Origin of the sequence: Formosa haliotis (assembly GCF_001685485.1) — a bacterium.
Lineage (GTDB): Bacteria > Bacteroidota > Bacteroidia > Flavobacteriales > Flavobacteriaceae > Formosa > Formosa haliotis.
Window position 1 is genome coordinate 1,273,528 of sequence record NZ_BDEL01000001.1, and the last position, 115,343, is coordinate 1,388,870.

The 115,343-nt window shown below is 35.0% G+C and carries 72 protein-coding genes (2 of these 72 only partly in view); 16 read left to right on the forward strand and 56 right to left on the reverse strand.

The annotated features are described in order from the left end of the window. The 18 genes from A9D35_RS05300 to A9D35_RS05385 form a co-directional block, all read right to left on the reverse strand. A protein-coding gene (locus tag A9D35_RS05300) for a PDZ domain-containing protein (protein WP_066219970.1) crosses the window boundary here: on the reverse strand, positions 1–1,850 show its 5' portion. Its footprint begins 520 nt before the window's first position; only the first 1,850 of its 2,370 coding nucleotides appear in the window; its start codon is at positions 1,848–1,850; the stop codon falls past the left edge of the window. A gap of 8 nt (positions 1,851–1,858) precedes the next feature. After that, positions 1,859–2,722: an alpha/beta hydrolase gene (locus tag A9D35_RS05305; protein WP_141675481.1), complete on the reverse strand. Its 864-nt coding sequence runs from the start codon at positions 2,720–2,722 to the stop codon at positions 1,859–1,861. Further along, positions 2,715–5,498: a heparinase II/III domain-containing protein gene (locus A9D35_RS05310; protein WP_218017729.1), complete on the reverse strand. Its 2,784-nt coding sequence runs from the start codon at positions 5,496–5,498 to the stop codon at positions 2,715–2,717. Before A9D35_RS05310 ends, A9D35_RS05305 begins: the two co-directional genes overlap by 8 nt. A 44-nt stretch (positions 5,499–5,542) precedes the next feature. Further along, positions 5,543–8,221, reverse strand: a complete 2,679-nt coding sequence (locus A9D35_RS05315) for an endo-acting ulvan lysase-like protein (protein ID WP_083191625.1) — start codon at positions 8,219–8,221, stop codon at positions 5,543–5,545. A gap of 20 nt (positions 8,222–8,241) precedes the next feature. Beyond that, entirely contained in the window at positions 8,242–9,918 is a 1,677-nt protein-coding gene (locus A9D35_RS05320) for a sulfatase family protein (RefSeq protein WP_066219973.1), read from the reverse strand. Positions 9,919–9,920: 2 nt separating this feature from the next. Further along, positions 9,921–11,906, reverse strand: a complete 1,986-nt coding sequence (locus tag A9D35_RS05325) for a glycoside hydrolase family 97 protein (RefSeq protein ID WP_066219975.1) — start codon at positions 11,904–11,906, stop codon at positions 9,921–9,923. A gap of 24 nt (positions 11,907–11,930) precedes the next feature. Next, a complete protein-coding gene (locus tag A9D35_RS05330; RefSeq protein ID WP_066219978.1) occupies positions 11,931–13,415 on the reverse strand; it encodes a sulfatase-like hydrolase/transferase in 1,485 nt (494 codons plus the stop codon). Then, entirely contained in the window at positions 13,405–14,241 is an 837-nt protein-coding gene (locus A9D35_RS05335; protein ID WP_066219981.1) for an alpha/beta hydrolase, read from the reverse strand. Before A9D35_RS05335 ends, A9D35_RS05330 begins: the two co-directional genes overlap by 11 nt. 15 nt (positions 14,242–14,256) lie before the next feature. Continuing rightward, positions 14,257–15,588: a sugar porter family MFS transporter gene (locus A9D35_RS05340; RefSeq protein WP_066219984.1), complete on the reverse strand. Its 1,332-nt coding sequence runs from the start codon at positions 15,586–15,588 to the stop codon at positions 14,257–14,259. Positions 15,589–15,622: 34 nt separating this feature from the next. Further along, positions 15,623–16,729, reverse strand: coding sequence for a glycoside hydrolase family protein (locus A9D35_RS05345; protein ID WP_066219987.1), 1,107 nt, complete (start codon positions 16,727–16,729; stop codon positions 15,623–15,625). A gap of 707 nt (positions 16,730–17,436) precedes the next feature. Next, entirely contained in the window at positions 17,437–19,338 is a 1,902-nt protein-coding gene (locus tag A9D35_RS05350; RefSeq protein ID WP_066219990.1) for a RagB/SusD family nutrient uptake outer membrane protein, read from the reverse strand. 24 nt (positions 19,339–19,362) lie between these two features. Next, positions 19,363–22,623: a SusC/RagA family TonB-linked outer membrane protein gene (locus A9D35_RS05355; protein WP_066219993.1), complete on the reverse strand. Its 3,261-nt coding sequence runs from the start codon at positions 22,621–22,623 to the stop codon at positions 19,363–19,365. A gap of 1,116 nt (positions 22,624–23,739) precedes the next feature. Further along, positions 23,740–24,972, reverse strand: coding sequence for a glycoside hydrolase family 88 protein (locus A9D35_RS05360; protein ID WP_066219996.1), 1,233 nt, complete (start codon positions 24,970–24,972; stop codon positions 23,740–23,742). Positions 24,973–25,269: 297 nt separating this feature from the next. Continuing rightward, positions 25,270–26,247, reverse strand: a complete 978-nt coding sequence (locus tag A9D35_RS05365) for a ThuA domain-containing protein (RefSeq protein ID WP_066219999.1) — start codon at positions 26,245–26,247, stop codon at positions 25,270–25,272. Positions 26,248–26,305: 58 nt separating this feature from the next. Beyond that, complete coding sequence (locus tag A9D35_RS05370; RefSeq protein WP_066225830.1) at positions 26,306–27,358, reverse strand: sugar phosphate isomerase/epimerase family protein; 1,053 nt, start codon at positions 27,356–27,358, stop codon at positions 26,306–26,308. Between the two features lie 49 nt (positions 27,359–27,407). Next, entirely contained in the window at positions 27,408–28,556 is a 1,149-nt protein-coding gene (locus A9D35_RS05375; protein WP_066220002.1) for a Gfo/Idh/MocA family protein, read from the reverse strand. 4 nt (positions 28,557–28,560) lie between these two features. After that, complete coding sequence (locus A9D35_RS05380) at positions 28,561–29,739, reverse strand: MFS transporter (protein ID WP_066220005.1); 1,179 nt, start codon at positions 29,737–29,739, stop codon at positions 28,561–28,563. A 223-nt stretch (positions 29,740–29,962) separates the two neighbouring features. Further along, positions 29,963–30,961 carry a helix-turn-helix transcriptional regulator gene (locus tag A9D35_RS05385; protein WP_066220008.1) on the reverse strand — a complete coding sequence of 333 codons (999 nt, stop codon included), beginning with the start codon at positions 30,959–30,961 and terminating at the stop codon, positions 29,963–29,965. Positions 30,962–31,246: 285 nt separating this feature from the next. Here A9D35_RS05385 and A9D35_RS05390 point away from each other — a divergent pair, with 285 nt between their 5' ends. After that, positions 31,247–34,063, forward strand: a complete 2,817-nt coding sequence (locus A9D35_RS05390; protein WP_066220014.1) for a TonB-dependent receptor — start codon at positions 31,247–31,249, stop codon at positions 34,061–34,063. Positions 34,064–34,298: 235 nt separating this feature from the next. On the opposite strand, the gene A9D35_RS05395 is transcribed toward A9D35_RS05390, so the two are convergent. The 8 genes from A9D35_RS05395 to A9D35_RS05430 form a co-directional block, all read right to left on the reverse strand. After that, a complete protein-coding gene (locus A9D35_RS05395; protein WP_066220018.1) occupies positions 34,299–35,135 on the reverse strand; it encodes a hypothetical protein in 837 nt (278 codons plus the stop codon). Positions 35,136–35,248: 113 nt separating this feature from the next. Beyond that, a complete protein-coding gene (locus tag A9D35_RS05400; protein ID WP_083191628.1) occupies positions 35,249–37,492 on the reverse strand; it encodes a DUF7133 domain-containing protein in 2,244 nt (747 codons plus the stop codon). A gap of 202 nt (positions 37,493–37,694) precedes the next feature. Continuing rightward, a complete protein-coding gene (locus A9D35_RS05405; protein WP_066220025.1) occupies positions 37,695–40,100 on the reverse strand; it encodes a glycoside hydrolase family 3 N-terminal domain-containing protein in 2,406 nt (801 codons plus the stop codon). A gap of 40 nt (positions 40,101–40,140) precedes the next feature. Further along, on the reverse strand, positions 40,141–41,007 hold the full coding sequence (locus A9D35_RS05410; RefSeq protein ID WP_066220028.1) for a hypothetical protein: 867 nt from the start codon (positions 41,005–41,007) through the stop codon (positions 40,141–40,143). Between the two features lie 317 nt (positions 41,008–41,324). Then, on the reverse strand, positions 41,325–45,503 hold the full coding sequence (locus tag A9D35_RS05415) for a two-component regulator propeller domain-containing protein (protein ID WP_066220031.1): 4,179 nt from the start codon (positions 45,501–45,503) through the stop codon (positions 41,325–41,327). A 111-nt stretch (positions 45,504–45,614) separates the two neighbouring features. Continuing rightward, entirely contained in the window at positions 45,615–46,910 is a 1,296-nt protein-coding gene (locus A9D35_RS05420) for a TRAP transporter large permease (protein WP_066220033.1), read from the reverse strand. Further along, positions 46,910–47,374 (reverse strand): TRAP transporter small permease, encoded by a 465-nt coding sequence (locus tag A9D35_RS05425; protein ID WP_066220037.1) that lies wholly within the window; start codon positions 47,372–47,374, stop codon positions 46,910–46,912. The genes A9D35_RS05420 and A9D35_RS05425 overlap by 1 nt, the downstream gene beginning before the upstream one ends. Before the next feature lies 1 nt (position 47,375). Further along, positions 47,376–48,356 (reverse strand): TRAP transporter substrate-binding protein, encoded by a 981-nt coding sequence (locus A9D35_RS05430; RefSeq protein WP_066220040.1) that lies wholly within the window; start codon positions 48,354–48,356, stop codon positions 47,376–47,378. 583 nt (positions 48,357–48,939) lie between these two features. Between A9D35_RS05430 and A9D35_RS05435 the strand changes: the two genes are divergently transcribed. Together A9D35_RS05435 and A9D35_RS05440 are read left to right on the forward strand one after the other, a co-directional pair. Beyond that, positions 48,940–50,004 (forward strand): sensor histidine kinase, encoded by a 1,065-nt coding sequence (locus A9D35_RS05435; RefSeq protein WP_066220043.1) that lies wholly within the window; start codon positions 48,940–48,942, stop codon positions 50,002–50,004. Positions 50,005–50,012: 8 nt separating this feature from the next. Beyond that, positions 50,013–50,720, forward strand: coding sequence for a LytR/AlgR family response regulator transcription factor (locus A9D35_RS05440; RefSeq protein ID WP_066220045.1), 708 nt, complete (start codon positions 50,013–50,015; stop codon positions 50,718–50,720). A 63-nt stretch (positions 50,721–50,783) separates the two neighbouring features. On the opposite strand, the gene A9D35_RS05445 is transcribed toward A9D35_RS05440, so the two are convergent. The 25 genes from A9D35_RS05445 to A9D35_RS18335 form a co-directional block, all read right to left on the reverse strand. Beyond that, positions 50,784–52,148 carry a vanadium-dependent haloperoxidase gene (locus tag A9D35_RS05445; RefSeq protein ID WP_141675483.1) on the reverse strand — a complete coding sequence of 455 codons (1,365 nt, stop codon included), beginning with the start codon at positions 52,146–52,148 and terminating at the stop codon, positions 50,784–50,786. 258 nt (positions 52,149–52,406) lie between these two features. Further along, positions 52,407–54,857 carry a TonB-dependent receptor gene (locus tag A9D35_RS05450; protein ID WP_083191629.1) on the reverse strand — a complete coding sequence of 817 codons (2,451 nt, stop codon included), beginning with the start codon at positions 54,855–54,857 and terminating at the stop codon, positions 52,407–52,409. A 425-nt stretch (positions 54,858–55,282) separates the two neighbouring features. Next, the gene (locus A9D35_RS18330; protein ID WP_369692201.1) at positions 55,283–55,441 is read right to left on the reverse strand and encodes a single-stranded DNA-binding protein; all 159 of its coding nucleotides are present in this window, start codon (positions 55,439–55,441) and stop codon (positions 55,283–55,285) included. Continuing rightward, positions 55,438–57,420 (reverse strand): protein-disulfide reductase DsbD family protein, encoded by a 1,983-nt coding sequence (locus tag A9D35_RS05455; RefSeq protein WP_066220051.1) that lies wholly within the window; start codon positions 57,418–57,420, stop codon positions 55,438–55,440. The genes A9D35_RS18330 and A9D35_RS05455 overlap by 4 nt, the downstream gene beginning before the upstream one ends. A 14-nt stretch (positions 57,421–57,434) precedes the next feature. Continuing rightward, the gene (locus A9D35_RS05460; protein ID WP_066220054.1) at positions 57,435–57,881 is read right to left on the reverse strand and encodes a protein-disulfide reductase DsbD domain-containing protein; all 447 of its coding nucleotides are present in this window, start codon (positions 57,879–57,881) and stop codon (positions 57,435–57,437) included. A gap of 21 nt (positions 57,882–57,902) precedes the next feature. After that, positions 57,903–60,713 (reverse strand): M16 family metallopeptidase, encoded by a 2,811-nt coding sequence (locus tag A9D35_RS05465; RefSeq protein WP_066220057.1) that lies wholly within the window; start codon positions 60,711–60,713, stop codon positions 57,903–57,905. 324 nt (positions 60,714–61,037) lie between these two features. Then, positions 61,038–63,821, reverse strand: coding sequence for a M16 family metallopeptidase (locus A9D35_RS05470; protein ID WP_066220060.1), 2,784 nt, complete (start codon positions 63,819–63,821; stop codon positions 61,038–61,040). A 128-nt stretch (positions 63,822–63,949) separates the two neighbouring features. Then, complete coding sequence (locus A9D35_RS05475) at positions 63,950–64,852, reverse strand: S1 family peptidase (RefSeq protein WP_066220063.1); 903 nt, start codon at positions 64,850–64,852, stop codon at positions 63,950–63,952. Positions 64,853–64,900: 48 nt separating this feature from the next. Continuing rightward, positions 64,901–66,229, reverse strand: coding sequence for a thioredoxin family protein (locus A9D35_RS05480; protein ID WP_083191631.1), 1,329 nt, complete (start codon positions 66,227–66,229; stop codon positions 64,901–64,903). A gap of 15 nt (positions 66,230–66,244) precedes the next feature. Further along, positions 66,245–67,579, reverse strand: a complete 1,335-nt coding sequence (locus A9D35_RS05485) for a thioredoxin family protein (RefSeq protein ID WP_066220071.1) — start codon at positions 67,577–67,579, stop codon at positions 66,245–66,247. A gap of 14 nt (positions 67,580–67,593) precedes the next feature. After that, complete coding sequence (locus tag A9D35_RS05490) at positions 67,594–68,871, reverse strand: thioredoxin family protein (RefSeq protein ID WP_083191632.1); 1,278 nt, start codon at positions 68,869–68,871, stop codon at positions 67,594–67,596. Between the two features lie 166 nt (positions 68,872–69,037). Next, positions 69,038–69,955 carry an insulinase family protein gene (locus tag A9D35_RS05495; protein WP_066220076.1) on the reverse strand — a complete coding sequence of 306 codons (918 nt, stop codon included), beginning with the start codon at positions 69,953–69,955 and terminating at the stop codon, positions 69,038–69,040. 80 nt (positions 69,956–70,035) lie between these two features. After that, complete coding sequence (locus tag A9D35_RS05500) at positions 70,036–71,772, reverse strand: M16 family metallopeptidase (RefSeq protein ID WP_066220079.1); 1,737 nt, start codon at positions 71,770–71,772, stop codon at positions 70,036–70,038. Positions 71,773–71,821: 49 nt separating this feature from the next. Beyond that, positions 71,822–73,312, reverse strand: a complete 1,491-nt coding sequence (locus tag A9D35_RS05505) for a hypothetical protein (RefSeq protein ID WP_066220081.1) — start codon at positions 73,310–73,312, stop codon at positions 71,822–71,824. Between the two features lie 16 nt (positions 73,313–73,328). Next, positions 73,329–74,438 carry a hypothetical protein gene (locus tag A9D35_RS05510; RefSeq protein ID WP_066220084.1) on the reverse strand — a complete coding sequence of 370 codons (1,110 nt, stop codon included), beginning with the start codon at positions 74,436–74,438 and terminating at the stop codon, positions 73,329–73,331. Between the two features lie 44 nt (positions 74,439–74,482). Beyond that, entirely contained in the window at positions 74,483–75,913 is a 1,431-nt protein-coding gene (locus A9D35_RS05515; RefSeq protein WP_066220087.1) for a RagB/SusD family nutrient uptake outer membrane protein, read from the reverse strand. A gap of 12 nt (positions 75,914–75,925) precedes the next feature. Further along, positions 75,926–79,567 carry a SusC/RagA family TonB-linked outer membrane protein gene (locus A9D35_RS05520; RefSeq protein ID WP_066220090.1) on the reverse strand — a complete coding sequence of 1,214 codons (3,642 nt, stop codon included), beginning with the start codon at positions 79,565–79,567 and terminating at the stop codon, positions 75,926–75,928. 134 nt (positions 79,568–79,701) lie between these two features. Beyond that, entirely contained in the window at positions 79,702–80,895 is a 1,194-nt protein-coding gene (locus tag A9D35_RS05525) for a FecR family protein (RefSeq protein ID WP_066220093.1), read from the reverse strand. An 87-nt stretch (positions 80,896–80,982) separates the two neighbouring features. Continuing rightward, on the reverse strand, positions 80,983–81,540 hold the full coding sequence (locus tag A9D35_RS05530; protein WP_066220096.1) for an RNA polymerase sigma factor: 558 nt from the start codon (positions 81,538–81,540) through the stop codon (positions 80,983–80,985). A 299-nt stretch (positions 81,541–81,839) separates the two neighbouring features. Continuing rightward, positions 81,840–82,949 carry a T9SS type A sorting domain-containing protein gene (locus A9D35_RS05535; protein WP_066220098.1) on the reverse strand — a complete coding sequence of 370 codons (1,110 nt, stop codon included), beginning with the start codon at positions 82,947–82,949 and terminating at the stop codon, positions 81,840–81,842. Beyond that, positions 82,919–83,302, reverse strand: coding sequence for a hypothetical protein (locus A9D35_RS05540; RefSeq protein ID WP_066220101.1), 384 nt, complete (start codon positions 83,300–83,302; stop codon positions 82,919–82,921). Before A9D35_RS05540 ends, A9D35_RS05535 begins: the two co-directional genes overlap by 31 nt. Before the next feature lie 249 nt (positions 83,303–83,551). Continuing rightward, positions 83,552–83,800 (reverse strand): RNA polymerase sigma factor, encoded by a 249-nt coding sequence (locus A9D35_RS05545; RefSeq protein WP_066220103.1) that lies wholly within the window; start codon positions 83,798–83,800, stop codon positions 83,552–83,554. 477 nt (positions 83,801–84,277) lie between these two features. Continuing rightward, the gene (locus tag A9D35_RS18670; protein ID WP_159427043.1) at positions 84,278–84,418 is read right to left on the reverse strand and encodes a site-specific integrase; all 141 of its coding nucleotides are present in this window, start codon (positions 84,416–84,418) and stop codon (positions 84,278–84,280) included. Between the two features lie 16 nt (positions 84,419–84,434). Next, complete coding sequence (locus A9D35_RS05550) at positions 84,435–84,959, reverse strand: phage integrase SAM-like domain-containing protein (protein ID WP_159427044.1); 525 nt, start codon at positions 84,957–84,959, stop codon at positions 84,435–84,437. Positions 84,960–85,046: 87 nt separating this feature from the next. Further along, complete coding sequence (locus A9D35_RS18335; protein WP_083191633.1) at positions 85,047–85,211, reverse strand: Arm DNA-binding domain-containing protein; 165 nt, start codon at positions 85,209–85,211, stop codon at positions 85,047–85,049. A 667-nt stretch (positions 85,212–85,878) separates the two neighbouring features. Between A9D35_RS18335 and A9D35_RS05555 the strand changes: the two genes are divergently transcribed. After that, complete coding sequence (locus A9D35_RS05555) at positions 85,879–86,163, forward strand: helix-turn-helix domain-containing protein (protein WP_066220109.1); 285 nt, start codon at positions 85,879–85,881, stop codon at positions 86,161–86,163. 1,196 nt (positions 86,164–87,359) lie between these two features. Next, complete coding sequence (locus A9D35_RS18900; protein ID WP_066220110.1) at positions 87,360–87,542, forward strand: hypothetical protein; 183 nt, start codon at positions 87,360–87,362, stop codon at positions 87,540–87,542. A gap of 413 nt (positions 87,543–87,955) precedes the next feature. On the opposite strand, the gene A9D35_RS05565 is transcribed toward A9D35_RS18900, so the two are convergent. Continuing rightward, positions 87,956–88,756 (reverse strand): T9SS type A sorting domain-containing protein, encoded by an 801-nt coding sequence (locus tag A9D35_RS05565; protein ID WP_066220114.1) that lies wholly within the window; start codon positions 88,754–88,756, stop codon positions 87,956–87,958. A gap of 242 nt (positions 88,757–88,998) precedes the next feature. Next, positions 88,999–92,580 carry a pectinesterase family protein gene (locus tag A9D35_RS05570; protein ID WP_066220117.1) on the reverse strand — a complete coding sequence of 1,194 codons (3,582 nt, stop codon included), beginning with the start codon at positions 92,578–92,580 and terminating at the stop codon, positions 88,999–89,001. A 484-nt stretch (positions 92,581–93,064) separates the two neighbouring features. Here A9D35_RS05570 and A9D35_RS05575 point away from each other — a divergent pair, with 484 nt between their 5' ends. The 10 genes from A9D35_RS05575 (at position 93,065) to A9D35_RS05620 (ending at position 110,502) form a co-directional block, all read left to right on the forward strand. Further along, on the forward strand, positions 93,065–95,572 hold the full coding sequence (locus A9D35_RS05575) for a pectate lyase family protein (RefSeq protein WP_066220121.1): 2,508 nt from the start codon (positions 93,065–93,067) through the stop codon (positions 95,570–95,572). A gap of 562 nt (positions 95,573–96,134) precedes the next feature. Next, positions 96,135–99,287, forward strand: a complete 3,153-nt coding sequence (locus A9D35_RS05580; RefSeq protein ID WP_262487505.1) for a SusC/RagA family TonB-linked outer membrane protein — start codon at positions 96,135–96,137, stop codon at positions 99,285–99,287. 17 nt (positions 99,288–99,304) lie between these two features. Beyond that, positions 99,305–101,077: a RagB/SusD family nutrient uptake outer membrane protein gene (locus A9D35_RS05585; RefSeq protein ID WP_066220127.1), complete on the forward strand. Its 1,773-nt coding sequence runs from the start codon at positions 99,305–99,307 to the stop codon at positions 101,075–101,077. 34 nt (positions 101,078–101,111) lie between these two features. After that, positions 101,112–102,662, forward strand: a complete 1,551-nt coding sequence (locus A9D35_RS05590; RefSeq protein ID WP_159427045.1) for a DUF5123 domain-containing protein — start codon at positions 101,112–101,114, stop codon at positions 102,660–102,662. Between the two features lie 118 nt (positions 102,663–102,780). Continuing rightward, complete coding sequence (locus A9D35_RS05595) at positions 102,781–104,112, forward strand: pectate lyase family protein (protein WP_218017730.1); 1,332 nt, start codon at positions 102,781–102,783, stop codon at positions 104,110–104,112. A gap of 71 nt (positions 104,113–104,183) precedes the next feature. Next, the gene (locus A9D35_RS05600; RefSeq protein WP_235817938.1) at positions 104,184–105,020 is read left to right on the forward strand and encodes a pectinesterase family protein; all 837 of its coding nucleotides are present in this window, start codon (positions 104,184–104,186) and stop codon (positions 105,018–105,020) included. Positions 105,021–105,135: 115 nt separating this feature from the next. Further along, positions 105,136–106,584, forward strand: a complete 1,449-nt coding sequence (locus tag A9D35_RS05605; RefSeq protein WP_066220136.1) for a glycoside hydrolase family 28 protein — start codon at positions 105,136–105,138, stop codon at positions 106,582–106,584. Positions 106,585–106,589: 5 nt separating this feature from the next. Next, the gene (locus A9D35_RS05610; protein ID WP_066220139.1) at positions 106,590–107,609 is read left to right on the forward strand and encodes a DUF4861 family protein; all 1,020 of its coding nucleotides are present in this window, start codon (positions 106,590–106,592) and stop codon (positions 107,607–107,609) included. Positions 107,610–107,616: 7 nt separating this feature from the next. After that, on the forward strand, positions 107,617–108,864 hold the full coding sequence (locus A9D35_RS05615; RefSeq protein WP_066220142.1) for a glycoside hydrolase family 88/105 protein: 1,248 nt from the start codon (positions 107,617–107,619) through the stop codon (positions 108,862–108,864). 9 nt (positions 108,865–108,873) lie between these two features. Continuing rightward, positions 108,874–110,502, forward strand: a complete 1,629-nt coding sequence (locus A9D35_RS05620; protein WP_066220145.1) for a glycoside hydrolase family 43 protein — start codon at positions 108,874–108,876, stop codon at positions 110,500–110,502. A 563-nt stretch (positions 110,503–111,065) separates the two neighbouring features. Here the strand turns inward: A9D35_RS05620 and pelA are convergent. Continuing rightward, positions 111,066–112,361, reverse strand: a complete 1,296-nt coding sequence (pelA, locus tag A9D35_RS05625; protein ID WP_141675484.1) for a pectate lyase — start codon at positions 112,359–112,361, stop codon at positions 111,066–111,068. A gap of 604 nt (positions 112,362–112,965) precedes the next feature. Here pelA and A9D35_RS05630 point away from each other — a divergent pair. Beyond that, on the forward strand, positions 112,966–114,006 hold the full coding sequence (locus A9D35_RS05630) for a LacI family DNA-binding transcriptional regulator (RefSeq protein ID WP_066225841.1): 1,041 nt from the start codon (positions 112,966–112,968) through the stop codon (positions 114,004–114,006). 357 nt (positions 114,007–114,363) lie between these two features. Here the strand turns inward: A9D35_RS05630 and A9D35_RS05635 are convergent, their stop codons facing one another. Next, the gene (locus tag A9D35_RS05635) at positions 114,364–115,293 is read right to left on the reverse strand and encodes an alpha/beta hydrolase (RefSeq protein ID WP_066220147.1); all 930 of its coding nucleotides are present in this window, start codon (positions 115,291–115,293) and stop codon (positions 114,364–114,366) included. Positions 115,294–115,313: 20 nt separating this feature from the next. Next, positions 115,314–115,343, reverse strand: partial view of a rhamnogalacturonan acetylesterase gene (locus tag A9D35_RS05640; protein WP_066220156.1) — the 3' end only. 741 nt of this gene lie beyond the right edge of the window; the window shows 30 of its 771 coding nt (coding positions 742–771); the start codon falls outside the window, past its right edge; its stop codon occupies positions 115,314–115,316.

The following is a 115,343-nucleotide window of genomic DNA, read 5'->3' on the forward strand; positions in this document are numbered from 1 at the left end:
ATCATCGATTCTTCATTAGGAAAGAGGTTATAATCTAACTCTTTTCCCCATCCTAACAGTCCAACATCTTGATAAGCATTACCTACAATATTGTATTTAAACACATCTTCACTATTGGCAAACCACACATGAGGGTGTAAGGAATTGTTGACCATGATATTATTTTCGGCAACACGATTAAACCCTTCTCGCAGTTTAAGTCCGCTATTCAGCATAAGGTTATTATAAATATGGTAGTTTGAAGAGCCATCGTCTAAATCGACATCCCAACCATGATCGCAACGGAAGCGATTGTTTCTAATGATAGTAGTTTTAACGGCATCCCAAGTATACATATCTGGAATTTGGGTAGTAATGCTATCCATAACACCGCGTTTTGGATGCCAAAAGCGGTCACGCCCCCAAGAGTTAAAGGAGCCGTGATCGTGGGTTTCTAAAACCGTATTAAACACATCGTTGAATTCTAAAATATGGCCGCCCCAAGTACCGTCACCAATATTAATACCGGCTCTAGGCACATCGTAAATACTGTTATGGCTCACAGTAATATCCATCGCCATAGCGATTTCTACACCTGCCGTTTGCTTTTCTATTCTACCAATGCGGTAGATTAAATTATTATCGACTACACAGGCTCGTGGGTATAATTCGTTTTTAGGCCCTGCTAAAGTATCTATATCTTTTAGGTCTACAAACTGACCATAATTAAAAGATGGAGAACGCACCGCAGACGGATCGCCCACAAAAGCAACCGCAGTCGCTCCATTATCGTGAATATGATTGCCAATAACTTGGAGGCCTTTGTTATATTTACTGGCCATAATAACATTACCACCTAGATGTACAAACTCATTATTTTTCACAGTACAATTTTCAGTGCCTTCAAAAAACACGACACTTCCTCTGTAAATAGACCAATCACTACGTAATAAAGGCTCGTAATGTTCCATAAAAGTACGTTTGGTGTGCTGAAACGAGATACCACTTAATTCTACGTCTTTCACTGGATTTTCTAGTGTCCCTACCACCTGAATTAAATCTTTAAGTACCGCCACTTCTATAGTAGCACTTTCTAAATTGGTGTTCGCTTCTGGCCAATAATACAGCTTATGGCTTGCTTTGTCTAGATACCATTCTCCCGGACTATCTAGTTCTTCAAACACATTTTCTACCATTCTAAATTCTACATGTGGTCTAGAACCTCTGTTGTTTTGCTGTCCGCCTTCTAAAATGGCCTCACCTTGGTCGTTTACACCGGTAATCGTATAATGAAATCCGCCCCATTTTCCACCATGAAGCGCGTGAAAATATGCGCCTTTTGGGTTGCTCCAACTAGCGACTTTTTCTTTTGAAATGGCATCGGCAGCAGACCCATTCCAATAATGAGCATCTTCATCGTAATTTGGGTAACGCGCCAAAATTTGAGGTTTGCCATTCACAACTAACTGATCGAAATCTAAATGCTCTGGCACCGAACTCACCAAAATATTTTCGTTAAACGGAATCCATGCCGGTTTCAAGATTTCAGATCCTTTTATCCGCACCTCTTTAGCAGAAGTACCTGTAATTTTTAATCCGTTTAAATCTGGCGTTATAGTGATTGCATGCGATACATAATAATCGCCAGGTTTTAATTTTATTGCGATTGGCAGTTCCGGGTTTAAACGCCTTAATTCTGAAGCTTCTTCTATAGCTTCTTCTACACTCGAAAATGGGAGTTCTTCACTTCCATTGGCATTTTCACTAGTGTTCGTACTTACGTATAGCGTTTTTATGGGTTCTTCAGAAACACAAGAAACCAAGAATAAAAAGGGTAATATCAAGCATATTTTAAAATAGCGGTGTCTCATATATTGTATTAGTTTATCGTTGCTTTTCCTTTTATATAGTTTAAAGATTGTAAAAACTCGTCTGCTGCCAAAGTGGTTTCTATATAATATGTATCACCAGGTTGTTTTCCTTTATTAAAAAAACCATGTGGCTGCCCGTTATACAAATGAAGCTCACATTGGCCGCCAACAGCTTCTATTTGCGCTTTATATTTTTCCATAGTGCCATTCGGAATATGTTTATCGTTGGTGCCTTGAAAAATGATTGTTGGTGGCACATCGTTATAAATGTTATGCATCGGTGAAATTTCGGTAAAACGGTCTCCTATACGGTCATACCCATAACCACCAGGCCCATTATCTATAACGGGATTATATAAAATTAAAGCTTGTGCTTTAGTACTTATATTATGGTCCTCTCCTGCTTCATCTAATCCTGGAAGCATGGTTGTTGCAGCCGCTAAATGCCCACCTGCAGACCCACCAGATGCTACCATTTTATCCGAATTTATGTGATACTGTTTAGCATGAGACCTTAAAAATCGCATGGCAGATTTCGCATCGGCCACCGCATCAAACGGTGTGGTGCCTTGTCGGTTTTCAACACGATAATCTACTAAAACGGTTAGCATACCTCGGGATGCAAAATACTCGGCTTGGGGTCTAAACTGATCGACACTACCGCCAACCCATCCACCTCCAAAAAAGAATACCAACGCAGGATATTTTTTTCGTTTTTTAAAGCCATTCGGTTTATATAGCTCCATGGTTAAGGTATCGCCTTTTACGATTTTATAAATAATTTTTTCTGGAGTACCCAAACTATTATCTTGACCATTTACAGATAAAATGGAAACTAAAAACACATATGTAATGGCTATATACTTAATCATGTTTAATGTTTTGTTGAAATACTATTTCCAATTTAGCGTAGGCTTTTTCTATTCTGAATTCCAACTGATTGGGATTAAATCGTCCAATTTGTCCTTTTCTTGAACTAATTAAGACATCGTTTTCATAAACGTTTAAAACAGCCTCCTTATTCCCCTCTAAAAACGGCACACGTAACAATGTGGCACCATCTGATGTAATTTTATAGGAATCTCCTACACGATCTACAGACACCGTAACCGGTTCTGCCGCAGCAATAATTTCCCAACCTAATTGCTTGAATTTATAAACCCCCGAAATAAACATAAACTGTAAATCGGTCTTACTTGTAGTTGTTCGCGTAACCGACAAAAGTCCTTGTTGATAAAAATCATTCGTTTCTACGATATCATTTTCTGATGTATTTAGTATAATTTTATCGGAGCTTTTCGCATCATTGAGCTTTACATTTATAATTTGGGTCCTTGGATAATCTTTAACTGAAGCATATTCTACATTCTTAATCGGGTTTTCTTCACCTTCTATAAATGGGTTAAACACCACTGCAAAGGGATTATTCCAAGCTGCTGCATCACGTTTCACTATTAAAGTTTGCATCGCATCGTTTAAAACTGCTTCTGGTGCCGTGCCTTTGGTTAAGACATTCGATTTTGGAGACAAAGCAGTATATATGGTTTGATGCTCACTGCCTTTAATCCACAGTTTCATTATATTATTTGGCTTTTCGTCATGCTTCAAGCTAAATACAGCCTGTACATCGTTAGCCGTACTCATTTTCTTTTTTTCTGTTAAATAATCATAAGCCTTAATATCGCCATATTGACTTCCAAAATCTTCAGTAGGAGCTCCTGCTATGGTTTTATTGGAGTCGCCGAACAGCGTTAAAGCCTGCCCCAGATTATGATAAAAGTAATCGTGCCTTTGGGTTCCTTGAGTTTGCGTTTCCGATCTAAAAACATCGACTATATAACCGCCTCCGGTATTCGACTTTATAAGTGAGGTAAATCGTTGCTGATTGGCTTTTGCTTTAGGTTCGAAGAAAGTCACTTTGGCAAAGGTTATTTTATCAAATTGCGGAGTCGTTCCTGGTTTTGGAAAACTATTATCTAAGGTAAACGGATGATAACTTCGCATCGCTTGATAATCTGAAATACCATTAACTACTACCGTGTTATGGGCAGGGAATTTTGAATAATACTCCGTATGGTTTTCATGCCAATAACTAGAGCCTTTCCCCATATCTGGCCCCAACACATACTTATTTGCAAACAATTCGATCGCGACGCCATTGGCATGGGCGTGATTTCCGAAAGAACCAAAGGTTGAAACCATCATAGCCTTATCACCAACTCCTAATCGCTGATTAAACAAACTTACATTAGAAGCATAAAAAGTTGGAGATGTAAGTCGCTGTAAAGCATTTTCTGTAGGTTGAGACGCTTTTAATTCATTTACATAAAAGAACAAATCAAATAAATCTTTGGCGCGTCGTTTATAGTCGCCTTTTGCAATCATTTGTTCTAAAAGCCCGGAAATAATGGATTCCTTTTCCGATTCCTTATATTTTCGATAATTAGCTATTAACAATTCAAAATTTTCTGGCGGTAATGGTTTATGATTAGAATCGCCAAAACCAATGCTATAGCCACTGGGGAACAGATATTGAAACGAGGCCAAGGCCGCTTTTTCAATTATAGGATATTGTCCCAATTCGTTTTTACCTGTTGCATGATCTAAAATGGTAATTATTTCTAATAAAGTCGTAATAACATGAATAGAATACGAGGCGCTTTCAGGCCAAATTCCGGTGTCCTGATCGTAAACTAATAAGGATTCATCTATAGAAAGTTGTCTTGCTGTAGAGGTATTAAAAGTTAAATTCAAGAAATATTCTCGACCTTTTCCGTTGGCATAAGCCGCATTAGAATCGAGAACTACAGCCACATAGGTTAAAAAACGGGCCTGAAATAAATTCCAATTATTATCGGGCACACCATTTTTAATAATTTGATCGCCCCATTTCTGAAAAACAGCGACATTATGGTTTAAATCGACGTTTTCCTTTTTAAAATAATCATATAAAAAATCGTAAGTGCTTACCAAACTAACCAAGATTTTTTCATGAATCACTTCGAAAGTAGCTAAGCCCGATAAGCCTTGCTGTGGCGAATTGGTTAAATCTATTGGCGCATCGCGGTAGTACATACCTTCCATATACACACTGTATACGGGTTTGGCAAATTCGGCATAAGCCCGATCTCCCGTTAGCCAATATAAAAAAGCGGCATCGGCAACCAAACTCATGATTTTGGCATTAATATTTTCTATAATATGACCCGATTTAGACGGATGAACCCAGGCCATTTTATTGGTTTTTTTATGTTGTAAATACAGCCCTTTCGGGTCATCAAAATACGGCTGAACAGCTTCCAATGCTGGGGTTTTATAATCTGTTGCCCAGTCTCTTGTTCCCGAAAAGCGCACCGTAGGTACAGGCGCACTGCCTTCGGAATAATCGAAATCGCCACCTTTTAAAAATACTCTATTGTGTTTGGTATTCCAGTTCATCTGCAAACGCGACACAAGCCATTCCGGATCTTGCTTTACATACTCTAAATATTTTTCGAGATTTTTTTTCTTTTTTGCTATGAAGTCAGCCTTCCATGCTACCGATTTAACCGCTTTTAAAAATTCGGCCTTCGTGGTATTGGACGTATAAATGCGAGGATGTTGCAGATTTTGACCACACAGCAGTATCGGACTTAATAAAAAAGTCACACAAATTAAAATAATATGTAGCCTCCTTAACTTCATGTTTTTGCTTACTTAATCTCAATATTATATCCGGCAGGAAATGCTTTAGCCTGGCCATTGTTTAACTGAATACGTACGGGTTTATCGGACGAATAAAAATAGCTCCCATTTTCGTATTTCAATTCTGCTGAAACGGCATCATCAACGGCTTCAATTTTATAGTTTCCGTGTTGTAATACGGTTCCTTTTCCTAAATACAAATACTCAAATTTGCCTTGTTTTTCTGAAACCACTCCAAAAGTGCCCTTAAACGTGATTTCTTTAGTAGGCTTATAGTCTTTATTAGTATCTATAGCACTACAAATAATTTGCGTACTGTTTTTCGATTCGATTTTCAATGCTGCTAAATCATCAAACTGCCCCACTTTAGATATCTTCTGAATTGATTTTTGTCCTGTTTCAAACGATTCAAACACCGAAACAAACGGGTGACTTTTAGCATTTATGCCATTCTGACGTACAATTAGCGTTGGTGTAGTCTGTGGACTTTTATTAATTTGTCCTGGTGTAATATCCGCTCGTAAGGTTGTTGGTGGTGCAGCTACCACATACAACTCGCGATTTTCTTGTCCTTGCATCCACATATTTACATGCAATTCTGGAGACACGGTATTAATATCCCAAGTGGCGTTAAAATCGTCTGTATACTTTACCTTTCTTTGATTTTTGAAAAAGCTATAATTTTTATCGTATTCGGTACCTAAATCGTTAACAGGTTTCACTTCTAAAGGCACATCTTTGGTGTTTTTTAATGTTACCTGATGTCCTAAATTATGATGGATAAAATCGTTATCATCTTGGTCTGATCTAAACACGTCGACATAATATCCGCTCGTTTCCGAAGTACGAATCATGGCCACAACACGACGTTTTTCGTCTGCAGACACATCGGCAAACGATACATTTTTAGAAGTAACTACGGTATTATAAAAACCATCATCTGCTGTTTTAGGATCCATAGCATTTACAGTGATTTCACCCTTTTTATATCCTGGAAGTATGGTGTTAGATCCTGTAATCCCACGGTGATAACCGGCATCTTTAGACCAGTACGATTCGTAAGCCGAAGCATCTGGAGCTAAAGCCCAACCTTTACCGTAAAACTGCATAGCTAAACCGTTTTCTGCCAAATGCGACTGGTAGCGTCCGCCATATAATGTGAACATTAAGCCGTTTTCTTCATCATTGCCATTTCTTAAAATCATGTGTCTATGAAATTTAGAATATGCCGATCTGTGGTAAGGCAGTTCACTCCCCGATTCCGGTAAAGCCTGATTAAAAATAATATCTTGCCAATGCGATTTATTTCGGTCGTATTGACCATTTTCTATATTTTTCTTAATGACTGTAGCCATGGTTTTCGCCGTTTTAGCATCTCCATTCCACGTGGAATAGGTTAATAACGATTCGAAAGCCGACATATTAAAGGCACCACCACGCATATCGCCAAACACCACTAAATTACCACGCGCATCTAACCAACCTAAATTAGCTAATGCCGCTTTTTCTATAATGGGATTTCCTGCGAGTGTATTCACTCCAGATTTATACAATTGCAATCCCATTTCTAAGACCGTAGGAATCATTCCCGACGCATAGCCTGGAGATTCTGGCCACAATCCTGTTTCGGTATTGTAATTGGCCATAATTTCTGGTAAGCCGGCATAATGATCGCCCGATTTTTCGGTGTAAAACGGTATGTAATATTCGCGTCCTTTACCATCTTTATAAAATGAATTAGACTCTAACACCAACATACTGCCTAAAATATTTTTATAACGGTTTACATTCCAGTTGCCTTTTTTACCACCGCGAACCAATCCGATTTCTATAAAGCGTTTAAACACTTCGCTCGACACATCGACCGTTGTTTTATTTATTGCTTTTAAATGCTTATGTGGATGTGCATTGAGGTAATCGTAAAGAAAATCGTAAGTAATGGCCATTGGAATTTGACGGTCGTCGTGAATCACTTCGTAATCGTAATAGCCTAAAATTCCGCCTGGCTCGTAGCCTCCTGGTCCACCTGCAGATGCTTCGGGATCTAATGGCGGTTGCATATAATAGGTTCCTAAAATCCAAGTCCAAAAAATATCGGCCGAAAACTTTGCATACTTTTCATCTTGCGTCATATAATACAGGAAAGCCGATTTTTCTGCCAATTTCAAGATTTCCATATTGTTCTGACGAATCATATGTCCCGATTCTTTATACGGAATTTTCACAGGAGTTTTATCGGCTTTAGACCGACTAATACCTAGCATATCGCCAGTTTCATTATACGGAATTCTATCTTCTAGCGGAACATTTACATAATCGTTCCATTTACGCATACCCGGTAAACGTACCGTTGGAATGGGCGCATTTCCTTCGCCATAATCCCAATCTTGCCCTTTAATATAGCATTGTGTATAATGTTCGCCAGCTTTCCAATACATAGCTAATCGCGATATTATCCATTCTGGATCTGTAACATGCCGATTAACATACGGATCTATTTCCGCAACTACGGCCTCGTAAGAGGCTTTAGCCCAATCTTCATTTTCAATTTTCGAACGCAGTTCCGAACGATCTTGAGACGATGCAAAAAGACGGGGATGCGGGTCTGCCTTTTGGGCAAAACTTACTGCTGTTATTAAAAACAAATTCAGGAATAGCGCCGATATGTTATTAAATTTTTTGAACATTATTTTCTAATATTTTGCTATTAATGTAATGGTACCGTTTCGATATCTGGGTTATCCTTAGCTTCCAGATATTTTCTAAGAATTTTTTGATCTAACTCCGAACTATCGCCGTAATGTGCTCGTAAATCTGCTAATTGTTTTTTCAATTTCACTACGGTATCAGCGTAAGCCGGATCGTTTATAACATTGTTCATCTCTTGAGGATCTTTCTTGCGGTCGTACAATTCCCATTCGTCAACATCGTAATAAAAATGAATCAATTTGTACTCTTGCGTTACGATGGCATAATGTCTTTTTACCATATGAATACCTGGATATTCATAATAGTGGTAATACACCGCATCTCTGGTCCACTCGGCATCGTTACCTAATAATAAAGGAATTAAACTTTCACCTTGCATGTCGTCTGGAGCTTTTACTTGAGCCGCTTCTAAAATGGTTTGCGCAAAATCTAAATTCTGAACCATTTCTGTATTGGTTGTTCCCGGTGTAATCACGTTTGGCCATTTAATAAGTAATGGGGTTTTAAACGATTCGTCGTACACAAAACGCTTATCGAACCACCCGTGTTCTCCTAAATAAAATCCTTGATCGGAGGTGTATACTATAATGGTATTTTTATCTAATCCTGTTTCCTCTAAATAATCTAATAAACGGCCTACATTTTCATCAACCGAAGCAATGCAACCTAAATAATCTTGCATATAACGTTGGTAACGCCATTTCATTAAAGCAGTATCATCCATATTAGGATATTCAGTTTTAAACGCCTCCATCATAGGTCGGTAAACCGAATCCCAAACAGCACGTTGTTCTGGATTCATGCGCCCAACTTCACGATCGAAAGCTTCTAAATCCCACCCCGATTTATCTGGGATGCCTAGCGTTTTCATAATGTCTGGATATACCTTAGAATCGCCTGCCCAATTCATATGTTCCAACAAATTCATTTCTGCTGTTTTTGCGGCAGTTCCGCGACCTTCATAATCATCGAACAAGGTTTCTGGTTCTTTAAATGATTTTTTTGTAAATTCTTTAAAATGACGCGGTGCCGGTAACCACTCTCTGTGCGGTGCTTTTTGCATCGAGAACAACATGAACGGTTTATCTTCGTCACGTCTGTTTTGCAACCAATCTAAAGTCATGTCCATAATAATATCGGTTACATAACCTTCTACTGTAATTTTACCGTCGTTGGTATTAAAATCCGGATTATAATACTGTCCTTGCCCTGGAAGAATTTTAAATTCATCTATTCCCTTCGGATTATTTCCGAAATGTAATTTCCCAAACATGGCTGTTTGATAGCCTGCTTCTTGAAGCAATTGTGGGAAGGTGGTTTGCGATTCGTCAAACGGAAACACATTGTCCACTTTACCATGAATATGGGTATGTTTTCCAGTTAAAATGGTCGCTCTAGATGGCGCACAAATAGAATTGGTGACACTGGCGTTGGTAAACAACATCCCTTCGTCTGCAATGCGATCTATATTTGGTGTTTGTGTTAAACGGTCGCTATAGGCGCTAATGGCTTGATAAGCATGATCGTCGGACATCATAAAAATAATATTGGGACGTTCTGCTGGTAATTCCTTTTTCGCTGGTTTTTCAGCGACTTTCTTCTCCTCGTTTTTACAAGATGTTAATCCTAAAACTAGAAAAACGGATAGTAGGGTTGTTAATTTTAAGTGATTCATAATTATAATTTTATAATATGCATTGCAAATCCTTGGTTAGGCTTTATCGCTATATTTAATTTTGAAGTGCTAGTTATATCTAAAGTTTCAATTTTCACTTGGGTTCTGGTGTTCACTGTATCATCGTCGGTATAGACTTTCGCTTGATACGAAGATCCTTCTTCTAAAAAAGAAAAATCGATGGTCACATCATGCTGGGAAACACCATTAATTCCTCCTACAAACCAATCGCTACCAGAACGGCGGGCGATGACTCCAAGCTCCCCAATTTCGGCATATAACACCTTAGTTTCGTCCCAGGTAGTTGGTACCGCATTAAAAAATTCAAGTTCTGGTTCGTTACCAATGGTACGCGTATCGCCCCAAAGTCCGTCGTCCTTAATTGGTGCGGATGGCGCTTTATCATACCAGTATAAAAATTGTAGCGGACTAAAAATACAAACCGTTTTTGCCATTTGCGAGGCATGCGATCCCATTTTATCTACGCGACTGTTGTAATAACACACGGTATTATCTGCTGCTCCCGCTAAACTTCGGGTAAACATGGTAATTAAGGTATGAGCGTTTGGCACTGTTTCCTCATCGCCACGAATCCCTTCCTGAGTTAATAAGTTTGGATAGGTTCTAGAAAATCCCGTTGGTCTGTATTCGTCGTGAATATCTAAGACCATTTCGTACTCCGCGGCTTTCTTTACAGCTTTATGCATCCATGCCGTAGCATCTTGGTCTCCTACACGCACAAAACCATATTTTATTCCAGATACACCCCAATCTTTTAATACAGGTAAGACGGCATCTAATTTATTTTCTAAAGCACGACGGTTTACATATAGCATCACCTTCACCCATTTTTCTGTAGCATATTTTGTAATGGCCTCAATATCAAAAGGCCCTTTAGAACGTTTAGGATCTAAAGTAATGGTGGTGGCATCGGAGGCATTATCCATTTCGTTACCATACCAACCGGCATCAAAATGTACATATTGCATATTGTGACTCGCTACAAAATCGATAGCCGCCATACCGCCTTGCGTTGTTAACGTGGTTTCACGAAGTACTTTCCCAGGTGTAATCCAAGAATCGTCTGCTATTGCCGATGGCGGATTTAAATTCTGAATTAAATAATTCTGTTCTAACAACTGGCCATGACTGTTCCCCATCATTACCACACGCCAAGGCGATTGAAAAGGTAAGCTTTTATGCACTTTCGCACCATCTTTTTTACGTTCGGAAATAACAGCTCCTGTAATGGTATCTTGTTTTTGTTCTCCCATTTTACCATCAAGGGTCGACACTATGCTGTACGGAGACGTAGTGCCTTTATTAAAACTCATTCGCGCATAATCTACCAATCGAGCTTCTGCTAAGGCAATTTTAACCGAATCGCTGATCTCTATTACTAACGGGCGCTCGGCACCTACTTGCAAAGCTGAAATTGGAATCTTTTTATATTCGCCTTGAGCGGTTAATACGCCTTTTTCGCGTTTTGGAGTAGACCACAGCTCGTAATCTTTATCAAAATTATAATGGATATTTTCATTTAAACCAATTTCGCCAAGGTTGCCTTGTTCCGGAATTTCGTAGGCAAAAGCTACCCCTTCATTATAAGCTCTGGCAATAATATTGAATTTAGATTCGCCTTGCTTTAAATAGATTTTCGTTTGATTATAATGATCGGGAATCGTACTGCGTTCCTCGAATCTTGAAGTCCAAGTAGTATTCTCGGACGTGTTTTCAATAGTCTCGACAGTGATTTCTCCTGAAAAATCGAGTTCTTCGGACACTAATTCTAATACAGACGTTTGTATAACTTGCTGATTGTTATAAAAGATTGAAAAGGTTAAACTGCTGTTGGCTTCATCTTCTAAAAACACTATTTTTTTAGTCGCATCTGGCGAAGACAAAGTGATAGCCTCCTGCTTTTTACAGCTATAAAAAACGGCAACAAAGCCTATAAGTAATAGTATTTTCGGTTTTAAATAATTCATGCTATTAATTTCATTTCGTTTACATTATTCTGCTCTTACCCAAACATGACTTTCGTCTAACAAGTTTTTATATTCTAATTGGAAAGTTGCTTTCATATCTTGAAATACTTCAGGATTTTGAGCAGACACATCTTCCGACTCGTTGATATCTTTCGTGAGGTTAAACAATACAAAATCTGTTAACTTTGCATGTTTCACTAAAGCCTCGTTCCCATCGTATAAATTGTGAAGTTGTGGTAATTCCTCGTTATTTTCGTCTACTAAACGCGCCATGATTTTCCAATCGCCTTTACGCATGGCGGCACGACGTTGGTTAATCGCATCGTAAAACACCCAAATTAATGGTTTCGTGCGCTCGAAATTTCCCGTGTTTAAAAGTGAGGTAAACGACTCGCCATCTAAAGTTCTGTCTGGTAATTCTGCTCCAGCTAACTCGGCAAACGTTGGTAAAAAGTCTAAGGCAGACACCACTTTATCCGACGTTCCTGTAAAGGTTTCTTGTCCTATCCAATTAATAATACCGGGCACTCTAAAACCTGCTTCATTGGTCCAAAGTTTCATCCCTTTTAAAGGTCCTGGTCTTCCATAAGATTTTTTAGCGCGCTCGTATCTCATAAAGGTTTCCGGTCCGTTATCTGAGCTAAACACAATTAAGGTATTCGTGATATTATTTTTCTCGAAATAATCCAATAAGCGTCCTACAGCAAGATCGACATTTTCTACATTGGCAAAATACTCGGCCTCCTCTCTATTTTTGGCTTTAGGTAAATATTTTTGAACCAAATCTTCTGGAGATGCAATAGGCTCATGAGGCTCGTGGAAGGTAACTTCTAAGAAAAACGGATTATCGTCTGTTTTGATTTCTAACCAATTAATGGCTTCATCGACTACAATCTGACTACTAAATCCTTCAATTTCGCCAACTTTTTCGCCGTTACGAACAAAGTTACTTGGGTTTTTATGACTTGGCGCGGCATTATTATGCGTAGCAAACCAATGATCGAATCCAAAATCGTTTGGCTGTGGTTGCGCATCAGAATTAAATCGCGAACTACAATGCCATTTTCCTACCAAACAGGTACTGTACCCCACCGATTTTAAAATGGCTGGAATGGTTTGTTCATGTGCCTGTAAATGGACTAAGTCTCGATTATCCGGACTCTTTTTAAGTCCTGGAATAAAATCGTAAATCCCCGCTTTATTAGGACTTCTACCTGTAAGTAATCCTGCTCTCGACGGCGAACATACCGGTGCTGTAGAATAAAAATTAGTAAGTTTAATTCCCGTTTCAGCTAATTTATCTAAGTGTTTTGTTTCGATTACCGGGTGTCCGAAAGACGATAAATCGCCATACCCCAAATCGTCGCAAAGTAATACCACGATGTTGGGTTGTTTAACAACCTCTTCCTCATTTTGAGTCGTCTCGTGTTTAGCCTCTTCCTTGCCTTTACAAGAAATGACTAATAATATGGTAAATAAAAAAACAAGTTTATAAGCTTTAATTTTCATGAACGTTATTTTTTGAATTTTTAAAATAATTGCTAAAAAATAGCATCTGGTATTGAATCGAGTTTGCCCAATATGCATTGGTATGTCCTCCGGGTCTTTCAATATAATCGTGTGGAATATTACGCTGGACCAACTTTTTGTGAAGTCGAACATTGGCATCGTAGAAAAAATCGTCTACACCACAATCAAACAGAATCTTTAATTGTTTTCCATCTAACAAATGTGTCATATTAATAACAGAATGGTCTTCCCAAACGGTCTTGTTTTCAGCATAAGTTCCGAGGCGTTTGGCAATATCCCAGCGCAAAGGAAACGGTCTTAAATCTACTCCACCACTCATACTAGCCGTTGCTCCCCAAACATCTTGATGTTTAAATGCTAAATACAAAGCACCGTGACCTCCCATACTATAACCCGTTATGGCACGAAATTTAGCATCGGAACGCGTATGATACGTTTGGTCTATTTTTAAAACTAGTTCTTTAGCAATATACGTTTCGTATTTCATAGTATCGTCTATCGGGCTATCAAAATACCAGCTGGTTTTATCTCCATCGGGACATACAATAATCACATTATACTCGTCGGCATAGTCTTTTATTTGAGGTGATTTACCCAGCCAGGCTTTATGATTTCCTCCTGCGCCATGAAGCAAATACACGACAGGGTATGCTTGTTTGTTAGCGGTATACAAATCTGGAGTTATGACTACGTTTTTTATGGTTTTATTCATAACATGACTACGCACCAAAAGTGTATCTACTTTTGCTGCATATACAGAAATTGTCATGCAAAACATACTAAAAACCACAATTACGTTTTTCATTGTTTGTACCTGCTATTAATTATTCTTTTTAAGCATAACATCTTCTAATTCTTCTAAGGTTTTCCCTTTTGTTTCTGGCATTAAAAAGGCTACAAATAACAATTGTAAGACCATCATAAATGCGAAAAACAAAAATACAGCCCCAGGACCAATCATTTCATGACCAAATAAAAATGGAATTAACGACGGAATTAATGCGGCTAAAACCCAATGTACAGAACTTCCGAAAGATTGCCCCGAAGCTCTTAAATGGTTTGGAAAAATCTCCGAAATAAACACCCAAATTACAGCCCCTTGACCTACGGCATGTGCGGCAATAAAAATGAATAAGAACATTGGCACTGCCATTCCCGACCATCCAAAGTAAAATGCAGCCGAGACCAAACTTAAGGAAATAATATACCCTAAAGAACCAATATACATTAACGTTTTACGACCTAGTTTATCTATTAGAAACACGCCTAAAAGGGTAAACACGAGGTTGGTTGCACCAATACCCACACTACTTAATAGTGCAGTACTTTCGCCTAAGCCAGCTTCTTCAAAAATTCTAGGTGCATAATATAGAAAGGCATTAATTCCCGATAATTGATTAAAAAATGCAATTAAGAAAGCTAACATTAATGGATACCTGTATTTTTTAATAAAAATAGTTTCAGTCTTATCATTTTTATGCGAATGACTTTCAAATTCTGCAATTTGTTCATCCACATCTGCAGTAGGCTCTATAAGTTGTAAAACTTCTCTAGCCTCGGCTGTACGCCCTTTAGACAATAACCATCTTGGACTTTTTGGTAATTTTAAAGCAAATAATATATATAATACCGCTGGAATGGCTTCTACACCCAACATCCATCGCCAAGAATTTTCTCCTATGCCACTTAATAAATAATTAGATAAGAAGGCTATTAAAATACCAAAAACGATATTAAACTGATACATGGCGACGAGGCGGCCACGATCTTTTGCCGGAGCAATTTCTGAAATATAAGCTGGTGCTGCAATTGTAGAGGCTCCAACCCCTATTCCTCCTATAAATCGTGCAAATGCAAAGACGTAAGGATCGTTAGACAATGCCGAACCTATGGCAGAAACCGCAAATAAGATACCGATAACAATTAAGGTATTTTTTCGACCATATTTATTGGTAGGAATACCTCCAAACATAGCACCAATAACAGTACCCCATAGCGCCATACCCATAACAACCCAACCGTGAAAGGAATCTGAAGACTCCCATAGGGTTTGAAGTTTTTTATCGGCTCCAGATATTACGACCACATCAAATCCGAATAAGAACCCTGCCAGGGCAGCGGTAATAGACCATAATAGTATTTTCTTGTTCATACTGCTTTATTTTATTTGTATTAATTAGTTTAGTTTATTGTTCTATTGGAATTACCATATTCCATGTTTTTGTACCATTAGCAAAACCACCCGGCCCATCCATAGTTGCGAAAAACAGATGCGTAGGTTTCCCGTCTTCAACAAAAATAAACGGACGTTCTAATTGGCCTTGTTTTATAGTTTTACCATTATCCCATTTTACGGTTTTTGTATACGCTTTTGGGTGCTTATCTACGTTCCAATGTATGCCATCTGTAGAATGTGCTAAAAGACCATCTCCCGCTTCGCCTGTTATAGCCCCACGCTGATCTTTAGCTACCATATGAAATCCTGTTGCATCACTCCATAAATGAGGGTCTTCAATTTCACCAAATTGATCGATAGAAAATAAAGGCTTATCTCCCATTACGGTATAAGGCCCCTTATAAGAAGGCGCAGTAGCCACACCAATACTCATATCTGCATTGTTAATGCCATCTGCCTTATAATCGCGACCTTTAAAGAGTAATACCACAGATCCGTCTTCTTTAATTAGAGGAGACGGATTAGACGTTAAAAAACTATAAAAGGAATTTGGTTTCACGTCTAAAATTGGAGTCTCTAATCGTTTCCAAGGTCCATTCGGACTTGTAGACGTTGCCATACCAATACGTTTTCTCCAACGTCCCGCAATACACCACTTACTTTGTAAATTGAATTGATCGACGTTTGCCAAAGTCACTTCCTCGAACGGATGTGTAGACCCCATATAATACAATATATACAGATCTTTATATTTTACTATTTTAGGATTATGGCACGATCGGCCATCCCAATATTGTGTTCCTCTTGCTCCCAACGCAACATCTTGAAACTTATATGGCCCTTCTGGTGTTTTAGAAGTGGCATGAACAATTTCGGAAGCAATCATCCACCCAGGATGAAAGGGTAAAAATTTTGGCCAGCGTGAGGCATACATATGGTACATACCATCATCGCCTTTAATTACAGAACTTCCCCACACCCAATAATCTTCCATTTCTAAACCGCCATTTATAGGTGCTTCTCCTAGTTTGCCGTTTATAATATTTTGTGCAAATAGCTGCCCTGTATTGCTCAATACAAAGAAAAAAACTAGGACTATTTTTAATTGCTTTACCATTATTAGAAATAAAAACTATTCGATTTCGAGTTTCAGAATGTTATTGTTTCATTTAAAAAAAACTCACCCAATTTGATATTTATTTCGCCTTGGATGAATTTTGTTCCAATATTTAATACATCTTAAAAACAAATTTGTTTTCTAAGACTAAAAAACAATAACTATTGCAATCTAAATGATATCCAATAAAAACAGAATAAATTATAGTTCAAAGACTATAACTAGACAACCATTTCACCCATAAAACCTACGTTTTTACAGGACTTACAAAGGTTTACCCATTTTCTGATTATTTTTTTATTACATTTTATATAGGCACTTAAATACCTTAAGAAAACCGTAGAAGATATCTTATATTTATTAAACAATCTAACTTAGAACTTAAAAGTGATACCTTGAATTTCAAAAATTAAAATGCCTTTGCCTGAATTTATAAAAACAGATTAAAAGTCAGAGCAAAATTCGGTACATTCTTAAAAAAAATTATGGCGATACGGATGGGTACCAAAACTCACCTTAGGGGTTCATGAATAAGAAATATGTAACCCTATTCTTAAAATACGAAAGACTTAAAACCAACACTAGCTATTAAAAAATACCTATGTGTTTTCGAACAAAAAAAAAAAAAAAAGCAGTTATGATGTGTATCATAACTGCTTTCAAAACAAACAATATAAACTAACTCAAATTATGAGTACAAATTAGTTTTACCAACCTGGGTTTTGTAATAATGCAGGGTTTAATCTAATTTGATCTGATGGAATTGGATCTACATAATTTTTAATAGAAAAGTTTCTATTTCCTTTAATATCGAAGATTAAAGCTCCTGGTTTAACATTTGCTATACCTGGATATGTAGATACAGATTCCTCTGTATCTGTAGTTCCGTAAGAGAATCCAGACGGATTATAAATTAAAGCTCCTGGGTTTTTAGGGTTTTCGGCAGTTTCAAATTCTGTACCGTCAACATAGTTTAAAGTTAAGTCGTGATTTAATTCACCTTCAGCAATTCCCCAACGCTTTAAGTCTGTGAAACGTTGACCTTCTCCAAATAACTCAATACCACGCTCTCTACGAATTTCACCTAACATAGTTAAGTCTGAAAACGGTGCTATTAACGCATTAGTTAAAGGTGCTACATTAGAACGCTCTCTAATTTTGTTAATAGATAAATCTAAATCTCCATCAGAAATAGCACCACCACCTAATTCTACAGTTGCTTCTGCATAAGTTAACAATACTTCTGCATAACGTAAATGAGGGAAGTTAAATGATTCACTACGTGTTTCTCTTAATTTGTGTTCTGTTACAAATTTCACACCTTGGTAACCAACACCACGTCCACCAGATGGGTTTAATAGTTGTGGTACATATCTATAATCGTAACCAGTACCAGCATCTTCGAAATCTACACCATATTGTGCTCCACCACCATCAACATTGGCACCATATCCCCAATATTGTTTTATTGGTTCCCATACAAAACTTGTTAAACGGTAATCACGATTCTGAAATTCTGAAGTCATTTTATCATAACCTTCAAAAACTGAAGAATATTGTACAGGTAATCCATCTTCACATAAATACATATCCATTAACTTTCTAGAAGGTGTATATGGCTTTGCGTGAGAAATGTTCTGACCAATTTGTCTTAATGTAAAATCGTAAACTGTGTAAATAATAAACTCTCTGTTATCTGCTTTGGTTAATCCTGCTGGATTAGATCCATCTTCTAAAGTAAATAAATAGAATAAGTTTCTATCTCCTAACTCTGCTCTGTGATCCCATAACTCGTAAGCCCCACTATTAATAACATCTAAAGATTCTTGTTTAGCTTGGGTAAATAATTGCTCTACACTAGGGTATTCTGCTGGTTTAGCAGTCCCTGCTCCTACAGAATTTCCGTCCCCGTCTGTAGCTGTACCTACATACTTTTCGTAGGTAGCTGCATATAATGCAATACGTGCTTTAAAAGATTTAGCAGCTTCAGAAGACAACTTACCTTTTTCTGAATCACCTATACTATTTTCAGATGGTAATCCTGCAATTGCTACATCTAAATCTTTTAGTATTTGCCAAATCACTTCGTAACGGCTATTTCTAGGACCGTATAATACTTCCGAAGTAACATCTAAAGAGCTTGTAACTATAGGCACTCCTCCAAAACGTATTAATAATTTGTAGTGATTCCAGGCTCTAAAAAAGTGTGCAGTAGCCACATACGCTTCAATATCTGCCTGATCACCTTCATATTCTCTTGCTTTTTCAATTAACTGATTTGCTTCTCTTAATTGATTGTAGTTACTACTCCAGATTCCGTCTGCGGTTGGAATTGGTTTGTTACCACTCACATAAGTTGGCTGTTCACTAATGTTACCAGACAAATCTGAAGATTCGTCTCCCCCATTACCTCCTGCTACATAACCAAAAGAAGCTCTATAGAAAAAATTTGATGCTGCTTCGAAATGTTCAGGGGTTTTAAAATAAACTGCTTCCGTTACAGAGTCTTGAGGTTCTTGATCTAAGTAGTCTGAACACCCCGTCAACATGAACGCGGAAATCACAGCTGTTATCCCTATACGTTTTATATTAAAATTTATATTTTTCATATTCATTAAATTAAAAATTATCAATTAAAAAGTAAGTTCTAAACCAAGAATCATAGTCGACACGAAAGGTGTTTGACTACCTTGTCTTGTATCTATACCCGCTTCAGGATCTAAACCATCTTTTACATTAGAAATTACAAATAAATCGTTACCTGTTAAAGACACACGAATTCTATCTACACCTATTCTTTCTAAAGTTTGTTGTGGAAGTGAATATCCTACAGAAATAACTTTAGCACGCATATATGCTGCTTTAATAACATTCATATCGTTTAAATCGAAATTCCAAGATTTTCTAGCACCGTTATAATAACTTGCTGGTAAGTCTGCATTTTGGTTATCTACAGTCCAAGTATTTCCCAAGAATGATGCGTTTTGGTTAGTCCACCATTGCGCAAAAGGGTAAGCAAGAGAACCTGTTCTAACTATATTTACATCGGCAACTCCTTGAAAGAACGTGCTAAAATCGAATCCTTTGTATGCAAACCCTAAATTAATACCAAAACTTTTGTGTGGGTTCGTATCCCCTACATACACTAAATCGTCTTCGTTAATAATACCATCTCCACTTACATCAACACGTTTTACTGTACCAGGTACTAAACGGTCGGCACTTCTATAGTTAGGTAATAATGTTCCTGCCTTCATTCCATTTTGATTTGAAGGATCTATAAAACCTACTTCATTGTAGTAGTTTAAGACTTCTTCTTCTGTAGACATTATACCATCTGTTTTGTAGGCATAAATGGCATTTAGTGGTTTACCTTCTAACACACCATTAACACCTTTAGCAATATTTTGTGCGCCTTCCATTCTAGTAACTTCACTAGTATTATCCCAGAAGCTTAAACCTACATTATAGCTAAAGTCTCCTATTTGATCTCTCCAGTTAACCGATAATTCGTAACCCGTAGTTTCAAATGTACCACTATTTGTTTTAGGTGCTGTGGCTCCTAATACTTGTGGATAGGTAATATTAATTAACATGTCGTCATTTTTACGAATAAAATATTCTGCAGTTGCGTTTAAGCGGTTATTAAAAATCGCAAAATCCAGTGCGAAGTTTGTTGTTCCAACACGCTCCCAAGTACGATCTGTGGATGTAATACCATTAATATAAGCTGTATTATATAATTCTGGGCTAGTACCAAAAATTGTAGATCCATACCCAATACTAGAGTAGTAATCGTAAGCACCAATACCTACAACCGATCCTGTTTCACCATACGATGCACGAACCTTTAACAAATCAAAGAATCCGCCTTCCATAAATGACATTTCAGAAAATACGATACCGGCAGAGCCTCCGTAGAAATTCTTCCATCTGTAGTCCGGATCTAAACGAGATGATCCATCACGACGACCTAATACTTCTAATAAATAAATTCCTTTAAAGTTATAGTTTAATTTCCCAATGTAAGATATTAAACCTACTGCATTACTACCACCTGCGTTAGTTTGTGTGGTAACGTCTCCAGTATTAATATCGTCTAACTCATCTGAAGCCATATTAGAACGGAACAAATCGTAATTATTTGTTTGCGTTTGTTCTGCAGTATAACCAATCAATCCACCTATGGTATGATTACCAAATGTACGGTTATAGTTTAATTGGAATATATGACTTTGGAATATTTGTTTCTGAGACTCTTCGTTTACGCTAGAGTTTAATAATGTTGTAGGCGTAGAAGTTACATTTCCTTCCCAATCATACATAGTAACCGAAGTTTTTCTGGTTGTTTTATGATTGTTTTTAGAGCTAAAGTTACCTTGGTAGTAAAAAGATAAACCTTTTACATACTTATCGAAATCGAAATTAATTTTACCTCCTAAACGAAAGATTTCATCGTTATTTTTAGTACGACCACCTTCATCTAAATAAGCTAAACCATTGTTACCACCAAAGTTATCGTAATACTGTCCTGCTGGATTATATAATGGAAACCAACTTGCATCTTGAACACCAAAACCAACACCTTGCGTAGGGACATCTGTAGTTCTATTATCGTAAGACACAATAAAATCTGTAGAAATCATGTCTGATACATCATAAGTCACATTTGTACGGAAATTGTAACGTTTTTGCCCGTCATAAACAAAACTAATTGGTGAGCGTTCGTTAGCATATCCTACAGATGTTCTGTATGTTGCTTTTTCGCTACCTCCAGAGATCGAAAGATCATGACGCTCAGAAAAAGTTGTTCCGTACATTTCGTCGAACATAGTTGGTTGATCACTAAAATAATGATCTTTACCTAACCAGAAATAAGACTCTGGTGCCATTGGAAACGAACCGTCTATAATAGAAACTAACTCATCTCGTGTAAAAAAGCGATAGTTAGAAGCCGCTGTTTGTTGATTTCCATCGCTATCAATAAAATCAATACCATCATTATCTCCAGCAGTTAACCATAATTGAGACCACTCTTGCATATTTGATAAAGGGTATTCTCTAACAAAGTTTAACTGTGTTTCTCCTTTATAAGACACTTTTGGAGCAGTTCCTTTTTTACCTTTTTTAGTGGTTACTAAAATTACCCCACCGGCAGCTTTAGTACCAAAGATTGCTGCAGCACCATCCTTCAATACAGAATAGGTTTCAATATCATTCGGGTTAAGTGTTGCTAATTGCCATTCTGGAATTTCAAGTCCATCTAATAAAATTAACGGAGAAATGTTGTTAACAGAAATATCTCCACGAATTTTAAGATCCGTTCCTTCGTTACCAGGACGCGAAGATGTACGCGTAACAACTAAACCAGGAACCTCTCCTTGTAAAGCTAAGGCTGCACTCGATGTTCCTTTACCTTTTATCATATCGTCCCCTTTTACTTGAACAACAGATCCAGTAAGTGTTGCTTTTTTCTGAGTACCAAACCCAACAACAACAACTTCGTCTAATTCGCTCATATTCGTTTCAAGAGAAACGTTAACTGTAGATCTTCCTGCTACATTTATTTCCTGGGTTCCAAATCCTATAGAACTAAAAACTAGCACTGAAGAGCTAGATGGCACTTCTATTGAATAATTTCCGTCGAAATCTGTAACGGTTCCAACGCCTTGTGCACCTTTTAACAATATCGTTACACCAGCTGCTGGCATACCATCATCTTTTGAGATTACGGTACCTGTTACGGTTAAATTTTGCTCACTTACTTTTAGCGTTTCGTCTTTTGTATATGTCTCTGTGATGGCATATGTACTACTAAAGGACAAGCCAACTAATAAAGCCAGAACCAACTTCGGCTTTATTGAGCATTTCTTTATTTTGTTTGTTTGATACATAAAAATACTTTTTTGGTTTTACGGTTAAATTTCATAATTAAAGTGTAATAAAAAATGAACTCTAGTTAGTTCTCAGTTTTTTCTTTTAACATTTTTAAGGTTGACTCGATTTAAAAACGTTTTGAATTTTGGTAGTTTTTCATTGATCATTGTTAGAGTGTTTTAATTAATAATATTTTAGAATTACTAAAAGTGCCTAAACATTATTAATCAGTAATTCTGTTAACAATTTTATAAATATTACTTAATATATAGTCTAAATCATGATTCTATATCACTAAATTATCACCCATTTTCACTTGTAAACCCTTATAAACAAAGGAATAGCATAAAATACCGTTAATTTATAGTGTTAAATGATAGAAATTCCGAAATCGATATAATTTAGATACTAAATTTATGAAACCAAAATGTAATCAAGGGGTATTTTATTAAAAATTCAATTTCAACATACACTTTACTCCTTTCTCTTAGAAATAAACAATTGGGTAAATTTGACTTCAAGCGCTTATTTTAAGCATCCAGAACGGGCCTAATAAAGTTTCGGCAAAGCAACAATTGGTTAACCAATTATCTTGTTTAAAAATAGACTAATTGCAGTATAACCTCACTCCTATTTATAAATTCTAAGTGTTTACATCACCTTTAAAGAAGCAATACTTCTTAGCCTAAATATGCAGAATAGCTTGCTAATTAAAATTTTATTATAAAATAATTAGAGAAGCGTACCAATGAATTGTATAATAGTTCTCCAAAACGTTTCCCAATTGGATTAGAAAAAAATGATTATTCAAATTATAGATAAGAAGAATATGTGATGTGCTTTTATGGCACTTAATTCCGCCTCTACTAAGGGGCCAACCAGGTTTTATTTACGCCTAACAGATTAAAAAAAGAGCTGAAGTGAAATTCTTAAATAATCCCGAAACCTAAGCACTGAATGGGACGCAAGTAAATCATTTCAGCCCTAATGTGGCAGAAAACAAACCATTTTAATATAGACTATCCAAAAGATATAAAACACAAAAAACCCTTTTAAGAAAACTCTTAAAAGGGTTTACAAAGTGAAAAAAAACAAACTTGTTTCACTTAACAAACAAACTAAAAAACTAACTATTATTTCATATGACTTTTTTCCATTTTATTCAATCGCAAAAGCGCTTCCATAAAGTAATAATCTGAATAAATAATTGGAACGTCAATTTCTGAATCATGAGGTAAATGCCCTGTAGAATGTAACAAAAGGGCTTCATTTGTATCGCCACTAAAATAAGCATCAGAACCTAAAAGGGTTATCAGCTTTTTAGCTTCGTTAAAATATTTTTCTTTTAATACTGTATCTTTTAATTGTTCTGATAGCTCTAACATTCCGCAAGCAACAACTCCTGCAGCGGATGCATCTTTTGGTGCATTTGGAATTTTTGGATCGTCAAAATCCCAATACGGCATACCGTCTTCTGGTAAACGCTCGATGAAATGATCGGCTAATTTTTGTGCGGTAGTTAAAAAGGCTTCATCTCCAGTCTCTCTATACGACATAGAGAATCCGTAAATTCCCCAACCTTGACCTCTGGCCCACATAGAGTCGTCTGAATATCCTTGATGTGTACGGCCTTCAATAAAAGCTCCCGTTTCCTCATCAAAACAAGCCACGTGATAAATAGAATAATCTGGGCGTACCAAATATTTCATAGATACCTCTGCATGGCTTTTAGCAATATCGTACAAACGTTGATCGCCACCGTTTTTGGCTGCCCAAAACAATAACTCTAGGTTCATCATATTATCTATGATCGTGTTGTACTGAAATTTATGTTTCATTACTGGCCACGATAAAATAGTCCCAACCTTAGGGTTATAAAGGGTAGCTAAAGTATCTGCGGCAGATAGTAATATGGTTTTATAATCTTCGTTACCGGTTAATCTGTAACCGTTTCCATAACTACAATATACCATGAATCCGATATCATGATTTTCGGCTGGAGTATAGGCTATTGTTTTTAGCGGAGCTGTAAATTTTTCTGCTCCTGCTTTAATTTCTGGATCTTTAGAATATTCGTAAGCATACCAAAGCACACCAGGCCAAAAACCTGAACACCAATCTTTAACCCCCACTAAATTCCAATCTTTTTGTCCTTTAGATATATTTCTAGGAAAACTGTCTGCACTTTTTAGATTTTGTAAGGTGCTTTTAATTTTAGTCACACTTTTATCTAAAATCAAATCTTCATTTGATTTTTGTGCTACTATTGCAACCTCATCACTCTGTGCTTTTTTCTCTTGCTTATTATTACAAGACAGCAGGAGAGCCATACAAAAAACTGCTGTAGTAAGTTTTAAAATCTTCATATTTATTATGCTTTTATTGAATGCTAATTTGATAAAACTTATAATGAGTACATTCACCATAAGTTACTATGCAATAATAAAAACACCTGTCACATTAACGTATAAACTATGACTCAATTTTGATAAACTATAACCCTTTTACATACATAAAGTGCAGTATTTATGGGTGTTTACTACTTTTATAGTATAAAAACACCATAATTTACAGGATAAATGATTTCTCCCCTTCTACCTTCTAAAAATGAAATTCGCAGGAGTCTCACTATTAGAGTTTTCAACTTTTAAACCCAATAAAATTTAATTTTCCAACTCAAACGCTCTTCTCTTGGCTTCTTTTTCTGTTGGGAAATCTGAAGGCATTTCGGTTTGGGTAATCGCTCCTGTTGCTGCCCATTCAACACCCCGTTTAAATACTGTAATAAACCCAACCCCTTCGAAAGCTTCAACATCATGACCTAAAGTGGTATGAAACACTCTTCCTTTACCGTAATCTATAGTCATTATTACAGGTTCTTTTTGTTGTAACTCTTCTGCTTTCAAGGTTGAAACAGCGGTAGCTAAAATAGTGACATGATTTGCCGGACCTCTTAAAAAGGCATAGCACTCATCGGAGGTATGCATCCATTGTAAAGGCATCCCGTGCATAATCGGATGTTCAGGATTGTAAGTGGTCACAAGAAACGCTTCTCGTTTGCCATGTTTTCCGCCTGGCCCAAGAGCATAATCTTTTTTAGGTTTATTGTGCTCATCGACATATAAATAGGGACCATCTTTTTCTGTTCGGCCTCCCCAGCCCCCAATCCCAATCATATCGTTATAAGCCGGCCATTCTGGGAACGAATTATCTGCAGCATGAACACTCACAAAACCACCTCCATTTTTTACATAGGCTTCAAAGTTCTTCTGAGTTTCTTCTGGCCAAGGAGCAGCTTTATAACCGAAATTGGAAATAACCACATCATATTTTGAAAATTTAGGATTAAAATCGGGGTCAGCTTTAGGTTTTCCTTCTATTCCGTCGGCTAAATTAGCCAAGGGTAACCAATCTTTATATTTTTCACTTTTATTTAAAAACCGTGTCCTTAAAATATCGACCTTAAACAAGCCGGTTTCTTCTAAATACTGTTTCATCATAATTGTTGATTTTGGCCACACATCGTGATTGTTCTGACCATCGACAATTAAAACTTTTATTTTCTTTTTTACTTCTGCATTACTAAACGCACTTGTACTTAAACATACACTCAGTAATAAAAACACTATTCGTTTAAACATGTTTCAACCTATTTTTAATTCGTTCAGGGTTATGATTATTCAGATCATTTAGAAATTTCTAAATCCCTAGTATTGATTTTAAAAGTTGTTCGTCGGGTTTCGCACTAGCAAAATCATCAAAACTACGTTCTGCGGCTTCTATAATATGACTTTGAATAAACGGCGCTCCTTCTTTAGCCCCTTGATTTGAAGATTTTATACAACATTCCCACTCCATTACAGCCCAAACATCGCAGTCGTATTTTGTTAGTTTTGTAAAAATACTTTTAAAATCTACCTGACCATCTCCGAGAGATCTGAATCGACCAGCACGATCGCTCCAATCGGCATAACCGCCATAAACCCCTTGTTTTCCTGAGGCGTTAAATTCTGCATCCTTTACATGAAACGCTTTAATACGCTCGTGGTAATAGTCTATAAACTTTAAATAATCTAATTGTTGGAGTACAAAATGACTAGGATCGTATAAAATATTGGCGCGCTTATGATTTTTAGTAGCATCTAGAAATCGTTCAAAAGAGGTTCCGTCGTGTAAATCTTCTCCCGGATGCAACTCGTAACAAACATCGACGCCCTGCTCATCAAAATGATTTAAAATAGGTAACCACCGTTTTGCCAATTCTTCGAACCCCATGTCTACCAATCCTTGTGGTCGTTGTGGCCAAGGATATACGGTATGCCACAATAAGGCTCCAGAAAAAGTAGCATGCGATGCTAGTCCTAATTTCCCACTTGCAGTTCCCGCTTTTTTAAGCGTATCGATAGCCCACTCTGTTCTTGCTTTCGGGTTACCCTTAACTTTGTCTGGTGCAAAGCCATCAAACAAAGTGTCGTAAGCAGGGTTTACAGCTACCAATTGTCCTTGCAGATGGGTTGATAATTCGGTAATTTCTAATCCGTATGAATTCACCTTAGCTTTTAATTCATCGCAATACGTATCACTTGTCGCTGCAAGATCTAAATCTATTAAACCAGATTCCCATGTTGGAATTTGAATGCCTTTATACCCTAAATCTGACACCCATTTACATAAGCCGTCTAGGGTATTAAATGGCTTTTCGCTTCCTACAAATTGTGCTAAAAATATAGCTGGTCCTTTAATTGTTTTCATATCCGTTCCTAGCCTCTCAAAAGCAAGAGGCATTTATTTTATATTAATATTATATTTTAGTCCAGTTTGAATTATTATCGTTGCTTTCCACAGCTGCATAAATAAATTTCATACCACGTACGCCCTCCTCTATCCTTGGATAATCTGGATTTTCGACAACTTCTCCTGCATTTACACTTAAAATGTGCTTGGCAAAATTCTTATAAATGGTTGCAAAAGCTTCTAAATATCCTTCTGGATGCCCCGACGGAATTCTTGAAACCTCTAGCGCTTCAGGGTGAAGACCATTTCCATTTGGTGAATATATTTTTTTAGGTTCATTTAACCATCGAGTAATTAATTCGTTCGGATTTTCTTGATACCATTCTAAGCTTCCTTTCTCTCCATAAACCTTAATGGCTAAATTATTTTCTTCGCCTAAAGCGATTTGAGAAATTGAAATGCTTCCTTTTGCTCCATTCTCCATACGGATAAGCATATTACCGTCGTCGTCTAAAACGCGACCTTTCCCAAACACCCCTAAATCGGCTGCTACCTCAGCAACATTAAGCCCAGTAACGTAAGAAATTAAATTTTCTGCATGTATACCAATATCGCCTAGAGCACCTCCAATTCCCGATTTGGAAGGATCGGTTCTCCAAGCTGCTTGTTTTTGTCCTGTGGTTTCTATGGTTGTAGACAACCAGCCTTGCAGATATTGGGCTTGTATTTTTCTAATTTTACCCAGTTCGCCGGCAGCTATCATGGCTTTGGCCTGCTTTACCATAGCGTTCCCAGTATAATTATGCGTAAGTGCAAATAATTTACCACTTTCCTTTATGATGGATTGTAATGTTGTGGCTTCTTCAAGCGTTAATGTTACAGGCTTATCGCAAATCACGTGAAACCCATGTTCTAGAGCCATTTTAGCTGGTGGAAAATGCATGTGATTCGGAGTTACGATAGCCACAAAATCCATTCGGATGTCTTCTGGTAATTCTTTCTCTTTAAGAATCATCTCTTCAAATGTTTTGTAGCACCTGCTTTCTTTTAAATGCAATGCTTTTCCCGAAGCAATAGATTTTTCTTCAGTACTACTAAATGCACCACATACTAATTCAATCATACCATCTATGGCCGCCGCTTTTCTGTGTACATCTCCAATAAACGAGCCGGTGCCACCACCGACCATTCCCATTCTTAATTTTCTAGTCATCATAACCTTATACGTGTTCTGTTATTAACGATTTATTTTTTTTCATATATATATTTAAGCCCAAAAAGGCTACGATAAGAATTGCAGGAAGTATAGACATTGTTCTTAAGGCCTCTTCTGCACTGGCATTATCCATTAAATGTCCCATTATGGGTAATACTATAGAAACCGAAAACATACCAGCTCCTCCCATAATAGAAAGTCCTAGAGCTCCTGTTTCTGGCAGGTATTCGGCAACAAAACCTAACATGGTTGGCCAGAAAAATGTTACCCCAATAGCAAAAACGGCAGCTGCTACAAAGGTCATTCCCTCACTGGTAATAGTAAGTAGCCATAAGCCAATAAAAGTAAAAATGGCTGAATATAATAACATTCCGGAAGGCTTTAATTTATGCACGACCTGACCAGCAAATAGTCTACCCAAAGCCATTATGCCGTTAATAAATGCCAATACCAATAAAGGAGAAGCTACAGATGATTTTAAAAGAGATTCTATGCGCTGCGTAGTTCCTAACTCTGAAGCGGCAGTAAGTAACATACAAAACACCATAAATAGAAATAAAGGATTGAAGATACTAGAGAACATTTTTTTGTTGCTTACCCCCAACTGAACCCGCTCGGTTACTGGAATATTTTGCCCATAAAACAACACAGCATATAATATTAATGGAATGAATAAGGTGCCCACCATAACTTGCCAACTTAAGCCTAACACATCCATGATAAGCCATGCTACCAAGGCCCCAATTACAATTCCTCCTGGAAACCACACATGAAATCTGTTTAACATTTTAGTTTTTTCCTTCGGATACATCGAGGCAATCATTGGGTTTAAAGCCGCTTCTACCATACCGTTTCCGATACCAATACATAAGGTGGCTATAAATAAGGAGGTCATAGAATCGGCCATAAGAGTTAATACGATACCTAGAGCATGCGTAATAAAGGCCATCCAAATGATTTTTTTTATCCCTAGTAAATCCACTAAAGGTCCCCCAATAATCATAGCAATAGTAAATCCAAAAAAGGCTGGTGCAAAGGCATAGCCCAATTGTTCTAAAGTTAATCCTACGCCTTCTGGACCAAATACCGTTTCTAATCGTGCTCGAATAGCAAATGTCATTGCTGTTGTAATTAAAGCGAGGCAGCTCGCTAGAAAAAGCCTGTCTTTATTAATGCCTTCCATAAAAATTCACTTAGTTAGTTTGTAAATACAAAATAATCTTCCTGATTAAGACTATAATGTAGCAGGCAAAAGTGTTTTTGGTTTATAAGATTTAGGTGAATTATATTTCCTAAAGAATCTTTTCACTTTTGTGTGGTTGATGCTTTGTGAAAATAAGGAATACCTTTAAAAAATGCGTCTATAATTATTCAGTGAAAAATATTAAACACCTTTAAGAAAGGTTTTAGGTGTTTTGTAATTCTAATTCCTCGCACCTAAGTCGATAAGTATTAGGAGAACATTTTTCATGTTTTTTAAAGACTGTAGCAAAATACTGACTAGACGTAAACCCACACATGTAGGCCACTTCGGCTATAGTAAGATTTTTATGTTCCTGAAATATCTTTTTAGATAGTTCTAAGCGCTTCATGGTTAAGTAGCGCATGGGAGTTAAATTTGTTATTTGTTTACAATGGTAAGTAAATCGCGTTAAACCTACACCCGCAGATTGTGCCATTAATTCGATAGTCCATTGCTCGGAAAGATTTTTTTCTAACTCTTTTAAAAAGTATCCTACACTTCTTGAACTATCGGTTAAGGCTTCATTTAATACAATATCATCGGCATCTAAAAGATCTAGTAAAGCCAACAATAACTGGTTAATTAAGACTCTTATTTTTGAGGCACTACTACCATTTTCATCGGCATTTATAGCTTTATTTAACTTACAAAAACAATCTTTGATACTCTGATTTGTTTTTAAAATTGATTTTTCATTATATCTTAAAATGTTTGTAAGTCGCTTTAAATCGTGTTCCGTCAAGGCAATCCAATCTGGCCAAACCCAATCTTGATGTGGCCTTCTAACACCTAAATCTATAATCACCCAGTAAAACTTTCCCATACCAATATTAGGGTTCCCAACTTTATGAGCTTCCCATGGTCGTGTAATCGTTAAATGGTTTGGCTTAAGCAAAACTTCCTTCCCTTCCTGTGCATACGGCATACTCCCCGATTCTAGAAAATGAAATTCTATCCCTTCATTTCTATGCCAATCTAAGCCCCAATCTTGTGGTTCATTAGCATCCCAGTATCCAACACTATTTAATCCTAGCGTATTTTCATCTAAACGATTACCCGGATAAGAATGCCTGGAAAGTCCGTTAAAATCTATTTTTTTACGACGGAAAGCATCTATTAAAGGCAAACAGGTATCGGCATGATAAACAATACCTTCTGCCATATAGGGTTCGATTTTATTCTGAGTTGCTTTCACTAATGATAAATAAATTTTCGCTCTACAAAATACGTATTTTTTAATACTTATACATTTACTTTATATATTTATCAAATTAAAGCTACTCTTTTAACTTATTTGGCAATACACCTATACCCTATAAAAACCATACCCGTATATGTAAGCTCAAGATGTTTAAAACATTTCAGTGGTATAATCTGAACTGTTTTTAAATATATTTTGTATTATTTTACTCACCTTTAAAATTATTAAACACTTCCTAAATTAACTATGAATACACTTAAGTTTTTTATGCCATTGCTAATACTAGCAAACACCTTAATTATTAGCGCACAATCAACCTTTAACGGTATAATAAAAGACAGTAACAACACCCCTATTGAAGGTGTAAACATAATTCTAAATTCATCCCTATACAGCGTAAGTAATGCTCAAGGTGCGTTCACCATTAAAAATATTCCTAACGGGACATATGCTTTTAACATTTCTCACATAGGTTATAAAAGTATACATGATACCCTAACATTTAATTCTACCACTAAAACCCAGTCCTATGTTTTAACAACCGACTTATTAAATTTACACACAGTTGTAGTAACGGGTACTTTCAGCCCAAGAACAGCTCTAGAGTCTAACACTGCTGTTAGCACCTTAAATACTAAGGAAATTCAACAGGTATATCCGCAAGGCACTGCTAATTTATTACAAAATATTACCGGCACTTATACCGATGCTTCTGCTGGCGAAGTATTTACGAGGGTGTATACTAGAGGTGTTTCGGCGGCTGCCGAAGACGATATGGGATGGTACTATGTGTCTTTACAAGAAGATGGTTTACCTGTAAGTTTGGTACAACACTCCTATTACGGTTCCGATTTATTTAATCGCACCGATTTAACCACGCAACGCGTGGAAGCTTTGAGAGGTGGAAGTGCATCTATTACCGCTATGAATGCCCCTGGTGGTGTTTATAACTTTATTTCTAAAACTAATACAGAAGCTTTAGGGGGTGAAATTCAGATTCAAACCGGAGTTCAAGGGGAAGGCAATTTAATGTACAGAGTCGATGGGATCTATGGTGGAGATTTAGGTAACAATTGGTCTATAAACTTTGGTGGCCATTACAGGCATGATGAAGGTGCTAGAAATACCGATTTCACTTTTAATAAAGGCGGACAACTTAAGTTTAACGTTATTAAAGAAAACTCGCGCGGGTATTTTAAACTTTACGGAAAATATTTAAACGATTATACTAACCGATATACTGGCGTTGCTGCTACAAATTGGGATAACCCTAAAGCTGCCTTTGGCCAAAATTTTAATTATACTGCCTTAATGATGCCAGGATTTAGTGCACAAATTCCAGACGGAAGGTATTTAAGTGAAGGTAAAACCAATAGTTTCGATCCTTCAAAAGGTGCACATGTTAAAGATTTAGCAGTTGGATTTGATTTCTTTCAATATTTAGGCAACCAATGGACTATAAAAAATAATGTAAAGTTCTCCTCTAAACGTGCCAATTGGCAAACCTCTATAAGTAATGCTTTTGTATCGATTAGCGATCCAACGGCGTACTATCTTATAAGTAACGGAAATCCGTTTCCTGTTGGACAAATTGTATTTCGAGATGCCAATTCTGGCAACGAGCTAGCTAGAATAGATAATAGTGGTATTTTCTCTGGAAATCCTTCTGAATATTTAACCAATGGAAGACTACCTAATGATGCTATTATGGGAACCTCGACCTGGTATAAAGATAATGACGCGAACGAAATCATGCAGCAATTAACGCTTAGAAAAGCGTGGGATAAGCATGATTTAAATATGGGGCTAGCTTCTGGATTTTCGGACACCTCTGTGTTCACTCAAGGCAGTTTTGCATTTTCAACGTACGAGAATAATCCGCGTATGCTACAAGTAACTTTAGAAAACCCAAATGAAGCCGTTGTTGCCTTATCCGATCGTTTTGGGGTAAGTAATTACGGTGGATTATTTTTTACTAACAGCAGTGCTAAAGTCACGCAACTGGCTGCTTTCGCCAACGACCATTGGACAATAACCGATAAGCTTAAATTGGATTTGGGATTGCGATACGAATCCATTACGCATAAAGGTAGCAATGACAGATTTGCGCCGTTTACCCAAGTAGGTGGATTAGATGGCAATGAAAACACAGCGTACGACAACAATATTTTACAACCTACGGGGGCGCAAGACGACTTTAACTTCACCTATAATTACCTGTCTTATTCTGGAGGAATCAATTATGAAGTTACTGAAGATGCAGCAGCATTTGCACGTGTTTCCAAAGGCCATAAAGCACCAGAATTGAATTACTATTTCAACAACTTCTCGAATGTCCCTATCAACAAAAAAGGAGAAGTACAAGATATCAATCAAATCGAATTAGGGTTTAAATCTAGTTTTAAAACCATTTCGTTTACTACTACTTTATTTTGGAGTGAACTTAAAAACATTGGAGTTTCAAATTTTGAATTTGATGAGGAAACCAGTAATATTTTCTATACGCCAATTCAGTTTAACACCTCTAGAACTGTGGGCTTAGAATGGGAAAGTGTGTATGCACCTTTTGAACATTTTGCCTTTCGTTTTAATGGTGTTATCCAAAACCCAAAGGCTACAAATTGGAAGGTTTATGATGCAGCTGGTACGGTTGATACTGGCGATGATAGCATTACCGATTATTCTGGAAACACCTTGGCTTTTAATCCTAAATTGATGTTTAATTTAAATGCAGAATACAACAAAAACAAAGTGTCATCTTTTATTAAATGGCAATATATGGGCACACGAGAAGGAAATGTGGCCAATGCGTTTCAATTAAACCCCTATAGTATTTTTAGTGCGGGGTTTGGCTATCAGTTTACCACTAATATATCGGCAAATGTACTCGCTACAAACCTATTTAATTCAGACGGATTGGCTAATTTCTTAGGAGCCAACACCTTTGGAGCCAATGCCAATGGTGCTACTCCAGAATATATTGAAGCTAATCCCGATGCTAGTTTTGTTGTAGTGCCTGTTTTACCACGAGCAATGCTCTTACAATTAAACTACAGTTTCTAGTGGCCTCTGTAAAGTGAGACATTAATGTAAAAAAAAGAGGCTGTCTAAAAAGAGTAAAAATTCGTCATTCTGAATTTATTTCAGAATCTCATCATATATATAACGTGATTGTATAAGATTATTTGGGTGGTTCAAGCAACTAATTTAGCAAATACAAACCGAATAGAAAATCCTTGCGGATTTTCTATTCGGTTTGCAGCAGCAATTAATTTTATACGGGGTTGTACACCGTTTTTTATTGTTTTATATATTCCTTTGTTTTAAAGAAAGTTCTTGTGTCATTAAACACTTTGTCAGTTTTATAATCAATCAGCCACATATTGACTTTAAGTTCATTCAGTAATTCGTATTCCAATCTTACAAATCCGTATTTCTCTGAAAAATAGCTTGTCAGTTTTGTAATTCCAATATTTGATTTAGCAGTACTTTCAATAATATAACAGTTAATATTTCCGATTTCAGTGTTGACAGTTTTCTTATCGGTTATTTTGTAATTATAGGTTAATAGTAATTCTCCTTCCCACTTTCCCCACATTTCATTTCCCCAACCTTCTCCGATAAGCATTTGGTCAGTCCATTCTGTCCCAATTTCGAGTGGACTTTTTATAAATGGAAAAGGTGCAGTTTCCAATGAATTGAAAAATCCTTCTCGGATTGGATGAATCCAAACATTGTTGCTATTTTCAACTGCTCCTGTTGACGATAAAGAAGCGTACATTGGCTCTTCTAAATAAGAAATTTGAGTTTGATTTTCATTTGTTCTGTTAGTGTCTTCAACTGGCTTTACCAATAAATGAATTTTGTCAGTTCCTATACTGTCTGATTTTGTTTGTACAAGCTCAAAATCGACTTCTCTTTTCTTTTTTTCTTGATTGTGTCTGCTTCTATTTTTTTTCAGTTTATACTTTTTGTCTTTTATAATAATTTCATAGTCATAAACGAAAACACTTCCTGGTTTATAAATTTTATTATTTAAGTCAATACTATCTTCTTCAATTATAACGGAATCGTATTGTTGAGAATATCCGATTTGAACTAAAATCAGGAATATAAAAGTCAATTTTGAGTTCATAAATTTCGTTTTTTTTGGTCAAATGGTGTACAACTAATGAAATGAGAACCTGAATCACGTTCAGGTTGACGAAACCTCTACTTTTTAGACAGCCTTCTTTATATTCTTTAAAATTACTTTTTCTCGTTTTCTAATTCTTCTAAAGTCCAGTAATCTTCTCTATGTTCTGAATTTTTTCTAGCTTTACGCACCACATTTTTATGAAAACCTCCTACATCATTCATGGCTCTTACATAACTTAATACATCTGCAATCCATTGATCGTCATTAGAATTCAATGCCATCATAATACCATATTCTTTACCATCTACAGGGCCTATTAGTCCGTTTAAAAGAATCTTACTAAGTAAATCTGTATCGTCGCCAATCACTCTTGGGCTACCAATTAAAGACGGTGCCACCAGTGTTCCATCTTCCATAGCTTCTCCTTTTAAATCGGCACCATGACAAGTCACACATAATTGGTTGTACGAATCGTATCCTCTAAGAACACTTCGTTTTTCGTTCACATTTCTTCCGCTTAAGCGTTGCTTTAATTGTTCTAATTTAGAATCGTCTTTCTTTAAACTCTCCACCACACTATGCGTAATAATTTCATTATCCTTAGCCTGTTCTCCAATAGCTTCCAGTAATGCCGTAGCCTCTTTGGCTTTGCTATAACGTAAACTTAAAGCCAATTGATTCACAACATCTATGGATGAGTCTGATGTTAACGCTTCTAAATTTTTAATAATATCGGTATCTCCAGATTTTAAAAATGTTTCACTCAATCTTATCGCAGTTAAACGTACGCGAGGGTCTTCATCTTTAAATTTTTGTAAAATAATATCTTTATCTACAACGCCCAACCCTTCTAAAGTCCACAGTGCATGCACGCGCTGAATTCCTAGATCTTTATCTGTTCCAAACAAATTATCCCAAAACGATTCGTTATTTATAGCCACCTCTTTTAATTCTGGAATGACACTGCTGTCTTCCTTTAAAATAATTAATTTCTGAGCCGTGTTACGATACCAACCATTTGGATGTCCTAAAAATGGCACCAATTCTGAAGCACTTTTATTTAACAATTCTGGTTTTGTATCTGGTTTAATATCCTCATGAACAATTCTATAAATTCGTCCTTTTCCTATATTTTTATCCAATTCTTTACGTATAATCACCGGGCGTAAAGAGCTTCCCTTTCTTGTCCAGTTACTTTCTTGAATAATGCCTCGGTACATATCTACAATATACAAAGCGCCATCAGGGCCTGTTTTAGCTTGTGTGGGTCTAAAATTCAAGTCTGTAGACGCCATGAATTCAGCTTGATCGTAGGCATTATACAATACTTTTTTACCATTCTCTACTTTTACTTTTGCTCTACGGATTAGTCGTCCCACAGGTTCTGGAATAAATAAATCGCCATACAATGAAGGTGGTAATTTGTGTCCTCTATAAATTTCTTGTCCGGCAACGCCTGTAAAATGATTTAAGGTATTATCTGGACGTAATCGTTTTGGACCTCCCTGAACATCGGGTGTTCCTACTACTGGCCAAGGCTCCATAAATCCTTCTGCCAATCGTCCTTTCGGATTATAATCGCCGTACACCGCAGGTTGTTGAAATCCGTAAGCTGGATTTTCTGCACCGGCTGAAGAGTAGTACATATTTCCCATATCGTCTTGGGTTAATCCCCATTGTCCGCTAGGCATATTATCAAGAGAATCTACAACTACTTTATTTTTTGTAAACTTAAAACGGATAGGATTGTACGTGGTATATACCCAGTTATCCAGGTTCCAGATTAAACCACTTTGTTGGTGTTCTAAATTTCCACCTCGTCGGTTTGGATTATAATACACACGTTCTTTGGTATCGGCTACCCCATCGTTATCGGTGTCTTTGTAACTCCACAAATCGTACGAATAGGTTTCATTAACAATCAATTCATTTTCTAGGGGTAATATCATTCTTGGTAGCATAAGACTATCAATAAAGACGGTGCTTTTATCCATTTTTCCATCCCCATCTAAATCTTCAAGTAATTTAATTCGGCTAACAGGCACATTGGTTCCGGTACCATCTACATCCTGCATATAGGTATTCATTTCGGCCACATACATACGTCCGTCTCCATCCCAAGCCAAAGTAATAGGTTCATCTACCATAGGTTCGCTTGCCACCAATTCGGCCTTATACCCTTCTGGTAAATAAAAGGTTTTCATACTTTCTTCTGGAGATAAAAAAGCTGAAGATGCCTCTTTTATAATTTCAGGTTTTTCATAAATTTTATCAACGTATTCTTTCTTCTTTTCTTTACAATTAGAAAAAAGAAAACCTATCAATAAAACAGGCAACATGTTTTTAATCATCATTCTTTTAGTTTAATTAATTAGAGTTAGTTAGTTAGTTAGTTAGTTAGTTTTTAGTCATACATCCTTTTGAATATTTCTTTTTGAAAACTGAAAACCCAAAATAATATAATGGAAGTAATCTCAAATATAAAGATCTCTCGCCACATGCTCGTACAGTTTTTTTCAGTGAAAAATATTGTACTTTACGATGAAACCTCGGCTTTCATAACACCGTAATACGCTCTTTTAAATGAATAGCTTCAGACGAACTCCCTACCAAAATCTCGAAGGTTCCGGGCTCTACTGTCCAATTCATGTTTATGTCTAAAAGCTCCAAATCTTCTGGTTGTAAGGTAAAATGAACGGTTTTGGTTTCGCCTGGTTTTAAAGTAACTCTATCGAAGCCGCGAAGTTGCGACTCGTAAGTCGTTACGCTACTCACCTCATCTTTTATATACAATTGAACAACCTCGTCTCCGGTACGTTTTCCTGTATTTTTCACTTTAAATGACACGTATATAGCGCTTTGGGAGTGTTTTGTTTTCTGATTAACAACTAAATCACTGTATGAAAATGTTGTATAACTTAGTCCGTATCCAAACGGATATAACGGCCCCAACACACGTGTGTTGCCATAACCATTAGGTCCGGCTCCAGGTTGCCCCGCTTGCGATCCGGGTTTATATGGAAAATTCAGTGGAATTTGTCCAACCGATTTTGGAAAGGTTACCGTTAATTTTCCGCCTGGATTATAAGCTCCAAACAAGGTTTCGGCAATAACTTCGCCTGCCGCTGTACTTGGGAACCAAGCTTCCAAAATTGCTGGCAGAAACTTATTTTCCCAATTAATGGTTAGCGGCTGTCCGTTAATTAGCACTAAAACCACAGGTTTTCCTGTTGCATACAAGGCTTGAACAAGTTGAAATTGCCGTCCAGGAAGTCCTAAGCTAGTTCGCGATTTGGTTTCACCCACACGTTTATCATCTTCACCAACTACAGCAATAATAATGTCCGATTTTTCGGCTTGCTTTACAGCTTCAGCAATACTTGCTTCTTCGGATGCCGAAAGTGGTGTTGGAATAATTTCACTACCTGGCCAATCGGGATCTACAATATCACAGCCTTTTACATACTGTACTTCGGCTTTATCTTTGGCATAGTTTTTTATCCCTTGATACACCGAGGTTGACGGATTATCGGCAGGACCATAACGACTGTAGGTAAAACTCACCTCGTCCGCCAAAGGCCCCGTTACCAATATATGTTTTATATTATTAACGTCTAAAGGCAACAGATTATTTTCATTTTTAAGCAGTACTAAAGATTCTCTATTGATTTGTTTTGAAAATTCTTCATCGGCTGCAGTATGCACCAAGTTATCTGAAGCCTTAGGGTTTTCAACATAAGGCGAATCAAATAATCCCAATCTGAATTTCACTTTTAAAACCTCTCCAACTCTAGAGTCGATGGTTTTCATTGAAATTTTTCCTTCTGCAATAAGCTCACGAAGGGGTTCTATAAAAGATTCTGGCGTGCGGAATGTAGTACGCACGTTTAAACCTGCTTCTACCACTTGCCGTACAGCTTCTTTATAATTTTCGGCTACATGGTGCTTGTCCGACACATATTCTACAGCTTCACTATCGGAAACAACATAGCCGTTAAACCCGTATTGTTCGCGAAGTAATGCGGTTAAAAAATAAGAACTTGCCGTTACCGGAACACCATCATAATCATTATAACTACTCATAATCCCCATCGGTTTCGCTTCCTGAATGACGCGTTTAAAGGGATATAAATGTAACTGATGCATTTCGCGCGGTGCCACATGCGGATCGGTTCGTGCGTCGCCATCTCTAGCCCCTTTCGGGATGCTGTAAACTGCAAAATGTTTAAGTGTTGCAGCCACACCTTGAGCTTGTAAACCTAGTGTCATCTGCTTACCCATTTCGGCAATGTGATAGGGTTCTTCGCCATAACATTCCAATACACGTCCCCAACGCTGATCTCTGGCTACATCTAAAATAGGAGCATAAATATTGGTATAGCCTAAAGCCTTGGCTTCTCGACCTACAATAGTTCCTGCTTTATAAACCAGCTCTTTATTCCACGTGCTTCCAATCCCGATGGGTGCCGGAAGCGGGGTTGCTTTTTTATGACATAATCCGTGAACACCCTCGTTAGTAAAATCGACCGGAATCCCTAAGCGTGTTTCTTCTACAAACCACTTCTGAACCGTATTGATGGCTTCGGCATGCGTGCTATACGGATAAGAATATGGTGTATGTGTTTTCTCTTGATTCCAAATGGTATTTAAATGCTCGTCGATATTGGCGATACCATCTTTCCAAATTCTGTTTTTCCATGCCGCTGTAGGTAACTCGTCTTCTAAAACCCTTGCAAAACCATATAAAGTTGCCATTTGGCATGTTTTTTCGTTCACATTCATCAAGGAAATGAGATTAGAAACGCGATCGTCTATATTGGCCTTAGGATCTTCGTAAACATCCTTAACGCCATTCTTATTAAAATCGATCCAATCGTTATGATATATTTTTGGACCATCTATTTTGAATGATGATAACAAAAACACACTTGATAAGAGAACTACAGTAGCTTTAAACTTCATGTTAAGTTTTAATCGTTTAGGCATTTTGAAACAGAATTTATTACATTTGATTTTCTATTATGGCTCTAGCATCTTCAGGACTTGTTTTCTGTTTTCCGGTAAGTAAGTAAATAATCATTCCAGCATCAGAAGGGTCAAAATCTCCTTTTTTAATACAGGTTAATTGTCTGCTATATAACCAATCTAATTGTTTTTTGATTTCTGGAGACTGCTCACGAATTGATGATGTTTTAATCCAATCGAATCGTTCCATAGGAGCTTTCATTCCGTCGTAATCTTTCCCACCATTTTGATCGACAATGCGGTCTACAATTAAACCTTTAGACTCGAATTTAGTTTTAATGTCGGCCCAAGTCCATCCGGAATGTTGCTCCCAATCGTAAGGCTTATCAGAATGATTGTTATTCCAATTAGAATGGGAAATTAAGCGTACAAATTTTAACTTAGATGTATCTGCTTTTGCAAGAGCACTCCCTACTACGTGCATTGGTCCAGCGGCTATAATGCTTAATGGGCTTGAAGCACTCGATTTATTAATTTCTTTGGTAATGGCATTTATCGCCTTTGTAGAATCGGCAACAGCTTCTATAAAATTTGTTTGATTAAAATGAAATATGTTCTGCCCTTCTAAGGCACTAATTTGCATTTCTTTTTGAGCATTTTTATGATCGTGGTTGCTCCCCCAAACGTGATCGCTAAACGTGTACACCGTTAGGCTATCTTGAAGATGCTTCGCAGCTAATAGGGCTAAGGTAAAAGGGGTTGCCGCCCAATCGTCGTGGTCGTGTTCATTCCCGTCCGAACTTACAACAATACGTCCCGTAGTATACGGAATGCTTTGTGCATAACTCCCAAAAGGGATACACCATAACACACAAAAAACAAGAAAAGAAGTAATAGTTTTCATACAATACACAAATTCTGTTAGTAGTTTAAATAGGCTTCGCATCAGATTGTAACAACAAATACCTGTACATCTCTAAATACACGATATTAAATCGTTAGCATACCATAAAGGATAATGGAAACGATTGGTTGCTATTTATAAACTGCTGATTGAAACACCTAATAAATGCTTTTTAAAAATGTAATACGGTTTCTTGCTTTTTTAAGACCAGAAACACGTATTACAATAATAAAAAGACTTTAGCTTGAAATATATAAGCTATGAAGCAAATACCATAACTTATTACCCATTCTGTACATTTGGCCAAGGCGCCTAGCTTATTGCTCCTCTTGCGATTCCTTTTTATGGTGTTCTATGTACTCGCTTGGCGTCATCTCGTATAACTCGCGGAATGTTTTCCCAAAATATGCAGCAGAATTAAAACCAGACATATGTGTAACTTCCTTAATGGTATATTTATCTTGTATTAATAATTCTGAAGCGTATTTTAAACGAATTGTTCGAATAAAGTTACTTGGATTTTGCCCGGTTATCGACTGAATTTTTCTGTAGAATTGCGAACGCCCGATACCTATTTCTTTTAATAAATGTTCTAATTTAAAATCGGTGTCGCTTATATTATCTAGAATAACTTTCGTTGTCTTTTCTAAGAATGCCTCATCTATTGAGTTTGAAGTAACCTCGTTAGGAGAAATTACGGCTCCTAATTTCGAGAATTTCTCACGAATTACACGTTTAGCCTCTAACAAATTGTCTATTCTCGCCTTTAACACGTTTATATTAAAAGGTTTTCCTAAATAGCCATCAGCACCAGTTTTATACCCCTCTATACGGTCTTCCTCTAAGGCGCGAGCTGTTAATAGAATAACAGGAATATGGCAAGTTTCGAATTCAGATTTTATTTGTTTACACAATTCAAATCCGTCCATTTTCGGCATCATAACATCGCTCACTACAATATCTGGATAATATTTTTGAACTTTTGCTAGGCCTTCTTCCCCATTAACGGCTTCAATAATTTTATAGAAACCGCGTAATTCGTTCTTTAAATGGTCTCGTAATTCTTTATTATCTTCTACTACTAAAATAGTTGGTAAATTATCGTTTTTTACTTCGCTTTCTTTCATTGATGCTTCCGAAATATCATCAGAAATAAGCATATCGTATTCAATAGATTTCATAGAGTTTATTAAAAACTCATCCTTAACCACTGTAATTTCTCCCGTTTCAGCCTTTTTATTGATAGGAATTCTTACAATAAACTTACTCCCTTGGTTAATCTCACTTTCTACAAGAATTTCACCACCATGTAGTTCTACCAAACCTTTGGTAAAATTCAACCCGATACCTGTACCTGTCTTATTAACATCGACATTATAAAATCTAGAAAATATTTTTTTAAGCTGCTCTTTATCTAGACCAATCCCCGTATCTTCTACAATTATTTCAACAAAAGAAGTTGGTTGTTTTTTAGCCTTATTAATTTTATTAGTCAATTTATTTTTACCAGAAACCTCCTGCACAGATACTTTAATTTCGCCACCATTATTGGTGAATTTTATTGCATTCGAAATTAAATTGGTTAGGATTTTTTCAATCTTATCAAAATCAAAAAACGTTATCAATTGATCTGTATTTGAAGTAAATGTATAATCGATGTTCTTTTTAGCGACTAAGCCTTTAAACAACGAAAATATATCGTTACTAAACTTAACAATATCGCCCTTTTGCACCTGTAATGGCGCCATACCAACTTCCATTTTACGATAATCTAATAACTGATTTACTAGGTATAATAAGCGTCTAGCACTTCTTTGAATAGATAATGCCGACGTTTTAACCAATTCCGGATCGTTATATCCAGCTACTAATTTATCTAAGGGGTTTAAAATTAAGGTTAAAGGGGTTCTAAACTCATGTGATACATTTATAAAGAACTCTAATTTCATTTGGTCGAATTCCCGTTCCTTTTCCGCATTAATTCTGTTTTTATAATATTTCTTTAAATACCAAAACCCAATAGAGGCCAGAATTAAATATAAAAGATAGGCTGTCCACGTTTTCCATGGCGGCGAATTTAATTTTAAATTCACAGCAGTTACCGGTGCATTTTCCCAATCGTTAGAAGTCGATGCCTTCACTTTAAAGGTATAAGAACCCGGCTGAAGATTAGAAAAATTGACCACTCTATTACTACCTGCTTCAATATAGTCTTCGTCTAGACCTTCCATTTTATAGGCATACTTAACTTGTTCCTGATTTTGGAAATGAAGTGCTATAAAATCGAACGATATATTGGTCTGATTGTAATTTAATTCTACATTATTAATTTCGGAAACTGGGGCTGTTAAAACAAACTTATTATTAACCGCATCTCCAACTTTTATTAACTTATTATTTATTTTAAGGGCAGTAATTTTAGGTTTTAATTTTTCTGAAGTATTAATAAAAATATCATTAGGTTTAAAAATATTAAATCCGTTGATACCTCCTAGCAAAATACGGCCATCTCTTGTTCTGGTAATCGCCTTACTTTGGTATTCCATACCCTGAATTCCATCATGTGTATTAAAGTTTTTAAAGTGTTTTGTTTCAGAATTAAAAAAAGACAATCCACTTCGTGTTGTTATCCAGAAATCATGATTTAAATCTTGAATAACTCCAGTAACTAGGTTGTTTGGTAAACCGTCTTGAGTAAAATAGGATTCTAAAAGGTTTAAATCTGGATCTAATTTAAAGATTCCAATATCTGTTCCTAACCAAATATTATCTAAATGGTCTATGGTAATATCGTTAATACGGTTACCTATGATCCCGTTAATATTGACTTCTTCAAATTTAATTTTGTCTGGAATACCAATCCCAAAATCATCTAAATTGACATAATTTAAACCTAGAGAAGTCCCTACCAACAGCCTGTTTTTAGAATCTATAAATAGTGAAAACACAAAATTACTTAACAATCCGCTTTGTGTATTTTCTCCAATTCTATAATGATGAAAAATTTTATTTTTTCGGTCGAAAAGATCTAAACCTTCATCTCTTAATCCCAGCCAAACCCGACGTTCTTTATCTTCAATACCTGTCCAAACCGAGTTTTGACCAAGCGTATTCGGGCTACCTTCATGGTGTAAATACCGTTGAAATATTTTTGTTTCCGGATTGAATTTACTAACTCCGCCATCTAAAGTACAGACCCAAATATAACCATCGGTATCTTCAAACGTATAGAGCATTTTATTAGAACTTAACGAGGTAGGATTATTGGGTTCATGACCATAAGCGGTAAAGGTATTCTCTTCTTCGTTAAAATAATTCATACCCCCGTTATACGCCCCAAGCCATATTCGGCCTTTTGAATCTTGAAGAACAGTTTGAACAATCTTTTCATTTAATCCATTTACACTGCCTTCTTGATAATAATAATGTCCAAAACTAGATTTTTTAAGGTCGAGTTTACTAACACCTTCATTATAGGTGGAAATCCAAAACACACCACTTTTATCCTCAATCACATCAGACACTTGGTTTCCTGGTAGCGAAAAAGGGTCGGAAGCATCGTGTTTTATTTGGTTGACTTCATCATTTATTTTATCATAAATAAAGATTCCATAACCATCTGTTAGTACCCAAATTAATCCAGAAGTATCTTGATAAATAGTGTAAAATGGCACACTATCTTCAGATAAAGAAACGCTTTTAAAAGTGTTTTCCTTTTTATTCCATAATACAATATTAGAAATGTCGTTTCCTATCCAAAAATCATTATCTGAATCTATAAATAATCGTTTTGGAATGTGGTTTAACTCGTACTGTGATTGACTCTGAATTAAAACACGCTCAAAATTATCTGTTTCGGGATTGTATCTATTTAAATGCTGACCACTAGTTTCCACCCAAATTACTCCATCTTTATCCTCTTCAATAATATTAATATTATCGTCGTCGATACTATGAATATCTTTAGAGTTAAAGGTATAATGCGTAGGTTTTAAGTTTTTAACTTGATAGGTATCGTCTTGTAAAGGTAGTTTAACCAAACCCTGGCTGGTCCCTACCCATAATACGTTTTTATCTGTATCGTATAATAAGGAGTTTATAATTTTTTTAGGGTTATACGATGTTACAGGCTGCTCGAATAAGGTTACATGTTTAAATACATTGGTGTTTTTGTTAAATATATTTAAACCATTATTAGTCCCAATCCAAAGATGACCATCTTTATCTTCCTGAATAACATTAATCCGGTTGTTACTAATAGAGGTTGTATCGTTTAAAATGGGTCTAAAAACCTCGAATTCATACCCATTATATTTATTCAACCCATCGATGGTACCAAACCATAGAAATCCTTCACTGTCTTGAAAAACTTCTAAACAGGTACTACTAGATAGCCCTTCTTCTGTATTTAAATTTTCGAACTTAAGATTATAAAACTGTCCGAAACAAATATTGCAAGAAACAAATAATATTATGAGGCATAAATATTTGGTCATCCTAAAGTTTTTATGAATCCTGCAATAATACTAAATTTACGCAAAAGATAATTCAAGATATTACAATTTCTTTAACTAAATTTAAGCATAAGCTTACAAATGAGCATTTTGCTACAAATCAAATAAACTTGGTAACCAAAGGGTTAATTTTGGAAAAAAGGTGACTAAAAACAACGCAAAAATCATGGCCAAAAATAACGGTAGTAATGGCTTTATTACCTTTTGAATCGTAGTTTGGGCTACCCCAACCCCAACAAAGAGGACAGAGCCCACGGGTGGCGTACACAGTCCGATACAAAGATTTAAAACCATGATTATTCCGAATTGAATCGGATCCATCCCTAATTTGGTAACTACAGGCAAGAAAATTGGTGTAAAAATTAAAACGGCAGGAGTCATATCCATAAAGATACCAACAAAAAGCAGCAATAAATTTATGATTAATAGTATAACTACCGGATTATCACTTATACCAAGCAATGCAGAACTGATGTCTTGCGGAATATTTTCGTAAGACATGACCCAAGACATACTCATAGATGCCCCAATTAATAACATCACGATAGCCGTTGTTGTACTAGATTCTAATAAAATAGATGGTAACGATTTAAAGGTTATTTCTTTATAGATAAAACCTAAAATTAGGGTATATAAAACTGCTATTGCAGAAGCTTCTGTAGCGGTAAAAATACCTGAAACGATTCCACCAATAACAACAACTAGTAAAAACAAACTAGGCACAGCATCAATAAATGTTTTAAATACATTTTTTAAAGAACTACGTTCTCCTAATTTATATTTTTTCTTCTTTGCCCAAAACGAAGCCACTAACATTAGTAAAAGTCCGGTTAATATACCTGGAATATAGCCTGCTAAAAACAATGCGGCAATAGACACACCGCCACTTGCAAGAGAATAGACTATAAGCACGTTACTAGGCGGAATAATTAATCCCGTAGTAGACGAGGTGATATTCACTGCTGCACCAAATTCTTTTGAGTATCCTTCCTTTTCCATTTCGGGACCTAAAATACTACCCATAGCAGAAGCCGATGCCATTGCCGACCCAGCAATTGCTCCCATAAGCATAGCTCCTATAACATTTATTAGGGCTAAACCACCAGGTAGCGAACCTACTAATGTTTTTGCAAAAGCAATGAGACGATGGGCGATTCCACCTTTATTCATGAGCTGCCCCGAGAGTACAAAAAACGGAATGGCCAATAAGGCAAAACTATCTAAACCGGTCCCCATACGTTGAGACACTGTAGTAAATGCTGGTAATGCTGGTATACTAACCAACATGGTTAATACCGATGATATTGCAATACTCCAAGCCACGGGTGTACCAATGGCTAAGAGTGCAACAAAACTAAAAACTAAAACAAGTACTGGAATATATTCCATTATAATTTGGTATTTAAAATATCTGAAACTTTATAAAAAACTATTAGTAATCCGCTTATAGGAATTACGGCATATACAAATGCTAAAGGAATTTGTAAGGATGGTGAATGCTGTTCTAAAACATAGGTTATATAAACGAGTCTAAAACCACCAACTATCATGGCTGCAACAGCAAAGGAAATCACTAAGATATAAACCAATAACTTTAACCTTTTTTGGGTACGCTCACTAAATTTTTGAGGCAGTACATCTATAGCCACGTGCATATTTTTACCCGACACATAAGCAGCACCAAGAATCCCCAACCACACCATTAAATACCTCGACAACTCGTCTGTAAAAGAACTTGGTGTTCCCATTACAAAACGTGTAAACACTTGCCACAGCACATTAATTACCATAATTCCCATAATAGCAATGAGAGCTTTTCCTAGAACGGAATCTACTATATCTCTAAATGTCATATTACTTTGTATTTTTTATTTGTTGAATTAGACTATACATATCCGGATTGTCTTTATATCCATCATATATATTGGTCACTTTTTCTGAAAACAAGGTTTTATCTGGACGAATAATTTCTACACCCGCTTTTTGAACTTCTTCTAGAGCCTCGGCTTCGGCTTCGGCCCAAAGTTTCCTTTGATAAATTACCGATCGATTAACAGCTTCTTGAAGCCATTTTTGTTCTTGATCAGATAAACGATCCCACAAATGCGTTCCAACAATTAAAACATCGGGCAAAACAGTATGTTCGTCTAAAGAATAATATTTACAAACCTCGTAATGTCTAGATAAATAAAAACTTGGCGGATTGTTTTCTGCCCCATCTACAACACCTTGTTGTAACGATGTGTATAATTCTCCCCAAGAAATTGGAGTTGGAGAGCCTCCTAAACTTTTTACCATATCTATGGCAGTTACACTTTCCATAACCCTAATTTTAAGACCATCTAAATCGGCTGGATTATGTATGGGTTTGTTTTTAGTATAAAAACTACGACTTCCAGCATCGTAATACCCAAGGCCTTTTAACCAATATTTTGTTCCGCCATCAAGTAATTCTTTACCCACGGGGCCATCTAAAACAGAAAACACATGAGCGCGGTCTCTAAATAAAAAAGGCAGACCAAAAACTTTCATTTTAGGTGAAAAATTTTCCATAACCCCAGAAGATACTTTGGTCATATCTAAACTTCCAATCTGAATTAATTCTAAACATTCTCGTTCGGTTCCTAATTGCTGATTTGGATAAATTTCTAAAACCATTTTTCCTCCAGAAATCTCGGCTAAATCTTCACCCATTTTTAACATGGCTTGGTGCACCGAATGCTTAACATCTAAACCGTGACCTAATTTAATAGACCGTGTTTCAGAAATATTGGCACAGCCCATTAAAAGAGTAAGTGCGAGTATTGGAAAAACTTTTATTATGTTTTGTTTCATTGTACCATCGTATTGGTTCTAATTTAAAAAATATAAACCATATCGTTAATTTGAATTCATACTTTACTACCCAATCTATTCGAAATAAACAGGTATAGCAATACTATCAATATTCAGGTAAAAAACATCTAAATTAGTGTTCAGACATTATAAACTATGACCCATTTTATTGACTAACGCTAGAAGTAGCGCCATGTTTCAAATTTATTTTTGGAAAGTTAAATTATTTAAAACTGAAAGTTTACCGAATTGGAATGATTATCAGACGGATTATTTTTTTTAATATAAACTTAAAATGATATGAATTTAGACCTAATTATAAACATCCTGACATCGTATTAATTTTGATCAAAACACATATATTTAACTTATATAGATTCCTATCATTATAACAGCAGAACATCTTTAAGAATAATTTTAGGAAGACCATTTTATTTTTTTTTAATATTAAAATAAAGCGTATCTTTTAATTGACTGTAATTCAGTGTTTTTTTACTGAATCTTTGATTTTTTTTGAGTCTGTTTTTAAGCTTCAAAATATATTGTTCATTAAATTTTTGAAAAATGGTAATATCTATTTTTTATGGATTATCTGGAACTAAACTGGCCAAAAACCCTAAAAACAATAGGGCTTCATCTATTATTTTGGATTCTAATTGTAACCTATTTTGCTTGGGGTTTTGGGTTGGATGAAAACCCTAAAAAATCCTTTATAAATTCCGCATATTTCTTGCCAGGACACATGATTATGGCCTATGCGCTTATTTATATTTTAATTCCTAAATTTTTATTAAAACGAAAGTTTATTCAATTTGCTTTAGGTCTTTTTTGTGTTATACTGCTATGCATTGCTTATACCATTTTGGCCCAATTATCAATAAACAACACAAGAGATTTTAGCGGAATGACTTTCACTGTGGGGCGAAATGTTTTGCCTTTTCTTCATGTTGGCGGCTTTGTAGTATCTATTAAATTATTACAGTATTGGTATATTCAAAAACAAGAAACCATTGAAGCTGAAAGACAAAAATCTGTAGCTGAATTAAAATTATTACGCGCACAATTACATCCACATTTCTTATTCAATACATTAAATAATTTGTATTCGCATACGCTAAAACAATCGGCTAAAGCACCAGAAATTGTTTTAAAACTTTCTGCTTTACTTAGGTTTATGATCTACGAAAGCAATAGTGCGAGAATTTCATTAAAAAAGGAAATTGATTTACTTCAAAATTATATTGATCTTGAACAATTACGATATGGCGACCGACTTGAAATTTCAAAAACAATTTCTGGTGACATAAAACAATATCAAATTGCACCACTGTTATTGCTTCCTTTTTTAGAGAATGCCTTTAAACACGGTACAAGTCAGCAAATCGACCAATGTTGGATACGTTTAGACCTAAACTTACAGGGTTCTAAAATGATTTTTAAACTAGTAAATAGTATAGACCCAAATACCAAGAAAACATTTAAAAACATAGGTGGTTTGGGTTTACAAAATGTAGAACGTAGACTTCAGCTTATTTATAAAGACAAATACCACTTTGAGACCATACATCAAAATGAAGTTTTTATAGTAAACCTTGATATACTATTAGAAGCTTTGGAAGATGAGTTTAAGGAAAAATTAATTAAATAACAGGCTTTATGAAATGTAGATGTATAATTGTAGACGACGAGCCCCCTGCTATAAAAATTCTTGAGACTTATATAGACGCATTAAGTCAGTTAGAAATTATAGGAACATGTTCTAACGCCATTCAAGCTCTAGAACTATTAAATACAGAAAAGGTAGATTTGATGTTTCTAGATATACACATGCCTAAATTAATGGGTACACAATTAATTAAATCGCTCTCTCATCCACCAAAAGTTATTTTTACTACGGCACATAAAGATTTTGCTATAGAGGCTTTTGATTTAGATGCTGTAGATTATTTACTAAAACCCATATCATTTGAGCGGTTTTTGAAAGCAGTAAACAAGTATTGCCAAATTAATCACATTGAATTTGAAGGAGCTAGTGCAGATCCTGGGTTTTTATATTTTCGTTCGGACAGGAAGATGATAAAAGTGTTTTTAAATGAAATACTTTATATTGAAAGTCTTCGCGATTACATTATAATTCATCGCGAAAACACCTCTAAATTAAAGGTAAAACTAACACTTAGCTCCGTAGAAATGATGTTGCCTCCAAATTTATTTTTAAGAATTCATAGGTCGTTTATTGTCTCTTTAGATAAAGTCACTGCCTATACAAAAAATGATGTAGAAATTGGAAAGATAGAGCTTCCTTTTGGAAAAAATTACACTGATGCATTGAACTATTTAGCTCCAAAAACTAAGGACTTGTAGAAATTAAAAGACTCTGATCTTTCGTATGGACCAGAGTCTTTTTTTTATTGGTTTTAATAAAAATTAATTCAATTCTTGTAAGCTATTATTGAAAACATACGCTCCTACGTTTCTACCTTGTTCTAAACCTTGCTCTACAGAATGTCTAAAATGATATCCAATATAAATTCTTGACACGGCACATTCTTCAGCTATTTGAGAAAAACGACTTAAGTTTCGCTCAACTCCAGGTAAGTCGTATGGACTTGTAACCTTCAAAGACATATTATCGGTGTTGAAGAATAATTTTAAAAGTTCTGCACCAGCACCAGCACATTGTGCATGTGTAGAAGGGTAATCTGGGTTAGGCGGAGTTGGTTTTATACCTCCCATAATAGTCCATGTTGCATCGCCAATCGTATCATCATTACCATCTGTTTCACCTGCTCTAATGGCTGATATTGGCCTCCAGAATTTGTAGTGAAATTTTCCTTCAAAAGAACTTATTTCAGCATCAATTTGAACCATATGTGTTAACGCCAACAATCTTGCAGATTCCCAACCATGAAGTTTTTCTTGTTGAATTAAAGAACGTGATATTCTATTCATGACACTTGAAAAATTTTCAATCCAAAATATACCTAATTCTGTTTGTTCTGGTGTTCTATCTGGACAATCTATGCACCCCAAACGTTTAACTTCTTGATAATCCTTTGCGTATTCTGGAGAATCTAAAGCATAAGGCGGCTCTGCTCTAAATTGATCTTGTGTCTCTATACCGTAAGGCATAAAATCTCCAAAATCTACACCATAAGCTGCATTTACCGGCCAGGCTGGAGGGTTTTCAACCATCCAAGGCATATAATTAACGAGGTAATTTCCTGGCTGAATATCGGCGTTATAGGTTGAAAATTTAGGAAGAACATCACTAGCTCTCTTCGATAGAATCGCTTCGGCTGCTAATTTCCCTATTTCAATTCCTTTGGTTTTAAATTCGGAATCTTCTATGGCCGAAAGACTGGAATTTAACAAGTCATCTGCCGCTGCCTGAGCAGGCGGATATATTTTTGTTAAAACATCGTAGGCCGATTGTGAGATAGCGGCATTAGCCAACTGAGAAATACTTTCTTCTGATTCTGCACTGAATTTAACCATGCTATTATCTAAAGCATAGGTTTTATATTTAGGTACAATATTATTTAAAGCGTCGTGCATGGCTAAAGTAACCATGACATAAATTCTTGCCTCTGCTGGAGGAGGCAATTTAGCATCAATGGACTTGCTTAAAATTTCATTCCATTTCAATAGAGTGATAGGGTCATATTTTTCTATTGCTTTATCAATTTCATCACCTGGATCTGGTGTAAAAACGACATCATCATTGTCGCAAGCATTAAAAATGATCATCATGATTAATGCGGTCATCAAAATTTTAAAATTTGTTTTCATAATTCGGTTAATTTATTGATTACCTATTAAATTTACCGAAATATGGAGCTTGAAATATTTATGTCTGCTAAAGGATAAGTTTTAGATAATAAAGGATTGTTTTATGTCGACTAAACTTAATTTTGATAAATACCCCCTAAACACAAACACATAATAGCCTGATTGTTTTACACTTAACACTAGCACTTATAAAATAACTCTAGTATTTCAGATTAGAGTTTTTATAGATGATTTTGCATTTTACAGCGTATTAACCTATTAGAATAAGATACATTTTAACTCTATGCCAAATGTAGTTTCTGTTGGAGCCAAAGCAACAAACTCGTAATTACCTGTTCCTAAAATATTATTTACATAGGCACCTAAATTAATGGTTTTAGTAAGTTGATAATTGCCATTAACACTTAAATAGAAACCACCTAATTGACCATAATTAAATTGGGTACCCACACGTTGCCCCTCAATTACCGGAGAGCCATTGTATATGTTATTTATATTGGTTTTAGCAGCTATATTTCTCCCCGAGAAAAAATCGTATTTCTGAACCCAACGCGCAAAAACGGTTCCGTAGAATTTATTGATTTTAACATTGAAAGCTGTACTTATTTTATGTTTTGGCGAATTCATAGATAAATCGGCATCGGTTACCTTCCCGTCATTATTGGCATCGTTTTTCAAATTATCTTTGTCCAAGGTATAATCTAAGTAGGAATAGTTTAACGTCAGATTATATTGATCGGAGAAATAGTAATTCAAACCAACATCGAAACCGTATGTTTGTACTTCAGCAAAATTTATATTGGTAAATATTACGGCTCCAGGATCTAGATTTCCAGGTGCTAAACCTTGGGTAAAATCGGTTATAGGGCGGCCGCCGCGATGAGTCACTACAGCACCCCCAGAAGTCCCTTGTGGTGCAATGTTTATACGCGGACTTAAAAAATCGGTCGACCAATTGTAATAGGCATCAACATCGAGGAAAAATGTATTTTTAAGAAATATATTTTTATAGCCTATTTCTAATGTTTTAATCATTTCAGGTTTAATGGGGTCTATTTTTGAACCATCAGATAAGGTAAAACCTTCACTGTTTCCTAGGTTAATACCACCACCTAAATTCATATGCGTATTTGCTAAGGTTGGTGCGGTATAACCTTCACTATAAGTTAATCGCCAAGTGCCTCCGTTTTTTGTATAGGTTATGCCTGTTTTTGGTAAAAATTCAAATCCGAAGAGACTATTATGATCGCCTCTAGCAGTAAAAATAAATTCTATTCCTGTTTGGTTTACATCATAAATTAGTTGTCCGTAAACCCCATTTTGATAAATTGTTATTGGCCCGTCTTGATCCAACAAATAGGTGTGATTGCTAAAAGCATGTTCTTTTTGGTATTGATAACCTGCCACCATATTAAAATTCCCCCATGAATTGTTATACTGTATTTCGGCATTATGCCTATAGGTATCTTCTTCAATAATTGTAGCTCGAGGTGCATTTAGTGAATTAGTAAATGCATCATTTTCAGTTTGTCCGTTTTCTAATAAACTGTAATAATTAGAAGTTCTCACCGATGTGTTTATAGATTCATCTAAAATAATCCAAGTTTTATAAGCCTGAGCAAACCAGTGCTTCGATTTATAGGTGGCCTGCAAACTGGATTTGTTCCAACCGTTTAAATTGTTTCTTGCTGCGTTTACGCTATTGCTAAGATTAATGGCATAATTTAAACCAATTTCGCTAGTTGAAGTAGGTTTGTAAAACACAGCAGCCAAACCTTTTATAAACGAAACGTCCCTATCAAGGCCAACTTCAGCCTTGCCTTCAAATTCTCCTGGCATTTTTGTTGCAACATAAACAGAGTCTGTAAATTTGGTTTCTTTACCAGAAATATATTCTCCAGTTATTTTGTACGCCCATTTTTTATTTATTGCATAGGCATGCCTTAGTCGTACATTATATAATGAATTAGATCCAGCTCCTAAAACCAACAAGGTTCCTGGATATTTAAAAGGTGATTTAGAAATGGTATTAAATAATCCATTTAAGCTATTGGGGCCATAAAGTGCGGAAGAGGGACCAAGTACAATCTCTACACGCTCAACATCTTCTTTAACAAAAGCACTTAAAGGGCCAACGGGCGTACGCATTCTAGTATGCGCAATTCTATTATCATCTAGAATTAGCATTTTTTGATTAAAGGCACTGTTAAAACCTCTAATATTGATACTGCTCCAAAAATTACCAGCCCGTGTAAAGTCTATTCCTTTTTGCAATGCAAATAGTTCTTCTGGGCTGCCAACATTGTTAGACAATTGCACGGCTGTGATAAGATCTATAGAAGCGGGAGATTTTGTGATTTTTTCCAGTTGTCTGGTTCCAGAAATAACAACTTCGTCTATTATGTGAACCGTCATTTCCAATACAACGTCACCAAGATTTACAGGAGTATTTTGAGCTGTTACGTGAATTATTTTGGTGTTATACCCAAATAATGAGAAATTAATTTCATGGGATCCTTGAATGATTTCCATCTTAAAACACCCTTCACTATCACTTTTGGTGGTGTTTTGAGTATTATTAATAAAAACATGTACACCAGAAAGCCCTAAATTATTAGTATCAATAATTCTTCCTTGAAGTTCTGTTTGTGAATGACCAGTAGTGTGGACCAAAAATAAAACCATTAATATAACATAAACGCTTTTCATACATTTACTATCATATTACCGTAAGTACAGAAAACTTAATATATAACTGTAAAATAAACAGCAGATTTCTGAATATTTCACAGTTTTAATTTACCAATAAGACAAGCTTCTTATTTTCAATTAGAATAACCATTTTCGTAGGTAGAAGATGTTAGTCATTTTAATTGCCCCGCATAAACAGGAGAGAAAACAAACACCCTCCTTAACCACTGTAAATTAGCAAATTAAAATGATATTATTTTACAAAAACAGAAAAAAAACACAATCATATCAAAACCTGCATTTTTGGGGTCCTTTAATAATAACAAATTATAAAAAAGCAATAATAGTTAACTAGTCTATACCATCTTGATCTGGATTTAGTGTTTTGTAATGATTTAATCTTTACTTCCCCAAGAAACTATAAAATGCCAAGAAGTTTCAATTCACTTTTCACCTTTTACATATTTATATTGCGCATTCATTGCTAATGAAATTAGGACTACTTTTTTACCGTTTTCAAGGTTGGTGATTATTGGATTTTGTACAATGTTTCCAATTAACTGTACGTGATTTTTGATACAAAGAATGGAAATTAAAATTATTTAAACTGTTTCACCCCTGCTTTTAACCATGCGTGATATTCCTCTGCATCTGGAGTATACCCTACTGGTTCCATTAAGTTACTTTCGTCATGGTTCATAAGCACGTAAAAAGGTTGCGAGTTCGCTTTGTATTTTACAGCTTGTAACTCGCTCCATTTTTGGCCAATATACTTTAATTGCTTTCCTGGTTTTAATTGCGATTCTACAACCTCATCGGCTTCTAATTTTCGCTTATCGTCTACATACAACGAAATTAAAACCACATCATTTTTTAATATATTTAAGATTTCTGGTTCAGGCCATACATTTTGTTCCATTTTACGACAATTTACACAAGCCCAGCCTGTAAAATCTAACATTACAGGTTTACCTACTTGTTTAGCATAGGCTAAGCCTTTATCGTAATCGTTAAATGCCAATATATCGTGCGGAGCTAACAAATGCGCACCAGCTGGCAAGTCGCTATGTTCTGTAGTTGCCACGCCTCCGACTTTAGAATACCCAACACCATACGGTGATTCACTATACTCTAATGGTGGTGGGAATGCACTAATTAAATTTAAAGGTGCTCCCCAAAGTCCCGGGATCATATAAATGGTAAAACTTAAAACAATTAGCCCTAAACTTAATCGCCCTACAGAAATATGTGTAAGTGGAGAATCGTGAGGTAATTGTATCTTTCCGAATAAATAAAACGCTAAAGTTCCAAATACAGCTATCCAAATGGCAATAAACACTTCGCGTTCTAAAAAATGGGTTTGTAACACCAAATCGGCCTGACTTAAAAATTTAAAAGCTAAAGCTAATTCTAAAAATCCTAGTACAACTTTTACAGTATTTAGCCAGCCTCCAGATTTTGGCAACGAATTTAACCATCCAGGAAATGCTGCAAACAATGCAAAAGGCAAAGCAATAGCTAAAGAAAAGCCTAGCATACCTATTATTGGTGCTAAACCTCCTTTTGATGCTGCTTCTACTAATAAGGTTCCAACAATGGGCCCGGTACATGAAAATGAGACAATAGCCAAAGCTAAAGCCATAAAGAAAATACCAATTAATCCACCACGGTCTGCTTGAGAATCTACTTTATTAGCCCATGAGTTAGGTAGCATAATTTCGAAGGCTCCTAAAAAGGATACTGCAAACACTACCAACAGTATAAAGAAAATAATATTGAACCATACATTTGTTGCAAGTGCATTTAAAGCATCTGCTCCAAAAATTGCTGTTACGGCAGTACCTAAAAGCACATAAATAATAATAATGCACACCCCATAAATAATGGCATTTTTTATCCCTACGGCCTTATTTTTACTTTGTTTGGTAAAGAAACTTACCGTCATAGGAATCATTGGAAACACACACGGGGTTAGCAAAGCTGCAAATCCAGATAAGAAGGCAATAAAAAAGATACTGAACAACCCTTTTTTATCAGCTTTCTTTTCTTCGGCTTTTATGTTTTTTACTAAAGCTTTATCCGTTTCCATTTCTGTTGGAGGCGCATGTGCTTGAGCAGATGATGCATTACCTTGATCTTTTATATTGAACTCCAACTCCGCTTCAGTTGGCGGTAAACAGCGTGTGTCGTCACACACCATAAACTCAACAAATCCCGAAATGGTAGACGTGCCTGAGGTAACTTTTACGTTTTGTTTAAAAATGGCTTCACTTTCAAAAAATTTAATTTTCATACCAAACACAGGATCGTCTACAGTAAGACTTTCTCCTTCTGTAGTATTTCCTTCTATAGTAAAGTTTCCTGCACTATCGTCGTAAATAAATGTGGTGGGTATTGGGCCGTCTTCCGGAACTTCTTGCGAGTACAAGTGCCAACCAATTTCTATTGTGGCTTTAGTGATTAAGTTATATTCGGTATCTGATATTTTCTCGACACTTGTGCTCCAGCTCACCGGGTCTAGAATTTGACTATTTACAACACCAAAGGTAAAAAAAGCAAGAGCTATTAATATATTTTTCATTGAAATAGAGCGCTTTATTCAATAATAAATTCTAGATCTACTTCAGTCGGAGGTAGGCAACGGCTATCATCGCATACCATAAATTCTACCGTGCCATTAACTTTAAATGGTGTGTTCGACTTTAATTTAATACGTTGTTTAAACACAGCTTTCGTATCAAAATATTTAATTTCCATTTCAAAAATAGGATCATCTATAGTATGTCCTTTTTCTTCAATGGTATTTCCTTTTTTTAAATATTTTCCATTACTTACAAATGAGAAACGCGTAGGAATTGGTCCGTCGGCAGGTACGCTTTGTGAATACAAATGCCATCCTTCTTCAATACTTGCTGTTGCAAGTAATTCGTATTCTGAATCGGAAATTTTATTTACAGATGTGCTCCATTTTACAGGTTCTAATATTTGTGAATACCCTACTGAGGCTATTAATAGAGTGATAAGTACAATTAATTTTTTCATGTGTTCTGGTTTAAAGTTAAATTATAAAATAGGTTTAAACACCACTTGGTAGGATTGACCGCCATTTAAAATGTGTTTCGCCATATTTTGGATGTCTGTTTTAGACATTTTCTTTACTATAGTAGTAAAATACTTAGGATCGTTTAAATTTTCATCAAATCTGTAATACCTAGTTAAAAGTTGCATATCGAAACCATTTTTATTTTTTGCCTGCTCGTGCTCCTTTAAAAAGTTGATTCGTATTTTTTCTAGGTCGTCTTTATTAATGATCCCCTGTGCAATTTTCTCCAATTCACCATTTACGATAGCAACCAAGTGATCTGCCATATCTGGATTACAGTCAAAGCTAAACGAAACGATTGCTTGCGATTGAGGTTGTCTTTCAAAACTTGCTCTAGCCGAAGGACTATACGCTCCGCCTTCTGCTTCTCTCACAGTTTCAGTAACTCGTAACTGTAAAATATCACCTAAGACATTAGTATAAATAACGTTGTTTCTAGAATATGGCAACTCTTTTTTATACACAATATTAACATTAGCTTTAGGCGCTTCCATGTCTATAAATATTTGCTTTTTTATTTGATTAGATACCCAGTCTACCCCAGTATCTTTATATTCTTCTTGGGTGTTTTTTGAAGGAATACTAGCAATATAAGTCTCTAAAAGTGGTTTTAATTGTGCTTCCTGAACATCGCCTACGATAAAAAATTCAAAATCTGAAACATCGGAAAATCGTTCTTTATAAATGCGTTTTATTTTTTCAAAATCAATCTCATTAGCATAATCTTGATTAAAAATGCGCTTAATAGGATGCTGCTCACCAAATACGGTAACCAAAAGGCTATCTTTCATTTGATTACTTACATTTTTACTTTTACGTATTAAATAACTGTCTATATTACTTTTTAAAACATTAAAAGCATCTGCATCAAAACGTGGTTTTACGAAGTGTAAATTGACTAACTGTAACATGGTTTCTACATCTGTAGTGGTAGACTCTCCCGACAAAGATTCACTTATCTCACCTAGCCCAATCGAAACTTTTGCAGACTTCCCCGTTAATACTTTTTTTAAATCTACTGCAGAAAAATCTCCTAAACCAGACATTTGCACTAGACTTCCAACCATAGAAGCTGAAGGCAAATCGCTATCTGGTAAAAGCGATGTACCACCATAACTTAAAGCCTGCATAGACACCTTATCTTTCTGTTTATCGACAAATTTATAATGCACTTTTACACCATTACTTAATAAAAAAGTAGTGGCAGAAATAGCTTGGTCTTGTTTTACAGTTGTAATTGTACCTGGATTAATTTGTACTCCAGACAATAAGGAGGCATCTCCCAAATTCTCGACATAAGGTGTAATTGTTTGGTTGCTCTCTACATCCTTAATAATGGCTTGTGCTTGTTCTTTATTTAAATTATCCTGCCCCTGCACACCGGTTACATTTATAAACCTGTTCTCTTCGATATACATTTGTTTTAATCCATCATGTAAATCTTTTATAGTAAGGTGACTTAAAATTTGCTGTGCAATATCGTACTCTTGCTCTAAATCGCGCATACTAGCCTTAGACAAGTAGTTATTTTGCATTACATTTTCAATCTGCTTATGGCTAACCTCATCCTTTTTAGCAAGCCTATTTTTATACGATGTATGATATCGTACAATTGCTCTATCTAATTCAGATTGCGTAAATCCAAATGTTACACCACGTTGTACTTCGGTTAAAACCTCATTAAATGCTTCTTTTTGCAAGTTTGGTTTTGGACTTAATGCAACATAAAAGTAATTGGTAGTTCGTGTTAAACTAGCAAAACCTACCCGTGCAGATAAAAATGATGCATCTGGGTGCTGTGCTTGTTCTATAATTCTAGAAGATAACATACTGGTTACCATAGACCGAATTAAACTTGTTCTAAAATGAGAAACTGTTTCTGGTTCTTGAGTTTTTTCTTGTCGAATTCCTAAACGAATAGATGCTGAGGATACTTCTGGATCTGTAGCTAAACTAAAACCTAAGGCTTTAGTTTCAGGAATAGTTATAATATAGCGTTCCTTTGGATTTTCGACTGCTGGAATATTTGAAAATTTTTCTATGATTTTTTGTTCCATTTCAACAATATCAAAATCCCCTATTACTGCTATAGCTTGTAAATCTGTACGGTACCAATCGTGATAAAAGTCGCGTAATGCTTTATAATCGAACTCTTCTACGACCGACATTAATCCAATAGGCATACGTGCTGCATACTTAGAATTATTATAGGTTGTTTGCAATGTTTTGTCTAAAATACGCTTAGCTCCATTTTGCCCCGTACGCCATTCTTCTTTAATAACCCCGCGTTCTGCATCTATCTCCGCATCGGTTAATAATAAGTAATTAGACCAATCGTGCAATACTGTTAAGCAAGTATCTACTAACCCCTCTTTTGTTGGAATATTGTTTAGGTTATACACTGTTTCATCGAAACTTGTATATGCATTTATATCTTTACCAAATACAGCTCCATGTTTTTGTAACGTGTTTAATATCCCTTTTCCTGGGAAGCTTTCTGTCCCATTAAACGCCATATGTTCTAAGAAATGTGCTAAACCACTCTGGTCTTCGTTCTCTAGAATAGAACCCACATTTTGGATAATATAATAACTAGCCACATCTTTAACCACATTGGTACTTTTAATATAATATGTAAGTCCATTGGGTAGAACGCCTTTTGTTATTGTCTTATCGGTGGGCATGAGATCTTCATCTTGCCATATCCGTTCTTGTCCATAACTAGACAATACAATAAATAAGGTGCTAAATACGATTAAAATGTGTTTCATGATTTTATATTGAGATGTATTAGTTATATGTTAGAGTAATAGTTGACACCTATAAGATTCTTTTAAAAATTAAAGAGGACCGTTAAGTAGCAGTCCTCTTTTTCCTTTTCTGTTTTGAGAGACTAATTCAAAATCTATACATAATTTTAGTGTGTACACACTAAAATAATTTTGTTCTCTTAGTATTCAGTTTTCCAGTTAAACCAACTTATATAAGAACATCAATCTTACCGTACATTAAATAAGACGCTATAAAACAACAATAGAGTGACAGCTTCTTAAAAAAACTAACACTCTATTATTATTTTAACAAATTAGTTGTGATTATTCGGATGCCGATTCTGGCAAGAAAATAAAATCTAAAACTTTGGCATTACTTAAAAAATAATTCGCCGCATTTTGAATATCCTCTGTAGTGACTTGGTCCAGAATATCATCAAAATACATCGGAGCCATCATATTTTCTCCATACGTATAATACGTTTCTAAAGCTGTCATCCAAAAATCATTAGTTTGTAGGTTACCTGGTCTAGCTTTCTTCACATTTAATACAACTTTGTCTAAATCTGATTGCTTTACTTCTTTTTGTATGTGTTCTAACTCTTGATACACTAACGTCCTTAAATGCTCGGCATTATTGGGATCGCAACTAAACGATATATCCATACTTAATTTAGGAATTGGCATGCGACTAGTGTTAGTATTTACGCCTATAGCATAAACGCCTCCTTCTTTTTCGCGTATATTTTCCAGAAACCTGATGTTTAGGATATCATCTAAAAGGCTATGATAAACCATTCGTGCTCTATTATAAGTGATAGGCTCATCTTCCATTTTAATAACCACAGTAGCCATAGGGGCTTCATTTGGAACTGAGAAACGGTATGTATGTTTACCTTTCGGGAAATAATTTTCTAAAAGCTGATAATCTTCTTTTTCACCCTCTCCTTGTATAGCCCCAATATATTTTTTAACCATTGTCCTAACGGTATCTAAAGGCGCGTCACCAATCATATAAAACGTAAAGTCACTAGCATTGTTAAAACGTTCTTTATAAATTTCTTTCGCTCTATTAAAATCCATCTGATCTAAATAAGCTTTATTGAACTCAAAATAACGCGGGTCTCCATTGGCAACTACTTTACGATACTTATTGCCTATTAAGACATTCGGATTTTTTGAAGGATTTTCTATCCCTTTATAGTTATTTGCCATAATTGTATTAAAAATATCCTCATCAAATCTTGGAGCCTCAAAACGCATATATACTAATTGAAACATGCTTTCGATATCTTTATTTGCAGCACTAGCCAACACGTATTCTTGATAAGCACTTAACTTTACCTTTGAAGTCGCAGAATTATCGGTCATAATATTACTATAACTCTGTGGGTCTAAATCGCCAATTCCGTATTTATTTGCAAGGCTAACAGTGTTAAAAGAGGGTATATCGTCTACGGCATAGAGTGAAGAACCACCGGCACTAATGGCTTTTAGTTCAATATGATTTTTTTTATACGTACTGTATTTATAAACGACTTTAGCTCCATTAGACAGTTTCCATTCTATGGCTTTAAAATCACGCATTATGTTTTCACTAACAATCGCTCCACCTTCTGGCTCATTTTCTAACAAAGCCAGATCTAATTTTTTAAAATCCACATAAGGCTCTAAGGTTGTGTGTTCAACCTCATACATTATCTTTTGTATATCTTGGAGATTTGGTAATTCTAAATCAGTTTTATCGGGGGCAGTAATAGTAAACACCCGGTTTTTTTTAGTTAAATACTGGTTAATTACCTCAGACACTTCTTGCCTTGTAATTGTAGGAATAACAGTTTTTGTAAAATTATAATCAAAGTCTTTTGAAGAGACCGCTACACCATCTAAATAGGCTGCTTTAATTCTCGCTCCATAAGCATCTGATTTACTTACCCGCGAATTTTTATGCGAAGCCTCATTTTTGTTTATTAATTTTGTTTTTAACTGCTCTATTTCCTGTTCTGTAAAACCATATTGTACCACACGTTGAATTTCTGTATAAACAGCTTTTAAAGCAGCTTCAACTTGCCCATCTTTGGCCACAAGACTCAAATTAAAGGCTTTATAATTTTTTTCAAAATCGGTATAAACAGCACGCGCATACGAATATGGTAAATTGGGGTTCCTTAAAGCTTCTGTATACCTGTTGGCCATTAATTTCATAAAAAATGTATGTACAAACAGCGCTCTTAATTGTGCTTGCGAGTTGTCTTTTTTATAAAATTGTCTAATTTCTAAATTTAATTTAGTTTCCCTAACTTCTTTATCTTTTGCAATTTTAAACAAAGGATCTTTATTCTCGGGAATAGTTACATACGTTCGTAGCTTAGGAGTTTTAATGGCTGGAATTTGAGCGAACCTATTTTTAATTTTAGCTTCTACCTCATCAACATTAAAGTCACCAATCACACTTATGGCTTGCAAATCTGTACGGCACCAATCGTTGTAAAAATTTCTTAGGGATGAGTATTTAAAATTTTTAACGATATCCATACTTCCTAAAGGATCGCGTTTGGAGTAAATACTATAATTATAACGTACATCTTTTAACTGCTTGTCAAACCTATAATTGGCCGTATATAATTGCCTCCATTCTTCTTGAATAACTTTACGTTCGGCATCAATTTCACTTGCATCTAAAGTGAGATTATTACACCAATCACTAAGAATTAATAAACATGAATCGAGAACTTTTTCGTTGGTAATAGGAACACGACTTAAATTATATACGGTTTCATTTGTAGACGTATAGGCATTAATCTCACTACCAAATTTCACACCTTTATTTTCAAGCCAATCAATCATACTATTTCCTGGAAAATGCGATGTTCCATTAAAAGCCATATGCTCTAGAAAATGGGCTAAACCATGCTGCTTATCATTTTCTAAAACTGAGCCCACGTTTTGATATAGATAAAAACTAGCCTTTCCTTTAGGAGTTGTATTTTGTTTAATATAATAGGTTAAACCATTGGGCAGGGTTCCTATTCTAAACGAAGGATCGAATGGTACTTTCTGAGATAAATCGACCCCGTTTTGAGCTGCACCAATTATCGAAAAAAGCATTATAAAATGTAGACATAAAAATTTAGGCATAGAATTATATATAAGAGGTCATACTTATTAGAACAAGAAGGTATAGACGTTTATTTATAAACGTCTATATGCTTTAAATTGAAAAAATATCTGAAAGGTTAATTCCCTTTATGTAATAGGTTTAAAAGACTAGAGGCAGGAATCGTAGCTTTAAGAACCATTTGGGTTCTCGCAGGGTTATCAGAATGATTCAAGGTTTTGGTATAGCATACTGTTGCTATAACATTTCCAAATTGATCGATTATAGCGGCGCCACTAGACCCCGCAGCATAATCTGCCGAGATAGCCATAATATTTCTGTATCCACCTATTTTAAGTTCACTAAATTTATCGGTTACCATACCAGAGGCAAAAGCATAATAATAACCTTTTGGATTACTAACTATATATACGGGATCGCCGATTTCGGCATCTTTAGTTGCAACCGTTAAGGCCGGAAGCTCCTTGCCTTTTGGGTCTATTTTTAAAATCGCTAAATCGTTGGTTTTATCGGCCGCCAATACTGCTTTTACAGGGAAAACAGTGCCATCTTTCATCATAACAACCAACACATCGCGTGCTTTGGTATTTTTACTATAAACAAAACCGCTAACTACATGATAGTTTGTTACAATTATACCTTCCGAATCTATAATATAACCAGATGCAGGATAGGTATTTATATCCTTATGCGCTTTTCCATTTTTACCTACTCTCTTAGTTATACCTACTGGAGACACAATTACTGCTGCTTCTGATACGCGTTTATAGATTTCACTTGGGCTTAAATTTTTCTTTTGCATTGATTTAAGGTTAATATCTATTGGATTATAACCTTTTGCTTTTAACATCGTAGACAACGAATCTCCAGACACCACATCACCTGCGTTTATCAACTTTTCGGCCTCTAACTTCAAACCTACTTTATAAGTTGATATACTATTTTTATATAATTCTTGAGCTTGAATAGAGCCGACTAAAAAGGTTAAGATTAGAAAAATTGTTTTTGAAAAATGTTTCATAATAATGAATTAATCGTGTATTTGATTGATTTAGTTTGCTACTGGAAATTATAATAAAATTGGCTCCCCAGCTTTCATGATGTCTAACTCACCTTCTATAGCCGATAATCTTTTAAGGTTTTCTTTCTGCCCTAATTTAAAGGCTTCCTCTTTTAATGTAACAGCTTCATTTTTATCACCAACAACATACATTACATTGGCATATTGACTGGTGTTTTCGGCTGAATTAGGACGGATATAATAGGCCAATGCCATCCAAGATAACACCTCTTGTTTTTCTGCTTCTGTGCTAACAAAGGGTAAGTAGTCTTTTACCATATAATAAATTTCGTTGCTATTACGCACCGAATACGGTCTTAATTTCATGGCATCCGGATCTTTAGCCGCAACTTTTTCTTGCCATTCTAGGTAATAACTTCTTAAATGCTCTTTATCGATATCGCTTATATAAGCCAAAATATCTTCTCGCGCAATAGCCTTATACTTTTCGGCATTTTCTGTTTTCTGATAATAATACTTATACGTGCGTTTTCGTTGCGCATCGTTTACATTAAACCCAAGGTCCGTCGCTTTATCAAATGTTAATTCTAACAAGGTCGTATCTTTTAAAATGATAGCATACTCTGTGGTGGTTTGTACCATTTGGCGTGGCACCTTTTGATAAATTTCTCTAATATCTTTACGTACGTATGTCTTCCAAGCATCCGTTTTTATATTCGCATTGATAATACGCTCTGCTTCTCCGCCAAAAACTATTTGTTTGTTATGATTTGCCAACAATAGAACCATCTCTCGACTAGACTCTGGAATGCTTTTTTGAATGCTTAAATACTGCTCTAAAAGTGCGCTATAATTTTTTTGCGACTTAACCTCTAGTAGTTTTTCAAGGTAGTTAGCTAAAAGTGCTTCATTGGTATTATCTTTTTCATAAAGTTCGGCTAAACGCCCTAAACTATTAGGATCTTGGGCAGAAGCCATCGCTTTTTTACCTTCTTCTAAAAACTCGGCTGCAGGCATGGCGGCATCAAATCTATACACTACCTCGTCGTTGGCATCTATAAACACATACCCAGGAAGCCCTTTAATACCATATTTTTCCTTAAGCTGCGGCCCATTACCTTTTTCTATATCTAATTTATAGGACACAAAATGTTCGTTAAAATAAGCGCCTACCTCAGGTTCTAAAAACACGGTTTTAGCCATTTTTTTACAGGGACCACACCAGACAGCATACCCATCTATAAACAATATTTTATTTTCTTTTTTTGCTTTATTAAAAGCCTGCTGAAACGTTCCTTTTTCAAAATGGATGCCTTGTGAAACTCCTAAAAAAGACATTAAAAGACAAGTGAGTAATAAAAGTTTTTTATAAATCATAGCTAATTTTAACGGTTAATTAATTACACCTTTTTTTAGTTGCTCAAGTTCGTACTCCTTATTCACCAATTTTTTATCTGATTTTGGCCAGTTTTTAAGAGCCCGTTCTTTAAGCTGAAGCGCTTCTTTGGTCTGTCCTTTTTTCAAATACATATCAGCCTTAAGGTCGTCCATATAGCAATTTTCGGCTTTTAATTCGTAACCAAACTGTATCCATGAGTTTAAGGTTTCGTACTCTTTTTTAGAAGAAATTCGTTTTAAATACCCCCGTCCTTTGGAAGCCAAATCTTCGCTAATACTCATGGCTTTTAAACCTGCTTTGGAAGCCTCTAACATGTATTTTCTGCTAAGTGTTGGATCTTTATCGTAAGCCCTTTGATACCTATCGTAAGCCTTTTGATCTGCTTGCTGAATCGCTTGCACACTTTCTTTCTTTAAAAATTCTTCTATATAGGTTTCTGTAAGTTTCTTATACTTTTCATCGTCCTTTAACAGCGCATAATAACTTAACTCTCCTTCCAAAATGCGTTCTGGTTTCGCATATTCTAATTCCTTATAGGCTGCGACATATAATTTCAGTAACTCGGCATCTTTGTTACGTAATGCCACTTTTCGGGTATTATTAACTATTTGTGTTTTAACACGCGGTAACATGCGCTGTTCGTAAGGCGTTGCAGAAGCCATGTAAGTGTCGTAATTCCTATTATAAATAGCATCTGCAGTTCCTCCAATAAAAAAATCTCGTGAATTTCTGAGTATATAAGCTTTCATTTCTGGACTCGTTTCTTCCATTTCTGTTTGCACTTTTAACCAAGCATCGACAGCTTCAGTAACATCTTGTCCATATTCCTTCATTTTCTGGATGTACATTTTAAGAAACTGCTCATCATTTTGATGATTGGGATAGGCTTCCTTAAGATTTTCTAAGCTATATTCACTTGTTAAAGACGCCACAGCCTTATTAGCTGAAGCGATAAACAAATCTTCCGGTCTATATGCACTATCTTTTAATAACACATTACCATCGGTATCCAAAAATAAAAATGTTGGATAATTTGTAACATTATACTTTTTAGCGACTGCCTTTCCTTCTTTTTCAGCATCTAACTTTAAATTAATAAAGTTTTTATTATACACGTCGCCTACCGAAGCTAATGGAAAAACGTCCCGTGCCATTTTTTTACAAGGCCCACACCAAACTGTGTGAAAATCTATAAAAACCAACTTATTCTCCTGTTTAGCTTTCTGTAACGCCTCTTCAAATGTTATGTGATCAAACTGTATCCCTTGGGCATAACCACAAACCGATTGCAACAAAATTGCTAATACTACTATTCTATAAAATTTCATAATATATCATGGGTTTAAAGCGCTTGGCCGTTTCTCATTTGTTCTAATTCGTAGGTTTTGGCTGCCAGCTTTTTGTCGGATTGAGGCCAAGCATTTACGGCTTTCTCTTTATAACTTACAGCTTTTTTTAGTTTTCCTTTTTTATAATACAAGGAAGCCATAAGATCGTCCATATAATAGGCAGACCCTTCTAACTCGTAGCCATAATTAATCCAACTTTCCAGCGTTTTATATTCCGAATTGGAATCGACATACTTGAGATACGCTTCTCCTTTCTGATTCAGATCTATAACAATTCCACTTGCTTTAGCACGTTTTTTGGACACTGGTTCAATCTCTTTAATCGTACTTATGGCATTAGCTGCCATTAAACTATCTACATAGGTTTCTACAGTTTGCTTATAGCTTTTACCATCGTTTAACATGGCATAATAAACCATTTTATACTCTAAAAGATTTCCTTTTTTTTGGTATTGTTCTGGCAAGGTTTTAAAAGCTTCCATAAAATCGAACCAGAGTTCTGGATTTTTAGTTTGGTAGGCGTAGTTCTTTGTGTTTTGAGCCATACGAACCACTTTTAATACCTCCAACTCCTTTTCTTCCTTGCGGGTTGCGATATCCATATACTCATCGAAATTGGCAGTTAGGATTTCAGCACCTTTAGAATCTAATAAAATATAGTCCTTATGCTTTAATAAGAACTCCATCATATCGACATCGTCTTCCTTAATGTCATGTTGTACACGTAACCAAGCATCGATACCTAAGGCTGGATTCTGATTATACTCCAACATTTTGGCAATATAAATTTTCAAGAACGCGGCATCATTTTTTTTATTTGGGAAATCGGCCTGTAAATTTTCTAGACTGTATTGACTCTTTGCTGCAGTAACCGCATCTTTTCCTAATTTTAAAAAATCTTCAGACAAACGCGTTCCAGATTCTTTAAAAACCAAACTGCCGTTACTGTTTATATACAAATACGTAGGATAACTATTTACCCGAAAACGTTTAGCATCTTGTAACCCTTCCTTTTCAGCATCCAATTTAATATTGATAAATTCTTCATTATACACAGCTCCCACTTCTGGCAAGGTAAACACCGTTTTAGACATGGTTTTGCAAGGCGCACACCAAGTTGTATAAACATCGATAAATACTAATTTATTTGTTTCTTTTGCTTTTACCAGTGCTTCCTCTAAGCTAAGATCTTGAAAATCTATACCCTGTGCGATTGTATGTTGCAAGCCTGACACCAGGAACATGACACATACTATTAGGCCTTTCTTCATTATTATATTTTGTTAAGCTATAATATTTAACTACAATTTTCTTAAAATTGCTGCTCTCTAATAAAAGGACGCCATAATTTTAAATGAGAGTGACAAGTCTTTATAAAAAAACCGCTATTTTGAAAACAACGGTCTTTAATCTCTAAATAATTAACACATTTACTAATTAATTTTCAGGTCCTTCGATAAGCATAAAATACTGATTTAAATTGAGAATACGCCTCATCGTTTTTTCGATATCCTTTTTTGAAATGCTTTTAATTTCCTCCTTAAAGCCTTCCATGGTATACAATGTTCCATAGTCTAAACCCCATTTTAAGTACGCCGAACTAATTCTATCCTTGTCGTAAAAAGACGTTACATAAACTTTTTCTAACAAAGCTTTTATGGTTTCTGCTTCATGGTTAGTTAGATTGCCCTGACTCATAGGCATTAAAACTTCGTCTATCATAGCTTTACGCGCTTTTGCGACATTCGCGACATCTTCAATGACATATCTTATGCTTACAGAGGCTAAATTTTGATTTTTATTTGCATAGCCATTTGCTCCCAAAGCATAGATTAATCCGTATTTTTTTCGCAATATATTATACATGTTGATGTAGCCAAACTCCGCTATACCTTCTGCAATTAATTTATCCTTAAACGTAAGAGGTTGTTTGCTTTTGTAAGAAAGCATAAAGTTAGTTTTGGTAGACTCTTTTTTCCAAGGGAACAATTTTTCGGTAGGTGCATTGGCGTATACCTGTGTATCCGATTCTAAATTTACAGGCACTTCAGCCCCTGGTTCTATAGTCGCAATATAAGTTGAAATTAATTGGTCTATATTTTCAGGTAAATTACCGCCCACATAAACATAAGATGTCTTAAGCGCATGTTTCAGCCTGTTATTATATTCCCACAAACGATTTACCGTTTCGTTATCGAGGTTGGATGTTTCGACCGCAGGCACAGACAGCCCTAAACCTTTAACTTGATCTAAATACGTCAAGTAATCCATCTCTTTTTTCGAATCTTTTTTCATTGCCCGTTCTAATGCAGCATTCAGCTTTTTGGATTCCGGAATTTGACTTTCGGAAACCATAAGATTAAAAACTTTTAGCAGTTTATCGATATGTTGTTCCGGACCTCTCAGGCTGAATTCGTAACTATAATTACCAAGATCTACAGTTTTAAAAATCCCATACTACGTTTTAATGCTAAAGCTTCTTTTTCTGAATATTGGCCGTAAGCTTGGTCGAATACATTTACAGTCGCTTTATACAAACCTCTATCGGCTTTTGGAATGCTATTTAAACCATAATTACTTACAATTTTAATTTCTGTTTTGGCTTCTGGCGCTGTATTTACAACAACCCTAGTGCCATTGTCGTAATTAAGTACATGTAAATAATCACCTAATTGTACTTTGGATTTTATAAGCTTTGGTGTTTTCTGTCCGATTCTAATGTTTGGTACATTAGTATAGTTTTTTGTTGGAAACTGATTTCTTGGTGCCACAAATTGATAAGGTGCTACGGTTATTTTATTAATATGCTGTATGGCTTCAAGAATATAGGCTTCATTAAAATCGGTAGAACAGGCTGTCGCCTTATTATCGAATAAAATAGTCTTCTGTAAGCTTGTAAAACTATTTAATAAATCGGTAAAATCTTTTGGTGAAATTTCGCTGGAAACTTGTTCTGTGTACTTCACCCGCTCTGGATTAGAGATGGGTACGTCTCCCTTTAAAAAATGAGATTTAGCTTTAGCATGCCCATTACCCGAATGATTAGCTGCGTTTTTATAGCGTTTTAATAAAGCGTTCGCGAAAAAATCGATCTCGTCTTGCGAAAAACCATATTGTCTGGCTTGTGCAACAACAGTCGTAAAACTATTTAGCACTGTTTTATACGAGGCATCTTTTTTAGTTTCTAGCCTAAAGTTATACCATAAATTTCCTGGTAGCGGTACAGCCGGATTGATGTCTACTTTTTCCAAACCTGAATTTGGCAACTGACTTATCCGGTTATCCAACATTCTGCAAAAAACTGTATTAATAAAATCCTTTTTATAAGACTCGTAATTGTTTATAGGAAAATCTCTAGTTTTAAACCCTAATACCAAGATTGTCTTATTCTCATTTACATAATTAGCATTAACAATGGTGTTTTTACTTAAATCCAGGTATTTTTCGTCTGGTTTATTTTTTTGCTCAGGTGTTTTACCAAATAAGGATTCTATCTGTTTTGAAACCTGTTTTTCATTTACTTTTCCATAAACGATTAGCGCTAATTGATCTGGTGTATAATATTTATCGTAAAAATCCTTTACTTTTTTAGCAGTCACCTGTCTAATTTGTTCTTCAGAGCCTAGTCCATTATGTCCTTCTAAATACGTCCCTATAACAAACGGTGTACCACCGGTTTTACGCATTTTAATTTCTTCGATAACAATATTTTTCTCTACCTCTAAATCTTCAGGATTCATTTCCAAATTACAACTCCAATCGTAAAGTATACGAAGTGTTTTATCTAAGGTTTCTTGATTGTTTTCCGGAATATTTACGTGGTATTCTGTAAAAGGATCGTTAACCACAGCATTATAATCTCTTCCCATTCTGAGCCCCATACTTTCTAAAGTTTCGGCTGTTTTATGCCCTGGAAAATTTTTACTGCCTTTAAAAACCATATGTTCTAAAAAGTGAGCAACACCACGCTCATCGAATTTTTCTACGGCACTACCGGTATCAGACAATAAATAAAGCCCAATTTTACCTGGCTCCCCTTTTGGAATGATATAATACGAAAACCCATTAGGCAATTTTTTATAGCTAATACCTTCTGGTATAAAAAATTTCTGCCCAAAAGTATGGGCAGAAATAAACAAAATAAATAATAAGCCAAGCGTATTTTTTGACATCAAAACACTTTTTTTCAAATTATTAGTTTTTAAAAATTAACACGTTTTTTTAATCGTTATAGAAGAAGGCATAGGTTCTTGTCTTTCCAACAGTTGTAAAACTACCTTCTGTATTCAAACTACTAATAAGCGAAATACGACCTTCTGAATCAGTCTCGTAACTGTAGCTCGGTTTAGCTAAATATGTAGCTGTATACGCAGGATCCGTACTCACCGTTTTAGTCATCATATATTTATTATACAATATATCTTGAAAAACGTCTAACAAGGCTGTATTTGAGGTATCTGTATAAGGTGGAAGCCCTTCTATGTACGTTGGAATAAGCACAGGATCGTAATCTTCTCTATGTTGTCTGCGGATAGTATTGCTTCCCATATAGCTGGAATATTGAAAATATTCGCCATAAATATTCTCTCCTAAATCAAAAGGATCACTATAATAAATATCGCTACAAGTAGAGGTTCTACGGAAAGATAATACTTTAGAGCTAGCGCCTTCGTAAACAAACTCTGACGCTTCCTTAGTAATTTCGGTTTCGGATGCTAAGTCACCTGCATCATCATACTCAAATCTCTGTCTATCTATATCTATTAATTGTTTGGTTCCTTCAATATAATTAAAGTTAAAAACAGTTTGGCTAGAAATAATACCATCAGAACCGAAAGCAGAATAGGTATATACTGCAACCATATCTAAGTCGTTATAATCGAAAGCTGCAATATAGGTAGTCCCAGTTGGGTACTCAAGCTTAAACTCTATCATTCTATCTTCCTCATCGTAAACAAAATCTATAGTATTCTGAATGTCTGAAGTATTTTTATAAAGGATTCTATAAGGTCTAGAAAGCGTGTCACTTTTTCTAACATTTACCGTAGTTGTAGATACTTGCCCAGCACTATCTTCAATAATAATATCTATCGGATACAACAGGTTAGGATCTAAATTCCCTAAAAACACAATCGCATTTATATCCATTTCGTGTAATTCTTCTCCCGAAATCACATCGTAACTGTATTGCACTTCGTCTTCGAAAACCACTCTAACAGACTCTATCGTATTTAAGCCTGTAGAGATTGTACCTTTAACAGAATAGGCAGGAGCAGCAACAGCAACTTCTGTCCCTCCTACTAAATCTATTTCTGGATACGAAAATCCTTTAACAGAAATTCTTATACCGCGATTAAAGCTTCTGTTATCCTGATCGGTTACTTTAATAATATAATTAAGTACAGAATCTGTATCTATTTCTGTTAGGTCTACTAAATAATCGAAATCGAAATTAGTCTGTCCGTCGTATTCATTTATAGTTTCTAATAATTCGTAATCCAAACCATCTAAAACTTCTATATGTTCTACCTTATTAGGCACTTTCATAGTCATATGCACATTGTAGAAATCGACCGTATCCCGTCTTACTTCTACACGTTGATCTGTAAGTTCGAAACCAGGATCTGGAAATTCAGGATCGTCTTGACACGCTTGAAATAGTAATACAGCCAATGTTCCAAACAAAAGCGTTGTTATTAAACTCTTTTTCATGATTTTACTTTTTTAATTAATTTAACACCTCTAAATCTGGATTAACTCCAACCATATCGACTCCCCAACTGGTAAACAAGTCCAACAACAATTTCATATTATCTTGAATGTTCTGTGGAAATGCTAAAATTTCGTCGCTGGTTCTAAAAATCATTTCATTTAAGTAAGAGCGTACATCCTCTCCCTGATTTGCAAAGAACTCATCGTCTGGGGCAATCGCATCGTAATGCCTGATGGTTCCTGTAACACCTAAGTAGTTACCGTCTTCATCGTAACGCTGATAAATGGTACCTAAGCCAGAATCAAAAAAGTATTTTGCTGTAATAAATCCTTTTTCGTAAAACCATTCTTTATCGATTACAAAAACGAGTTTCTCTTCGGCTATATTTTCTTCCGCTCTATACACGGGTTCCATTTCGTATCCGTAATAAGCACTTTTATTGCCGTAAAACTGTTCTGGAATTTGATCGTATAAGTTGTTTACGCCCAACAAACGCGAAAAAAAGATGTAAAAATTATCTTTTGAAAAATTAACTTCGTTTCCAATGTCTGACAGGTCTACACCAAAAACTAAGGCATTATCGTTATAGACAGATCGTAATTGGCTGGTGGCCGCACTTGAATATCTAGCTTCAGATTCTATTAGCACACTCGCCGCACCACCGGTTACATTTCTAGGGCTAAAAACAGAAGTACTCACCAAAACTTTGTAAGGCATATAGCCGGCAATCATACTATTTGGTTCAAAATATTTAAACACGGTATCGTCAAGTAAGTTTACGGCGTCTGTTTTATATTGCTTATAAGCCGCTTCGTTTTCTTGTAATACTTCGCCTGTTTCATCATCATCAAATAAGGTACTTACTTTAGGGATTTCCATATCACCCCAAACTAAAGCTTCGCTATCTGAAGAAGCTACGTAAGCAAAGTCTATATTTTTATCGAACTCAAATAATACACCCATATTATAGTTTGTATATAAGCGCTCCACTTCGGCAATAGAATAATCCAACTGCGAGCTTACTCTATCGACATCTTTATTAGAAGCCTCCAGCGCGTCTTCCGTGCTGCAAGCGGTTACTACAGCTAGTAGTAACGTGATATATATTAAGGATTGTTTTTTCATAAGATCATAAAGATTGTAATTAAATTAGTTTTAAGATTCCGACACTAATCCTCTATAATTGGGATTTTCTCGTAACGTTCGTTATTTCTAATCTGGGGATTATTCTCGCGCTCTTCTAACGGGATTGGCAAGGTATAATTGATATCGTCTGATAATAAGGTATAAATTTCTGTAGCAGAAGTCGCACCGTTTTCTTCAATTACACTATAAACATGTTTAATTTCTGGTCTGTTTTCCATACGTCTTAAATCAAACCAACGGTGGTGATCTTCAAAACAAAATTCCTTTCTACGCTCTAGTAAAACATACTCTACAATACCATTGTCTGGATAGACTATATCTGCCGTAGAGTTGTAGCGAAAACCGTGTAAAGTTCTTATATCTGCCAAGGCATTTCCAGAATTACCTAGTTGCGCATACGCTTCTGCTCTATTAAGATAAGCTTCAGACACCCTTAAGTTAGCATAACCTAAATCTGTAAACAATCCGGTTTGATATTTTTTAGTACGGTAGGTAGCCTTACCAGTTGCATCGCTTACTTCTAAGAAAAAAGCATCTTTTCGTACATCTGCATCATCGTATAAATTTACTAACTCCGGATTTACAAAATAAGACAAGGTGTTTAGAGAAGATCCAGAACTGTACAATTGAAACAATGGTAAAACCGTGTAATACGAATACAAAATCTCGTCGTTACTATCTGTTACAAAAGGGACTTCTGGCGAAATTTTTGTTAAGTTACGTTGTGCTATAACTTGGTCTGCATAATCTATGGCTTCTTGCCATTTTTCTTGATATAACTTAACGCGAGACATTAATAAGTTACACGCTTCTGCATTAGGGTGCCAAATAGATTTTTCTAAACCACTAAACCCAATTAAATCTATAGCATGCTCAAGATCACTTTCTATTAGAGCATAACATTCTGCCACCGTATTACGGCTATACGCAAACTCTACACCTATATCGTCTCTTAGTGGGACGCCTAAATCGAAATTTGCAGAAGCAGCATCATAAGGCTGACCGTAAAGATTGAGTAAATTAAAATAACTTAAAGCTCTCACAAAATAGGCTTCGCCTTTAACATTATCAATTTCAGATTGCTCACCTATAGCTTCGTCTATTTGCGCAATAATATAATTGGCAATAGCTATATCTTCATACATACGCTCCCAAGAGCTATTTATGTTATTTATGGTGTTACCATCTTCGTCTATTTCTATTTCGCGTTGCCACGTATAGGTTGTTTTGTTATTAAATTTACGAGACGAAAAGGCTTTAGCATCTTCAACGATATTGTCTGTCATGTAATCTATATTACCAAAAATTGGGTATTGATAATTAAATTCACCTAACAATAACGCTGCATAATGATCTGTTTTTTCAGGAATTAATTTATCCTGACTCACTTCGTCTAGAAAATCGCTACATCCAAAAAATTGGAAACATAACACTATATATAGTACTTTTTTCATATTCAATATTTTTTAGAAACTCATATTTACACTTAAACTATAGGTTGGCAACACTGGTAAACCTATTCCTGAAACTTGATCTGGATCTTGACCTTTTAGATCTTTGTCGAAAGCGAAATAAGACAAATTACTACCTTGTAACCCTACATTCATATTTTTAATTCCGGCACCATCTAACAATTTATGAGGTATATTATACGATAGTGTTAAGGACTGTAAACGTATATGATCTCCGTTTACAATTCTAGCATCACTACGGTCGTACATCCACCAAGCATTGGTGCCACTTGGCACAACATATTCTCCATTTGTCACATAGATATAATCTAAACCATCGGCTCTAGATGCTACTGTAGTAAATGCTTGGTTGTAATTAGAAATTGTAGGGATATTAGTTAGCAACTCATCTCCAGGCTGTCTCCATCTGTTATTAAATTCTGCCGACATATTTTCATAAGGAAGTGGTAAGTTTTGGTTTCCGTTATATAGCGGAAGTAATCTGGTTTTGTACCCTAACTTATAGGTAAAGTTTGCCGCTAAGTTAAAGTTCCCCGACTTAATTTGAAGGCCGAAACCACCATAATACAATGGCACTCTACTTCCTTGGTATTCTAACACGGCTTCTAATTGCTCTTCTGGTGTTGCCCCTTCCATAACCAAATTTTTAAATGTTGGTAATCCTTGTTCGTTTAACCCGTCGAATTGGTAAGCAAAAAATCCGTTAGTAGGGAATCCTGCTCTATAAATACTTCCGTTTAAATAATCTGTAATGGTTAAGCCATCAAACTGAGCAACATCTTCAAAACCTGCTAATACACGGTCCTTTTCGTAAGAAAAATTAAAATGTGTACTTAAAGCCAAGTCGTCCATCTGAAGTAAAACAGAGCGCAACGAAATTTCGTAACTACTTACATCTTTACTTCCCGAATTAAATAATTGGTCTGCCGACCCGTTAACTAATGAGATTGGTCTTGATTGTAATAAATCTATACTCTTAGAATACGCGTAATCTAAGGCACCACTTAAACGACCTTCAAAGAAACTAAAGTTAAGTCCGATGTCTGTTGTCGTTGTTTTTTCCCAACGTAAATTTGCATTCGGAAAATCGCTTAATTGCGCTGTAGTTTCTGGATAATATATGGCATTGTTTCTACCATAATTAGAAATAATTAAATACGGACTTGCATTTGGCATCGTACCTCTAATACCATAAGAGGCTCTTAAACCTAATTCGTCTATTTTGTTATTTGTCCCGAAGAACTTCTCGTTATGAATATTCCATCTTCCAGATACCGACCATGTAGGCTTAAATTTATAACGCTCGTATTGTCCAAATTGATTAGACCCATCACTTCTCATATTAAAATTTAATACATAGCGGTTATCGTACACATAATTTAATATACCAAAGAAAGACATATTGTTGGTTACCCGGTCTGTAATAGAAGGATAGACACTCACACCCCCATCGGTAGTTAACCATTCAATCATAGCATCGTAATCGTAATTATCGAAATTTAAAACACTATCTCCGGCATCATTAGTGGTAGTTCCCACATTTGGTAAAGCGACAAAACCACGCCCTTGATAATGATTATAACCAGGAACAGAAAAACCTGTTGCCCCCCAATAATTAATTGAGCGCGCTTCTTGCCCTAAATTGATATTAAACACATGCTTATCTAATCTTAAATTATAATTTAACTGATTGGTAATTGCATAGGTATCTTGACTAACCATACCACCAGTATACACGCCACCAAACGGTAGGTGCCCCGATAAATCTTGACGCTGATCTATTAAATCTTCAAAAGCATCATACGTACGTAAATTAGCTGAATAATAAGTGTCTTCTGTAATCCACTCTTCCGATAAGTTGGTAGTATTTCTATAGCTAATCTGACTATTAAATCTAAAATGGTTTAAAAAACTCCAATTTATAGATGCTGCAATACCTAAATCTTTATTTATAATGCTTCGCTCCGAATTTTCCATTTCTCTCAAAACATTATACCCTGCATAGGTACGAGCTCCATATTTATCTTCGCCATGTATTTGTTGACTTTGAAGAAAATAAGTTCCGTCTTGGTTATAAATAGGCACCGATCTACTTGTATAATAGGCGGTATCAAACAAATTGACAGAACTATGATTATAGGCTGCATCTTGAATAGATCCATTTAATCTAAACGATAATTTTAAATTATCGCGTAAATCTAAATCTAAGTTAGAACGTGCTGTTATACGGCTTAAGTCTACATTTTGCTCTGCCCCTTGTTGATCATCGTAACCTAAAGAAAAATAATATTTAGCATTTTCGCCTCCTCCAGAAGCACTTATAGCGTGTTGTTGGGTAAAGCCATCTTGGTATAACGCACCAAACCAATCGCTATTTAACGTTTCTAGATAACTCACCTGATTTTGAAAATCTTGATGACTATAAGTACCATCCCATAAGTTCATTAAAGCACCTTCGTAACCTAGCCTATCAAAATTATCGTAAGATTGACTGTACCCTAGGTTTCTTGCTTGCATCTCTCTAGAAACATCTATACGATCTAGGGAATTCATTAAGTTTAAATCGGAGTACGTTGGTGCCTGAACATAGCTAAAACCTCCAGAATAACTCAACACTGGTTTTCCTTCCTTACCTCTTTTGGTAGTTATAACAATAACCCCATTGGCGGCACGTGTACCATAAATTGCTGTAGCCGAAGCATCTTTTAAGATATCGATTTTTGCAATATCGTTAGGATTAATTCCTGTTAAGGCATTACCGATAATATTAATATTATCGAAACTATTAATATCGCTAGCACTTAAAGGCACTGGATCTTCGTAAATAACACCATCTACAACCCAAAGCGGACTTTGATTCCCGGTAAATGTACTACCACCACGGATTCTAATTTTAGCAGCAGCACCAGGTGTAGAACTTATATTTGTTACAGACATACCAGTAGCCTTACCCTCTAACATTTTATCTATACTTACAGCCCCTACAACATCTAATTCTTCTGCAGAAACCGAAGAGATAGAACTCGTTAATTCCCGTTTATCTATAGTCTGATAACCAGTGATAACTACTTCTTCAAGGCCAAGAATTTCTTCTTCCATTCGTACAACTAGCACTTCGTTTTTGGCCACCTTAATTTCTTGAGTTTTATACCCCACAAAGGAGAAAACTAAAGTAATATTGGCTGCTGGCACCCGTATTTTGTATTTACCATCTATATCGGTAGAGGTTCCTAAAAGACCATTTTTCACTAAAATGGTAACTCCGGGTAATGGCAAATTTGATTTCGCATCGGTAACGACACCTTCTATAACAATGCCTTGAGTTGTTGTAGGAGTATCATCTTCTACAATCACAACAACACCATCTACAACTTTAAATGATAAATCGGTGCCTAATAAAACATCTCCTAAGAGTTTTTCTACAGATACATTGGCTTCATTAACTGAAATTTTTCCTAACTCGCCAATTTTTTGTTCGTTATAGAAAAAACTGTAATCTGTTTGCTTTCTAATTTCTTCAAAAAGTCTAGAAAAGCTTACATTCTTTAAATTTATACTCACATTTTTCGATTGCGAGTATCCCGCTGCATTTAAACTTAACACAGCGCTCAATATAAAAACAATAGTTAATCTCATACTTTTTTGATTGGATTTAATGACCTTTCAGCTAGCTGAAAAGCGGATAGTAATTTGTACTTTTTCATAGTTTGGTAGTTATTAGTGGTAAAAACATATGTCTATTAAGACATTAAACAAGCTTGTCTTTTTAATTATTTAATTACATAAATTGTTTTATTATTCTCTACTTTAATATGTACAGACATTTCTGCTTCAATAATTTCAAGAATATTTGTCATATCGTTATATCTAGGTAAGTCTCCTGTGAATTTTATTTGTTTTAAACTTTCATCTGTAAATACAACATCTACATTATACCATCTTGCCATTTTATCTAACAAGAACTCTAAAGACGCATTCTTAAACACAAAACGTCCATCTTTCCATGCGGTATAAGGATACACATCTACAATTTTTTTATTTAATTCTGAAGTGTTTTTGCGTAGTGTAGATTGCTCGTTCGGGCTTAGTATGATTTCCTTAGCAGACAAAGTATCTAAAACCTTTACTCGACCTTCTACTAAGGTGGTCTGGATGTTATTTTGATTCGTGTATGCAGAAACATTAAACTTAGTTCCTAACACCTCTATTTTTTGTTCTCCAGAAACCACTATAAAAGGCATTGCTTTATTGGATGCGACCTCAAAATACGCCTCTCCTTTTAAACTTACTTCCCTATGGCTTCCAGTAAATGGCACTTCGTACGTAAGTTCTGTATCGGAATTTAACCACACTTTTGTTCCGTCTGATAATACCAATTGATATTCTCCTCCTTTAGGAATTTTTAAGGTATTTATTTTAGAACTTACTACCTTTTCATTAGTATTTGTCTTATAAAACAAAACTCCTTTGGCATTAGATACTGCCGTTTTATTTTCAGCTATTTCGTTTTCTTGGCCGTCTTTAAGATCGACAACTTCTCCTGTAGATAAAACCAGTTGCGCATTAGAAGCACCGGGAGCAATACTGGAATTTTGTAAATTATCGTAAGAATCGAAGGCACTTCCCGTGTTAAACAATGAAAACAAAGCAATACCTATAACCAACACAGCCGCTACAGCCGAGGTCCATTTTATAACTCTTAAGCGCCTTACTTTGGTTCTAATTTTAGCATCCTCATCCATACGCTCTAAGAAATGTTTCCATTCTTTAGCAGTGTCAACCTTTTGCATTTTTTGCTTCCAGGCACTAAAAGCATCAGGATTAAGAATATCTTTTGCAACCTCTTGATTATTCCCTTTTTGCTCCCACTCAAATAATTCTTGTTCTTGTTCTTTAGTTAATGTTCCTAAAATTTTACCAACTAGAAGTTTTGAGTAGTGTATTTGATTTTTAATTTCATTCATTTTTTTAACTATTAATTTACAGCAAATTAACACGTATAATAAAATGACGCAGATATTTACAACAGGGGTGACACTTTCTTAAAAAAACTAAAAAAATTGAATAAAACTGGTAAGAAGTAATGTTGCAATTTTGGCTCCAAGTAAATCTCTAAGCTTGGCATAGGCCCGCTTTTTAACTGTTTTAACCGAATTGATTGAAATATTAAGCTGATCTGCAATTTCTTGGTTACTTAAGCCTTTTAATGCCAATTGTACCACTTGTTCTGCTTGTGGAGACAACTCTTGAATAGCATCATAAAGTAACTTGTACGTTTCTTCTCTTAAAATTTCATTTAAAAAAGATTGCTGTCCAACACTTAAACCTTCATCTAAAGTTGTGCTAGAAACTTTGTTTTCCTTTCGTAGCTGACTTATACTTGCGTTCTTTACTAAAACGTACAAATAGGCTTGTAATGCTTTTTCATTTTTAAATTCTTCGGTATCTCTTTCCCACAATTTAACAAATGCTTCTTGAGCCACGTCCTTTCCTTTTGCTTCACTTTTTAAAATACGAGAAGCAAGTAAGCACAAATGAGGAAAAAGACGATCAAAAATACCTTTAAACTCTTGGCCATTGTATGTAATTGTTTTATTAGCTACCTTCATTATAAATTGTCCCTAAGGCTAAACGCTACTTTAAATTTTTATTAGGTTTTGATTAAATTAAAATTATAAGTAATATTAAAACAGCCCTTGAATACGGCAAATTTAGAGAGAATCTAACATACTTTATAAAATTTAGTCAAAAAAACTTAGTTTTAAGGCCTTTTTACACGAAAATCAAAAAACAAAAACTTCATTCTAGAAACATTAATTTAACATACAGAATTCTAAGAAATCTACATTTCAAAAAAAAAAAAAAGATTGCCCATTAAGACAATCTTTTTTTGAATCATGTTAAACACTTATTTTACAATAATTTTTTGTGCATAAAAACCAGAATCGGTTTGAGCTTTTAAAATATATAAACCAGAGTTTAAGTTAAAATCTATAACTCTAGATTTTAACACACCGTTTTTAACAACTTTTCCCGTAACATCAAATATACTATAGGTCGCATTTACTAATGAAGGATCTACAGTTATTTGGTTTGTAGCCGGAACAGGATAGGCAGGCGCAATACCTTGAATTTGTACTTCTGAAACAGACAAAGTATTTAAATCTAATTTGTAAACCTCATCTCCTGCAGTACCATCATCGCCTTCAAAATATAAGGTAGTGCCAACTTTTATTGCACGTTGCGCAACAACAATATTTTCATCTAAAACCTCTACGCTTGTGCCATCTGTTCTAAATAGAAAATGGTAGCTACTAGAGTTTAACTCTCCCGAATAATATAAATAATCATCACTATCGTCTGGAGTTAAAAAATGATAAGGATCATGACTGCTTGAAGTATTGTCACTTATTTGTGTAATTGAATTTGTTTTAGAGTCGTATGTATATAAATTAGATACCGGATCGTATCCTCTAAAATACAACTTCCCTTTCCACACAGCATAGGCTAACGGATCGAAATCTTCTACTGCACTATTGGTTACCACTGTTACTTCTTCTGTAGTTGTGCCATCTGTTCTCCAAAAAGAATAGCCTCCTGAAAAATCACGAACTGTAAAATATAACTTACCATCGTATTCTATAAAATTGTAAGCACGTGAATTATCTACACCTGGTGTAAAATCATACACTAACGAAAATTGATCTGTCTCTGGATCGTACGAATACAATTCATCTCCTGTTGCTTCATTAATTTCTGGGATGGTTGCAAAGAAATATAACTTACCATTATAAGCTTGCAATAAACTATAAGATGTAGTAGACACAGAACTCCCTGAAGAATAAATGGTCTCTGTTTGAGTTCCATTGGAGTTCGCCACTTTACTTGCTGTTGTACCATCCCATTGCCATAATGAATTTGAGTAGTCTGCACTATTTACAAAATATAGGATACCGTCCATTTCGACTACATCATCCATCGAAGCTACTAATTCTGGTACTTCAACTGTATTCGCCACAGTACCATCGGTAGTGTAATGTGACGTGTTTGAATAACTAAAATGAAGTTTACCACCGTATTCAAAAAATCACCTGGAGAAGAATTCCCTGTTCCTGGATTAAGGTCCATATAACTTAACGTTTCGTTGCTTGGGTCTAAAATCCAAAGTTCATCACCAATATCCTCATTATTAGCTAAAGGACTTCCCTCAAACCCTGTATCGGCTTGAAAGTAAATTTTCCCATTGTACAAATACATTTGATCTGGGTCTGATCCTGATGACCCTGGTGCAATATCGAAAAGTAACGATCCTTGTGCATTCATTATTAAGGATCCAAAAATTGCAAAACATGTTAGTAGTTGTTTTTTCATGTGTTTTAGTTTGATTAAATTAGTTTTTTATTCACCTCATCCTTTGAGATTACATAAAAAAGACGCGCATATTTTTTATGCGGGTGACACCCTTCTCTAAAAAACCACAGCAAATTTGTTAAAACACAGCTATTAAATCTATAAAATCAAGTCAAAACATAACACAAACACACTATTTTAAGCATTATATTTAAATAATTATTAAAACTAATTTTGCCTACTTCAAATAACTTACAGAGACACAACCCGCTATGTACGAAGTTTATTTTCACATTCTAATTTAACGGCAGTATACAAATATGTTTGCAAATCTAATTCATCTTTAAACACTCCTTCATGTTTACCCAAATTTACAAACACTTGATGCGACACAATTTTTCCCGCTTGTTCACTTTCTAATAATCTAGAAGCTAAAGCATATAAATGCGGGTAAAACCGCTCAAATATTACTTTAAACTCTTTACTTGTATAAACTATATTTTTTCCTGCTAACGTCATATTTCATTTATACTATTGATGCTGCAATTAGAACGCCATATTTTAAACATTTGGAAACAACATCAAAATGGATTATTATTTTATAGAATTACATAATTTATTATATAAACGCAAAACAACATGGCAAGGAGTGACTAGGTTCTAATAATTATTAATTTTTAGAATCTGTTTTTTGCTGTTACATAAATCGTTTGTGGAGAATCAATTTTATTGACTTCACTTTTCTGTGAAGCCATATAAACTATTGTAGGGAGACCGAGATTTGAACTCGACACATTAGGAATAATAATCTTCAAAAAGCACTTTTTTCTAAGCCAATAATAAGATACTTCTATAATTATTGAAAGAACCAAAGCAATCAATAGTCTTCACATATGTTTACCATTATTAAATTATAAGTATCAGACTTGCCTACATCAATTTACCTCTAAATTCACCAAATGAATATTTTAAGGCCAGACTCTAGGTGACTAACCCTTACTTATACCTTTCTATAATTTGCACTGCCTTTGGCAATAATGGTATACGAATTGGATTAGTGGTTTTTTCACGTCTGTAATAAATCCATAATCCACCATCTATTCCAATAACTACATTATCTGCTGTCCTATTAATCATTTCAATATAACTCAAACTAGTATAGCAAGCGAATACAAATAAATCCTTTACCAAATTCAGTCGAGGGGATTAAAAACAACTTATTTTCTATAACTTGAAGCTCTTCGCTACTCAAAAAACTTCTGTCATTTTTAATAAATTTAGATTTGAAACTCACAAATGGGTCACGTTCTATCCACCCCAATTTAAACGATAGGTTTATCAATTTCCTAAAGCGCTCTATATGCTTCATCACCGTATTATTAGCCATGGGTTTTTGATGATCCACAGGCATATAACCTCTAAGATACTTCTCGAACTTAATAATAAAGTGATAATCGAGTTCCCTTAAATATAAGTCCGTGGTTTTATAGCTTTTTAGTAAAAATTTTGAAATATATTTTTGTGTAGTAAAGTAGTTTTTTTGTGTTCCCCACTTTAATTTATTTACCATATCTTCATTATGGTAATTTACGATATCCATAATTGAATGGCTAGTATCGTCTTGCCCAAAATATCTTGCCTTAATTGCTTGAGAAGTAATTAACTTTTTTTCTCCCATTAAATCCCTATAACATTTAAAAAGATGATTAAAGGTTTCGTCTAAATAACTATTAAGCATTCTAGATTTCTGGTTGGTTCCACGGGCTCAATTTTTATGGATATCCCAATCAGTTATCAAAACTTTACGTTTTAAACTAATGGTTGTACGCTTACCATTTACGGTAATTCTTGCATAAATTGATGCATGTTCTTTTTTTGCCCTAGAAAAGTCTACCCAGAACAAAATACTGAAGGTGGTGGATGTTTTCATAATTTCGTCTTTTTGTTAACACATATTCATTGTTATCAGACGAAAGTCAAATCACTTATAAAGATACATTTATTTACTGACTATCAAAATCTTAGTCTAAATCTGGTCAACAAATTTTAAGATTTTATTTTGTTATCCGATTTGTTGACATTTTATTAAATATTATTTGTTTTATTTTGATGTCACAAAAAAACAAAAAAACCTGATAATCATAAGATTAACAGGTTTTTGATATAGTTTGATACTATATAAAGTCGGGGTGGCAGGATTAACCATCAAACCACAACCCACAGATCTTCAACACACTAACACCGTTACGTATTAATTACTCACCGAATAGTACACTTTATTAACAAGAACTATAAAACAAAAATTAGCTTATCATTTCTATGTATAAAGATACAATTAAAATTAACCCTATTTAAATATTATTGATTGTTGAAATAGTATTTTTAAATCTGATAGAATATTTTCTGCTCAAAATTATGACGGGTAATACCTTATAATAAATGTAACAAATGGTCAATTTCTTTAATTATTCTTAATTAAGGAGTATTGAAGCATGTTAAAATTCAAGATATTCAAACCTCTACTCAACCATTTAAAATAAATTCAGGAAATCAGTAATCAAAACTAAAATATCCAAAACCTTAAAACATTTAACATTATGGCCACAAGTATCGTAACAACAGAAGACCTTATTGAGTTTAGAGCAAAACTTCTACAGGATATCAAAACCCTATTATCGAATAAGGATAAGAAAGAGTTCAAAAAACATATTAGATCCTCCGAAGTTATGAATCTTTTAAATATTAGCCCTGGAACATTACAAAACTTTCGTATAAACGGAACAATACCATATACCAAAATTGGAAATATTATCTATTATAAGTTAACAGACATTCAAAAGATATTAGAAGAGAATAGAATATCAGATGGAGGTCCATATTAAATTACTATTTATTCTAATGCTTTACCTTATAATGCTCAAGTCTGTCTTGAGCATTATTTATTTTGTGTAATTGCTATTTGCTAAACTCAAACTTATTCTCTAAAAAACTGCTTAATAATTAATCTATTAAATATACTGAAATCCAATTTTAATAGCTTGTCTTATTTTCTAAATTTCATTTTTTTACTTCACTACATTTCCATTCTATAATCCGAGTTTTTTTTCTGTGGAATAACTTATTCAAAAAAGAATTCCGAAATGGTTATTAAGGGTTTGGTTGATGCTTCTCAATACTCATTGATAATAGTCATCATTCAGTCAAAACATGTTTTTAGAACCTACTCTAATGTTTCTTTTCTGATTCCTAAATATTCCACAGGAAAAATACACTTCATTTCAAAAAACTTAAGCCTCAAAAGTAAAGTTATCGACTAGGTCTTCCTCATATTTTTACTAGCCCTCTTGAACTTTTCTATCATAGAAACCCTACTTCAAAATTTCAAATCTTTCTCCTTTATTATCTGTATTCATAGTTTTGGGTAAAAAATGTACCGGTTTTATTAGGCTGAGCTGGTTTTTGGGTAAAAAAACAGATAATGAATTGGTTGAAAGCCGAAACCAATAAACACAATAACCTAAAAACCAACTAATTATAAAAAACATGAAATTAGTAACCGCGAGCTAGCGGGTTACCCTCTTGCTCTTCAATTTCGTCCCGTAACATCGGGACAAAAATCAGACTACTAGATAAGCTCTACTTCGAATGGAATAATTAAATAGTGGTCAATTATTGTTTTCACTATAAAAAAATTTACGATGATTATTTTTTAATCAAAACTCAAATAATTTAGAATTAACAAAACCTATATCATTCATTTCAAAAGAATACTCATTTTTTTTAATTTAATTATATTTCTTTTTTTACTGCGAATTAACATCCAATATTCAAGCTTGACAAAGACTTATAAAAGTGGTGAGACCCGAACCCGGTTATGCAGTCTTCAAGTTTGAATATTGTAATTTTGCAGTCTAAAAAAGAACATTTATAAACTTTCAGGATGAAAAATATTTCAATTGTATTTGATTTTTTTTACATCCATTAAAAAGAGTATAAAGCTCTGCTCTTTAGCATGTCTAACAACTTTTTTAAAAAAAAATTGATAGTACTTTAAGATCAAGGCTTTAAAATTAGTAAAATGGAAAATAGAAGACTGAGGAAAGTATTATTTATTTGCAGTTTCTCGGCAAGTAAGTATTATAAAGATTTTAAACAATTATATTTCTGGATTATAACAAAAGAGAGTGGTGAAAATCTAGCTCAAATTACATTCTGGAATAAACTATTAAAACAAGATTTTGCCATTGCTAAACCTCATTAGTGACATGATGAAAACTAAAGTAGTAATTTAGTAAGTTGAACCGAATTTTTTAATCACTTTATAAATCTTAGGCGACATTATAACAGTAAGTTTATTAATCATTATATATCCGAAAGTTAACATATAGGGTAGTTTTTTTTACACCTTGATGACCCTAACCTCAGCAAAAGAATATCATTAATTAATAATTTTTACGGATAGAATAAATCATTAACAGATTAAATTTAGCAAATCGGATATAAAAAACAGGAACAATCGAATTCAATAAGAATATCCCTAAATTCTTATAAATAATTCTTTATATATGAGCTGCAATTAAATTACATGGTCTAACTTTTTTAAATATTCAAAAAACAAAAAAGGATACCCTCAGGATATCCTTTTTTAAAACAAACTAACTTGTAATTGTTATATTATCTTAAAAGTAGTTTTACTGATTTTTGACCTTCAACGGTTTTAACAGTTGCAATATAAAGTCCAGGTCTAAAGGTAAAACTCGTGTCACTAGACGTTTCCACAGTTTGTACTAATGCACCTGTAAGGCTATAAATATTAATTGAGGTTGCATACTTTACATTAGAAACTTCAATTCTGTTTCCAATGGCTTTAAGGTTTGTAGAAACTTGAAATGCTTTCTTATTAATACTCAATGTTGTTTCTCCAACATTAGCACTCGCTTCAATTTTATACAGACTAAAGTTATTAGTACCATAAATATAAATATTTCCAATACCGCCGGTATAACTTGCTGAAAGAATAACATAATCTTTATCATTTAATGGCGCATCATATTGCCCTAAAACATTAGTGCCATCCGTTACTAAAAGACTACGCTCACTACTACCACCGCTTCGACACCAAATTTTCACATCGCAATCACCCTTTACGGCAAATTTTAAATAACGTACAGTTGGCATATTTCCTGTTGCTGCCCCACCTCCATTTAATTTATAACGATTCGCCGCGGTAAAACCATCACTAAACTTACTATCGTCAACGGGAGCATCTTCTATCTCCCCCATAAGGTTTTCACTGTCGGAATGGGGATACGCTGCCAAATTATCTAGTAAGACACCTGAACCTCCGGAAGGAATACCATCATTCACAGGAAAATATCCTCCGCCATCATTTCCCAAATCCCAAGTCTTTTGAGCGTGAATTGATAACGAAAAAAATAAAATTGGTACAATAATTAATAGTAATTGTTTTTTCATAATTTTTAGGTTTTAGTTAAATCGATCACTTGATTGTAATCGATTGCCTAATTTAAGAAATTATATTCGATGATAAATAAAAAATTTTCATTTTAACACACTTAAAATTCTTTTTTCGCAGCAAAATGGATTTATAAGTATTCAATTCATAATTTAAACCAAACTTTATTGTTGAAAAATAAAAGCGAGCGTGTAAAATAAATAATACGCTCGCTTCATTTAGACAGAATTAGGAGAAATTATTAATGTGCAGAAATTTTCACCACTTTTACACCTACTGCATCTTTAATCCTTAAAATATACAGTCCGTTCTTTAAATTAAAATGGGAATCACCAACAACATCAATAGAGTTTACCAGAGCTCCAGTAAAACTATATACTTGAATATTTGTTTTAGAAGTTACATTTGAAAGATAAACATTCCCTTTGTAAGCTTTAACTACCACCGAGTTTGTTGAGCTAATATGATCATTAACACTCAGTACCAATGTCTCAATAGGATCCCAATCATCATTCCCTTTTGTGAATTCAAAAGGATCGATATTTGTACCATCCTTCAATATTGGAGATGACAAAACAGTAGACCAGGAAGCGCGACTTGCCGTATTATCTACTAAAGCTTTCTCTATTGTTCCGTATTCATACATTAAATCGGACTCCCCACTTAAAGAGTTTGTCCATCCAGCTGGACTAATTAACGATTGTCCTTCGGCCCCTGGATAGGTTGATGCATCGATATTTGTTTTGTAGAATACCACCTCACTAGTATTGGCTCTCCAAGGACGCCCAAAATAGCCTGGTTTAGCTCCATGGGTTGATGCTGTTTCAACACCTGGAACCGTCGATTTTACATGGCATTCGTACATTAAGTAGCCTCTGCCAGAATCTTGTTGTGCCGCGGTAATATAGGCCGCATCACTAGAAGTATCACTGGTATTAAATACAAAATCTGTTTGATAGAAAACTGCAGTCATGCCTCCAAAAATATAATCGACTGCCCCCATCATAGCACCTTTGTAAACCACAACTCTTGATCCTACGCCACCGTAAAATGAATCTTGGCGCCCAATAACACGACAGTTATTTAACACAACCTTATCGGTATTGTTTGCAATCCCAATAGCAGCTGCTTGAGTAACATAGCCTTTAGAACGATCTTGAACCTCAGTATTTCCGTAATCGGTTGGTCTTACAGGTTCTGAAGCAGTATTTTTAGCCTGCACAACATCTTGCGATTCTTTATAAGAAATGTATTGATTGAATGAGTTTTCTAAAATAATATCTTCAGCCGTAAAACCATCGGCTTTCACCACAACCGTCGCATTCCAATAGGAAGCACCGCCACCAGAGCCTTCTTTATTTTCATAATTTGTATAGCCGTTTGCTTTATTAACATGTAAGGCTTCAGCACTCCATTTATTATCTTCACCTTGACTAAAGAAATTGTATTTTTGTCCATAATACGAGGTAATTCTAACCGCGTTGGCATCAATATCAACACCTTTATTTAAAATAGCAATACTTGGTGCCGATGCTGCATTTTTTAAAGTCACATTTTTACTGGTAATTTCAAGCATTTCTTCATAGTTACCAGGATCAATCATCACTGTAACACGCTCATCATTTGGTCTGTCCATTTCTGCTATCGCAGCTAAAGCTTCATTAATAGTTAAGTAATCTTTTCCAGATCCCACGGTAATCACATCAGAAAAAGCAACAGCTTGTTTCACTTCAATATTTGTAAAGTAAGTGGTTCCTAAAGCATTCAATATAACTGTACCCGCAACATTTCCTGGATATAAATATTGAACCGTTTCAAAAGTATTGGTGCTCCCACTAGAGCTTACTATAGGTGTTCCGCCTGCAATATCAAAATTGGCTGCATAATAGTAAGTCACAATCATTTTATCGCCAGGCTGCATAGGAACCTCAACAGTATTTCCTGCATTAGCTACCAAATGTCCTTTAGCTTTCTCGTTTTTAACTCCAGATAAAACTAAGCCCTTATAGTGGGTGTCGGTGTTTATAATGTCTTTATCATCAAAACTCCAATTCGTTACTTGATTAAACACCAAGTGCATGGAAGTGGCTGCTCCAGAAACTGTTAAATTAGGAGTTAAAGCTAATTCTAAAGCATAGTCATCCAATCCACTATAACTTACCTTATAAACAGCATCGCGTAGAGATACGGATGTAACATCACTAAAATTATAGCTGTAATTTTCATCATTTAAATTAGTAAACGTAAGGTTTAATAAACCACGTAGTGTGGCATCTAAATCTGGTGTATTAATAGTTACAGCATGTAAAGGTTTTGCTGTAAATGCAATATCGTAGGTTTGAGCGCCTGTAATCGTTATTTTATCTGATGAAATTTCGTAATCATCTTCACCAGTTGCTGTTATGGTATATTCTATACCAGCTTCAAGACTCACACTATAAGTTGAAGCGCTTGTATTTAAAGCCACTACAGGAGTGTAAACTGTGTTTGCAGAAGGGTCTGGCGTAAAAGTTAGAGTTAAATTACTAAGATTTGATAACCCTGAAATAGCACCAGTAACTTCGAATAAATCTACTTTTACCACAGTTACATCATGTGTTGTGGTTGATGCATTGGCATTTAAAGTTAATCCGTTAGTAATAACATACCCATTTGCACCTCCTAAACTAAGGTTGTATGTATACTCTATAGGTAAATTTACACTATAAACAGAACCAGAAACAACTGCTGAAAATACTTTACCAGCTTCGTTTGTAAAATCTACAGAATAACCACTTGGAATATTTGCAGCTGAAGTTTCATCTACAGTTCCTGTAACGGTAACATATTCAGCTGGTTTTCTATATATTCTGTAAAAACTTGGTTTATCGCTAATATCATAGACACGGAATTCTCCTGCTTCTTTAGCCACAAAATTAACCTCTTGAATTGTAGCTCCTACCGCTACAACATCATCTTGAGTATCTGCTCCAGAAACATTTTCAAAATGTATCTGACCTGTGCCTGACTGTGTAATCATCATCAAAGTTACTTCATCATCTTCATCTAAATTCAAACTCATATAGCGCGATGAAGTACCTCCATTTTGGTACAATCTCCCTGTATATCCTGATGCACTAACAGATTCATCATATCTAGTCAGGTTAGTGTTCGATGTTCTCAAACGGTCGTTGGTACCTCCTACCCATGACAAAATACCTTCAGTAAACGTTTGAGGTGTATTTTTATTAGATGTTCCTGGAGTTACACCTGGATACCAGGCATTAATTGTTGATTCATCTAACATGTTATTATATAAAAAGGGATCTAATTGTTCGGCTCCAAAATCCCAAACATCTGTTTTTACCACGTTAACCACGGTGGTAGTTACCTCTACTTTAGGTGTATACGCATTTGATCCAGCAAGCGTAAAGTATAAAGTCGTGGCTCCACCTAGATAAGTAAACTCGTAAGTACCTGTTTTATCTACAGTTACTTTTACATCTGCACTTCCTAAATCGGTACCTCCAGTTGTTCTCCCACCGTTCATGATACCAGAACTATGCACAGATCCTGAAAAAGTTACTGTTGTACTACCTGTATCAACATCTAATTCTAAAACATTTGTGTTCTTAAATACAACACCGTAACCTGCGCTGTGGTATTGTGTGGTTGCTGCCTGGGTTCTTAATTTACCATCTGGACTAGTCGTTGAGGTTAATGTACTACCTGAATTAGTAAAGGTACTTCCGTCTGTAAAATCATAGGTCGTACTGATTTGCCCTTGCACTAAAAAGACGCAAAAAAGCATGGGAATCAAAAAGAAAAAGGAATTTTTTTTCATACTTAAGATTAATTATAGTTTTTATTTAGTTTAGACATAAGATGGTATTCCAAATACACAAATTCATATCCAGGTTTATTTAGAACACCCAATTTGAATATGCTTTCTTTAATTTACCTACCCTTATAGGTTATGATTGTTAATAGAACATATTTTTAAAAAATGAAAGCCCTAGGTGTTTCCCATATGATATTCAAAAAACACAAATTCATTTTATATTACTAATTAAGTAATCGATTACACGAATGTATATTAAAATATTCAATTCGCAAAAAAAAGTTGTTAAAATTAAATTTTACATATTTAAAAGATACTTGCATTAGTATTTTATCAGTCACTCACTGATTAAGTAATTAAACAAACATGTGTCATTCAATTATTTTATTAAAATTTAATATTTATATCAAAAATTAATATAATTTTAAGCAATCGATTACATCTATAAATAATTACTAAATAAACAAACTAAAAACACCTATTAACTATGTTTAAAAAAACACTTATCTACACAATATTTTTGCTATTCACAGTTCTCATAACAGCTCAAAATGTTACGATAATAGAATATGGAGGCTGGCTGGAATCTGCTTTTATTAAATGGTCTCCTGTAGAGGGAGCAGACAGCTACAATGTTTATTATACAGGAGAAGGCATTACAAATAGAAAAATAGACGATCAACTAATTAGATGCTACAGTGATTTTAACCGTGCAGACCTAATTGGTCTCAAGGAAGGAACTTACACTATAAGTGTTGCAGCGATTACCAACGGAAAAGAAAGCCCTTTAACTACTTCGTCCAATATTTCCATTAAAGCCCATGACCGTACGGGTTTCGCCTTTTCTAACGGCCGGATTCCTGGAGGCTACAATTTAGATGGAACACCAAAACCTGAAGCCGTTATAATATATGTATCTGAAAACAATAAAGATACAATTGAACTTAACGTTACAGGTGCCAATGCAAATCCCTGCGTTGGTCTTCAAGAAATTCTTTCAGGATTCAAAAAAGGAAAAGACTTTCGCCCACTTATCATTCGTTTAATTGGACAAGTAACCGATTTAGCAGTGATGGATAAAGGTGACATTGTTATAGAGAACAATAATGAGATTCAAAGCTCAATTACACTTGAAGGTGTTGGAGATGACTCCACCGTAGATGGCTGGGGGATTCGTATTAAAAATGCCTCTAACATAGAAATTCGCAATATTGGAACAATGAATTGTGATAGCAACGAAGGAGACAACATTGGATTGCAACAAAACAATCAATATATCTGGGTACATAATGTAGATTTCTTCTATGGATCTGCTGGTGGAGATTCCGACCAAACTAAGGGAGATGGGGCTTTAGATTGTAAAAAATCAACTTATGTTACTTTTTCTTATAACCATTTTTGGGACTCTGGTAAAGCTAATCTTTTAGGTTTAAGCGAAAATACTACTGAAAATTTATACATCACTTATCACCATAACTGGTACGACCATTCCGATTCTCGCCACCCTCGTGTTCGATTTTATTCTGCCCATGTATATAACAATTATTACGATGGTAATTCCAAATACGGCATAGGATCGACTTTAGGCTCTTCTGTGTTTTCAGAATCTAATTATTTCCGTAACTGCAAATATCCAATGTTAACGTCTATGCAGGGTTCAGATGTTTATAATGAGAATAGTCACACTAACGATTATGATAACAGTCCTACATTTTCTAAAGAAGACGGAGGAACAATAAAGGCTTTCAATAATTACATTGAATCTGCACATCGATTCGTGGCATATGGAAATTCAGACTTTCCCTCACCTACTATAGATTTTGATGCTTATTTAGTTGCAAATAGAAACGATAAAGTTCCTAATAGTGTATTATCTGCCTACGGAGGAAACACTTACAATAATTTTGATACAAATAACGAAATAATGTACAGCTATATCCCTGACTCACCGGCAGAGGCACGTGACAATGTTATTCTTTACTCTGGACGTGTAAATGGTGGTGATATTAAATTTTCATTTAATAATGCTGTAGATGACAAGTCTTATGCTGTTAACCTAGCACTTAAATCATTATTAACAAATTATACAACTTCATTAATATGTATTCAAGGCGAACAAGGTTTAGAACCTGAAATAACTGTAACAGCAACACCAGGTGATAGTTTCGTAAAATTGGATTGGATGGTTAATAATTATACGCCTTCTACTTATGACATTTATAGACATACAAGTTCTAATCCTTCTGCAAGAATAAAACTTGCTACAATTGAAGATAGCAAAACTTTAAGTTACACAGATTATAATGTTACAAACGATACAGAGTATTACTATTGGATTAAAGCAGACTCTTCTATAGAATCAAAAGCAAAATCTGCTATACCATCTGCAGAAATAATGCCTTCAAGCGGAGAAATACACAATTTTACAGAATCTGGTATCAATAGTTCCTTTTATACAATTTCTGGAAATCTATCTACATCAAAAGGAACTGTAAATTATAATTCACTCACTTTAACACAGTGCTTAAAAATGGAAAGCGTTACCAGTATCAAATTCAAAACAACTACTGAAGGTACATTAACTTTAGTATTTAATGATGGTGAATCCAATCGTGTTAAAATAAATGGAATAAACAATAGTGTTATAAATGGTATACTTCAAGTTGATTTAGATGCAAATAGCGAATATGAAATAACTAAAGGAGACACTATGAACCTTTTTTATATGAGTGTTGTAGACTATTCTTTAGGCATAGTAGACAGTGAAATTAAATCATTAAAATTATATCCTAACCCAGTTAGAGATAACTTATTTATAACATCATCTTCAAATATTGAAAAAATAGAAATTTATAGTATTCAAGGTGCACTTGTACTCAAAAAATCAGCTAAGGATATTAAAATAATTAATTTGAACACCTTAAAAACTGGAACTTATTTAATTAAAATGTACTCCAATCAAAAAACGATTGATAAAATATTATTAAAGCACTAATTATCAATCAATTTAACAAACACAACCGATTACACAATAAACCTCGAGGTTCTATACCAAATCTCGAGGTTTTTTTACACTATTTAACCTCTCGTAATGCCATTATATTTTAGGATTAATTAACATATTAAAGAAGAAGCCACATTTAGCTTTTATAAAGTAAATTTAAAAATAACATTAAAAATATATTAATATTTCACAATAATTCATGCAATTTATAAACATATCATAAAATTATAATCATAAAATTACAAAAAATCAATATTTGTAAGATTTTTCTTATTTAAATAGGAATCAAAAAAATTAACCTAAAATTGATGAAATATTAACTTTTAATTTTGTTTTTAAATTAAATCAACTACTTTTGTGTAATCGATTACAAATTCAAACTAAATTAAATGATCTTATCAAAGAAACCTATTAGCTAAAAATAATTTGAAACTAAACATTATTACTATATGACTAATTTTTTTTATTAACTCAACTATTTCTCTCTCTTAAAGACAGAATAAAATTTAGTCCTTACAAAAAAACTCATTTAGGGTTATTTATAGGATTTCTAATTCTAAGCACAACCAGCGTAGAAGCACAAAATCAAATTACCATAACTGGTGTGGTAACAGATGGCGATTTAGGAGGCCCTTTACCCGGAGTTACTATTATTGTAAAAGGATCTACAACCGGTACGACAACAGATTTTGATGGTGCTTATACCTTAACCAATGTAGATCCCAACGCCAGCATACTATTTTCTTATATGGGATACCTCACTCATGAAGCCAAAGTTGGTGGTAAAAAAATTATAAACGTAACCCTTAAGCCTAGTTTAGAATCCTTAGATGAGGTTGTTGTAGTTGGTTATGGTACCACACGGAAATCAGATCTAACAGGTTCCGTAGTAACGGTATCCGGTGAGGCATTAGAAAAACAATCTATTTCAAGTGTTGCTGAAACATTAACAGGACGAATGGCTGGGGTTCAAGTCATCTCTGCTGAAGGGTCTCCAGATTCTGAAATACAAATTAAAATTAGAGGGGGTGGCTCTTTAACACAAGATTCTTCACCTTTAATAATTGTTGATGGGTTTCCAGTAAACAGTATGAGTGATGTATCACCTACAGATATTGAAAATGTTACTGTATTAAAAGATGCTTCTTCTACAGCTATTTATGGTTCTAGGGGTGCTAACGGTGTTGTTATAATTACAACAAAGAGTGGAAAAGAAGGTAAAATTCAAGTAAACTTTAATGCATTTTATGGTGCAAAAAAAATTGCTAATACTATAGATGTACAAGACCCATCAGATTTTGTTAACTGGCAATATGAATATGCTCTACTTAGAGACAATTTAGAGTCCTATGAAAAATATTTTGGATTATGGCAGGATCATGATTTATATGATGAGGTGAAAGCTAATGATTGGCAAAAACAAATTTACGGTCAAATGGGTGAGGTTGAAAGCCGTAATTTATCCGTTCGTGGAGGTACAGAAAAAATAAATTTTAACTTTAATTACGCCCTATACGATGAAAAAGCAATTATGGTTGGATCTCGATTTAAAAGAGACAATATATCTTTTGCATTAAAAAGTAAAGCCAGTAAGAAAGTTGATTTAAGTTTAACCATGAGGTATTCAGATACCGAAGTTAACGGTGGCGGTGCAAACGAGCAAAACGAGGTATCTTCTGCCGACGCACGCCTTAGACATTCCGTAGGTTATTCTCCTATTTACTTACCAGGATTAACTACAGATGAAACCGATGAGGCACTTTCTAGTTACCTTGTAAACCCCTTTGTTGCTGTAAACGACAACCAACGTTTAAAATTGAAAAAAAACTTTAACTTATTGGGTAGTTTTTCTTGGAAAATCGTTGAAAACTTACAATTTAAAACAGATTTTGGTCTAGATAATTACTACGATCAAGACTTTAGATTTTACGGAAGCTCTACTTACTACGCTAATAATAATCCTGCTGCTGAAAACCAAGGCCTACCTGCTCTTAAATTTACAGACGGAAAAAGAACTAGATTTAGAAATGCAAATACTTTAAATTATGATTTTAAAAAGTTTTTAAACGAAAATCATAGTTTAAAATTTCTTGTTGGTCAAGAATGGATACACACCCGTAACAACGTGTTACTTAATGAAGTTCAAGGCTTTCCAGACTTTTTTAACTTTACCGATGCAAGGCAGTTAACAACTCAAGGAACACCTGTAGTTACCGACAACTATTATAGTCCTGATGATAAACTATTATCATTCTTCGGACGTGCAAATTATGATTTCAAAAATCGCTACTTATTTACTGCTACTTTTCGTGCCGATTCATCAAGTAAATTTTTAGGTGATAATAGATGGGGTTACTTCCCTTCTGCCGCCTTTGCCTGGAAAATTTCTGAAGAGTCTTTTTTAGAAAGTGCACATTGGATAAACACACTTAAACTTAGATTAAGTTACGGTGAAGCAGGAAACAATAATATCCCTGTAGGACAAACGGTTCAAAATTTCTTATCTAGAACTACTACTTATATTAATGGTGTGCCTAGTTACTGGGCGGCATCTAACACTTTAGCAAATCCAGATTTAAAATGGGAAACAACGATAACCCAAAATATAGGTCTTGATTTTGATATATTCAGAGGAAAATTTAGTGGTTCCTTCGAAGCTTATAAAAATTTAACAACAGACTTATTAATTAACTTCCCTACACCTGGTTCTGGATATACTTCTCAATATAGAAACATGGGAGAAGTTCAAAATAGTGGTTTAGAAGCTACCTTAAATTTTGCAGCTATTAATAACGAAAAATATGGTTTAAGCTTTACTTTAAACATGGCTAGAAATGTTAATAGAATTAATTCATTAGGTGTAATGAATGATTTTGGAGCAGACACAAACTGGGCTTCATCCCAGATTGGAGATGATTATGTTGTAAGAGTTGGTCAGCCTTTAGGCCTTATGTATGGTTTCCAAAGTGATGGTCGCTACGAAGTTGACGACTTTAATTACGATCCTATCGCCAATACCTATACCCTAAAACCAGGAGTTTCAAATAATACATGGATAGGTAATGTAATGCCTGGTTCTATGAAACTAAAAGATATCGATGGTGACGGAGACATTACTGCTGCCGACCAAACTGTTATTGGTGATGTTAATCCAGATTTCACAGGTGGTTTAATTATTAATGCCAATGCCTATGGTTTCGATTTTTCGGCAGCATTTAACTGGAGCGTTGGTAACGATGTTTATAACGCAAATAAAATTGAGTTTACAACATCTAATGAAAATGGACAATACAGAAACTTAAGTACCATAATGGGAGATGGAAAAAGATGGACGAATTTAGACCCTGTAAGTGGTCAATTAGTTACAGACCCTACTCGATTAGCCGAAATGAACCAAAATACAACCATGTGGTCGCCTTACATGTCCCGTTACGTATTTAGTGATTGGGCAGTAGAAGATGGTTCTTTTTTAAGATTAAATACCATCTCTTTAGGTTACACTGTTCCTGAAGCAATCCTTGAAGACGCAGGTATCGCAAAATTAAGATTCTATCTATCTGCAAACAATGTCTTTATTTTAACCAATTACTCAGGACTAGATCCAGAAGTTAACACTAGAAGAAAAACACCACTAACTCCTGGGGTAGATTATTCTCCATACCCAAAAAGTAGACAACTAGTTTTTGGTTTAAACCTTAACTTTTAATAAAATATCTTTTTAAAATGAAAAATAAATTCATAATTATAACAGGATTAATAATAGCAGGTTTTTTAAATTCTTGTAGTGATGATCTGGACGCACCAGCTAAATCTACTTTAGATGAATCTGTGATTTTTTCTAAGCCAGGACTTACTAAAGGTGCTATAGATGGTATTATACAACCAATGATGGAAACAAACTCTTACAGAGGACGTTTTATCCCAATGTATGGCTCTAACACCGACACCGAATACACATACAATTCTGAAAATGTAGGTAATTCAACGGGCGATCTTGCAATTTATAATGCAATGCCTAACAATGCTCAAATGAATAGAGATGACAATGCTTGGGCAATGATGTATAGAGGTATTGAACGTGCTAATATTTGTATTCGAGGCATACGCACTTACGGTAATCCAGAACCTGGAAATGAAATGGGACAATATTTAGGTGAAGCTTTAACTTTACGTGCCTTATATTATGCAGATTTAACCAAAGCTTGGGGTGATGTAGTGGCACGTTTTGAACCTATTAATACTGAAACCATTTATTTACCAAAATCAAGTCGTGATATTATATACAAACAAATCATTGCAGATTTAGGGGAAGCATCCAATTTAGTTGCTTGGCCAAACGAAACCATAGAAACTACTAGCGTAGAACGTGTTAACAAAGCATTTGTTAAAGGACTAAGAGCCCGTTTAGCTATGGTTGCAGGTGGTTTCCAACAATATCCTGATGGCGTTAGACGAAGTAAAGATCCAGATTTATCTGTAGCTAATATGTATTCGCTTGCCTTAGACGAATGTAAATCTATAATTGCAAGCGGAACTGTACATCTTATTCCATCTTTTGAAAACCTTTGGAGAAACTTAATGGAGGAAGATGTTACCGCAGGAAAAGAATCACTTTGGGAAATTCCATTTGCAGATGGTCGTGGTCGTGTATTATATACTTTTGGAGTTAGACACAGAAGTAATGACCAATACACAAAACAACCTAGAGGTGGAAGTGTAGGTCCTTTACCTACTCTCTTCTACGATTACGATGAAGCCGATACACGACGAGAAGTTACTTGTGTACCTTACCAATGGGGAACTGCTGTCGATGAATTTTCTCAACAAGAATTAGTAGACTCTAAAACATGGTACTTTGGAAAATACCGGTATGAGTGGATGAACCGTATTGTTACTTCTACCAATGATGATGGAGTTAACAAAATTTATATGAGATATGCTGAAGTACTTCTTATTGCTGCGGAAGCTGCTAATGAACTAGAAGGCCCTGGAGCTGCTGCTCCATATCTAAAAGAATTACGTCGTAGAGCTTTTAAACCAGAATATCATTCAACAAAAGTAGATGCGTACGTAGATGCATTAGGCAGTAAACAAGCCATGTTAGATGCTATTGTTGATGAACATAAATTCGAGTTTACTGGAGAAATGGAACGTAAACAAGCACTTATTAGATGGAATCTGTTAGGGACAAAACTAGCAGACGCAAAAGCTAAATTAACTGATTTAAAAGATCGTACTGGTAATTATAAAGATGTACCAACTACAGTTTACTATAAATATGCCGAAGACAACGAAACCCTAGAACTCTATGGTTTTAATAGAAATGAACACCAAGATCCAGGTTCAGAATATTCTGCGGTATCATGGAATTCTATAAATGATGAAAGAATTAATTCTCTTTACAAATTAGACCCGGACACAAGACAATTCTGGCCTATTTGGCAAGTATTTATTGATGGAAGTAACAATACTTTAACTAACGATTACGGTTATTAACAATTTACAAACCTAAATAATACGAAATATGATAATGAATACTAAATATTTATTTAAAACAATATTCACTTTAGTATTAACCGCCATGGTTATTAGTTGTGGATATGATGAGGAGCTTGTAGAAGATCTTGTTACCTCCAGAGAATTTGCTCCTGTTGGTTTGAATACGCGTGTGAGAAACCAAACAACAGTTGAAATAAATTGGACAAAAAGTGATCAAATAAAAAACTATGTGGTTGAATTTAGTGTAAACGATCCTGATTTTAACACCATTTACGAAACACTAAATGTTACACCAGACCAATTACCACTTCAATTAAGATTAGATGGTGAAACCCTATACTATATCCGAGTAAAATCTTTAAGTTCAAGAGGATTAGATGATTCTACTTGGGCACTTACTCAAGCCTTAACACTAACAGAGCAAATTATGTTACCTGCCGAACCCGGAGATATCAAAGCATTAGAAGCTACGTTTAGATGGGAACCAAATGCCGAAGTAACCAAATTAGTACTTGAACCAGGAAGCATTACGCACGCTATTACAGCCGACGAAAAAACGGCAGGGATTGCAACGGTTACTGGATTAATTCCGGAAACAAGTTACGAGGCAATCTTATTCAATGATGCAAAAATAAGAGGGTCAGCTTCAATTGTAACAGGTATCGATATTGGTAATAATACCTTAGTTACAGTAGATGATGACATCTTTCAAAAGATTGCAGAAGCTGCGCCTGGAGACATCTTACTTTTCGAAAAAGGAGACTACTCTGCTCAAACGGGATTAATTGAATTAAATAAATCAATTACACTTCAAGGATTAAGAGCCGATTTCAAACCACAATTAAAATTAGCTTTTTCTTTACTTGATGGAGCTACAGATGTTAGCCTTATCGATTTAGATTTACAAGGTGATGGTTCTGGAGTTGATAGCAACAATGATGTGGTAAGATATAACGCTGCTGGAAACTACAATTCTTTAACAATTGAAGGTTGTATCATTCGTGATTACAACAAATCGTTTATCGCTGGTGATGTTGCCAATGCGCTTATACAGACAGTAACAGTTAACAACTGTATTGTTACCGATGTTTGGACAAACGGAGGCGATTTTATCGATTTCAGAAATTCAAATGTATATAACGTAACGGTTACAAATTCAACTTTTAACAACTGTGCGCCTGGTCGTGATTTCTTTAGAATTGACGAAACTGGTACAACAGGTACTGGTCTAAATTGTAATGTGATTTTTGAAAGCAACACACTTTATGGTTGTTCTAACGATTCTAGTAAAAGATTAATGTATGTAAGATTTAACTCAAATACCTTCACATCAAAAAATAATTTAATTACAAATACAGTATCTGAAGGCTATTCAGATCAAAGTAAAACCGATCCAAATCCAACTTTTGGTAATAATAATTACTTCAATGCCGATGGATTTTGGAATCCTGAGCAAAGAGTATTTGATGCTACTGGAACAAAAGAAGATCCAGGATTTACTGATCCATCTACAGGTAACTTCAAAGTTTCAAATCAAAATATTATCGATAATTCAATTGGAGACCCTCGTTGGTTACAGTAAAATTAATTAACAATCTGTATTAAGTAAAGAGGTATGCAGTAATGTATGCCTCTTTTATTTCCTAATAGCTTTGTAGTTCCATAATGACCAGAAATAGAAATAAATAAAAATTAAGTTTATGTTCAAAAAACCAAGTATTCTTTTCTCATTCTTAGTACTTACATTTATTATGAATGCACAACAACCAGCCTTTCCTACAGCTGAAGGCTTTGGGCAATTCGCTACAGGAGGTAAAGGCGGACTAATTTACACCGTCACTAATTTGAATGATGATGGAGAAGGCAGCTTAAGAAAGGGTATTTTAAAAAAAGGCCCACGAACCATTGTTTTTGCAGTTTCAGGAACCATCGAATTAGCCTCAAAACTCGATGTAAACAGAGGCAATTTAAGTATTCTTGGACAAACAGCGCCTGGCGAAGGCATTACCTTAAAAGGCTATCCGTTTACCATAAAAGCAGACAATGTTATTGTGCGTTATTTAAGATTTAGAATGGGCGACATTCATAATATTGAAGGCGATGCCCTTGGTTGTAGAGACACAAATAACGTGATTATAGACCACTGCTCTATCAGTTGGGCAACCGATGAAAATGGTTCATTCTACAACAATAAAAATTTCACTTTACAATGGTGTATTATTTCCGAAGCACTAAACCGATCGGTTCACAAAAAAGGCGCTCATGGTTATGGGGGTATTTGGGGTGGCGTTAAAGCCTCTTTTCATCATAACTTATTAGTGAGTAACAATAGTAGAAACCCAAGATTTAGCGGGTCTTCAACTACCGAAAATTCTGAAAATGAATTTGTAGATTTCAGAAATAACGTGATTTACAATTGGGGTGAAAACAACATTTATGGCGGCGAAAAAGGAACCTACAATTTGGTTAACAATTACTTTAAATCGGGGCCAGCTACCACCTCATCAAAACTAGATCGTATTGTCGATCCATCTGAACCTTATGGTCAATTTTATGTCGATGGAAATTATGTTTTTGGTTACGATGAAATTTCAAAAAACAATTGGAATGGTGGTGTACAATGTGAAAATCCGTTAGCAACGAAATTAGAAAGTGAAATTTCTATCAACACCAATATAAAAACAGACAGCGCTGAAGACGCCTATAATAAAGTCTTAAAATATGCAGGTGCTAGTTTGTTTAGAGATTCGGCAGATGCACGCGTGGTTCACAACACCAAAGAAGGCAGTGCGAATTACAAAAAAGGCATTATCGACTCGCAAGAAAATGTGGGCGGTTGGCCACTTATAAAAACTGAAAAAGGTCAAATAGACAGCGATGAAGATGGCATGCCAGACGCTTGGGAAAAACAACACAAACTCAATCCCAACGAAAACGACGGTAATTTAAACACCTTAGATAAAAGCTATACAAACATTGAAGTGTATAGCCATAGTTTAATCACTTCAAATCGCTCAAAAAAAAAAGCCTAATTAATGGAGAAGCCTATGATTTCGTCGTTGATCAATCTGGTTTTGGCGACTTTACAACCGTACAAGCAGCTATAAATGCCGTTCCCGATTTTAGAAAAAAGGAAACTAAAATTTATATTAAAAATGGGATTTACAAGGAAAAGCTAATCCTTCCGGCTTCCAAAATACATGTTACTTTTGTAGGTGAAAACAAAAATGAAACCCTTATAACTTATGATGATTTTTCACAAAAACACAATGCTTTTGGCGAAGAACTAGGCACTACAGGCTCTTCATCATTTTTTATTTTTGGGGATCATTTCAAAGCCAAAAACATCACGTTTGAAAATAGCGCTGGCCCCGTTGGTCAGGCTGTAGCTGTGAGAATAGATGGCGACAAAGTTATTTTTGAAAACTGTAAATTTTTAGGTAACCAAGATACCCTTTACCTCCACGGAAAAAACAGCAGGCAATATTACAAGGATTGCTATATAGAAGGTACGGTCGATTTTATTTTCGGATGGTCTACTGCTTTTTTTGAAAACTGTGAAATCTTCTGTAAAAATAAAGGCTACATTACCGCGGCATCAACAGAGAAATCGGCTGATTACGGTTTTGTATTTAAAGATTGTAAAATTACAGGAAGCGCCTTAGAAAAAAGTTTTTATTTGGGCAGACCCTGGCGCGATTATGCGCAAACAGTTTGGATAGACTGTTTTATGGACAAACAGATAAAGCCCGAAGGCTGGCACAATTGGAACAAACCTAAGGCTGAAAAAAGAACCTATTATGCCGAATATAATTCGTTTGGACCTGGCGCTTCAAATAATCGCGTAAAATGGGCCAAAAAACTAAACAAAAAGCAAGCTGAAAAATTCAGTAAAAAAAATGTTTTAAAAGGATTAGACAATTGGAATCCAAATATTTAAACAATCACCCATTTAAAAGAATTAAAATAATTAACGTAATATTATCCAATAAAATTATGTAGATATATACAACTTCATTATTTTTATACAATCGATTACATTAAACTATTTCAAAATGAAAACATACACAAAAAAAGTACTTTATTCAATACTATGCCTAGCCATTTTCAGCTTCAGCATGCAATCCTGTAAGGTGGAGAAAAAAGAAAAAGCTAAAGCAGATGCTTTTATTGAAGCTGATAACATCATCAAATCCATAAAAGTTCTTGAGTTTCCAGATAAAAACTACAACATTGTTGATTATGGCGCCGTTTCAGACGGAAAAACGCTAAACACAGAAGCTATCGCTAAAGCTATAAATGCTTGTAATGAAGCTGGCGGTGGAAAAGTAATTATTCCTACTGGCGATTTTCTAACAGGTCCTATTGAATTAAAAAGTCATGTGAATCTGCATTTAGAAGCAGGTGCTAATGTGTTATTTTCTACAAATCATAAAGATTATTTACCTATTGTTCACACGTCTTATGAAGGTGTGGAATTAATGAACTACGCCCCTCTTATTCGTGCTTACAAACAAGATAATATTGCTGTTACAGGAAAAGGAGTATTAAACGGACAAGGAAGTAACGAAAATTGGTGGCCATGGTGTGGTAAAGATGTATACGGTTATGTTGAAGGCGCTGTTAAACAACACGATTCCATCAACTTACCGCGATTACGTAAAATGAACGAGGATCAAACCCCAATTGCCGAACGTACTTTTGGTGATGGATACCAGTTGCGCCCCACATTTTTCGAGCCAATGGATTGTACAAATGTATTGCTAGAAGGTGTTACCATTACCAATGCACCGTTTTGGGTTATCCATCCGCTACGCTGTGAATTTGTTCGAATTGACGGAGTAACTGTTTCTAGTCACGGCCCTAATAACGATGGTTGCGATCCTGAATACAGTAAAAATGTACATATTACAAACTGTACTTTTGATACGGGAGACGACTGTATTGCTATAAAAGCAGGTAGAAATAATGACGGAAGACGTGTTAATATTCCAAGTGAAAATATAGTGATTGAAAATTGTGACATGAAAGATGGTCACGGTGGTGTGGTTTTAGGCTCTGAAATTTCTGCAGGGGTAAGAAATGTTTTCGTAAGACACTGTAAAATGGACAGTCCGAATTTAGACCGTGCCATTCGTATTAAAACAAATACTTTACGCGGTGGTTTTGTTGAAAACCTATATGTACGCGATGTTCAAGTAGGACAAGTAAAAGAAGCTGCTTTAAAAATAAACTTGCATTACGGTATTTATGCCAATCAAGAAGGCGAGCATATTCCAACCATTAAAAATGTGCATTTAGAAAACATGACTGTTGAAAACAGTGGTAAATACGGCGTTTTAATTCATGGACGTGAAGAAGCTATTATTGAAAATGTAACGCTTACCAACGTGCATATTAAAGGTGCAAAAACACCAATGAAAGTTGATAATTCAGAACCAGTTGTATTTAAAAACACGACCATTAACGGCGAAGCATACGATACTAAACCAACCACCAAATAAAGACCATGAAACAATTAACCTTAATATCAATTGTCTTTTTAAGTCTATTTTCTTGTAAAGACAAACAAACAAAAACCGAAACTGAGGTAACTACCAACGTTGTAATAGAAGCTCCAAAAGCCAAAAAAACCTATGCCGAAATTTCTATCGCTCAAGGCGGAACTTGGGTCGATGGCCCTAGAGGACATATGGAATATGCCAATGGTACATCATTTAAAAATGTAGAAGAACTTCAAGTTCCTAAAGAACATACAGACCATACTTGGTACATTCGTTATGAAGGGCCAGGTTGGGAAAATGCCCAAGTAGGCTATCGCATTTATTTAGATTGGAGAAATGCCATAGACATCTTCGGAAAAAAAGTAGACACCATGGTGTTGCCAAATGTGGGTCAGGATGGATTCGATTCCTATCATGAGCCTTCTGCTTGGGGACAAGACATTTTAAAAGCAGGGAAATCTATGGGTATTGGTGGTTACGGCCGCATTGTAGCCGATACGATTGTACATTTTCAGAACGTTAAAGATACCCACGCTGCGATTTCTAATACCGATGAAAAATCGGCCATTACCATTTCTTATGACGATTGGAAAACAGGCGACGACAGCATCGGTTTAAAATCGGTTTTAAGCATCTATCCTAACGACAGATTTACTAAAGCTGAATTAACCCCTTCAAAAGCCATTGAAGGTTTATGTACGGGGATTGTTATCGCAAAAAACATTCCTGTTACCAAAAAAGTTGGTGAAAAATGGGCATACATCGCTACCTACGGCGCGCAAACTCTAGTTAGTCCTCCAGATCATTTAGGTATGGCATTGTTCTATAAATTAGATGAAGTAGCCGAACAAAAAGAAGGACAGCACGATCATTTAGTCATCTTTAAACCAACAACTAAAACCATCACTTATTACTTTTTAGCAGCTTGGGAACAAGAACCTAACGGCATTAAAACAGAAGCTGATTTTATAGCCGATTTAAACACAAAACTAGAAACCTTGAATTCAACCAACACAATAAACTAAACCATTCATGAAGACATCAACTAAATATATAGCCCTTTTTACATTGGCTTTAGGGTTGTCGGCAACAGCCTGTAAGGAGTCCAAATCTGAAACAGAAACAAAGGCTGAAACCGCAGCGGTAGAAAAAGTAGTTCCAGAAAACCTAAAATGGTCGGAACGTATGATGCTTTCGGAAATTGTACGTTTCCCTAAAGCATCTCTTTTAGACTTTAGAGATAAGCCAAAATGGAGTTATACCAACGGCTTGGTTTTAGATGCCGCCGCACGTGTTTACGAGCAAACCAAAAACGAAAAAATATACAATTACATTTACGCTTTCGCGGATGAAATGATAGACAGTACCGGAAACATTTTAACCTATAAATTATCAAATCAGAATTTAGATATGATAAAATCAGGCGATGTTTTATTGTATTTATATCCTAAAACAAAGGAACAACGCTTTTTAACGGCTATGGAAACTTTAAATAGCCAAATGGACACGCAGCCAAAAACTTCAGACGGTGGGTATTGGCATAAAAAAATATACCCGTATCAAATGTGGTTAGACGGTTTATATATGGCTGAACCATTCCACACACGATACGCTAAAGAATACATTGAGGATGAGGCGAAAAGAGAACACATTTATAACGATGTGGTACTACAATTCGATTTAATACAAAAACACAGTCGCGATAAAAAAACAGGATTGCTTTACCATGGTTGGGATGAAAGCAAAGACCAACGTTGGGCTAATAAAGACACTGGAAACTCAGAGCACTTTTGGTCTAGAGGCATGGGTTGGTACGGCATGGCAATGGTAGATGTTTTAGACTTCTTACCAGAAGATCATCCTGGAAGAGCGCGCATTATTGCCTATTTAAATCAATACGCTGAAGCCATTACTAAAGTTCAAGATGCCTCTGGATTATGGTGGCAAGTGTTAGACCAAGGCAATCGCGAAGGCAACTATTTAGAAGCTACAGGAACCGCCATGTTTACCTACACTTTTGCAAAAGGCGCTAACAAAGGCTATTTGCCTGCGAAATATTTAGATATTGCCAACAAAGCTTACGATAGTCTTGTAAAAAACCTTGTTTCTGTTGAAGAAAACGGTGTTGTAAACCTTAACAAATGTTGTGGTGTTGCAGGCTTAGGTGGAAACCCTTACCGCGATGGCTCTTACGAATATTATATTGGTGAAATTATCCGCTCTAACGACCCTAAAGGTACTGGTCCTTTTATTATGGCGAGTTTAGAACTTAATAAATAACAAGGTTTAATGAAGTTTCATTCGTTATTATTTGTATTATTTTACGTTACCTGTCTAAGCGCCCAAACAGAAAAACCCTATGTTTCTGATGTTTGGGTTGCCGACAATGGCGACGGCACCTACACCAACCCTATTTTATATGCAGATTATTCCGATCCAGATGTGGTTCGAGTGGGCGATGATTATTATATGACCGCTTCAAGCTTCAATGCGGCTCCTGCCCTACCTATTTTACATTCTAAAGATATGGTAAACTGGCAACTCATCAATCATGCTTTGCCAGAACAGATTCCTCATGAAAACTTCAGTATACCACAACACGGTAATGGCGTTTGGGCACCTAGTATTCGCTATCATAACAATGAAATTTATATTTATTGGGGCGACCCAGATTATGGGATTTATATGGTAAAAACCAAAGAACCATACGGACTTTGGGATGCTCCCGTCCTTGTGATGCAAGGCCAAGGTCTTATTGATCCTTCGCCACTTTGGGATGATAATGGCGATGCGTATTTAGTACATGCTTACGCAGGAAGTCGTGCAGGTGTAAAAAGCCTGTTAAGTGTTAATAAAATGAATGCTGAAGGCACCAAAGTGTTAGATAAAGGCATTCATGTTTTCGATGGTCATGATCATCACGACACGGTTGAAGGTTCAAAATTTTACAAACGAAACGGCTATTATTACATTTTTGCTCCTGCTGGCGGTGTTCCAACGGGTTGGCAGCTTATTTTACGTTCTAAAAACATCTACGGCCCTTATGAAGAGAAGATCGTTTTAGAACAAGGTAGCACCAAAATTAATGGGCCGCATCAAGGGGCTTGGGTGGAAACACCTCAGGGAGAATCCTGGTTTTATCATTTTCAGGATGTTGATGCTTACGGACGCATTGTGCACCTACAACCCATGACTTGGGAAAACGATTGGCCTGTAATGGGTAAAGATTTCGATGGCAATGGTATTGGCGAACCTGTACAAACTCATAAAAAACCTAATGTTGGAAAAAGCTACCCCATAGTAACCCCTTTTGAAACTGATAATTTTGAAGGTCAAGACATCGGATTACAATGGCAGTGGAACGCCAATAATGATGTGGTTTGGCATGCTAAATTGCCAGGAAATCATTATTTGCGATTGTTTTCCATAAAACCCAAAGAAGCGATTCCGAATTTATGGTTAATGCCTAATTTGTTACTTCAAAAGTTTCCGGCACCATCCTTTTCGGCTTCAACAAAAATTACTCTAGTTCCTGAAGAAGCTAAAAGCGGAAAATCGGCAGGAATCATTATCATGGGCATGGATTATGCCACTTTAAGCATTGCAAACGATTCCAAAGGCTTTTACATCAAACAAACCGAAAGCATGGATGCCATTCATGGTGCTTCAGAAAAAATAATTGAAGAAAAAAGATTAAAATCGAATACTGTTTTTTTTAAAGTAGAAATCACGGCTCCCAATGCGATGTGTCAATTCAGTTATTCTGAAAATGGCAAAAATTTCAAAAAAATAGGCAAACCGTTTAAAGCCAAAGAGGGTAAATGGATTGGTGCCAAAGTGGGTTTATTTTCGATAAGCACGATGGAGGCTAAACGTGGTGGTTATGCCGATGTATCTTATTTTAAAATTGGTAAATAATCCAACCTTTTCTAAGCTAAGATCGAATTATACTAATGAGAATATCTTGTGTATTGAGTTTGTTGAAATAAATGAAACATGGTTATATTTCTACAAACTCAATTTCAAGCACGCATCATTAACCTAGCCGTTGTCTAATCCTTAGACATTCAAATTATTGAACACAAATGAAACAAAATAAAATCAACCTTCAGTTTCCGAGAAAATAAAGCCCCCATGCCTAGTTAAATTTTATCCTCATAAGTAATAGTTAATATTTATCTAAACGAAAGCAAAATTTTAAGGCATAATTATTATATTGACACATTTAAAGCGATCATAACCTAATCGTTTTAAATGTTTTATGTATCTATATTATTTATTTAAAATACATTTCTTTATATACTTAAAATTCAAATAAGTATAGGAATAAATGATGAGCTTATTAAAATATGGTTTTTAGTGTAAATTATCCCTTGTTTTTTTAAGCTCTAAGGGGATTTTTTGTTTATAAAAAAAAAGGTAATTGTCATTACGACAATCACCTCTTCTCCAATGAATAAAAAAACTAAGTTTTAAAGAATTTAGATTCCGTGTTTATTTTTCCAATTAGTATATTCAGATCCTATAATATTTTTAGGCCAAGTGCCATACCAAGCATACCCAGTTCGTCGTTCTCTTTCAATTTCAGCCAGTGTACTTTTCTTTATTCCATCTCTACCACAAAAAAATGGTATGTTAGTCTCTAAGTCGTAAAAACGTGCCCAAATAATATTTCCTGGCGCATCAACTACAATCACATCATCTGCTGTTTTTTTAGTATCAATATCATATAGTTTAGCATCTTCAAACCACTCGATAGCTGCCTTTACAGCGGCTTTTACTTCTGAAGAAGGGCTTTCTACTAACATCAAAGTTCTAGCAATACCTACAGACTCAGAACCACTAATAGATGGTAATTCATAAGATCTAGCTGTTGCAGGAAGCAGAGTAATATCATCATGCTGAGCACACCAGGCGGTTTTGGTTCCATTAACAGTAATCTGTGTTTTTAAAATAACCTCAATACCTTTATTGAAGGCATTGAAGGCCTTTTCTTTGTAACTATCTTCAAAATTTCCTGTGTCATTTTCACCTTTTGAAATATCCCACATAAAATTCATAACATTGACCATCGCATTATCATTAAAGGTTATTTGATGCCTGTAGCCACTTTTATCTGGATAATATTGTGGCCAACCGCCATTATCGTATTGCGCTTCAAAAAGATAATTTAAACCGTTTTCGGCAGCTTCTAAGTAGGCTGGGTTAAAAGTTACTTGGTAGGCATCCAATAAAGCTCTAATCTCTCCAACGGTATGATCGTTATCTATGGTCGTATCGGTTTTGCTTTTTCCATTTAATGCGGCGGATATTTCGGCATCGGTTTGTTCGCGATTATAGCCCGAAAAATCATTGTGAGGTTCTTTAGGCCATCCTCCATTATTTCTTTGCCATAACAACATATTTTCGGCTTGTAAAATGGTTCCGTGGTTTACACCTGAAATTTTAATTAATATACTGCTACTAACCCCACTCCCGTCTTGTGCCGTTGCGGTTACGGTTACCTCTCCATTATCTTTTGGATTAAGCACACCTGCATCACTAATATCTGCTATTTTTTTGTCTGAAATACTCCAATCTATACCTTTATTTGCTGCGTTTTCTGGTAAAATATTAGCTCTTAATGTAGTTGTTTTACCATCAATTATATCATTCCCCTGAATGTTTATAGCCGAAACTAACACGTGTCCTGGATTGGCTTCATTATCATCATCACTACTACATGCTGCAACAAGAAATATGATAAGTAAACTAGAAAGTTTTAAAAATTTATTCATTAAATATGCTATTATAAAAATATTAAAATCAAAATGTAATCGATTACGCAATATTAATAAATATATATTAAATAGAAAAATAGGTTTAACTTTATTTAATAAATAAAATGTTAAATAAAATAATTAAAAGCAAAAGCATCTTAAAAACATATAATAAATAATAATGAATTTTATTATAAAAATCGGTAGCTAGTCACTTATTTTTAATTGGAATAATAACAAAATTGGAAGACTAAACGCAGTCTAAGACAAATTTTAGCAATCAAAAATACTCGACTTCACTTGAATTGCTAATAGTGAAAATTTTAGCATATAGAATATTAGTATTATTACCTCACACTTTTACAATCATTTAACCACAAACGTCTATTATATTTTATATATAAGCCCGATATTAATATCAATTAATATTTTTTTTAAATTGTATTTGAGTTTTTATATATAATTAAGATATTCCATTAATAACTCATTAAATTCATGAAATATTGACAATTAATAATTTTATATCAATAATAAAAGAACTAATTAAAAGTCAACAAAAAAACTATTTGTATAGCTTATATTTTTGGGTATTTTTGCACCACTTCAACAAGGGAATGCATTAATGAATAAAAAGACAACTATTTATGATATTGCTGAAAAGCTGAATATTACAGCCGTAACAGTATCAAGAGCTCTAAATAATAACCCAAAGATTAGTGTTGCGACGAGAGAACTCGTTCTAGAAACTGCGGCAGAACTAAATTATGAACAAAACAAACTGGCCAAAGCTCTAAAAAGCGGTAAGAGTTTTAATGTTGGTGTTATTGTACCTCGAATTAACACGAATTTTTTCGGATCAGTTATACGCGGTATTGAAGAAGAGCTATACCCTCAAGGTTACCACATCATTATTTGCCAAACTCACGACGAAAAGGAGTTAGAGCTAGGTAATATTAATTCACTTTTAAACCTACAAGTTGATGGTATTTTAATGTCCATCTCTAATTCAAAGGAAGATAATAATGACCTGTTTAAAAACATCCTTAAAAAGAATGTGCCTTTAATATTTTTTGATAGAAGTAAAGACATTCCTGGAGTAAGTTCAGTAACTATAGACGATTTTAAAGGTGCTTATGAAGCTACTCAACATTTAATTAACCAAGGCTACAAACGCATTGCTCATATTTCAAATGACCAAAAATTAACTATTTTTAAAAATAGATGTGCTGGTTACAAACAAGCACTACTAGATAACGGTTTACCTTACGATGAAAATTTAGTTATAGAATCTCGAAGTAAAGTTGAACAAGGAAAGGAAGTTACTAAAACCTTATTAGATATGAAGAATCCTCCCGATGGCATATTTTCTTCTAGTGATTTTTCTGCTCTTGGAGCCATTCAAGAAATAAAAGAACGCGGACTAAGAATTCCCGAAGACATAGGTATTATTGGTTTTAGTAATGAACCTTTCACGCAATTCATGGAAATTACCATTACTACTGTTGACCAATCTCCTATTGAAATGGGAAGACTTTCTGCACGTGTGTTTTTAGAAGAAATAAATAACTCCAAACGAATTCGTTCTGAAAAGAAAGTAGTTTTAGAACCCGAATTAATAATAAGACAATCGTCGGATAGGAAAAAGACTGGAACAAAAAATTAATTTTCGTTTACTTCTGGATACCTAACTATTTTAATGGATTAAATTAAAAATAAAGAGGCCGCTAAACTAAAAAGTTAAACGACCTCATTTTAAACAACAACAACTTTGTTTTTTATAATACACCCCGTCTTTACACGGAATAAAACTAATTTGATTTGATATTTTGATTTAATTTAAATGCCATCATTAGTTACATCTACAATAAATTCGGGAATCTCTCATGCCATGACTTCCATGCTTTTTAACTTTTCACATATAGACTCTCCACTTTAAACATCTTATACTACAACTAATTTCATATAAGGGAATTAAATAACACACCAGTTAATTCTTCACCAATGATTTTATGTTAGATTTCTATGGAATATTATTATGTAGTCTCAACCAATGCTCGCAAAGTGTTTTCCAATGCACATGGGTGGCCTGGTTACTTAATCCAAAACCATGACCGCCTTTTTCAAACAAATGCATTTCTACAGGAATCTTCTTTGCTTTTAAGGCAACATAATAATTTATACTATTTTCCACTGGCACTGCTTTATCGTCGGTGGCGTGTACTAAAAATGTAGGAGGTGTTTCACTAGTTACCTGTAACTCGTTTGAGTATAACTGAATCGCATCTATAGAAGGTGATTTACCCAATAAATTGGTTTTCGATCCATTGTGTGTAATACCATCTTGCATAGAAATTACAGGGTAAATTAATATAGAAAAATTTGGTTTAGCAGAAGCCTCATCAGATTCATATACTTCAGGATTAAAATGGGTGGATACCGTTGAAGCTAAATGGCCTCCAGCAGAAAACCCTAGTATCCCTACTTTTTCCGGATCAACATTCCATGCCTTAGCATGCCTTCTTACATAACGCATAGCTTCTTGGGCATCTTGTAGGGGCCCAATACTTTTTTTGGACATGATACGGTCGTCGGGCAAACGGTATTTTAAAACAATAGCTGTAATGCCTAAGGTATTTAGCCATTTAGCCACCTTAAATCCTTCCTTATTCATGGCTAAATGTTTGTATCCACCACCTGGGCAAATTACAATAGCTGTTCCGTTACTATGTTTTGGTTTAAAAATACTTAATGTAGGTTTAGATACTAAAGTGGTTCGGATTAACTCACCGTTTTCAAAACTAGGATCTTCGATATAACTTTCATTTAAGATTGAATTAGGAATATGATTTCCCCAAAGTGGAACCGTTTCCGTTTGACTAAATAATGAAAGATTAATACCTATAAACAAGCTAAAAAAGCATAAACATGGTCGTTGAAATTTTAAAGACATACCTAAAAATTAAATGAAGTTTATTTTAAATATACTGCTAAATCTGGTAC

Excerpts from the sequence above, each read along its gene's own strand:
- A9D35_RS05395 (WP_066220018.1), bottom strand. The coding sequence starts at position 35,135 with ATGAACTCAAAATTGACTTTTATATTCCTGATTTTAGTTCAAATCGGA.
- A9D35_RS05435 (WP_066220043.1), top strand. The coding sequence starts at position 48,940 with ATGGATTATCTGGAACTAAACTGGCCAAAAACCCTAAAAACAATAGGG.
- A9D35_RS05630 (WP_066225841.1), top strand. The coding sequence starts at position 112,966 with ATGAATAAAAAGACAACTATTTATGATATTGCTGAAAAGCTGAATATT.
- A9D35_RS05590 (WP_159427045.1), top strand. The coding sequence starts at position 101,112 with ATGAATACTAAATATTTATTTAAAACAATATTCACTTTAGTATTAACC.
- A9D35_RS05545 (WP_066220103.1), bottom strand. The coding sequence starts at position 83,800 with ATGACGTTAGCAGGAAAAAATATAGTTTATACAAGTAAAGAGTTTAAA.
- A9D35_RS05465 (WP_066220057.1), bottom strand. The coding sequence starts at position 60,713 with ATGAAACACATTTTAATCGTATTTAGCACCTTATTTATTGTATTGTCT.
- A9D35_RS05420 (WP_066220033.1), bottom strand. The coding sequence starts at position 46,910 with ATGGAATATATTCCAGTACTTGTTTTAGTTTTTAGTTTTGTTGCACTC.
- A9D35_RS05340 (WP_066219984.1), bottom strand. The coding sequence starts at position 15,588 with ATGAACAAGAAAATACTATTATGGTCTATTACCGCTGCCCTGGCAGGG.
- A9D35_RS05635 (WP_066220147.1), bottom strand. The coding sequence starts at position 115,293 with ATGTCTTTAAAATTTCAACGACCATGTTTATGCTTTTTTAGCTTGTTT.
- A9D35_RS05380 (WP_066220005.1), bottom strand. The coding sequence starts at position 29,739 with ATGGAAGGCATTAATAAAGACAGGCTTTTTCTAGCGAGCTGCCTCGCT.
- A9D35_RS05415 (WP_066220031.1), bottom strand. The coding sequence starts at position 45,503 with ATGACCAAATATTTATGCCTCATAATATTATTTGTTTCTTGCAATATT.
- A9D35_RS05475 (WP_066220063.1), bottom strand. The coding sequence starts at position 64,852 with ATGAAACATTTTTCAAAAACAATTTTTCTAATCTTAACCTTTTTAGTC.
- A9D35_RS05315 (WP_083191625.1), bottom strand. The coding sequence starts at position 8,221 with ATGTTCAAAAAATTTAATAACATATCGGCGCTATTCCTGAATTTGTTT.
- A9D35_RS05400 (WP_083191628.1), bottom strand. The coding sequence starts at position 37,492 with ATGATGATTAAAAACATGTTGCCTGTTTTATTGATAGGTTTTCTTTTT.
- A9D35_RS05480 (WP_083191631.1), bottom strand. The coding sequence starts at position 66,229 with ATGATTTATAAAAAACTTTTATTACTCACTTGTCTTTTAATGTCTTTT.
- A9D35_RS05460 (WP_066220054.1), bottom strand. The coding sequence starts at position 57,881 with ATGAAAAAATTAATTGTACTTATCACTCTATTAATAGCCTCAGTAGGG.
- A9D35_RS05320 (WP_066219973.1), bottom strand. The coding sequence starts at position 9,918 with ATGAATCACTTAAAATTAACAACCCTACTATCCGTTTTTCTAGTTTTA.
- A9D35_RS05430 (WP_066220040.1), bottom strand. The coding sequence starts at position 48,356 with ATGAAACAAAACATAATAAAAGTTTTTCCAATACTCGCACTTACTCTT.
- A9D35_RS05350 (WP_066219990.1), bottom strand. The coding sequence starts at position 19,338 with ATGAAAAATATAAATTTTAATATAAAACGTATAGGGATAACAGCTGTG.
- A9D35_RS05540 (WP_066220101.1), bottom strand. The coding sequence starts at position 83,302 with ATGAAAAAACAACTACTAACATGTTTTGCAATTTTTGGATCCTTAATA.
- A9D35_RS05565 (WP_066220114.1), bottom strand. The coding sequence starts at position 88,756 with ATGAAAAAACAATTACTATTAATTATTGTACCAATTTTATTTTTTTCG.
- A9D35_RS05515 (WP_066220087.1), bottom strand. The coding sequence starts at position 75,913 with ATGAAAAAAGTACTATATATAGTGTTATGTTTCCAATTTTTTGGATGT.
- A9D35_RS05455 (WP_066220051.1), bottom strand. The coding sequence starts at position 57,420 with ATGAAAAATATATTAATAGCTCTTGCTTTTTTTACCTTTGGTGTTGTA.
- A9D35_RS05360 (WP_066219996.1), bottom strand. The coding sequence starts at position 24,972 with ATGAAGATTTTAAAACTTACTACAGCAGTTTTTTGTATGGCTCTCCTG.
- A9D35_RS05370 (WP_066225830.1), bottom strand. The coding sequence starts at position 27,358 with ATGAAAACAATTAAAGGACCAGCTATATTTTTAGCACAATTTGTAGGA.
- A9D35_RS05425 (WP_066220037.1), bottom strand. The coding sequence starts at position 47,374 with ATGACATTTAGAGATATAGTAGATTCCGTTCTAGGAAAAGCTCTCATT.
- A9D35_RS05620 (WP_066220145.1), top strand. The coding sequence starts at position 108,874 with ATGAAGTTTCATTCGTTATTATTTGTATTATTTTACGTTACCTGTCTA.
- A9D35_RS05305 (WP_141675481.1), bottom strand. The coding sequence starts at position 2,722 with ATGATTAAGTATATAGCCATTACATATGTGTTTTTAGTTTCCATTTTA.
- A9D35_RS05335 (WP_066219981.1), bottom strand. The coding sequence starts at position 14,241 with ATGAAAAACGTAATTGTGGTTTTTAGTATGTTTTGCATGACAATTTCT.
- A9D35_RS05525 (WP_066220093.1), bottom strand. The coding sequence starts at position 80,895 with ATGAATGAAATTAAAAATCAAATACACTACTCAAAACTTCTAGTTGGT.
- A9D35_RS05345 (WP_066219987.1), bottom strand. The coding sequence starts at position 16,729 with ATGGTAAAGCAATTAAAAATAGTCCTAGTTTTTTTCTTTGTATTGAGC.
- A9D35_RS05610 (WP_066220139.1), top strand. The coding sequence starts at position 106,590 with ATGAAACAATTAACCTTAATATCAATTGTCTTTTTAAGTCTATTTTCT.
- A9D35_RS05355 (WP_066219993.1), bottom strand. The coding sequence starts at position 22,623 with ATGTATCAAACAAACAAAATAAAGAAATGCTCAATAAAGCCGAAGTTG.
- A9D35_RS05440 (WP_066220045.1), top strand. The coding sequence starts at position 50,013 with ATGAAATGTAGATGTATAATTGTAGACGACGAGCCCCCTGCTATAAAA.
- A9D35_RS05405 (WP_066220025.1), bottom strand. The coding sequence starts at position 40,100 with ATGAAGTTTAAAGCTACTGTAGTTCTCTTATCAAGTGTGTTTTTGTTA.
- A9D35_RS05595 (WP_218017730.1), top strand. The coding sequence starts at position 102,781 with ATGTTCAAAAAACCAAGTATTCTTTTCTCATTCTTAGTACTTACATTT.
- A9D35_RS05500 (WP_066220079.1), bottom strand. The coding sequence starts at position 71,772 with ATGTCAAAAAATACGCTTGGCTTATTATTTATTTTGTTTATTTCTGCC.
- A9D35_RS05550 (WP_159427044.1), bottom strand. The coding sequence starts at position 84,959 with ATGGGAGAAAAAAAGTTAATTACTTCTCAAGCAATTAAGGCAAGATAT.
- A9D35_RS18670 (WP_159427043.1), bottom strand. The coding sequence starts at position 84,418 with ATGATTAATAGGACAGCAGATAATGTAGTTATTGGAATAGATGGTGGA.
- A9D35_RS05470 (WP_066220060.1), bottom strand. The coding sequence starts at position 63,821 with ATGCTTTTTTCGATAATTGGTGCAGCTCAAAACGGGGTCGATTTATCT.
- A9D35_RS05445 (WP_141675483.1), bottom strand. The coding sequence starts at position 52,148 with ATGAAAACAAATTTTAAAATTTTGATGACCGCATTAATCATGATGATC.
- pelA (WP_141675484.1), bottom strand. The coding sequence starts at position 112,361 with ATGAATAAATTTTTAAAACTTTCTAGTTTACTTATCATATTTCTTGTT.
- A9D35_RS05450 (WP_083191629.1), bottom strand. The coding sequence starts at position 54,857 with ATGAAAAGCGTTTATGTTATATTAATGGTTTTATTTTTGGTCCACACT.
- A9D35_RS05505 (WP_066220081.1), bottom strand. The coding sequence starts at position 73,312 with ATGAAAAAGAGTTTAATAACAACGCTTTTGTTTGGAACATTGGCTGTA.
- A9D35_RS05605 (WP_066220136.1), top strand. The coding sequence starts at position 105,136 with ATGAAAACATACACAAAAAAAGTACTTTATTCAATACTATGCCTAGCC.
- A9D35_RS05385 (WP_066220008.1), bottom strand. The coding sequence starts at position 30,961 with ATGGCAGAAGGTATTGTTTATCATGCCGATACCTGTTTGCCTTTAATA.
- A9D35_RS05390 (WP_066220014.1), top strand. The coding sequence starts at position 31,247 with ATGAATACACTTAAGTTTTTTATGCCATTGCTAATACTAGCAAACACC.
- A9D35_RS18900 (WP_066220110.1), top strand. The coding sequence starts at position 87,360 with ATGGAAAATAGAAGACTGAGGAAAGTATTATTTATTTGCAGTTTCTCG.
- A9D35_RS05585 (WP_066220127.1), top strand. The coding sequence starts at position 99,305 with ATGAAAAATAAATTCATAATTATAACAGGATTAATAATAGCAGGTTTT.
- A9D35_RS05520 (WP_066220090.1), bottom strand. The coding sequence starts at position 79,567 with ATGAGATTAACTATTGTTTTTATATTGAGCGCTGTGTTAAGTTTAAAT.
- A9D35_RS05365 (WP_066219999.1), bottom strand. The coding sequence starts at position 26,247 with ATGTTTAAACGAATAGTGTTTTTATTACTGAGTGTATGTTTAAGTACA.
- A9D35_RS05485 (WP_066220071.1), bottom strand. The coding sequence starts at position 67,579 with ATGAAATTTTATAGAATAGTAGTATTAGCAATTTTGTTGCAATCGGTT.
- A9D35_RS18335 (WP_083191633.1), bottom strand. The coding sequence starts at position 85,211 with ATGAAAACATCCACCACCTTCAGTATTTTGTTCTGGGTAGACTTTTCT.
- A9D35_RS05325 (WP_066219975.1), bottom strand. The coding sequence starts at position 11,906 with ATGAATTATTTAAAACCGAAAATACTATTACTTATAGGCTTTGTTGCC.
- A9D35_RS05575 (WP_066220121.1), top strand. The coding sequence starts at position 93,065 with ATGTTTAAAAAAACACTTATCTACACAATATTTTTGCTATTCACAGTT.
- A9D35_RS05530 (WP_066220096.1), bottom strand. The coding sequence starts at position 81,540 with ATGAAGGTAGCTAATAAAACAATTACATACAATGGCCAAGAGTTTAAA.
- A9D35_RS05570 (WP_066220117.1), bottom strand. The coding sequence starts at position 92,580 with ATGAAAAAAAATTCCTTTTTCTTTTTGATTCCCATGCTTTTTTGCGTC.
- A9D35_RS05510 (WP_066220084.1), bottom strand. The coding sequence starts at position 74,438 with ATGAAAAAACAATCCTTAATATATATCACGTTACTACTAGCTGTAGTA.
- A9D35_RS05375 (WP_066220002.1), bottom strand. The coding sequence starts at position 28,556 with ATGATGACTAGAAAATTAAGAATGGGAATGGTCGGTGGTGGCACCGGC.
- A9D35_RS05615 (WP_066220142.1), top strand. The coding sequence starts at position 107,617 with ATGAAGACATCAACTAAATATATAGCCCTTTTTACATTGGCTTTAGGG.
- A9D35_RS05495 (WP_066220076.1), bottom strand. The coding sequence starts at position 69,955 with ATGGTTTCCGAAAGTCAAATTCCGGAATCCAAAAAGCTGAATGCTGCA.
- A9D35_RS05490 (WP_083191632.1), bottom strand. The coding sequence starts at position 68,871 with ATGAAGAAAGGCCTAATAGTATGTGTCATGTTCCTGGTGTCAGGCTTG.
- A9D35_RS05330 (WP_066219978.1), bottom strand. The coding sequence starts at position 13,415 with ATGAAAATTAAAGCTTATAAACTTGTTTTTTTATTTACCATATTATTA.
- A9D35_RS05555 (WP_066220109.1), top strand. The coding sequence starts at position 85,879 with ATGGCCACAAGTATCGTAACAACAGAAGACCTTATTGAGTTTAGAGCA.
- A9D35_RS05410 (WP_066220028.1), bottom strand. The coding sequence starts at position 41,007 with ATGAAAACTATTACTTCTTTTCTTGTTTTTTGTGTGTTATGGTGTATC.